Here is a 111,039-nt window from a genome sequence, read left to right on the forward strand (position 1 = left end):
CGTCATGTCGGAATAAGACCGACGCGCCACAACGTCCTCGCTGTGTAATTGCCTGTCCGAAGACAGGTCTTTTTCAAAGGAACCTCATCCACCGGAGTGGACGGGGTATCAACTTCTGGCGTTGATTTTTGGCACGCTGTTGAGTTCTCAAGGAACGGACGCTTCCTTTGTACTCACCCTCGCGGGCTTTCCTCCGGGCTTTCGTTCTGTTCTTTCCTGCGTTTCCGACTCTATCAGACTCTTTCGTGTCCGATTTCCTCGGCGCTTTCGAGGTTCTGCGCTTTCGCGCTTTCCCTTTCCGGCGATCCAAACCCTACCAGTGGATTTCCGTCTCCCGGACCACTCTTCCTCGCATCCGAAAATGCGCACGAAGAGGCCAAGATCAAGATCTGCACTGTGAGGGAGGATTCCCGTCCATGGGATGTTCGTGAGAAGTTCACACGACTCGTCCTGGCGGGAGTCACGACAGTACAGGCCCTGTGGTGCTCAGGCAAATCGGATGAGGCGTATGGTCTAGTCCACCGGTCTAGTCCACTAGTCTCCGTGCCGAAGGGCCAGTCCGGATCGGGACCCACATCGGGCGAACCCGAACAACCCGTGACTTATCCTTCTGAAGAGTACGCCGTCCGCAACAGGCAGTGACGGCGACACGAAAAGCCCCACCCCCTGGGAGGCCCCCATGACCAGCGTGACGTCCCCTCTTGCCGGGCAGGCCATTGGGCTCGCGGCAGTGCCCGACCCGGTCTTCTCCGGCGCGATGGTGGGTCCGGGTACCGCCATCGACCCCGTGCGGGAGGCCTCGGAGGCGGTGTCCCCCGTCGACGGCGTGGTCGTCTCCCTGCACCCGCACGCGTACGTGGTAGTGGACGGTGAGGGTCACGGTGTGCTCACGCACCTCGGGATCGACACGGTCCAGCTCAACGGTGAAGGCTTCGAGCTGCTGGTGAACAAGGGCGACACCGTGACCCGCGGTCAGGCCGTCATCCGCTGGAACCCGGCCGCGGTCGAAGCCGCCGGCAAGTCCCCCATCTGCCCCGTCGTGGCGCTCGAAGCGACCCCCGACTCCCTCTCCGGCGTCGTCGAGTCCGGGGACCTGAAGGCCGGCGACGCGCTCTTCAGCTGGCAGTGACGCCTCCGCCCGCACGGGCGAGTCGGACATCCACCGCGGCGGAAGAGACCGCCGCCCAATCGGAGACGGGTGAAATGGAGACAACGCTGCGAGGCGTCGGCGTGAGCCACGGGGTGGCGATCGGCGAGGTTCGGCACATGGGCACGGCGGTCCTCGAACCGCCGGCGAAGCAGATCACCGCGGATGAGGCGGAGCGCGAGCAGGGGCGCGCCCGTCAGGCCGTGGAAGCCGTGTCGGCCGATCTGATCGCGCGCGGCCAGCTGGCCGGCGGCGAGGCCCAGCACGTGCTGGAGGCCCAGGCGATGATCGCCACGGACCCCGAGCTGATCGCGGACGTGGACCGGCGGATCGCCGTGGGCAGCACCGCCGAGCGGGGCGTGTACGACGCGTTCGCCTCCTACCGCGACCTGCTCGCGGGAGCCGGCGAGTACATGGCCGGGCGGGTCGCCGACCTGGACGACGTGCGCAACCGCATCGTGGCGCGGCTGCTGGGCGTGCCGATGCCGGGCGTGCCGGACAGCGACGAGCCGTACGTGCTGATCGCGCGGGACCTGGCTCCGGCCGACACGGCGCTGCTCGACCCGGCGCTGGTGCTCGGTTTCGTGACCGAGGAGGGCGGGCCGACCAGCCACAGCGCCATCCTGGCGCGGGCGCTGGGCGTACCGGCGATCGTGGCGCTGCCCGGTGCCGGTGAGATCGCCGAGGGCACGGTCATCGCGGTCGACGGCAGCACCGGCGACCTGTTCCTGGAGCCGAGCGCGGAGAAGCGGGCCGAGCTGGAGGCCGCCGCCGCCGAGCGGAAGGCGGCGCTGGCCGCCTCCTCCGGTCCGGGCGCGACCTCGGACGGTCACAAGGTGCCGCTGCTGGCGAACGTCGGCGGTCCGGCGGACGTGCCGGCGGCCGTGGAGGCGGGGGCCGAGGGTGTGGGTCTGTTCCGCACCGAGTTCCTGTTCCTGGACGACAGCAAGAAGGCGCCGTCCGAGGAGAAGCAGATCGAGTCCTACCGCAAGGTGCTCGAAGCCTTCCCCGAGGGCCGTGTGGTCGTACGTGTGCTGGACGCGGGCGCGGACAAGCCGCTGGACTTCCTGACGCCGGGCGACGAGCCGAACCCGGCGCTGGGCGTGCGGGGTCTGCGTACGCTGCTGGACCACCCGGAGGTGCTGCGTACGCAGCTGACGGCGCTGGCCAAGGCCGCCGAGGGGCTGCCGGTGTACCTGGAGGTCATGGCCCCGATGGTGGCCGACCGGGCGGACGCGAAGGCGTTCGCGGACGCCTGCCGCGAGGCGGGGCTGCGGGCGAAGTTCGGCGCGATGGTGGAGATTCCGTCCGCCGCGCTGCGGGCGCGCTCGATCCTGCAGGAGGTCGAGTTCCTGTCGCTGGGTACGAACGACCTCGCGCAGTACGCCTTCGCCGCCGACCGTCAGGTGGGTGCGGTGTCGCGGCTCCAGGACCCGTGGCAGCCGGCGCTGCTCGACCTGATCGCCATGTCGGCCGAGGCCGCCAAGGCGGAGGGCAAGAGCTGCGGTGTCTGTGGTGAGGCCGCTTCGGATCCGCTGCTGGCCTGTGTGCTGACGGGTCTGGGTGTCACCTCCCTGTCGATGGGTGCCGCTTCGATTCCGTACGTGCGGGCGACGCTCGCCAAGCACACGCTCGCGCAGTGCGAGCGCGCGGCCGCGGCGGCGCGCGCCGCGGACAGTGCGGAGGAGGCCCGGGTGGCCGCCCAGGCGGTGCTGTCCGGCGAGTAGCCGTACGGGGTGTGTGCGATCGAGGGGCCTTCGCCGGTGGCGGGGGCCCCTCGGCCGTGTCCGGAGGGGCTGGTGGCTGGGGGTTCTAGTGGTGGGGGTCCGGGAGGTCGACTTCGAAGCCGGGGCAGTATTCGACGCCCGGTTCGGGGGCGACGGGGTCGCCGGTGTCGGCGTCCGTGCAGTAGGCGTCGAAGACGGCCGCGGCGGTGAGGGGGACCAGGCGGCCGCGGTCGAGGCGCCAGCCGTGGACCCGGTCGCGGAAGCCCTCGGTGGTGCTGCGCAGGACCAGTCCCCCGGCTCCGCCGAGGGCGAGGCCGCCGGCGAGGACGGTCACGAACTCCAGGGCGTCGCGGCTCTCGGTCAGCAGTGGCCCGGCGGGTCCTTCGGGGCCGGTGAGATCGGCGGGGTCGGAGGGGACGGCGGGTCCTTCGGCGTGCAGCACGGCGAGGAGCTGTTCGTGCTCGGCCGGGACGCTGCAGACGAGGTGGTGGTGGCCCGGGCCGGCGCCCGCGACGAGGCGGCGCACGATGGCGACGGCCCGTTCGAAGGAGGCCCGGCCGATGTCGTCGCCGCAGTCGGCGCAGCTGCCGGCGCCGCCGAGGAGCGCGGTCGCGTACTCCCAGGTCGCCTGCCGGACGGAGGCGTCGACGAGGAGGGGTACGAGTTCCTCGATGGGCTGGCCGGTGTAGGGGAGGCGCCCGGCCCGGCCGGCGAGTTCGGCGGTGAAGCGGGTACGGGTGCGGGCGCTGTCCGGGTCGAGGCCGTGTTCGGTGCAGTAGTCGGCGTACTCCTCGGGGTCGAAGAGGGCGACGGTGGTGTGGATGTCCTGGGCCGCGAGGGAGCGCAGGAGGTCCTCGACGCGGTCGAGGTAGTCCTCGTACGCGTCCCGGTGGAGGGAGGCGAAGCTGCGGTAGCCGCGCATGGCCGCGAAGTCCCCGGGGTCGGCGAGGACGCCGACGGTGCTGGGGACCTCGCGGCGCAGTTCGCGGCGGCGGCGGGAGGCGGTGCGGCTGGAGCCGGTGGTGCCGGTGGTTCGGGTGGTGTGGTGCGGCGTGCCCTTCATGGTTCCCCCTGAGTGATGCGAAGCCTGCTCACTCAGCGTAGCCACGGGCACTGACAGTCACCTCCGGGTGCGGGCGAGCTCCTCGTAGAAGGCGAGGAGGCCCGGGTTGTCCACCGAGCCCGGGTTCACGGCCTTGGCCGGCGGGGTGCCCTGGAGGAGGCGCTTGACGGGGACCTCGATGCGCTTGCCGGTCAGGGTGTGCGGGACGGCCGGAACCTCGATCACCTCGTCGGGGACGTGGCGCGGCGAGAGCTGCTCGCGGATGGTGGCCGCGATCTTCTTGCGCAGGGCCTCGTCGAGGACGGCGCCGGGGGCGAGGTGGACGAAGAGCGGCATCCAGTAGCCGCCGTCCGGCTCCTCCAGGCCGATGACGAGGGACTCCTTGATCTCGGGGAGCCGTTCGACGGCCTCGTAGATGTCGGCGGAGCCCATCCGGACGCCCTGCCGGTTGAGGGTGGAGTCGGAACGGCCGTGGATGACGACCGAGCCGTGGTCGGTGATCGTGATCCAGTCCCCGTGGCGCCAGACGCCGGGGAACATCTCGAAGTAGCTGTCGCGGTAGCGGCTGCCGTCGGGGTCGTTCCAGAAGTGGATCGGCATGGAGGGCATCGGGTTGGTGACGACGAGCTCGCCGACCTCGCCGATGAGGGGCTTGCCCGCGGGGTCCCATGCCTGGAGGTCCGTACCGAGGGAGGCGGCCTGGAGTTCGCCGATGTGTACGGGGAGGGTGGGGACGGCACCGGCGAAGCAGCTGCAGACGTCGGTGCCGCCGCTGACGGAGGCGATCCAGAGGTCGTCGGCGACCTCGTCGTGCAGCCAGCGGAAGCCGTCGGGCGGGAGCGGCGAGCCGGTGGTGGCCACGCACTTCACGGCGGAGAGGTCGAAGTCGCGGGCGGGGTGGACCCCGGCCTTGCGGCAGGCCATGACGTAGGCGGCGGAGGTGCCGTAGAGGGTGGCGCGGGTGCGCTCGGCGATCCGCCACTGGGCGGCGGTGTCGGGGTGGCCGGGGCTGCCGTCGTAGAGGACGACGGTGGTGCCGGTGAGCAGGCCGGAGACGAGGAAGTTCCACATCATCCAGCCGGTGGAGGTGTACCAGAAGAACCGGTCGCCGGGGCCGAGGTCGCAGTGCAGGCCGAGCTGCTTGAGGTGTTCGAGGAGGATGCCGCCCTGGGACTGCACGATCGCCTTGGGGGCGCCGGTGGTGCCGGAGGAGTAGAGGATCCAGAGCGGGTGGTCGAAGGGGACCGGTTCGAAGACGGGCTCGGTGTCGGCGGCGGTCAGCTCCGCCCAGGCGAGGGTGCCCTCGGGGGCGGGGGTGCCGAGGAGCGGGATGTGGACGACGGCGCGCAGCGAGGGGAGGTCGGCGCGCAGCTCGGCGACGGTCTCGCGGCGGTCGTGTTCCTTGCCGCCGTAGCGATAGCCGTCGATGGTGAACAGGACGACGGGCTCGACCTGCTGGAAGCGGTCGAGAACGCTGCGGGCGCCGAAGTCGGGGGCGCAGGAGGTCCAGACGCCGCCGACGGCGGCGGTGGCGAGGAGCGCGACGACCGCTTCGGGGATGTTGGGGAGGTAGCCGCTGACGCGGTCGCCGGGGCGGACGCCGAGGGCGCGCAGTTCGGCGGCGAGGGAGCCGACCTGGCGGCGGAGGGTGGCCCAGGTGACGGGGGTGGGCTCGTGGGTCTCGTCGACGTGGAGCAGGGCGGGGTCGTCGGCGCGGGCCGGGTCCTCGGAGGCGCGCAGGGCGTGCTCGGCGTAGTTCAGGGTGGATCCGGTGAACCAGCGGGCGCCGGGCATCGAGCGGTCGGCGAGGACCGTCTCGTAGGGGGTGGTGAAGCGTACGTCGAACCACTCGGCGACGGCCTGCCAGAAGGTGTCCAGCGCGTCGACGGACCAGCGGTGCAGGGCCGGGTAGCCGCCCTCGGCGGGGGCGCCGAAGCGCTGCGCGGCCCAGGCCTGGAAGGCGGTGACGCGGGCCGCCGCGATCCGGTCCGGGCTCGGGGACCAGAGGGGTTCCGGCGGGGTGGCTGAGGTCATGGGTCGGCTCCCGGTCAAGTCTGCGGCTCGCGCTTCGTGTGCGTACGGTGCCACCGGTGCGCGGGTGTGTGCGCGGCGGCTCACACGGACCATGCCATGTGATCGACATCCGCACCAGAGCTGTCCCGGGTGGTCGGGTGTGATCGTTTTCCGGGTGAACGGCAGTTGAACGCACCCCGCCGGCCGGCGGGCCGGTGGCAGGGTGAGCGGCATGGACGGTCGTGATCTGGTGCGTGCGGTGAAAGAGCTCGGTACGGCGCGGGGGCGGCGCGCGTGGCGCTCGGCCTGGCGCCACCGGCGGGCGGACGCGCGGGCGCTGCCGCGCCGGGGTGCGCAGCGGGCGCGGGTGCCGGGACTGCTGACGGGGACCGAGGCCCGGCCGGGCGGGGGCGTGCTGCGTTTCGCGCGCTCGGAGCTGCTGGTACGGGTGACCGTGGGCGGGGCGGTGTTCTGGGGCTGGGACGGGGCGGAGCCGACGCCCTCGTACGCGGTGGTGGGGAGCGGCCCGGAGCCGGACCCGAGGGCGGTGCTGGAGCCGGACACCGGCGGCGGCTGGCGGGTGGTGTCGGAGCGGGTCATGGTGGCGGTGTCCCGGCACGGGGCGGTGGAGGTGCGCACGCCGGGCGGCGCGGTGCTGCGGCGGGAGCTGCCGCCGCGGTGGTGGGATCCGGTGGCGGATGCCGGGGGCTCCGCAGGGGAAGGCGCCGCGCGGGAGTCCGGTGGCCCGGGGGGCGGGGCGCGGTGGTTGCAGCGGGCCGAAGTGGGGGCCGACGCGCGGTTCTTCGGGCTGGGCGGGCGGGCGCGGGGGCCGCGGCTGCGGGACGGGGAGTACCGGCTGTGGAACACCGACCCGAAGGGCGGGTTCGGGCCGGGGACCGATCCGCTGTACATCACGATGCCGGTGCAGCTGGTGGTCGCGGACGCCGGGACCCACCTGGCGTTCTACGACAACCCCTGGGACGGCCGGGTGGTGCTGCGCGGTGGCGAGGAGGGCGCCGGTTCGGGGGCGGACCGGCCGGGGTCGAGCGAGCTGCGCATGGAGGGCGGTCCGCCGCGGTGCTGGGTGCTGGTGGGGACGCCGGCGCGGGTGCTCCAGGGGTGGGCGGGGCTTACGGGGGCGGCCGCGGTGCCGCCGGAGTGGGCGCTGGGCTACCAGCACGCGCGCTGGGGGTTCGGGAGCGCGGCCGAGGTCCGGCGGGTGGTGGCCGGGTACGCGGAGCGGGGGATGGCGCTGGCCTCCGTACACCTGGACATCGACCACTACGACGCGCACCGGGTGTTCACGGTGGACCGGGAGGCGTTCCCGGACCTTCCGGGGCTGGCGGCGGAGCTGGCGGCGGGCGGGGTGCGGCTGGTGTCGATCGTGGACCCGGCGGTGAAGGCGGGGGACGCGGTGCACGCCGCGGGGCTGGCGGTCGGGGAACGGGGGGCGTTCGTACGGGACGCGCGGGGGCGGGAGGTGCGGGGGGAGGTCTGGCCGGGTGAGTGCGCGTATCCGGACTTCACGGATCCGGCGGTGCGGGAGTGGTGGGGCGGGCTGTACGGGGAGCGGCTCGCGCAGGGCTTCGCCGGGTTCTGGCACGACATGAACGAGCCGGTGTCGCTCGCGCCGTGGGGGGATGCGACGCTGCCGAGGTCGGCGCGGCACGTGCTGGAGGGGGCGGGCGGGGACCACCGGGCCGCGCACAACGTGTACGCGCTCGCGATGGCGCGGGCCGGCTGGGAGGGGCTGACGCGGCTGCGGCCCGCCGAGCGGCCGTTCCTGTTCTCCCGGTCGGGGTGGGCGGGGATGCAGCGGTACGGGGGCACGTGGTCCGGGGACGTGGAGTCGGGGTGGGAGGGGCTGCGGGCGTCGCTGGCACTGGTGTTGGGGCTCGGGCTGTGCGGAGTGCCGTACTCCGGGCCGGACGTGGGGGGCTTCGGCGGGTCGCCGGCGCCGGAGCTGTACCTGCGGTGGCTGCAGCTGGGGGCGTACCTGCCGTTGTTCCGTACGCACTCGGCGCTGTGGGCCGGGCGGCGCGAGCCGTGGGAGTTCGGGCCGGAGGTGGAGGTGGCGGCGCGGGAGGTGCTGGCGGAGCGGGAGCGGCTGCGGCCGTACTTCGTGACGCTGGCCCACCTGGCGCGGCGGACGGGGGCGCCGTACGTGCGGCCGCTGTGGTGGGGGGCGCCGGAGGACCGGGTGCTGCGGGACTGCGAGGACGCGTTCCTGCTGGGGGACGCGCTGCTGGTGGCGCCGGTGCTGGAGTGCGGGGCGGACCGGCGGGCGGTGCGGTTGCCGCGGGGGCGGTGGTACGACACCGCGACGGGTGCGGCGCACGAGGGGCCCGGGCAGGTGCTGCTGGACGCCCCGCCGGGGCGGACGCCGGTGCTGGCGCGGGCCGGGGCGGTGCTGCCGGTGCGGCGGGGGGACGGGACGGTGGGCCTGGAGGCGTGGGCCCCGGCGCGGGGCCGCACCGGCGGCGGGGTGGTAATCCGGGACCCCGGGCCGGGGTTCGAGTCGGGCGAGGTCGAGCGGTACACCGTGCGGTGGGCCGGGGACGCGGTGGTGGTGGAGGACGAGGCGGGCGGGGTGGTGCGGGGGGTGGAGGTGCGGGGGGTGCGGGGGGTGTGAGGCGGCCGGGAGGGCCGTGGGCGCTGAGGGGGTCGGGGGGCTGAGGGGGCCGGGCTGAGGAGCCGGGCGGGCTGAGGGGGCCGTGGGATCGGGGGCATGCCTGAAGGGGCCGGGGGGGCTGAAGGGGCCGTGAGACCGGGAGGCATGGCTGAAGGGGCGTTATAGCGGCGCCATAGGTGGGGGCGGGAGCCTGCCGGGCGGCGGTGGGGTGCCGTCGAACTGATCTGACAGGGGGTCCGTGATGGTCTTGGCGAGCCCGGCGCGGCCGCACGCACCGTACCGACGCGTGCTCGGCGGAGTGCGCCGATGGGACCTGGCGCCGGGCGCGGAGGTCGTCGGGGCCTGGCAGCTGGTCACGGTGTGGGCGCTGTTCCTGGTGGCCGGGCGCGCTCCGGCCGGGTCGCCGGTGGAGTTCGGGCTGCTCGGAGTGGCCGCCGTCGGGGCCGGTTTCCTGCACGGGCTGCTGCTGGTCAAGCCGCTCGCGGTGCTGGGCCGCCTGACGGCCCGGCTGATCGCCTGGCCGGAGCCCGTGGCGCTCGCGGTACTGGTGGCTCCGCTGTCGGCGCCACCGGCGCTGCTCGTGCAGTGGTGGCTCGGGACCCGGTCGCAGATCCTGCCGGGCTTCGGGCCGGTCTGGGCGTGGACGGTGGCGTGCGCGGTGCTGCCGCTGCTGGCGGGCGCGCGGCTGCGGGCGCGGCCGGTGGCGGCGCGGGCGCTCTGGGCGCGGGGCGGAGTCGTCGCCGGGACGGTGATCGGCGTCGGGGCGCTGGCGGCGCTGCTGCCGGGCCTGCCGGGGTAGTCGGCACGGTCCGGACACGGGAACGCTGGCGTCCGGGTCGCGACCACGCGGTCCTGGGGCGCGATGGCCGACTGGTACGCGGGGCGTCCGCCGGGCCGGTCAGCGCCGGACGCGGTATACGTCCTGACGGCTCCGGTCCGGCACGGGTTCACCTTGAAAGCGGTCGCCGAGCCGGGTCCCGGCGAGCGGGTGGTCGCCTCGTGCCCCGGCAGGGGCGCGGGACTGTCGCCGTTCCCGGCCGCCGTCGCGGGCCACGCCGCCGTCGGCGCCGGGGCCGGCCGTCAGGTGTAGTGGCCCGCGAACCAGGTGGCGGCCGCCTGGGTGTGGAGGGGGAAGGCCAGTTCCGCCGGGGTGTGCAGGACGTGCCAGCCCGTCGTTTCCTCGGTCGGGGCCGGGGGCGGGAGGGTGGCCGCCGGGCGGGGCCGGAGGAGGCCGAAGACCAGCAGGTGGCCGCCCGGGGAGCTGAGAACGTCGGCCAGCGCCACCTCCTCGGCCGGGGCCTCGATGCCGGTCTCCTCGCGCAGTTCCCGGACCACGGCCTCCCGCCAGTCCTCCCCGAAGTCGATGAACCCCCCGGGCAGGGCGACGCCGCCGCGGGCGGGTTCGATGGTCCGGGTGATGACGGCCAGGCCGGTGCCGCAGGCGTCCTCGACGGGGAGCAGGGCCACCGCCACGGGGAGCGGGTTGCGGTAGGCGACGGCCCCGCAGCCGGCGCACGTACGGGGCCAGGAGGCGGTGTCGAACGGCGCTCCGCAGGTGGAGCAGTGCGAGTCCTTCAGCTGTGCCGGCATGCGGGGATGGTATGCCGGGGGGCATGCGGATGCTGGTGGTCGGGGCGTTGGTACTGGCCGGGCTGCTGCCGCCCCCGGCGGGCGCGCAGGGCCGTCCGGGAGGTGACGGGCGGCGGTTGCCGGGCTTCGCGGCGCTGCGGGACGTGGATCCGAGCGTGGGCGAGGACATGCGCTACGCCGGGACGCGGAACTTCACCCGGGCCGTGGTCGACGGGTACGCGGAGCCCGTGTGCCTGCTCACCCGGCCGGCGGCCGAGGCGCTGCGGCGGGCGCAGCGGGAGCTGCTGCGCGGCGGGTACGCGCTGAAGGTGTACGACTGCTACCGGCCGCGGCGGGCGGTGGACCGGTTCGTGCGGTGGGCCGGGGAGCCGGACGACCCGGTGGCGAAGGCGGAGCACTACCCGGAGGTGGACAAGTCCCGGCTGATCGCGGAGGGGTACATCGCCGCGAAGTCGGCGCACAGCCGGGGCAGTACGGTCGACGTGACGCTGGTGGCGCTGCCCGCCCGGCGGGAGCTGGACATGGGGACGGCGTTCGACTTCTTCGGCCCGGCCTCGCACACGGACGCCCCGGGTACCGCGGCGCCCGCGCGGGAGAACCGGCGGCGGTTGCTGGACGCGCTCGGAGCACAGGGGTTCGTCAACCTGCCCGAGGAGTGGTGGCACTTCACGCTGTGGCCGGAGCCCTTCCCCGACGCGGAGTTCGACGTTCCGGTGTCCGTCGCGGCCGGGCGGCCGTGAGGAGCGGGCCCGTATGACGTTCCTCGCACCGGATAGGCGGGACGCGGAGCCGGACCGGACCGCCGGAAGTGGCCCGGCGCGAACCGGTGACCCCCGGCGCCCGCCGTGGCAGACTTCTGACGCTTCGTCAGGTACCTGCTGCCCGACGTCGATTCACGCTGTCCGGGAGGGGTCTTGGAACGCACACGCACACCCGTGGTCCAGGGGTGGTTCACCGAGCCGGGCGCGGCGGGCGGCTTCCGCCTGCTCGGCACCCGGTGTTCCGCCTGTACGGCGGTGTTCTTCCCGCGCGAGGACGCGTACTGCCGCAATCCGCACTGCCCCGGCGGCGGTGAGCCGGCCGAGGTGCCGCTCTCCCCGCGCGGCCGGGTCTGGTCCTACACCGACGGCCGCTACCGGCCGCCCGCCCCGTACGTGTCGGATCCGGCCGTGCCCTGGGAGCCGTACACGCTCGTCGCGGTGGAGCTGGAGGCGGAGGGGATGGTCGTGCTCGGGCAGGCGGCGCCCGGGGTGACGGTGGCGGACCTGGCGGTCGGCATGGAGGTCGAGGCGGTCCCCGGGGTGTTGTACGAGGAGGCCGGCACCAGCTGGCTGACCTGGCATTTCCAGCCGGTGGGAGACGGGCGGTGAGCGCGCGCGACGCAGATGTCGCCGTGCTCGGGGCCGGCATGCACCCGTGGGGGAAGTGGGGGCGCGGCTTCGTCGAGTACGGGCGGGCCGCCGCCCGGGCGGCGCTGGCCGACGCCGGACTGGAGTGGACGGACGTCCAGTCGGTGGTCGGGGCGGACACCGTGCGCTCCGGTTATCCGGGTTACGTCGCCGGGGCCACCTTCGCGCGGGCGCTCGGCTGGCAGGGCGCGCGGGTGACCAGCGTGTACGCGGCCTGCGCGTCGGGGGCGCAGGCCATCGGGGCGGCCCGGGCCCAGATCCTGGCGGGGCTGGCGGACGTGGTGCTGGTGGTGGGGGCCGACGCCGCGCCGAAGGGGTTCTTCGCCCCGGCCGGGGGTGAGCGGCCCGACGATCCGGACTGGCTGCGCTTCCGGATCCTGGGCGCGACGAACCCGGCGTACTTCGCGCTGTACGCCCGCCGCCGGATGGCCCTGTACGGGGACACCGGTGAGGACTTCGCGCGGGTCAAGGTGAAGAACTCGGCGGCGGGGGCGCTCAACCCGAACGCCCGCTACCGCAAGGCGGTGACCGCCGGGGAGGTGGCGGCCTCGGCGGTGGTGGCCGATCCGCTGCGGCTGCTGGACATCTGCGCGACCTCCGACGGGGGCGCGGCGCTGGTGCTCGCCAGCATGGACTTCGCGCGGGCGCGCGGGGCGGCGGACCCGGTGCGGATCCGGGCGGTGTCGACGGTGACCCCCACGTATCCGCGTACCGTGCTGGACCTGCCGGACATCGCGACCGACTCGACGGCGGCGGTCGCCCCGGCGGCCGGGTCCTTCCGGGCCTCGATCGCACGGGCCGCGTACGAGGAGGCGGGGCTGGGGCCCGAGGACCTGTCGCTGGCGGAGGTGTACGACCTGTCGACCGCCCTGGAACTGGAGTGGTACGAGGACATCGGGCTGTGCGCCGAGGGCGAGGGGGCCGCACTCCTGCGGAAGGGGGCGACCGCGCTGGGCGGCCGGGTGCCGGTGAACCCGAGCGGCGGGCTGGCCTCCTTCGGGGAGGCGGTACCGGCGCAGGCGATCGCCCAGGTGTGCGAGCTGACGTGGCAGCTGCGGGGTACGGCCGGGGCGCGGCAGGTGGCGGGGGCCCGGGCCGGGATCACCGCGAACCAGGGGCTGTTCGGTCACGGCTCGGCCGTCGTGGCGGTGCGCTGAGGGCAGCCGCCGCTCCGGGGCGGCCGCCACGAGTCCGCCGGACACACCACCGGGCCCGACCGGGCGCAGGCCCGTGAACCGGCGCTGTTGCCGGGATGCTTGACGGCCCCGGGCGGCGGGTTCACACTCTCCCCACGGTCCCGCCCGCGACGGGACCCCGGATCCCCCCATGAGAGCTGCGGCCCGTACCCCAGTCGGCGGGGGTACGGGCCGCCTCCGTGCGGGGCGGTTCAGGCTCCGAGGCCGCTGCGGCGGGCGCGGGCCAGGGACATGGCGTGTTCCACCACCCCGACCAGCACGTCCTTGACGGATTCGCGGTCGCGGGCGTCGCAGAGCAGGACCGGCACCTCCGGGTCGAGGTCGAGCGCCTCGCGTACGGTGACCACCGGGTGGCGGTCGGCGCCGTCGAAGCAGTTGACCGCGACGACGAAGGGGATGCCGCGCCGCTCGAAGTAGTCGATGGCGGCGAAGCAGTCGGCGAGGCGGCGGGTGTCGGCCAGCACCACCGCGCCGAGGGAGCCCTGCGCCAGCTCGTCCCACAGGAACCAGAAGCGGTCCTGTCCGGGCGTGCCGAACAGGTAGAGCACCAGGTCCTCGCGCAGGGTGATGCGGCCGAAGTCCATGGCCACGGTGGTGGTGCGCTTGCCCTCCACTCCCCCGGTGTCGTCGACGGCGGCCCCCGGTTCGGAGAGCCGTTCCTCCGTCCGCAGCGGGCGGATCTCGCTCACCGCGCTGACCAGGGTGGTCTTGCCCACCCCGAAGCCGCCCGCGACCAGGATCTTCAGGGTCAGCGGCTCGACCGGCGACACGGCATGCATCGCGCCGGTGCGGCTAGAGCGCCCGAAGGCCATCGATCACCTCACGCAGAATGGATTCATCGGGCAGTTCGGCCGGGGGTACCGGCCGGGTCACGTGGACCAGTTCGTCGGCGACGAGGTCGCCGATCAGGACCCGGACGACGCCGATGGCGAGGTCCAGCTCCGCGGCGAGCTCCGCGACGGACTGGGGGCGTTCCCGGCACAGCCCGAGGATGTGGGCGTGCTCCGGGGACAGGGTCAGGTCCCAGACCGGATCGTCGGCCGCCGGTTCGGCGACGACGAGCGCGATCAGGTCGAGCCGGTGCTGGCCGGCGTGGCTGGTCCGGCCGCGGGTCATGGCGTACGGGCGTACGACGGGACCCGCCTCGTCGTCGAACCAGTGCGGGTGGCCGGCCTCGGGCAGGGCCCCCGGGGCTCCCGGGGTGCCCGGTACACCTGCGATGCGTGGGATACCTGGGGTGCCGGGGATGCCTGGGGTGTCGGCGGGGTGGTCCTGGCCTGGATCGCTCATGCCTTCCGTCTCACCCTCCGGCTGGCAGCCCGGTGCGTGGGGCGGTCGCCAGGTGGTCGCCGACGCGCTTGACCATCAGCGTCATCTCGTACGCGACCTGGCCGACGTCGGAGTCGGCGTCGGACAGAACGGCCAGGCAGCTGCCGTCGCCGGCGGCCATGACGAACAGGAACGCCTCGTCCAGCTCCACCACCGTCTGGCGGACCCGGCCCGACTCGAAGTGCCGGCCCACGCCCTTGGCCAGGCTGTGGAAGCCGGAGGCCACGGCCGCCAGGTGCTCGCTGTCCTCGCGGGTCAGGTCCTTGGAGCTGCCGGTGGGCAGGCCGTCGCCGGAGAGCACCACCGCCTTGCGGATGCTGGCCACCTTGTCGACGAGTTCGTCCAGGAGCCAGTTGAGCGGGCCGGAGCCGCGGCCCCGGGTGTCGTTTCCGGTCTGCGGTGCGGTCATCGACCGTCCCCTTCGTTCTCGTGCGCGGGACCGTCGGCGGCGGGGGTGCCGGCCTCGGCCTCGGACTGCTGCCGTGCGTGTGCGTCGCGGCCCGCCGTCCAGCCCCGCTGGAGCGCGGACATGCGGGTGCGCACGTCCTCCGCGTCGCGGTCGGTCAGCGGCCGGTCGGGGGTCTGCGCCTCGGCGGGGGCCGGGGCGTTCATCAGCTGGGGCGCCAGGTTGGCCTGCCGGACGCGCCGGGGCAGCCCGCCGGGTCCGGCCGTGGGCGCCGCGGGCGCGTTACGGGGCTCCGCGGCGTCCCCGGGGGCGGTACGGGGCTCACCGCCCGGCGCGGGCCGGGGGTCCACGCGGCGGCCGTGCTCCGCGACCAGGGTCGGGGTGGGGCGCCGGCGGGGCAGCGGGACGGTGCCCCCGGTGCGGGGGGCCTCCGCGCGGGCCGCCTCGGGGCGGGAGCGCTCGACGCGGACCGGGCCGGTGGGGGCCAGCGGCTCCCGGCCGCGCTCGCGCTCGCCCGCGCGGGTCCGCGTACGGCCGCCCTCGGCCTCGGCGGCGGCCTCGCGGCCCCGCTCCCAGTCGCGGTGGCGGTCCGCGCTGCGGTCGCCGATGCGGTCGCCCTTCCAGCCGCCCTGCTCGGGGTGCCGGTCGCCGTGCGGGCGGTCCGCTGCGCGCAGGCCCAGCAGGGCGTCGCGCGAGATGCCGCCGGGCGGGGTCTCGTCGTCCAGGGTGGCCATGGGCGGCCGGCCGCCGACGCCGGAGAGGCCGGGGATGCCGGTGGCGACCTCGTCGAGGCCGACGGGGTCGCCGAGGCCGGCCAGCCCGTCCAGGCCGGGCGCACCGGCCGGGACCTCCGGCTCCACCGGCCCGTTCAGCACGCCCATGGGCAGCGGGCGGGCGGCGGGCACCGAGCGCCCGGCGGGGCCGACGGCGGGGCCGACCTTGACGGCCTTGGCCCCCTGGGCGCCGACGAGCCCGGGTACGCCCTTGGCGGCCCGGACGCCCTTCGCGGCCTTGAGGCCGTCCAGCCGGATGCCGGTGCCGTTGGTGTCGGGGGCCTCGGTGAGGAGCTCGACGGGGAGGAAGACCACCGCGGTGGTGCCCCCGTACGGGCTGGGCTGGAGGACGACCTTGACGCCGTGGCGGCGCGCGAGGCGGCTGACCACGAACAGGCCGAGGCGGTCGGTGTCGGAGAGTTCGAACTCGGGGGTCTCCGCGAGCCGCAGGTTCGCGTCGAGGAGCGCCTCCGCGTTCATGCCGAGGCCCCGGTCGTGGATCTCCAGGGTGAAGCCGTTCGCGACGCGTTCGCCGTGGACCTGGACGGCGGTGTGCGGGGGCGAGAACACCGTGGCGTTCTCCAGCAGTTCGGCGATGAGGTGGGTGACGTCGGCGACGGCCGGTCCCTCGATGCCCAGCCGCGGCAGCCGGCGCACCTCGATGCGCTCGTAGTCCTCGACCTCGGCGACGGCGGCCCGTACGACGTCCATCAGCTGGACGGGCTTGCGCCACTGGCGGGAGGGCGCGGCGCCGGAGAGGATCACCAGGCCTTCGGCGTGGCGGCGCATGCGGGTGGTCATGTGGTCGAGGCGGAAGAGGTCGGCGAGTTCCTCGGTGTCCTCGGTGCGCCGCTCCATGGTGTCGAGGAGGGTCAGCTGGCGGTGCAGGAGCACCTGGTTGCGGCGGGCGAGGTTGACGAACACCTCGGAGACGCCGCGGCGCAGTTCGGCCTGTTTGACGGCGGCCTCGACGGCGGCGCGCTGGAGGCTGTTGAGGGCCAGGGCGACCTGGCCGACCTCGTCCTTCTCGAATTCGAGGCGGGGGGCCTCGGTCTCCACGTCGACGGTCTCGCCGGCGGCGAGGCGGCGCATCACGCCGGGCAGGCGGACGCCGGAGGCCTCGTGGGCGTCCTTGCGCAGGCGGGAGAGGTCGCGGATGAGGTCGCGGCCGATGCGGACGGACAGGACGAGGGAGACCGCGAGGGCGATGAAGCCGAGGACGCCGGCGACGGCGGCCTGGACGAGGACGCCCATCGCGACCGGCTTGACGCGCTTCTGGTAGCGGTCGCCGGCGGCGGTGCCCATGGCGGCGAGGTCGTCGAGGACCTTGCCGGCGGCCTCGTCCCACTGGGCGGCGGTGACGCCGCGCGGGTTCTTGCCCGGACCCGCGGCGATGAACCGTTCCTCCGCGTCGCGCAGCGCCTTGCTCTCCGGGCCCTGCCAGTACTGCTCGAAGAGCTCGCGGTCGTCGGCCGGGAGGATCGCGAGGTTGAACTCGTACAGCAGGACGCGGCCCGCGACGAGGTCGGAGACGTGCCGGACGTCCGGGGCGGCGATGTTGCGGGCGGCGAGGCCGGCGGCGATGACCGCGTCCTCGCGGGAGAGGGACTCGCGGGCGCGGGTGATGCCGACGAGGGCGCGGCCCTGCTTGTCCATCTCCACGTTCTCCAGGGCGTGGAGGTTCATCAGGAACTCGTAGCAGGGGTCCACGAGCCGGCTGTAGAGCTCCAGGGCCTGGCCCGGGTCGAGGGAGCCGCCGTCGACGGAGCGGCGCAGCGCCGTGATGCCGCGGAAGGCTTCGAGGATGGAGTTCAGCCGGCTCCGGGCCTGGGGGCTGAGCTCGTCGACGACCTCGGGGTCTACGGCGTTCGCGCTGATCTCGCGGACCACGGTGTCGGTGGCGGTGCGGCTCTTGGTGAGTTCGGCGGTCGCGGCGGCGGAGCGCGGGTCGCCGATGACGACCAGGGTCTGGCGGCGTTCCTTCTGGATGACGCGGACGACGTCCTCGATCGGGTAGCCGACCTTGTCGATGACGTACGCGACGTCGAGCAACTGGATCGCCTGCCGGCCGGTGATGACCGTGGAGAAGCCCCAGAGGGCGGTCAGGGAGACGAGCGGCACCAAGAGCAACGCCACGATCTTCCGGCGGATGGACTTCCCGCGAAAGCGCATGGCCTCCCCAGCCTCCCCCAGCTCAACCCCCTTGGCGGGGATCGGTGTTCCGTCATTTAAACGGCGTGAGCCTACTACTGCCGTGGAGCGGCTTCGAAGGCGTGTCCGGACGTTTTCGGCCGGACTCCCCGACGAAGATCACGAGTTGTCCGATAGTTCCGGTCACGTCCCGCCCGATACGCGGCAGATGGCACACGGTGAGGTATGCGTACCGGCATTTGAATGGATGGCTGGAATTCTTCGTTCCGCGATCTTCGCGGTGTCCGCGATGCGGGAATCTCCGAGGCCCCCCGCGCGTCTGACAGGACGAGGGCACGGGCGGGCATGGCGGGCCGCGCGGCGGGAAGTGAGCGGACCATGAGGATGTACGAAGAGGGCGGCGCGGCCGGACGGGGCCTGTGGGTGGAGGAGCCGGCCCGCCGGTACCGCATGCCGGACCCCGTACGGGCCTCGGCGGTGCGGGCGCTGCTGGTGGTGGCGGTGACCCTGACGGAGGCCACCGTCACCTTCTTCCTCGCGGTCACCGGCTCCTGGCTGGCCGTCCCGATGGTGTTCATCGGCATAGCCGGGACGGTGGTGGCCACCTGGGCGGTGCTGGACGTGTGGATCACCCGGCAGATGTGGAACCAGCGGTACGGGGTCCTGTCCGAACCCAGCAGCACGGCCGGCCCGGGGCGGCGGCCGTGGTGACGGCCGCCGCGTCGGTGACCGGTGGGCCGCCGGCGGCGAGCGGTCAGGAGCGGCGGAACATCCGGGTCGCCGTGATCTCCCCGTGGATGGTCTCCCCCTCCGGCGAACGCTGCGGCTGGGGCAGCCCCGGCCGCAGGTGTTCCTCGACGCTGATGTACTTCAGGCCCGCCCTCAGGTCGGCGTCGTTGCGCAGCCGGATGACCAGCGGGAACTCGGCGAGCGCCGTGGTGTCGAACAGGCCCGTCGTGTACAGCAGCTGCACGCCGAGGGCGTCCGAGACGGCCCGCTGGAGCTCCAGCAGGTAGGTGGCGTTCGCGCGGCCGATCGGGTTGTCCAGGAACAGGGTGCCCGCGTGGCGGTGCTTGTCGCGCCCGCGGTCGTTGCTGCGCAGTGCCGCCATCGTGCAGTAGAGCGCGATGGCGGCGGTGAGCAGCTGCCCGCCGGAGAAGACGTCGCCCATCTGCCCGACCGGCACCCGCTCGGCGCGCAGCACCGCGTCCGGCTTCAGGATCTCCACCGAGATGCCCTTGGGCTCCAGCGCCGCCTGGACGCCCCGCAGCAGCAGGGACATGCCGTCGCGGCGGCCCTCGCCGAAGGAGGCGGCGCTGTTCTTCTTCACGGCCGCGCGGGTGGCCTCGTCGATGACCTCGCCGAGCCGCTCGGTGAGGGTGGCCTGGTCGGGCTCCTCGAAGCGGATCCGCAGGAACTCCTGCCCCGACCACTCCCCCAGGCCTTCGGGCAGCTGGGACAGGCGCTGCGCGGAGCGCAGGGTGGCCAGGGCGGATTCGACGAGTCCGCGCAGCCGGTCCACGATGCTGTCGCGGTTGCGCTCCAACTGGGCGAGCTCGTCGGTCAGGACGCGCAGCCGGGGCGCGAACGCGGTGGCCCAGGCGGCGGCGTGCTCGGGCAGCGCGGAGGCGGGCAGTTCGCGGATCTGCTGGCGCGCGGGGGTGCGTACCTGCTCGTAGCGGGTGGCGTTGGCGTGCCGGACGAGGACGTCGCTCGCCTCCCGTACGGCGGACTCGGCGGCCGAGAGGTCGGCCGCGCAGGCGCGCAGGGAGCGGCGGGCCTCGGTGGCGGACCGGCGGGCCTCCTCAAGGCTGCCCGGGTGGGCCACCGGCTCCTGCTCGTCCTCCGGGTGGCTGTGGTCGCGCAGCAGGTCCCGCAGGAGGGCGGCGGTCTCCTCGAAGCCGCCGGCGCCGTCCTCGGCGGTGCGGTGGGCGCGCAGCAGGTCGCCGTGGGCGGCCCGGGCGGACTCCACGGCGGCGGAGTGCGCGGCGAGCTGTGCGGTGGCGGTGCGCAGCAGGCCCTGGGCCTGTTCGACGTCGGCGGGGACCAGTTCCTCGGGCAGCTCGGTGTGGGCGTCGCCCTCGGCGGGGGCGTGCCGTTCGGCCTCGCCGCGCAGCCGGCCGAGCTGTTCGCTGGCGGTGGACGCCCGGGATTCCAGCATCTGTACGAGGGCCTCGGCGCGGGCGGCGGCGGCCTGGCGGGAGGGGCCGTCGGCGCCGTCGGTGCCTTCGAGGAGCTGGGCGGCGCGGGTGCGGACCTTGTTGGTGAGGCGGTCGAGTTCGGCGAGGGCGGCGCTCTCGTCGCTTTCGGCGCGGGCCTGTTCGGCCCGCAGGTCGGCGCCGACGCCGACCTTCTCGTAGAGGCGGGAGGCGGCGCGGTAGGCCTCGCGGAGGTCCGGCAGCGGGGCGCGCGGGGCGTCCTCGTCGGGGAGCCGGTCGGGGGCGCCGGCGATCTCGGCGCGTTCGGCGCGCAGGGCGCGGGCGGTGCGGCGGGCGTCGTCGGCGGCCCGCTGGGCGGCGCGGCGGTCCTCGTCGGCGGCGCGGGCCCGGTCCAGGCAGGCTTCGGCGCGGGCCTCGGACTCGGCGGCCTCCTCGGCGAGTTCGCGGACCCGGGCCTGCCAGCCGGAGCGCTCGCGCAGCCGGTGGGCGAGGCCGGAGAGCAGGTCGGCGGTGCGGCGGGCGCGCTGGGCGGTGTCCTGGCGCTCGTCGCGGACCCGGGTGGCGTCGGCGGCGGCCTCGTCGGCCTCGGCGCGTACGGTACGGGCCTCCGCCAGCTCGGCGTCGGCCTCCTCGGCGAACGACCGGGCGGCGGCGGCGTGCTCCGCGAGCTCGGCGAGCCGGCCGGGCGGGCAGCCGGTGCGCCAGGAGGCGAGGCGGGCGGCGAGTTCGCGGTCACCGGAGAGCCGGGCGGCCAGCTCGCGGATCTCGGTGTCGCGGGCGGTGGCCCGGGCGCGCAGCGCCTGGCGCTCCTCGTCGGCGGCGTGCTCGTCGTGCATGGCCGGGTTCGGCGGAACGATGAAGATACCGCCGCCGCCGGATGCGTCGTCCCCGGCCGGCGGTACGGGGGCCAGCAGCGCGGCGGCGGTGCCGACCGCGACGGTGGAGCGGGGCAGCAGCGCGGCGGCGGAGAGCACCTCGCGGGCCCGCTGGTGGGTGTCGGGGTCGGTGATGACGACGCCGTCGACGAGTTCGGGGCGGGCGGCGAGGACCGCGGCGTGGTCGGCGGGGTCCACGGACTGGGCGAGGTAGCGCCAGCCGGGCAGGGCCGGGATGCCGTGCTCACCGAGGTACTCGACGGTGGCCAGCACGTCGGGGCCGGGCGGCAGCAGGCCGCCGTCGCCGAGGGCGCCGAGGATGCGGGCGTCGTCGGCGGCGGCGGTGCGCAGCTCGAAGAGCTGGCGTTCGGCGGAGCCGACGGTGTCGGCCAGCAGCCGCAGCAGTTCGTCGGAGCCCCGGTCGAGGTCGGCGACGGTGAGGGTGCCGGGGGCCGCGGTGGCGGCGGGGGCCGCGCCGGGCCGGTCGGTGGCCTGGCCGGAGCCCTGGGCGGCGGCGCGGGAGGGGTCCGGCTGCCCGCCGGGCGCGCCCGGCGCGCCGGTGTCCGGCTGGGGCTGGGTCCCCGCGCGCGGACGCGGCAGGAAGGTGTCGGGGGCCGACGGGAGGCCCAGCAGCTCGGCGAGGCGCGGGGCGGCGGCCAGGGCGGCGGCCGCCCGCTCCTCGGCGGCGTGGGCGGCTTCCGCGGCGTCCGCGGCGTCGGCGGCGCGGGCGGCGGTGAGTTCGGCGCGGGATTCGGCGGCGGCGGCCTCGCGGGCGGTGTCGGCGGCGGCCCGGGCGGCCTCGCGGGCCTCGTCCCAGGCGGCGACGGCGGCCTTCTCGGCGTCGCTGGCGGCCAGCGCGGCGCGGGCGGGGTCGGCGTCGGGGGCGGTGTCGTCGAGCCAGCCCGCCGTGACGGCCTCGGCGGTCTCCTGCTCGACCTCGGCGAGGCGGGCCCGCAGGTGTTCGGCCTCGCTGCGGGCGCGCTGGGCGGCGGTCGCGGCGGCGGTGGCGTCGCGGTGGGCGCTCTCGCCGATGTCCTGGAGGCCGGCGGAACGCTCCTCCTCCTCGTTGGCGAGGCGTTCGCCGTGCTCGGCGGCGGTGTGCAGGGCCCGTACCAGCTCGCCGGCGGCGCTCGCGCGCGCGGCGAGGGCCGGGGCGGCGTCCCGCTCGGCCTCCCGGATGGCGGCGGCGACCCGGGCGGAGCGGTCGGCGGCGGCCCGGTGGCGCAGTACGGTCTCGGCGGCCTGCCAGGCGGAGTGCAGGGTGCGCGCTTCGAGGAGTTCGCGGCGCTGCGCGGCGGCGGCCTTGTCGGCGACGGTCAGGGCAAGCGAGGCGTGCCGGTAGGCGAGTTCGGCGGAGACGGCGGCGCTGCGGGTGCGCTGCGCCTCGGCGGCGGTGACCTCGTGGGCGGCACCGGTGACCCGCTGGGCGAGGTCGGCGGCGCGACCGCGTTCCTCGGCGGCGCGCGCGGACAGGCGCCGGGCGAGGGTGCGGGTGCGGCGTTCGGCGCCCGCGTGGACGTCGCGCAGCCGGGAGCGGGTCCCGGCGGCCTCCACGATGCGGGTGAGGAGGTCCACGGAGCCCGCGGTGAAGTCGCGTTCGGCCATCAGCTCGGCGCGGCGGCCCAGCTTGTTGCCGAAGCCGTGGACCAGGTCGGCGAGGCCGTCGGTGTCGCGGGTGTCGGTGACGGCGCGCAGCAGCAGATCGGTGAAGTCGGAGTCCTTCTTGACCGCGAAGAGGCCGGCGGCCTCGCCCTCGTCGGCGTTCATCTCGCGCTGGTAGCGGAAGAGTTCGGGGTCGAGGCCGAGTTCGGTGAGGTGTTCGTTCCAGCGGTCGTGGATCTCCTCCCAGACCACCTCCAGGTGCGGGTAGGCCTTGCCGGCCTCGGTGAGGGCGTCGCGGAAGCCCTTCATGGTGCGGCGGCGGCCCTGGGCGCCGGAGGCGCCTTCGACGGGCGGGCGTACGGAGGTGGCCTCGGCGACGGGGAGGCTGTCCAGGCTCAGGCCCGGGCCGGGGCGGAAGGAGTACCAGGCCTCGGCGAACTTGCGGGGGTCGTTGGAGACCTGCCGACCGCGCCATTCGCTGACCTTGCCGACGACGACGCACTCGCCGGTCTGGGTGTGCTGCCATTCCAGGGCGACGTGGCCGCAGTCGTCGGCGAGCAGGAACTTGCGCAGCACGCCGGAGCTGGCGCCGCCGAGGGTGTTGCGGTGGCCCGGGAGCATCACCGAGAAGATCAGCTTGAGCAGGACGGACTTGCCGCCGCCGTTCTCCAGGAAGAGCACGCCCGCCGGTGCGGGGCGCCGGGGCGGCCCGGTGGGCTCGTCCTCGAAGAACTCCGCCTGGGCGGGCGCCGGGTGGGGCACCGGCTCGCCCACTCCGCGCAGGTCGAGCACGGTGTCGGCGTAGCGTGCGCCGGCGGGCCCGATGGAGTAGAGGCGGATCCGGGACAGCTCGTACATGGCGGCGGGTTCTCGCGGTCTCTCGTGGTGCGTACGGGGATCGGTGCTCGGGCCGGGCTCAGGCGTGGAAGGGCAGGCCGGCGTCGGCGGCGAGCTCCAGGTCGTCGCCCTCGGGCGGCGGCAGGAGGGTGGCGGTGCCGTCGCCGACGGGGACCACGCCCAGTTCGAGGAGTTCGGCCATGGCCGCGCTGCCCGCCATGTCGCGGACCTGGAGCTGGTAGCGGGGGGTGGTGCGGTAGGTGCCGCCGGCGTCGTCGCCGGTGCGCTGGAGGAAGCCGGATTCGGTGAGGAAGGCGGCGGCCTTGCCGACGATGCCGGTGGTGGAACCGGCCAGGCGGCGAGCGTCCTTGGTGGCGCCGGTCGCGCTGCGGCGGGCGTAGACCCGCCAGGCGGCCTCCAGGCCGGGGGCGTCGGTGGCGGGGTCGGTGTTCTCGCCGAGTTCCTCGGCGCGCTCCTCCAGGCGGCGGCAGGTCTGCCGGACGAAGGAGTCGACGCCGTTGACGGTGATCCGGCCGATGTAGCCGTCGTCGGCGAGGTCCTCGGGGCGGGGGAAGGCGAGGGCGGCGACGGCGAGGTGGGCGAGGCCGTGCAGGAACCGGTCGCCGCCGTCGGCGGCGGTGCGGCGGGCGTAGTCGCCCATGCGGACGGCGAAGACGGAGTCCTCGCCGGCGGCGACGGCCATCCCGGCCCGGGGGGACACCTCCAGCACGACGAGGCCGAGGCCGGTGGCGACGGCGTCGGCGAGCCGCCCGAAGGCGGGCTCCTCGCGGTAGCGGCGCAGCAGTTCGGCGTACTCCGCGTCGCGGGCGGGCAGCAGCTTCGGCTGGAGCCCGAAGGCGACGAGCCGGGCCGCGTCGGCGGCGTCGGCGGGCGTCACCCCTGCGGGGGCGGGCGCGACGGGGCCCGCCGGCGCGTCGGGCTCGCTCCACGCGGGCTGCCCCTCGCTCCACGCGGTGTACTCGGCGCGGTGGTCGCTCACGGGTGGCTCTCCTCGGCGGTACGGGTGGTGCGGGTGCGGGTGCGAGTGGTGCGGGTGCGGGTGCGGGTGGTGCGGCTACCCGGGGTCCGGGTGCGGGGGGTGCCGCCCTCAGGGGTTCCGGTCCAGGCGGGGCCCGGCTCCTGGGGCCGACGCCGGGCGGTGTCGACCCGCCGGGCGGCGGGCCCATGCGGGAGGGAGCCGGTCATGACGGCTCCGCGCGGGCCGCGGCCATGCCGGCGGCGTCCAGGAGGGCGGTGCCGACGATGAGGTCCGCGCCGCCGAACTCCGGGTCGTCCAGCTCCGTGCCGTCGTCCACCGCGAACAGCATCCGCTCCTCGCCCTGCCGGTACGCCGTCCCCACGGCCGGGCTCGCCGCGTGCACGGCCAGCAGCGCCACCAGGTACGGCAGCTCGGCGTCCGCGCGCCGCGCCTCGGCGAGCAGCCCGGACAGCCGGCGGGGGGCGTCGTGCGGGAGGTCCAGCAGCCGGGTCGCCGCCGTGAGCTGCTCCTCGCTGAAGCGGCTGTCGTCCGGAGTGGCGATGAGGTCGGGCTCCGGCATCTCCGCGCCGAGGTGCTCCCGCTCCACCGGCGGGGTCAGCAGGATCTCCACCAGGTCGCCGACCCGCACGGAGACGGGCGTGCGCAGCCCGGTGCCCGCCGCGAAGAAGGCGTCGGTGACCCGGGTGGCGTGCTCCAGTGGCAGCGGCAGCAGCGGGGCCACGAGCTGCCCGTACAGGTCGATGCCGGAGCGCGCGGCGGGCGCGGCGAAAGCCTGCCGGTCCTGTTCGGCGCGGAAGAGCGGGCCGGCGTCCAGCAGCCGGGACTGGAGCTGGGTGTGGCGGCGGATGCAGTCCTTGACGATGTCGACGAGCTCGGCGGCGCGCCGCTTGTTGTCGGGGTCCTCCGCCTCGTCGCGGGCCTTGCGGATGTTGGTGAGGATCGCGTTCTCGTGCCGGTAGCGGTCGGCGACGTGGTCGAGGGCCTCGGCGATCATGTCCGGCACGGCCTGGAGCCAGTCCACCGCGCGGACGTTGCGCCGCGTCGCGTCCAGCGTGCGGCGCAGCGTCTCCGCGTACTGCACGGTGCGGTAGCGGGCCTGCTCGGCGGCGAGCTGCGCGTCCGCGAGCCGGCCGCGGCTGATCAGCACCTCCAGCTTGACCTCGGCGGCGATCTGGGCGCTGGTGACGTCGGTGTCCAGGGCGCCGACGAGGACGTTGACGGCCTCGTCCGTGGTGCGCAGGTAGACGGCGCCGCCGTGGCCCGGGACCTCTTCGATCAGCTTGAAGTCGTAGTCCCGGCGCACGTACACGCCGTCGGGGCCGAAGGTGCCGTAGATCGCGCGGAAGCCGCGGTCCACGCTGCCCACGTTGATCAGGTTCTCCAGCACCCAGCGCGCGACCCGCTCGTGTTCGGCGGCCGGGCGCTGCGGGGCCTGGGCGGCGACGCGCGGCAGCAGCCGGGTCACCATCTGCTCGTGGTCGGCGCCGGTGTCGAAGTCCATGGTGAGCGTGACGAGGTCGATCGCGGACAGCGCGACCTCCGCCATGGCGTAGACCCCGTACTCGCCGGCCAGATTGGCCTTGCGTACGTCGAGGTCGTGCAGCGGGGCGGTGCAGGCGAGGGCGCGCAGCCGCCGGGCCAGGCCCTCGTCGGCGGCGGGGCCCGGCGCCGGGGACGGAAGGGTCTTCGCCGGGGCGGGGAGAGTCACGACGGAAAGACTAGGCGGTGACACGGACAACATCCCAAACGGCATGGTTCGGCCGGATCGTCCCCGCCGTCGTGGAGGTGCGCGCGTGCCCTGATCTACGCTCGCGGCATGGCTTCCATGATCACACCTCCCCCGGCCGCGATCGACCTCAACGCCGACCTGGGCGAGGGCTTCGGCCGGTGGACGCTGACCGACGACGAGGCGCTGTTGTCGGTCGTCACGAGCGCGAACGTGGCCTGCGGCTTCCACGCGGGCGATCCGTCGATCATGCGCCGCGTCTGCGAGCGGGCCGCCGCGCGCGGCGTACGGATCGGCGCGCAGGTCTCGTACCGCGATCTGGCGGGCTTCGGGCGCAGGGCGATGGACGTGCCGCCGCAGGAGCTGGCGGACGAGGTCGCCTACCAGATCGGGGCGCTGGAGGTGTTCGCGCGGGCGGCCGGGTCCCGGGTGGCGTACGTGAAGCCGCACGGCGCGCTGTACAACCGCACGGTCCACGACGCGGGGCAGGCGGCGGCGGTCGTGGCCGGCGTCCGGCTCGCCGCCGGGGAGGCCGGGCTGCCGGTGCTGGGGCTGCCCGGGTCGCTGCTGCTGGCCGCCGCCGGGGAGGCCGGGCTCGCGGCCGTACCGGAGGCCTTCGCCGACCGGGCGTACACCCCGGCCGGGACGCTGGTGCCGCGCGGGGAGCCGGGGGCGGTGGTGCACGACCCGGACGCGGTGGTGGCGCGGGCGGTGGGTATGGCCGCCGACGGGGCGGTGGCGGCCGCCGACGGGAGCCGGATCGCGGTGGCGGCCCGCTCGCTGTGCGTGCACGGGGACACCCCGGGCGCGGCGGAGCTGGCCCGGCGGGTGCGGGCGGCGCTGGCCGGGGCCGGGATCCGGGTGGAGGCCTTCGCGTGAGGACGCTGCTGGTCGGGGACGCGGCGCTGCTGGTCGAGGTCGACACCGCCGCCGAGGTGGCCGCCCTGCACGCCGAGCTGCTGCGCCGCCGGGACGCGGGCGAGCTGGGCCCCGTACGGGAGGTGGTGCCGGCCGCGCGGACCGTCCTGCTGGACGGGGTGGCGCGGCCGGCGGCGCTGGCGGCGCGGATCGCGGGCTGGGAGGTGGCGCCGCTCGCGGAGTCCGAGGGGCCGCTGGTCACCGTCCCGGTGCGGTACGACGGGCCGGACCTCGCGGAGGTGGCCGGGGCCTGGGGGGTGACGCCCGGGGAGGTGCCGGGGCTGGTCGGGGGGATCGTCTTCCGGGTGGCCTTCTGCGGGTTCGCGCCCGGCTTCGGCTACCTGACCGGCCTCCCGGAACGGCTGCGCCTGCCCCGCCGCGCCACGCCCCGTACGGCCGTCCCGGCGGGCTCGCTGGCGCTGGCCGGGGAGTACGCGGGGGTGTACCCGCGCTCCTCCCCCGGCGGCTGGCAGCTGATCGGCACCACCGACGCCGTGCTGTGGGACCCGGCGCGGGAGCCGGCGGCGCTGTTCGCGCCCGGGGTGCGGGTGCGGTTCAGGGAGGCGGGGGCGTGAGCGGGCTGCTGGTGCTGCGGCCGGGCGCGCTGACGACCGTGCAGGACCTGGGCCGCCCCGGGTACGCGCACCTGGGCGTGCCCCGCTCGGGCGCCCTGGACACGGCCGCGCACGCCCTGGCCAACCGGCTGCTGGGCAACCCGGACGGCGCCGCCACCCTGGAGACGACCTTCGACGGGGTCACCCTGCGGGCCCTGACCGCGGTGACGGTGGCCGTCACCGGGGCTCCTTGTGCCGTACGGATCTCAGGGCGGCCGGCGGCCTGGGGTGCGCCGGTCCGGCTGCGGGCGGGTGCGGAGCTGGACGTGGGCCGGGCGGAGTCGGGCCTGCGCGGCTACCTCGCGGTGCGGGGTGGGTTCTGCGTCCCGCCGGTGCTGGGCAGCCGCGCGACCGACCTGCTCTCGGGGCTCGGCCCGCCGCCGCTGACCGGGGGCACGGTCCTCCCGGTCGGCCCGCCCGGCCCGGATCCGGTGCCGGGGGCCGACGTCGCGCCGCTGCCGGGGGCGCCGGCCGAGCTGGTGCTGCCGCTGCGGCTGGGGCCCCGGGCCGACTGGTTCACCCGGGACTCGCTGGCCCGGCTGCTGTCGGCCCGCTACCGGGTGGCGGCGGCCTCGAACCGCATCGGCCTGCGCACGGAGGCGGGGCCTCCGCTGACCCGCTCGCGCCCCGGGGAACTCCCGAGCGAGGGCATGGTCCTGGGCGCGCTCCAGATCCCCCCGGACGGCCTCCCGGTCCTCTTCCTGGCCGACCACCCGGTCACGGGCGGCTATCCGGTGGCCGGCGTGGTGCCCCCGGGCCCACCCTTGAACGCGGCGGCCCAGGCCCGCCCCGGCACCCCACTCCGCTTCGTGGCGACACCCCCCTGACAGCCGGAGGGGGCCTTGCGGTGGTGGGGGCGTCCTGCGGCGGGCCGGAAGGGGTTACACCGCCGACTCCGGGGTGATGCGGCTGCGGACCGCCGACTGGACGTCCTCTTCCTCCGCCGGGTCCGTCGCCAGGCGGCGCAGGCGCGGGGCGACGCGGGCGTCGGCCGTTTCGGCGTGGCGGGCGGCCACCTCGCGGGTGGTCTCCTCACAGTCCCAGAGGCACTCGACGGCGAAGCCGGCCGCGAAGGAGGGGTCCGTGCTGGCCAGGGCCCGGGCGGCGCGGCCGCGCAGGTGGGAGGAGGCCGTCTCGCGGTAGATGTGCCGCAGCACGGGCGCGGCGCAGCCGATGGAGAGCCGGCCCGCGCCGTCGACCAGCGCGTAGAGCCGCAGGGAGTCGGGGCCGGAGCCCCGGACGGTGGAGCGCAGGGCGCCGAGGACGAGGGCGGCGTCGTCGGCTCCGCCGCGGGCCGCCAGGAGGGCCGCGGCGGCCGCTCCGAGGGCGTCGGGGCGGTGTACCCACATCCGGGCCCGGTCCAGGGCGGCCGGGCCGCACATGCGCTCGTAGGCGGCCACCGCCGGTTCGTCCCCGGCGGCTTCGATGAGGTCCAGGACGGCCGGGTTGTCCGGTTCGGCGAGGACGAGGTGGTGCAGGGCGGTGGCCCGGGCGGCCTCGCCGTCGGCTCCGGCGGCGGCCGCGAGGATCGCGGCGCGGTCCTCGGGCGCGGCCACGGCGGCAAGGCAGCGGGCGGCGGGTACGTGCAGCGGGGTGCCGCGGCGCAGGCCGTCGGCGGCCCAGTCGAACACGGCCTGGACGCCCCAGCCGGGCCGGGGGCCGTTCGGGGTCAGCTGGCGCTGCCAGCGGTCGAAGGAGCCCTGCTGGCGGGCGGCGCGCAGGCGCTCCCCGTACCGCGGGGTCTCCTCCCACAGACACCAGGGGCGGGGCTCGTAGGCGTCGCGGACGGCGGCGGCCAGCCGCGCCTCGCCCTCGGCGGTGGCGGGGAACCGGGCGAGGACGGGGTCGGCGAGGGAGCGCAGTCCCTCGTCGTCGTCGCGCAGGGCGAGTTCGTCCAGGGCCCAGGCCCAGTTGGCGCCGTGGGCGGCGTAGCGGCGCAGCAGCATGAGCGCGTCGTCGCGGCCGTACGAGGCGAGGTGACCGAGGACGGACAGGGCGAGGCCCGTCCGGTGGTCGTCCTCGTCGACGAGGTCGTCGGCGCCGAAGAGGTGGGCCTCGATCGCGCCGAGGGGGCCGTCGAGGTCGAGGTAGAGCCGGGCGTAGTACAGGGAGCGGTTCTCGACCTGCCAGTCCTGGCGCGGGTCGCGGAGCACGCACTGGTCGAGCGCCGCGAGGGCCTCCGGCCGGGGCGCCGCCAGGGCGTGCAGCGTGCCGTCGCCGCGGCCCCGCTGGAGGAGCCCGAGCAGGGTGCCGCTTGGCGCTATGACTGGTTCGAACATGGGAATGGCCTCAAATCAAGCTGGGGACGCAACCGGGAATCGGGATTCACAGGGCCGCGTAACAGCACGTGAGGACGTCCGCCGTCATGTTCCGCTCGATGTAGACCATTGCCTTCTCACTCTCGTCGGTGCTTCGCGCCTGCCGGCCGGGACGGCAGGGGTGGGGGGGACCTCTGTGGTGTCCAGGTGTCCAGCCCGCTCCTGCCCGTCCGTCATGTTCGCGAATCGAATCCGTCGCCATGATGACCCAGGCGGTTTGTGCGCCGCGACCACATTTATGGGCGCCGTGACCAAGCCGTGAGGTCCTCCGACCGGTCCCGGCCCGGTCCTGGCACGGTCCTGAGCCGGTCCCGGCCGGGCGCGGCCCGGAAAAAAACGGACTACTTGGCTCCGAAGAGTTCCAGCAGGTCGGCCTTGGCGAACATGCGGGCCGTGTCCACGGCGGAGGGCGTTCCGGCGTTCGGGTCGGCCCCGCCGGCGAGCAGGGCGCGGATGACGGCCTCCTCGCCCTTGAAGACGGCTCCGGCGAGCGGGGTCTGGCCGCGGTCGTTGGCGCGGTCCGCCTCGGCGCCGCGGACCAGCAGGGCGGTGACGGCGTCGGCGTGACCGTGGTAGGCGGCGAGCATGACGAGGGTGTCGCCGCGGTCGTTGGTGAGGTTCGCGGGGACGCCGGCGTCGAGGTAGGCGGTCAGCGTCGCGGTCTCACCCTGGCGGGCGAGGTCGAAGATCTTGGTGGCCAGCTCGATGACGTCCGCGTCGGGAGCGTCGGCCGCGTGGTCCTGGTGCTCGCTCATCGGTGGTGCCGCCTTTCACTCGCTGTTCGTGTGCGCTGCTCGTACCGCTCGCCGCCGGGGCAGCGGTTTCCCCGGGCCGGACGGGCAGGGGGGCGTACGGCGCTGCGTCCGTACGGGTGAATCGACAGGGTAGCGCCCGTTCCGGGACATGACGGGCGCGGACCGCGGCAAGGATGGCGGCGGCGGTGTCCCCCGACACCCCGGGCGCCGGACGCGCCAGCCGGGGTGGGCCGGTCAAGTGAAAAACCTGCGGATTCACCCGTATACACCTTTTGTCGCATTGATACTTCCTGTGAGCCTGGAAGTACTGATGGTGACCGTCCCCACCCACCAGGAGAAGTCTCATGGTCTTGTCCATTTCAGGTGTCGTCCTGCTCGGCATCATCTGCTTCCTCTTCTTCAAGAAGGACGGCATGAAGGCCACGCACGCGGTCGTGTGCGCGCTCTTCGGGTTCTTCCTCGCCGGCTCCGCCATCGCCCCGAGCATCACGGCGAGCACGGCGAGCCTCGCGAGCCTGCTCGGCGGGATCAAGCTCTAGGCCGCCCCCGACCGCACACCGTCCCCGCACCACCACGACTCCAGGAGACGACCGTGGCCCGGCGCCCACTCCCCCGCATCCTCAGCAGCGGCACCGCGTCGCTCGCCCGGGGCCGCGACCTCGCCCGCACGGCCGCCGACAGCGCCACGGACGTCCTCCATCCGCTCCTCACCATCGGACGCGGCCTGCGCGTCCTGGCCGTGGCCGGGCGACGGCGGTGGGCCGCGACTCCCAAGGACAAGCGCGGCCCCGCGCTGTTCCTGGGAGCCGCCGTCGTCCTCGCGCTCGCGGTCGTCCCCTACGGCCCCCTCCTCGCCCTGATCACCCTCATGGCGGCGGCGGCCTGGCAGGGACGCGCGCGCACGCAGGTGCGCACCGGGCCCAGCGAGGCCGAGACCGAACGGCTCGGCTCCCTCTACGAAGCCCTCGTGCCGTACTTCTCCATCCCGGAGGACCCCAGCCCGCTCTTCACCCACGGCGGGGACTGGGACGAGGCCTTCAGCGACCACGCGTTCGACGAGGCGGGCCGCGTCACCCGGCTCCGCATCCGCTACCCGGCCTACTTCACCGACGGTGAGGCCGCGTCCCGGGCCCGGATCGAGGCACTGCTGCACGCCAAGTCCGGGCGCGGACGCGAATACCGCTTCGACTGGGACGAGGAGGGCAACCAGCTCGACCTGCGCGTCCTCGCGGCACTGCCCACCGGGATCACCGCCCAGCCCTTCGTGACCTCGCCGGGCGAGACCGTACTCGGCTTCACGGACCCGGCGGGAGTGCGGCGCACCCTGCCCGTGACCGAGGACGGCGAGGCCCGCGACGTGCCGCCCGTGATCTGGCGGACCGGCCCCCGCTCCACCGAACCGCACCTGCTGGCCGTCGGCCAGCCCGGCAGCGGCACCTCCACCCTGCTGCGCTCCATCGCGCTCCAGGCCCTGCGCCACGGCGGCGACGTCATGATCGTCGAGGGCGGCGGCAGCGGGGAGTACGCCTTCCTGACCGGCCGCGCGGGCGTGCTCGCCGTCGAGTGCGGTCCGAGCGGAGCGCTGGCCACCCTCGAATGGGCCGCCCACGAGACGGAACGCCGGCTGATCGCCACCCACCGGGCCCGCGAGGCGGACCGCCCGGCGCCCGACGACGCGCGGCGGCCGCTGTGGATCCTGCTGGACCGCCCCAGCGTGCTCACCCACCTCGCCGCCGCCGACGGCCGCCCGGACCCCCTCACTCAGCTCCAGGTGCCGCTGCGGCACGGGCGGGCCGCGCACATCACGGTGGTGGTGGCCGAGCAGTTCGACCACCTGGAGCTGCTGCACGACGCCGTCTGGCAGCACACTCGGGCCCGGGTCGTCCTCGGGCCGGCGCCGGTCCAGCAGATCGCCGACGTCCTGGGGCTGCCCCCGCACACCACCGCGCCCGCGCAGCTGCCGCCCGGCCGCGGGTACGCGCGCCTCGGCACCGGGCCGGTGCACCGGCTCCAGGTACCGGCCACCCCGGACCCGTACGACGACGGCACCCGGCCCGCCCACCGCCAGGCGGTGCTGGAACTGCTGCCGGAGCGGCGGGCGGCGCCCGCGGGCGGCGCGCCGGACCACGCGAAACCGGCCGAGCCGCTCCAGGCCCAGCCCCCGGCGCAGGCGCAGGGCCCCGCGATCGAGACGGCGGGGGCGGTCGAGGCCCCGGAGGTCACGGCGGAGGCCCCCGTAAGCCGTCCGCCCCTCCCCTGAGCCCTTACGCGACGAACGTGCGCGGCGGCTCCGCCCCGCTGCCGCCCGCTCCGGTGCCGACCAGCCGGGCCGCCGCCGCGAGCCGCGCGGCGGCCTCCTCGGCCACCGGGCCGCCGACGGTGAACGGCAGCCGGACGTACCCCTCGAAGGCGCCGTCCACCCCGAACCGGGGCCCCGAGGGCACCCGGACGCCGACCCGCTCGCCCACCTCCGCCAGCCGCGACCCGGACAGCCCGCCCGCCCGCGCCCACAGGGTCAGCCCGCCGAGCGGCACCTCGAACTCCCACTCCGGCAGCTCCCGGCGCACCGCCGCAACGAGCGCGTCCCGGTTGCCGCGGGCCTGCTCGCGGCGGATCCCGACGGCCTCCTCCCAGCCGCCGGTGCGCATCAGCCAGTTCACCGCGAGCTGCTCCAGCACCGGTGTGCCGAGGTCGGCGTACGCGCGCGCCGCGACCAGGCTGCGGATCACGTCGGGGGCCGCGCGGACCCAGCCGATCCGCATCCCCGCCCAGAAGGCCTTGCTGGCGGAGCCGACGGTGATCACGGTGGAGCCGGCCGGGTCGAAGGAGCAGACCGGGCGCGGCATCGCCAGATGGGCGTCGAGCTGGAGTTCGGCCATCGTCTCGTCGGCGATCAGCACGGTCCCGGCGGAGCGGGCGGCCTCCACCATGGCGCGCCGCTGCTCCTCGGAGGCGAGGGCCCCGGTGGGATTGTGGAAGTCGGCGACGACGTACGCGAGGCGCGGTGCGGCGTCGCGCAGCACCTGCCGCCAGACGTCCATGTCCCAGCCGCTGAGGCCGTCGCCCATCGCGACCGGCACCAGGCGGACGCCGGCGGCGCGCATGAGCTGGAGGATGTTGGCGTAGGAGGGGGATTCGACGGCGATCCGCTCGCCCCGGCCCGCGAAGAGGCTGCAGATGGCGTCGATGGCGCCCATCGCGCCGGTGGTGACCATGATCTGCTCGGGCATGGTCGGGATGCCGCGTTCGGTGTAGCGGTCGGCGAGCATCCGGCGCAGCGCGGGCAGTCCGGCCGGGTAGTCGCCGTGGGTGTGCGCGTAGGGCGGGAGTTCCTCCAGCGCGCCCTGGACGGCCTTGGTGAGCCAGGGCTCGGGGGCCGGGAGGGCGGCGCAGCCGAGGTCGATCATGGAACCGAGGGACTCGGGCGGCAGGGGCTCCAGGCCCCGGGCGGGGAGGGGGTTCCCGGCCGGTACGGAGGTCCAGCTGCCGGCGCCCCGGCGGGACTCCAGGAAGCCCTCCCCGCGCAGGGCCTCGTACGCGGCGGCGACGGTGGTGCGGCTGAGGGAGAGGGCGACGGCCAGTTCCCGCTCGGCGGGGAGCCGGGCGGCGACGGGGACGCGCCCTTCGAGGACGAGCAGCCGGATGCCGTCGGCGAGGATGCGGTAGGCGGGCGACTTGCGGGCACCGGGGGCGCCGGGCCGTTCCTGCTGGGAGCCGATGAGGCGGGCGAGCTGTGAGGCGCCGACCGCTGAGGTCCACTGAGCCATGGCGTCCGGTCCACCTTCGTCACATTGGCCTGGGCGAGCGGGATCCCGGGCCGGTATTGGATTGGTTCCGCGGGTCCCAGAGTGTCACGCAGCGGTCCATTGAGGCCAGAGGGGTCCCCTTGCGGTCCAGCGGGACTCCTCCGGGCCCCAACGGCCCCTCACTCGCACGGTCGTTCACCTCGCAGCCATGCGTACGATCCCGTCCCGTGGGGCACAGCGGGCATACTGCGGCCGTGACCCACGTACGCCTGCGCCATCCCTACCTCGACCACCCGGCTCCGATCCCCTTCGCCCATCGCGGCGGAGCGGCGGACGGGCTGGAGAACACCGCCACCGCGTTCCGCCGGGCGGCCGCCGCCGGCTACCGGTACTTCGAGACCGACGTGCACGCGACGGCCGACGGCAAGCTGGTGGCCTTCCACGACGCGACGCTGGACCGGGTCACCGACGGCCGGGGCCGGATCCGCGCGCAGACCTGGCGCCGGGTGCGCGAGGCGCGGGTGGCGGGGACGGAGCCGCTGGCGCTGTTCGAGGACCTCCTGGAGGAGTTCCCCGAGGCCCGCTGGAACGTGGACGTCAAGGACGAGTCGGCCCTGCACCCGCTGGTGAACCTGATCGCGCGGGCCGGCGTCTGGGACCGGGTGTGCGTGGGCTCCTTCTCGGAGAGCCGGGTGGCGCGGGCGCAGAAGGTCGCGGGCCCCCGGCTGGCGACCTCGTACGGGGTCCGCGGCGTGATGGGGCTGCGGCTGCGGTCCTTCGCGATCCCGGCGGCCCTGCGCGCGGGCGCGGTGGCGGCGCAGGTCCCGGAGACCCAGGGCGGGATCCGGGTGGTCGACCGGCGCTTCGTACGGGCCGCGCACGAGCGGGGACTCCAGGTGCACGTCTGGACCGTGAACGAACCGGAACGCATGGAGTCGCTGCTCGACCTGGGGGTCGATGGCATCATGACCGACCGGATCGACATCTTGCGCACGGTGCTGGACCGGCGCGGGGCCTGGGCCTGACGAGCCCGCGGGCCGCCGCGCCCGGTGCGGCGGCCGGCGCGTACGGGGACCAGCGAGGGGGCGCTCATGAGCGAGCGGACGGAAAACGAAGCGGAGTCCGGTGCGGAGGACGGCAGAGCCGCCGCCGCCGCGCGCAAGCGGGAGCAGCACGGCTGGTACTTCTACGACTTCGCCTGCTCGGTCTACTCGACGAGCGTCGTCACGGTCTTCCTCGGGCCGTACCTGACCTCGGTGGCCAAGACCGCGGCGGATCCGGACGGCTACGTCCACCCGCTGGGGATCCCGGTCCGGGCCGGGGCCTACTTCGCGTACTCGGTGTCGGCGTCGGTCATCGTGGCCGTGCTGATCATGCCGCTGATCGGGGCCATGGCGGACCGGACCGGCCGCAAGAAGCCGCTGCTCGCGGCGGCCGCGTACACGGGGGCGGCGGCGACGGCCGGGATGTTCTTCCTGCACGGGGACCGCTACCTGCTGGGCGGGCTGCTGCTGGTGATCGCGAACGCCTCGCTCTCGCTGTCGATGGTGCTCTACAACGCCTACCTGCCGCAGATCTCCACGCCCGACGAGCGGGACACCGTCTCCTCCCGCGGCTGGGCCTTCGGCTACACCTCGGGCGCCCTGGTGCTGGTGCTGAACCTGGTGCTGTTCCAGGGGCACGACTCCTTCGGGCTCTCGGAGAGCGCGGCGGTGCGGATCTGCCTGGCGTCGGCCGGCCTGTGGTGGGGGGCGTTCGCCGTCATCCCGCTGCGCCGGCTGCGCGACCGGGCGGTGGTGCGGGAGCCGGGCGCGGGCCCGGCGGTCAGCGGCTGGAAGCAGCTGGTGACGACGCTGAAGGACATGCGGCGCTATCCGCTGACCCTGTCCTTCCTGCTCGCGTACCTGATCTACAACGACGGCGTGCAGACGGTGATCTCCCAGGCCTCGGTGTACGGCTCGGAGGAGCTGGAGCTGGAGCAGTCCACGCTGATCGTGGCGGTGCTGCTGGTCCAGGTGCTGGCGGTGGCCGGGGCGCTGGGGATGGGCCGGCTGGCCCTCACGTACGGGGCGAAGCGGACGATCCTCGGCTCGCTGGCCGCGTGGGCGCTGACGCTGGCGGCGGGGTACTTCCTGCCCGCGCGGACGCCGGTGTGGTTCTTCGCGCTGGCCGCGATGATCGGGCTGGTGCTCGGCGGCAGCCAGGCGCTGTCGCGGTCGCTGTTCTCGCACCTGGTGCCGGCGGGCAAGGAGGCGGAGTATTTTTCCGCGTACGAGATGAGCGACCGGGGGCTGAGCTGGGTGGGGCCGCTGGTCTTCGGGCTGACGTACCAGCTGACCGGCAGCTACCGGGACGCGATCATCTCGTTGGTGGTCTTCTTCGCACTGGGTTTCGTGCTGCTCGCGCGGGTGCCGGTGCGGCGTGCGGTGGAGGCGGCGGGGAATCCTGTTCCCCTGCACGTCTGAGCGCCCCCGGAAGGACCCGGAAGGACCCGGACCCACGAACGAATTCCGAACGAATTTCGACGTTGAAGCGAAGGGCCGGTAGTGTACGCCTTTGGCCTGCCAGCCGGACCGTTACTGCGCGCTTAGGAAGTGTGGACGTTGGGTGACATCTGCTGCCAGATGTGACAAAACGGGCACCGGTGGGTACAACAAGGGGCGGCACGACGGGCGACGCACGACCCGGAGCGGGAATCTATACCGCCGACCGGACGTTGACCGGATGACGACGACAGCGACACCTGTCCTGTGGGCGACTAAGCCCGGGAGGCACGATTCATGAGTGAGCGAGCTCTCCGCGGTACGCGGCTCGTGGTTACCAGCTACGAGACGGACCGCGGCATCGATCTGGCCCCGCGCCAGGCGGTGGAGTACGCATGCCAGAACGGACATCGATTTGAGATGCCGTTCTCGGTAGAAGCAGAAATTCCGCCGGAGTGGGAGTGCAAGGCGTGCGGCGCCATGGCACTCCTGGTGGACGGGGACGGGCCCGAAGAGAAGAAGGGCAAGCCTGCGCGAACGCACTGGGACATGCTCATGGAGCGACGCACCCGCGAGGAGTTGGAGGAGGTGCTGGCCGAGAGGCTGGCCGTCCTGCGCTCCGGCGCCATGAACATCGCCGTGCATCCGCGGGACAGCCGCAAGTCCGCCTAGCCGGGGACTGAGCACACGAGAAGCCGAGGGGCCCCGCCACAGCTGTGGCGGGGCCCCTCGGCTTGCCCGTTTGCGCTTGCCCGTTCGACGCTTGCCTACGGGGCCAGCGGCGGGCGGTACGAGGTGTGGTCCGGGCCGCCCTCGGGCCGGTCCTCGCGGATGACCTCGCCCGGGACCACCTTGCCGTCCGGGTAGTGGATGCGCGCCCGCGTGTAGGCGTCGCCGAAGCCGCCCGGCGCGGCCGCGGCCACCCGGCGCTCCAGCGCGCTCTCGGCCCGGCGCGAGACGAGGGCCCGTACGGGCGGCAGCAGCAGGAGCAGGCCCGCCGCGTCGGAGAGCAGGCCGGGCATGATCAGCAGCAGACCGGCCAGCATGGTCATGCCGTTGCCGGAGCCCTTGGCCGGCTGCGGGGCCGGCACCTCGCCGGTCATCGCCTGGGCCTGGGCCTGCTGGAAGGTACGGGTGAGGTTCTTGAAGGCCCGGCGGCCGGCGCGCTTGATGACCACCACGCCCAGCACCATCGCGCCCGCCAGCAGCAGGGCGACGGTCAGCCCGCCGGCCGCACCGGCGACCAGGCTGAGCAGCCAGATCTCCAGGATGAGCCAGGCGGCGACCGCGAGGGGAACGAAGGTACGGGCGGGCGAGCGCCGCCGGGGGGCCGTCGAAATGCCGGTCGTCATACCCACCAGTGTGCCGGGTCCGGGGTAAAAGCGGCCTCAGCCGGAGGTACCGGACATCCCCTAAGGGGCCCGGGCCCCGCGCGGGGGCGCCGCTCAGGCGCGGCGCCCGCCGCCGGCCAGCTTGGCCGCGCGCTCCTTGACGCCCCACTGGGTCACCCGCCACAGGGCCTCGACCACGATGTCCTTGCTCATCTTGCTGTCGCCGAGCTCGCGCTCCACGAAGGTGATGGGCACCTCCACGACGTGGAAGCCCTTGCGGACGGCCCGGCGGGCCAGGTCGACCTGGAAGCAGTATCCGGCGGAGGCGACCTCGTCCAGCCCGAGCCCCTCCAGGGTCGCGCGGCGGAAGGCGCGGTAGCCGCCGGTGACGTCGCGGATCGGGACGTCGAGCATCAGGCGGGAGTACGTGGACCCGCCCCGGGAGAGGAACTCGCGGCTCTTGGGCCAGTTGACCACCCGGCCGCCGGGCACCCAGCGCGAGCCGAGGACGAGGTCGGCGCCGCCCAGCGCGGTCAGCAGGCGGGGCAGTTCCTCGGGCTGGTGGGAGCCGTCGGCGTCCATCTCGACGATGACCCCGTAGCCGTGTTCCAGGCCCCAGGCGAAGCCCGCGAGGTAGGCGGCGCCGAGGCCTTCCTTGCCCTTGCGGTGCATGACGTGGATGTGGTCGTCGGCGGCGGCCAGCTCGTCGGCGAGCTTGCCGGTGCCGTCGGGGCTGTTGTCGTCGGCGACCAGGATGTGCGCCTCGGGCACGGCCGCCCGCACCCGGCCGGTGATCAGGCCGATGTTCTCGGCCTCGTTGTACGTCGGAATGATCACCAGGGTGGTGCCGAGCGGCCCGTAGGTCCGCTGTCCGCCGTCGCTCACTGAGTCCCCTTGCGTGTTTCTCGTCCGACCGGCCTCGACCGGCCCGTCACAGCAGGATGATTTTAGAACAGCGAGCGGGGCCGACGGTCCTTCGGGCCGGACCCGGCTCCCGCTGGCTGCGAGCCGCCGTGCCCGTTGTCTACTGGACCGCCGGACCCCGACCCGGGGCCACCCGCCGCCCGGCGAAACCTTCCCTCGCCCCCGAGGCGCGGGTGCGCTGAGCGGACGGGTCCCACCGGCACGGACGTCCTGTGGTGGACCCGGCGAACCTATCCGGGTCCGGCCGCCCGTACCGAACCGGGGCCGGGCGGATCACCCCTGTGGCCGTACGAATACCTCCCGGCCGCCGACGACCGTCGCCAGGCACACCGGCAGCTCCCGGCCGGGGCTCAGATCGGGCAGTCCGGGGGTGCCGGAGCGGGGGTCGGTGGACCAGCGGGCGACCCGGTCGTCGGGCGCCTGCACCACCAGTTCCCCGGTCTGCCAGACCGCGTAGTCGGCGGGGGCGCCGGGCACGAGGGTGCCCGCGTCGTCCCGGCCGAGGGCCCGCCAGCCGCCCCGGGTGTGGGCGGCGAAGGCGGCCCGGACGGAGATCCGGTGCTCGGGGGTGCGGTGGAAGGCGGCCGCGCGGACGGTTCCCCACGGGTCGAGCGGGGTGACCGGCGCGTCGGAGCCGAAGGCCAGCGGGACGCCCGCCTTGAGCATCGCCGCGTACGGGTTCAGGGTGCGGGCGCGCTCCGCGCCGAGCCGGTCCGCGTACATCCCCTCCGCCCCGCCCCAGGCGGCGTCGAAGGCGGGCTGCACGGAGGCGGTGACGCCGAGCTCGGCGAAGGCGGCGATGGTGGCCGGGGTCATCATCTCGGCGTGCTCGACGCGGTGCCGGGCGGCCCGCACCCGCTCCGGGCCGACCTTCTCGGCGGCGGCCCGCATCCCCTCCACGACGGCGGCGACGGCCGCGTCCCCGATGGCGTGGAACCCGGCCTGCAGCCCGGCCTCGGTGCAGGCGGCCACGTGGTCGGCGACGTCGCGGGCGTCCAGGTACGCGGCGCCGGTGTGGGCGGCGTCGGCGTACGGGGCGTGCAGGCAGGCGGTGTGCGAGCCGAGCGCGCCGTCCACGAAGAGGTCGCCGGCGGCCCCGACGGCGCCGAGTTCCTTCGCGAGGGCGAGGTCCCGGTCGGCCCAGTAGCCGAAGACGCGCGGCCCGGGCCGCTCCCCGGCCAGCTCCAGCAGGGCGGTGAAGTCCTCGGGCGAGGAGATGGCGGGGCCGCCGCACTCGTGGAGCGAGCCGATGCCGAGGGAGGCGGCCCGGTCCAGGGCGGCCCGCTGGGCCTCGGCGCGCTGGGCGGGGGTGACGGCGGCCAGCGCGGCCCGGCGTACGGCGTGGTGGTCGTCCCGGGTCAGCGGTTCGTCCCCGTGCGGGACCACGCCCGGTACGAGGTCCAGCAGGGCGGTGGTGACCACGGCTGAGTGCACGTCGATCCGGCTCAGGTACAGGGGACGGCCCCCGGCGGCCCGGTCCAGCTCCTCGCGGCGCGGGGGCCGCCGCTCGGGCCAGCGGGCGGCGTCCCAGCCGTGCCCGAGGAGCACCCGGTCCCCGGGGCGGCGCCCGGCGTACGCCCGTACGAGCTCCAGCGCCTCGGGGAGCGAGCGGGCGCCGGTCAGGTCGAGGCCGGTGAGGGCGAGTCCGGCGGAGGTGGTGTGCACGTGGGCGTCGGTGAAGGCGGGGGTCACGAGCGCCCCGCCGAGGTCGACGACCTCGTCCACGCCGCGCGCGAAGGCGTCGGCGGCCCCCTCGGAGCCCACCCAGGCGACGTGCCCGCGCTCGACGACCATCGCGGTGGCGAACGGGTCGGCGGGGCTGTGCACCTCGCCTCCGCGCAGCAGGACGGTACGGGCGGGTGCGGGGGCGGTGCGGTCGGTCATGGGGACCAGTCTCGCCCCTCGGCCGCCCGCCCCGTGACCGGGGTGGGCGGCGCGGCGGCCGGCCGGATCAGATCCGGGGCGGGCGGGCCTCGTAGGGGGTGGAGAGGACGACGGTGGTGCGGGTGGAGACGTGGGCCAGGGCGCGCAGCCGGCCCAGCAGGTCCTCCAGCTCCAGCGGGGTGGCCACGCGGACCTTGAGGATGTAGTTCTCGTCGCCCGCGACGCTGTGGCAGGCCTCGATCTCGGGTACGCCGGCCAGCCGCTCGGCGATGTCGTCGGGATCGCTCGGGTCGAACGGCTTGACCGAGATGAAGGCGGTCAGGGGCAGCCCGACGGCCTCCGGGTCGACGACGGCCGCGTAGCCGCGGATCACGCCGCGCTGCTCCAGGCGGCGTACTCGCTGGTGGACCGCCGACGTGGACAGGCCCGTGGCCTTGCCCAGGTCCGTGTAGCTCATCCGCCCGTCCCGCACGAGCAGATCCACGATCTGGCGGTCCAGCTCCTCCATTGCGCTCATAGCCGCTCAACCTATGGCCCAGGAGCGCTCCAGGCACAGCGGTGTCCACGGGGAAGTGGCCCGGAAGTGGCACCTGCGCCGGGCATGTGACCAAAGCCACAGGGGTGGGCGGGCGTACCGCGGCCTCGCGCGGTTACCCGTGCCGCCCGGCGGGAAGTGCTTGGTGTGGCCGTGGCCGAAGAAACTGCCCGCCCCGGCCCACCCAAGGGGGAATACATCCATGCTGAACGCCAAGCGCACCGGTCGCACCGAACCGGAGCCCGCGGAACCGCTCGATACCGCGTTCGCGGACGACGAGGACTACCTCGACGACGCGGAGTTCGACGTCCACCACGCGATCTGCCCCGACTGCGGCCAGTCGATCGCCCTCGTCGCCGACGAGGAGCACCTGCCGCAGCACGCGCTGTGCCTGAGCCCGTGGAACCCCTTCGGGCTCACGGTGTGCGCGGGCACGGGCCGGCCGGTCTCGGACGCGCTGCCCACGGTGGGCCTGCTGCAGCCGGAGCTGCGGGAGCTGGAGGCGGTGATCCACTTCGACCTGCCGCAGGGGCTCGACTGGCGGACGCAGCCCTTCTCGCACGTCGGCGGTCCGGGCTCGCGTCCGGTGCGGGCGGCGGCGGCCCCGCTGCCGCAGATGCGCCAGCACGCGCAGGCCGCCTGAGGCTGCCGGCGGAAGGCCCGTTACCAGTAGGTCCCCTGCACCATGGCGGCGAGGCTGCCGTGGTGCAGGATCAGCCCGTCCGGGTCGGCGGGGACCTCGACCTCCCCGAAGTACGCCTGCCGGTAGGCGATGCGCAGCATGACGATGCCGTGCCGCAGGGCGGCGTAGAGGGTGTGGAACTCCATGTCCCGGGGGGTGTGCCCGGTGAGTTCGGCGTAGCGGCGCTCGATGTCCTCGCGGCGCAGGAAGTCCGGGAGGCCCGGCTGGCCGAAGCCGACGGTCAGGTCCTGGAAGAAGCGGTGCAGGTAGACGGTCCAGCCGAGGTCGACCTCGCGCGGGGCGCAGGAGGCCATCTCCCAGTCGAGGACGGCGACGGGTGTGAAGCCGTCGTAGACGACGTTGCCGATGCGGGCGTCGCCCCAGTTCAGTACGGGTTCTCCCTCGTCGGCGGGCCAGAGCTGCTCCAGCCGGTCGAAGGCGCGTTCCAGCAGCGGGGAGCGGGCGAGGCCGTCCACGACCCAGTCGTAGTAGGCGCGCTGGCCCTCGACGTGGCGGCGCAGCGGGCTGCCGTCGCCCGGGGGCAGCAGGAAGGCGGCCTCCTCGGCGGGGAAGCCGTCGTGCAGGCGGGCCAGCAGGGAGACGCTCGCGTCCTGGAGAGCGGCGCGTTCGGCGTCGGTGGCGGCGTGCAGCCAGTTGCCCTCGTAGGTGTAGGGCATGACGTCGGGCGGTACGCGGCCCTCCGCGCGGGCCATCACGAAGAACGGCGCCCCGAGCGGGGCCGGGTCCTCCTCCAGCCACAGGGTGCGCGGCACGGGGAGGTCGGTGTGCTCGGCGACCAGGCTCATCACGCGGTGCTGGCGCGGCATGTCGTAGGAGGGGAAGACGGTGTAGGCGGCCGGGTCGGCGGCCAGGCGCAGGGCGCAGGCGCGGACGGGCGCGTCGGGGTGCTCGATGTCGAAGAGCAGGGTCTCGCTGGACATGCCGTTGGAGGCGGGGACCGTGGCGCGGGCCACCCTCGCGCCGGGCAGGTGCCGGTCGAGCCAGCCTTCGAGGCGGCGGCCGAGTTCCCCGGGCTCGCGGGTGGAGGTGCGCGGGCGTGGTGCCGTGGCCATGGGCGGGCTCCTTCAGTGCGGGGCGACGGAGGAGTAGTCGGCGAAGCCGCTGGGGTCGTGGCGGCCGAAGCTGCCGTGTTCGAAGATGCCGAAGCCGGTGCGGCCCTCCAGGGTGAAGCGGGCGGCGTGGTCGGTGACCCCGTAGGCGGCCATGGGGTGGGCGGCGGGGTCGGTGAGGTCGTACGCGCGGCGGTCGGTCCAGCTGCGGCCCTGCCAGGTGCCGTGCTGCCAGTCGGTGGCGGGCGGGTAGCCGGCGCCGACGGCGAGCGGGGAGGACGCGAGGACGTCGACGGTCAGTTCGAGGGGTTTGCGGCCGGCGGGGTCGACGAGGTGGACGACGGCGCTCTCGGGGTCGCGGGTGCCGGGCCGGTAGCGGATGTCGGTGTGCGGCCAGCCGAGCTGGACGTCGGGCCGGTCGCCGTCCTCGGGGAAGACCTGGACGGCCTCGTTCAGGGTGCGGTGGCCGTCGGCGTCCTCCTGGGTGACGACCATGAGGAAGCGGTCCTCGAAGCGGACGGGGATCCAGAGCCAGTGGAAGCCCTCGGGACGGTGCTCCTCGGCGGCCCGGCCGCCGTCCTCGCCGGGGATGGGGCGCACGCCCCAGCTGCGGTCGCGGGTGCCGGTCCACTCCCCCGGGGTGAGGGTGAACTCCTCGCCCCGGGCGCGCAGGGTGCCGGTGACCTGGCCGGCCTGGACGAAGCGGCGGCCCTCCAGCATGAGGCGGTCGCCGCGGCGCTGGACGTGGTGGGGCTCCCACACGGCGGGGAAGGCGGCGGTCCAGGTGATGTCGTACGAGAGTCCCCGTGGGTCCTCAGGGTCGGGGTCGCAGCGCAGGGTGAGGCGGCGCAGGGGGGCGTCGACGGTGATCGACAGGGGGCCGACGGAGAGGTTCATCCGGTCGTCGGTGAGGGCGTCGGAGGCGCGGACGGCGAGGAGTTCGCCGCCGAGGCGCAGGGTGGCGTAGGCGTCGATGACGCCCGCGTTGGGGTAGACGCCGAGGCCGAGGATGAGGACGGCGCGGCCGGTGTGGTCGAAGACGTGGAAGATGCAGCGGTCGTACGCGTTGCGGTCGCCGCTGACGAGGTGCTTCATCGACAGCGGGGCCTGGTGGATGGGGTATTCGTCCAGGGGGACGGGTCGGTCCGCGGGCACGGCAAACCTCCTGGGGGCGGGGGTGGGTGGCGCCTGAGCGAATATGACGGTACGTCAGATCGCATGCCGGGGACCAGGGTTCTGACACAAGATGACAGTGCGGCACGCCGGGCCACAGCAGGCCCGGCGGCTCCCTCCCCTGCCCCGCCCCCGCCCGGAGAGGTCAGGGGCAGGTCTCGCCGAACTTGACCACGTTCAGCGTCACCGGCCGGCCGTCCAGCGGGACGCCGGGCGCCGGAAGCTGGCTGCACACCTGCCAGTTGGAGTCCTGCAGGACCATCCGGCCCTCCTTGACGTCCTTGACGGTGAAGCTCGTGTGGGAGGGCAGGGCGGCGCGGACCACCTTGACGGACTTGCCGCCGAAGTCCGGCATCGTGCCGCTCGCCTTCGGCTGGGCGCCGGGGTCGGCGTCCGGGCAGCTCTCTTCGAGCTGCACCGCGCCGAAGTCGACGGTGACGTCGGTGGTCGCGGGGCCCGGCGCGGGGGTCTGGGCGCAGACCTTCCAGTTCCGGTCGAGGATCTGGGAGCGGCCCCGGCCGAGGCCGTCGTGCGAGGTCAGGCGGAAGAAACCGGCCGCCTGCGCCTCGTCCTGCGCGCTCTGGAGGCCCTTGCCCACGAAGTCGGGCAGCGCGGCGGACTTCGCGGGAGCGGGTGCGGGGGCGGCGCCGGGCGCCGAGGCCGCGGCCGTCGGGGAGACGGGTGGCCGGGCCGGCAGGGACGCGGGGGGCGCCCCGGCGGGCTTGGCGTCCTCGCAGCCGGTCAGGGCGAGGAGCGCGGTGGCGGCCAGGGCGACGGGGGCGAGATGGTGTGTACGCATCAGGCCATTTTCTCCGACGCGCGCGGGATGCCGCGGGGCGGTGGGAAGGGTCGAACGGATGGGCCCGGGCGGGGAGGGGTTACCCGCGCTCCGGGTCCCGCGTTGGCCGTGCATGAGCCCTCTGGAGACGACCACGCCGGGAGTCGGGCGCCGTCGGCGCCCCAGTCCCCCCGGCTACGAAGAATCGGTTCAGCAACCGGCCCGGCCGCCGGGACGGCCCCCCGTACGGCAGCCGGTCCAGCCGGCTCCGCAGCCGGGCCGGCAGCAGGTGCGGCCGAGGCATCCCGACCCGCCGATCTACGGGGCCCTGCTCGCGCGCTGGGCCGCCGACGGCCGCACGCTGCCGGGGCGGCGCGACCCGGAGTGGTCCCGGCTCGCCTCCTCCCCGATCTGGCCGACCGGACCCCTCTACGACGGGCCCTGAGGCGCGTGCCCCGTCGCCCCGGGCGAGGTGCACGTGCCCGGCCGGGCGACAGCTCTCAACGGCGGCGGCCCGGAGCGGCCGCGGTCCGGCACGGGGCCGGGAGCCGTGGTGCGGTGTCCCGGCAGGGCCGCCCCAACCAGAACGTTTGGTCCGGCGCCGACTCGCTCAGGCCAGACCGGCGGCTCAAGCCCCGGTCAGCGGGATTCCGGGCCGGCCAGGTGGCGGGCGATGACCATGCGCTGGATCTGGTTGGTGCCCTCGACGATCTGGAGCACCTTCGCCTCGCGCATCAGCCGCTCCACCGGGAAGTCCGCGGTGTAGCCGTAGCCGCCCAGCACCTGCACCGCGTCGGTGGTGACGGCCATCGCCGCGTCCGTGCAGAACAGCTTGGCCATCGCCGCCTGCCGGGAGAACGGCTTGCCGGCGTCCCGCAGCCGGGCCGCCGCGAGGTACAGCGCGCGGCCCGCCTCGATCTTGGTGGCCATGTCGGCCAGCATGAAGCGCAGCCCCTGGAAGTCGGCGATCGGGTGCCCGAACTGCTTGCGGCCCCGCGCGTACTCCAGGGCCTCGTCCAGCGCCGCCTGGGCCACCCCTATGGCGCAGGCCGCGATCCCGAGCCGGCCCGCGTCGAGCGCGGCGAGGGCGATGGTGAAGCCCTGGCCCTCCTCGCCGATGCGCCGGGCGTCGGGGACGCGCACGCCGTCGAAGTGCAGCTGGGCGGTGGGCGAGCCCTTCATGCCCATCTTCTTCTCGGGGACCGCGGCGCTCAGGCCGGGGGCGTCGCCCGGTACGAGGAAGGCGGTGATGCCCTTGGGGCCCGGGACCCCGGTGCGGGCGAGGACGGTGTAGAAGTCGGCGACACCGCCGTGGGTGATCCAGGCCTTGGTGCCGGTGATCACCCAGTCGTCGCCGTCGCGGACGGCCTTGGTGGTGAGCGAGGCGGCGTCGGAGCCGGCCGCCGGTTCGGACAGGCAGTAGGCGCCGAGCAGCCCGCCGCCGAGCATGTCGGGCAGGTGCGCGGCCCGCTGCTCCTTGGTGCCGTACCCGGCGAGGCCGTGGCAGGCCAGCGAGTGCACGCTGACGCCGAGGCCGACGGTGAGGCGGGCGGCCGCGAGCTCTTCGAGGACCTGGAGGTAGACCTCGTACGGCTGGTCGCCGCCGCCGAACTCGCCGGCGTAGGGCAGTCCCAGCAGCCCGGACTCGGACAGCAGGGTGAAGACCTCGCGCGGGAAGCGGCCGGTCTCCTCCTCCTCGGCGGCCCGGGGGCGGATCTCGCGCTGGGCGATCTCGCGTACGAGTACGAGGAGGTCGCGGGACTCCTCGGTGGGCAGCTGACGGTCCACCGGCTGTGGGGCGCGGTCGTTCATGGCGGCGCTCTCCTCCTCGTCAAGCACGGCGACGACGCGTGAGGTGTGGGACGCGCCGCCGGGTCTCGGTACCCGCAGTCGATGCTGCCCTCCCGGGTTGCGAAAGGGCGCGTTCAGCGGCTGCGGCGGGTTGAGTATGCCCGATCAGGCGCTTTCCGTCACCGGTAGGTGATCACGACCATCGGCCAGGAAGCTCGCGGCCTCCTCGGGGGCCACCGGAGGCGCGGGGCACTCCGGGACGAGCTCCTCGATCACGGTCAGCGTCGCACGCAGCTGCCGGACCAGCAGCGCGCCGAGTTCCGGGCGGCCGGGCCGGTGCTCGCCGCCGGGGGCGCCGATCCAGTCGAGCGTCGTGCCCTCCACCCCGGAGAGCCAGCCGACCAGGGCCAGCCGGGCCAGCGGCGGAACCGTACGGCGGCCGTAGGCGCCCTCGGCGAGGGTGGCCAGCAGCTCTTCGCGGACCGCGTCGCGGATGGCCAGCACCTCGGCGTCGGAGCCGATCCCGCCGGTGACGATGGTGCGGTACGCGGCGTGGTGGTGCTCGGCGTAGTACAGGTAGCCGTCGATCGTGCGGCGGACCCGCTCGGCGTTCGGCAGGTCGGGCTCTCCGGTGGCGCGGGAGACGAGTTCGGCGACCGAGTCCTCGACGATGGCGAGGTAGTAGCCGCGCTTGCTCTTGAAGTAGTAGTAGATGAGGCCCTTGGCGACCCCGGCGTGCTGGGCGATGTCGTCGACGGAGAGGGCGTCGTACGAGGTGTCGGCGAACAACTTCCGCCCGATGGCTATGAGTTCGGCCCTGCGGGCCTGCGAACGCCCGGTCGTTCCGCGCTGTTGACTATTATTCAAATCCGGCCCTAGCCTCGAACTGCCACAGGATGCCCGCAGTATGGCAGACCTGCGTGCCGAGCTCGCTCCTGCGATTCCCCCGCAACTGACGTACGGGAGGCACCCGCCATGGGCACGGACCAGCGCACGGACAGGCGGACGGACAGGCACGAAGACGGACCCCCGGGGGCGGCTCCCGAAGGGCGGGTCGTCTGGCGGAAGTCGGCGGTCGTCGCCCTGCCGGCGCTCCTCGCGGTCGGGGCGATGGCCGTGGTCGTGGCCCAGGGCGCGCTGGCCGCCTCCTTCGCCGTCTCGGGGACCAGCTTCCAGGTCTCCTCGTCGAAGCTGAGCAGCAAGGGGCTCGCCTCGTACGTGCAGACCGACCGCTCCGCCGACGGCAGGGGGCACCCGGTCGCGCTGCTGGGCATCGGGGACGCCACCCTCAGCGACATCTGCCAGTCCGCGGAGGTGGACACCCCGGTCGGGAAGGTGGTGTTCAAGCTGACCGCGGGCGGCCCGGCCGGGGAGGTGACCGCGAGCAGCCTCGTCATCGACGGCGAGGACCTCGACGGCGACGCCACCTTCGGCACCGCCCAGATCGGCCGGGACGCCTCCACCCTCGACCAGGTGGACGGCGTGCGGGGCGAGCCGGGCAGGTTCGGGCTCCAGGCGGGGAACATCGAGGTGGTGGGCGTGAAGTCGCACGCCTGGTCCGCCACCGGCGGCAACTTCCGGCTCAAGGGCATGAAGCTGAACGTCAGCCTGGACGGCGAGAAGTGCTTCTAGGCCGGCCCGGCCCGCGCGGGCTCCCGCTGCCCGGCCCCCGGCGGCGGCTGCGCGCCTGGCGGCGCACCCGGCCGTTCTGGGGCGGGCTGCTGCTGGTGCTGGGCGGGGCCGAGCTGCTGCTCGTCCCGCTCTCCCCGCTGACCGTGCTGGTCAGCCTGGGTCCGGGCGGGATCGCGGCCATCGGGATCGGCGCCGCGCTGATCGTGGCGGGGCTGTTCCTGTGGTTCCGGCCGCAGGCCCGGGCGTACGTGTCGGTGCACGCCCTGCTGCTGTCGGTGCTGTCCTTCGTGGCGACCAACCTGGGCGGCTTCCTCGTCGGCATGCTGCTCGGCATCGCGGGCAGCGCGCTGGCCTTCGGCTGGACCCCGCTGCCCGGCCCGGACCCCGGGGAGCCGGAAGCGTACGTAAGCCCGATGCGGGGCGGGGGGCCGCGCGCGCTGGCCGCCGCCCTGCCGGCGGTCCTGCTGGCGGCGCTGGTCACGGGCGCTCCACCCGCGCGGGCGGAGCCGGGGCAGGGCCCGCCGACGGCCGCCCGGACTCCCCCGACCGTGACGACCTCGCTCTTCGCCCCGCAGGGCTTCGCGCTCGCGGGCGTGACGGAGGTGGCGACGGTGAACGGGCCGCGCCGGGTGCTGGTGCTGAAGATGGCGGCGGCCTCGCTGCGGGACTACCGGCTGCGCACCCGGGACGGCGGCGGCGAGTACGGGCTGGCCGCGGCCTCCCTGGACCTGCGCGGCGACGTCACCCTGTACCTGACGAAGTTCAGCGGCTGCATCGAGGGGCTGCTGTGCGTCACCTTCAGCCCCGACGGGCTGCCCGCTCCCCCGGTCATCCCGCCGTTCGTCTTCATGACCCAGGTGAGCGCCGAGCAGGCGCTCGTCACCTCGGACGTGATCGTCACCGACGGGCTGCGGCTGGAGGCCTCGTAACGGGGAGGGCGGCGGTCAGAGCCAGCCGAGCCGGGTGACGAGCATGGCCACGACGACCACCAGCGTCCAGCCGAGCACGTGCTCCAGCCAGGTGGAGTCCTCCTTGGGGCCCCCGGTGCCGACGAGGCTGCGGGCGCGGGCGGTGAGGGCGGCGGCGTGTGCGGTCATGCCGTCCAATGTGACGCGCTCGCGGCCTGCGCGGAAGAGACGGCCGTCACTCGTGGCGCACCTCACGCCGCCGGGCCCCGGCCCCTCCGGCAGCGGTGCGGGAGGGGCCGGGGCCCGGCGGTGCGGGACGCGTGCCGGTCAGATCCGGGGGGCGTGCCGGTCCGTGGTGCGCCGGTCGGTGGTGCGCTGCCGGTCGCCGCCCATGGCGACCATGGCCAGGCCGAGGCATACGGCGACCGCGCCGGTGATCACGTTGCTGACGACGCTGCGGGTGGTGTCCATCCGCCCCGCCATGACCCAGGGGGCCACGATCGTCCAGGCACCGATCGCCACGGCCGTCCAGGCCATCGCGTGGGTGCGTTCGTACGCCGAGCCCAGCCCGCTCATGCACAGGCAGAAGGCGAGACCGGCGATCAGGTTGTTGATGGCCAGCGGGCCCAGCGCGCTGAACCCGGCGATCCACGGCGAGGCCGCCAGGTACAGGCCCGTGATCAGGGCGAGCGCCTCCACGGCCTGCGCTGCGGGAGTGGTCGTCACCCGTTCGAACCGCGTGCGCATTTCGGCGAGGTCCGGGTGGTGTTCGATGCTCGGATGGGTGGTCATGATGGGCTGCCTCCTGTGCGAAAGCCTTACATGCCCCTTATGCCCACATTAGGTCGATTGGATCCTGCGACCACTGTCCTTTTTCATCCTGTTTTCTTCTCGCCTCACAGCACGCCGACCGCCCTCAGCGCCGCCGTCTGGACCGCGTTCGGCGCCGCCGGGCCGTAGAGGTAGCAGATGCCCCCGCTGCCGGACACGGTCTTCCCGGCGGCGTTCAGGCGCTTGGTGCGCAGCCACACGTCCGCCCACTGGTGGCGGCGGTAGACGCGGCGCACGGCCGCGTTGGTGGCCGAGTTGGGGTCGTTGGCCACCACGTCCCCGTCGCGGGTGAAACCGACGACGGCCATGAGGTGGCCGCTGGTGCCGTAGCCCGCCCCGTCGAGCTCGCCGGTGAGGAAGGACTGCGAGGTGATGACCGGGATCCCGGCCCGGATCAGCATCTCCAGGTCGGTGAGCGAGCCGAGCCGGGTGACGACCGCGGCGAGACCGGGGTAGGTGGCGGCGTACGCGGCGTTGAAGGGCCAGTTGCCGCAGCCCTGGTAGGCGGCGTCATAGGTGGAGCGGGCCGCCTGGCACACCTGGGGATCGGCGTAGGAGGGGTCCACCCAGGCCAGGGACTCCCGGCTGGGCCTGCCGCCCCAGTACTCGATGATCATCTGCGAGGAGGTGGGGCTGCACCAGGCCTCGCCGCCGTTGTCGTACTCGGGGTACTGGCCGGTGTGCACCTCCTGGGAGTAGCGCGGCACCTCCAGCTCGTGGCCCGCGGCCACCCCGGGCGGCGAGGCCGGGACGGTGAACCGGTCGGGGACGTCGGAGGCCATGGCCCCGGCCAGCCAGAGGGTCGGACCGCCGTCCGCTCCGGGGGTGCGGTACAGGGTCACGCGCAGCTGCCACGCGGTGATCCGCAGGCCGCTGTCGGGGTGGTCCACGGCCAGGGTGTCGGTCCAGACGGTGCTGCGGCCGTCGCTCTGGCCGTCGACGGAGGTGCGGCGGACGTCGGCGTCACCGGAGGCCCAGCGGCCCATCACGTACCAGGGGGTGTCGGCGCCGTCGCTGTAGGTGCCGCGCAGCTCGGTCTGGATCCAGGTGCCGGCGGGAGTGCGGGCGTTCCAGGAGGCGATGACCTCGGTCGCGGGGACGGTGGAGCGGTGCACCGGGGAGGTCCAGGTGGCGTGCTCCCAGGTGGCGGTGCGTCCGGTGTGGGGGTCGGCGTACTCGGTGGTGCCCGCGGCCGCGGTGAACTCCAGGCCGGGACGCTCGCCCGCGACGGCGGCGGTGCCCTGGTGCGTGCCCGCCAGCCAGTGGGCGTACGCGTACCAGAACCGGTTGTCCACCGTCCGGGCCGCGGCTGCGGCGACGGCGGCGTCGGCCTGCGGGGCGGGGCCGGAACCCGGAACGGGTCCTGCGGCGGGGACCCGGCCGGAGGCCGCCCCCGCCACGGCCCGGCCGGCGGGCAGGGCGGCCGCGGCGGTGGCGGCGAGGGCGACGGCCAGGAGGGCGCGGCGCGGCGTGGGTGCGGTCATCGGCGTGGCCCCCGGGGGTCGGTGCGGTGGATCGGTCCGTCCACCCTTCCAGTTCCCGGCGGCGGTGCGGTGAAGCCCCGGGCCCGTGTCGGGGGTGATCCGGCGGCGGGCCGTACGCTGGCGGGGTGGAGCCACACCCGTCGCAGCCGTCACACCCCTCACCCTCCTCGCAGCCGTCCCGCCCGACGCTCGGTGAGCTCGGTGCGTGTGATGCGCTTGATGCGCTCGATCCGCTTGCCCCGCTCGCCCGGGAGATCGCCGCTGCGGCGCCCTCCCTCGGCCCCGTCCGGCTGATCGGCGTCGACGGGCACGCCGGCTCCGGGAAGAGCACCTTCGCCGGCCACCTCGCCCGGGCGCTGGGCGGGGCGCCCGTACTGCGCCTGGACGACGTGGCCACCCACGAGGAGCTGTTCGGCTGGCAGGAGCGGCTGCGCACCCAGGTGCTGGAGCCGCTCGCCGCGGGCCGGCCCGCGCACTGGGCCCCGTACGACTGGGTGGAACGCCGCTTCGGCGCCCCGCGGGTGCTGGCGCCGGCTCCGGTGCTGATCGTCGAGGGGGTCGGGGCCGGGCGGCGGGCGCTGCGGCCGTACCTGGCGCGGCTGCTGTGGCTGGAGACACCGCGCGAGGAGTCGTGGGGGCGCGGACGAAACCGGGACGGGCGTGAACTTTCCGACTTCTGGGACGGATGGGAGCGCGCGGAGCTCGCGCACTTCTCCGACGATCCTTCGCGCCCCTACGCGGACACCCTGGTACGCCAGAGTGGTACGGGATACGAGTGGACTTCCGTGACCCCTGCGACGGCGGGAACACGCCCTTCGGTCACGGACCGTCACGGGCTCCCCCAGGCCTGAGCGCGCTCGCCGAGCCGGCCCCGCGAGGCCCGCTCCGGGCCGCTTGACCGGGGCCCGGGAACGGCCTTACGTTCTGAATGCGCGGTCTGCGAAGGCCGCTGCGGACGCGAAGCCCCCGATTGTTCCCCCGTGATCGGGGGCTTCGTTCTGCCCCGGCGCGGCCGGAGCGGGTCCGATCGGCCGCCGCCACCGGCGACCGCGCTCACCCTGTGTGACACCGCGCACCGGGGGCCCGTCGCCGACCGGTCCCCACCGCACCCTGGGTAAGGTGCGTCACCGCAGGTACGATGCAGCCCTGATTTATCGGCGATTTCATCGGCGGGGTGGACGACTCGTGTGCTCGGCGCGGGGATTGCCGCGCACCACGGGGCTGGCTTGTGGGGGATGTGATGGACTTCGGCATGCCGGGCAGCGCTCACGCCCCGGCCGAACTCGCCTGGCTGCGCGGCGTCGACGCCTGCACGATGGGCGCGTACCCGCAGGCGGAGGAGGAGTTCCGCGCGGCCGTCAGGCTCGATCCCGCCATGGCCGACGCCTGGCTGGGCCTGCACGCGCTGCGGGTGGACACGACGAACGCGTTATTGCGCATGTACGCCCACCGCGACCGCTTCGGGGAACAGCGGACCCGCCACCGGCGGACCCTGAACTCCTGGTACTGGCTGGGCTGGTGGGTGCAGCCGGTGCTGGAGAGCCGGCGGGACCTCTTACTGGCGCACGCCTCGCACTGGCTGGATGGCCGGCACGTCCCCGAACTGGACCAGGCGCTCGCCGCACTGCCACCGGTGGACACCGATCCGCAGGTGCGCTTCCTGCACGCCTGCCGGGCCTACCTGGTCAAGGACTGGGAGCAGCTCGTACGGCACACCGAACCGCTGGTGGACGATCCGCTGCTGGGCATCGAGGCGGGGCTCTTCGGCGGGATGGCCCGGGTCCGGCTGGAGATGTACGGGCAGGCCGAGCCGATGCTGTCGGCGGCGCTGATGCGCTGCCGCAGCGAGCAGCCGCAGCGCAAGGAGCTGCGGTACTGGCTGGCGCGGGCGCACGAGGGGACCGGGCGCAGCGCGGCGGCGCTGCCGCTGTACCGGGCGGTGCACCGGGTGGACCCGGCGTTCATGGACACCGCGGCCCGGCTGACGGCCATCGCGGACAGCAGCGACCCCGACGACATGGCCGGGTACGCGGGCTACGGCGCCCACACCGCGGAGGGCTTCGCCGGGCACGGCCTGTCCCCCGCCGGCGGGGACTTCACGGCGGTGGCGCTCGGCGGCGGGGGCGGCGGGCCCGTGCAGGACATCGCCGCGGACGGGCAGGTGGACGCCGACCCGCCGACGCCCGTGGAGCCGCCGGAGCAGCGGTTCGGGCCGCCCGGGGGTACGGGCCGGATGGAGGGCGTACGGCAGCACAAGGTGACGGTGCCGCCGCAGGGCGCGACGACCGGGCTGCCCCCGGGCCCCGCCGATCCGCACGCGCTGGCCGAGGCGCTCGCGGAACTGGAGCGGATGGTGGGCCTGGAGCCGGTGAAACGGCAGGTGAAGGCCCTCTCCGCGCAACTGCACATGGCCCGGCTGCGGGCGGCCCAGGGGCTGCCGGTCCAGCCCCCGAAGCGGCACTTCGTCTTCTCGGGGCCCTCGGGCACGGGCAAGACGACGGTGGCCCGGATCCTGGGGCGGGTGTTCTACGCGCTCGGGCTGCTGGGCGGCGACCACCTGGTGGAGGCGCAACGGGCCGACCTGGTGGGCGAGTTCCTGGGGCAGACCGCCGTCAAGGCGAACGAGCTGATCGACTCGGCGATCGGCGGGGTGCTCTTCGTGGACGAGGCGTACAGCCTGTCCAACTCCGGTTACAGCAAGGGCGACGCGTACGGCGACGAGGCGCTCCAGGTGCTGCTCAAGCGCGCCGAGGACAACCGGGACCACCTGGTGGTGATCCTGGCGGGCTACCCGGCGGGCATGGACCGGCTGCTGGCCGCCAACCCGGGGCTGTCCTCGCGGTTCACCACCCGGGTGGACTTCCCGAGCTACCGGCCACCCGAACTGACCGCGATCGGCGGGGTGCTGGCCGGGGCGAACGGCGACCGGTGGGACGAGGAGGCCCTGGAGGAGCTGCGCAGCATCAGCGGGCACGTGGTGGAGCAGGGCTGGATCGACGAGCTCGGCAACGGCCGCTTCCTGCGCACCCTGTACGAGAAGAGCTGCGCGTACCGGGACCTCAGGCTGGCCGGGTTCGCCGGGGAGCCCACGCGGGACGACCTGGCGACGCTGCGGCTGGCCGACCTGATGCAGGCGTACGGGGAGGTCCTGTCGGGGCGCGGCCCCAGCGACCCGGGACGGCCCGAGCCCCCGCCGCTGTAGCGGGGGCCCGGGCCGTCGCGGCCCGTCAGGCGCTGCGGGCGTACGCGCGGTGGGCCGGGTCGCGGACCTCGCCGACGAGCATTTCCAGGACGTCCTCCAGCGCCACCAGGCCGAGCACCTTCCCGGCCGGGTCGGCGACCTGGGCCAGGTGGGTGGCGTCCCGGCGCATGACGCTGAGGGCGTCGTCCAGCGGGAGCGTGGAGCTCAGGGTGGTCATCCTGCGCCACACCCGCTGCGGGACGGCCCGCTCCCGCTCCTCCAGGTCCAGGACGTCCTTGACGTGGAGGTAGCCCATGAAGGCGCCGGTGTCGGAGCGGACGGGGAAGCGGGAGTAGCCGGTGCGCACCGTCAGCTGTTCGATCTGGCGCGGGGTGACGGCCGGGCCGACGGTCACGAGCCGCTCGCGGGGCAGCAGGACGTCGGTGACCGGGCGGCTGCCCAGTTCGAGGGCGTCCTCCAGGCGTTCCTGCTCGACGGGTTCGAGCAGTCCGGCCTGCCGGGAGTCCTTGAGGAGACGGCCGAGCTGGGCACTGGTGTAGACGGCCTCCACCTCGTCCTTGGGCTCGACCTTGAAGAGCCTGAGGACGAGCACGGCGCAGGCGCCCAGCGCGCTGGTCACCGGCCCGCACACGCGGGCGAAGGCGACCAGGCCGGGGCTGAACCACAGGGCGGTCCGCTCGGGGGCCGCCATGGCGAGGTTCTTCGGGACCATCTCGCCGATCACCAGGTGCAGGAACACCACGGCGGCCAGGGCGAAGGCGTACCCGAGGGGGTGCACCAGGCCCTCCGGCAGGCGGGCGGCCTCGAAGAGGGGCTCCAGCAGCCGGGCCACGGTGGGCTCGGCGACCGCGCCGAGGGTGAGCGAGCACAGGGTGATGCCGAACTGGGCGGCCGCCATCATGCGCGGCAGGTTCTCCAGCCCGTACAGCACCTGGCGGGCCCGCTTGGAGCCGGCGGTGGCGAGGGGTTCGATCTGGCTGCGGCGTACGGAGACGAGCGCGAACTCGGCGCCGACGAAGAAGCCGTTGGCCAGGACGAGGAGCAGCGCGAAGAACAGCTGGAGGGCGTTCACCGGCGGCCCGCCTGGGCGAGTGCGGCCGGGGCCGGGACGGCGCCGAGCGGGGTGGTGGGCACCAGCCGGACGCGTTCGGCGCGGTAGCGGCCGACCTGGCGGACGGACAGCTTCCAGCCGGGCAGCTCGGCGCGGTCCCCGGGGGCGGGGATCCGGCCCAGCAGGTCGGCGACGAGACCGGCGACGGTCTCGTAGGGGCCCTCGGGCACCTCCAGGCCTATGCGGCGCAGGGTGTGGACGCGGCAGCTGCCGTCGGCCTCCCAGGAGGGGCGGCCGTCCTCGGTGGGCACGGCGGCCAGTTCCGGGCCGGCGTCTTCGGCGAGGTCGTGCTCGTCGCGGACCTCGCCGACGAGTTCCTCCACGATGTCCTCCAGGGTGACCACTCCGGCCGTGCCGCCGTACTCGTCGACGACCACGGCCATGGGCTGTTCGCTGCGCAGCCGTTCCAGCAGGGGCTGCACCGGCAGGGAGCCGGGCACCAGCAGCGGGGCGACGCAGATCCGGGCGACGGTGGTGCGGGCGCGCTCGGGCTCGGGCACGGCGAGGGCGTCCTTGAGGTGGACCACGCCGGTGACCTCGTCGATGCGGTCGCGGTAGACGGGGAAGCGGGACAGACCGGTGGCGCGGGTCAGGTTCAGCACGTCGGCCGCGGTGGCCGTGTGCTGGAGGGCGCTGACCTTCACGCGGGGGGTCATGACGTGCTGGGCGGTGAGCTCGCCCAGCGACAGGGTCCGTACGAAGAGGTCGGCGGTGTCCTGTTCGAGGGCGCCGGCCTGGGCCGAATGGCGGACCAGGGAGACCAGTTCGCCGGGGGTTCGGGCGGAGGCCATCTCCTCGGCCGGCTCGACGCCGAGTGCCCGTACGAGACGGTTCGCGACGGCGTTGAGGGCGGCGATGACGGGCCGGAAGGCCCGGGAGAAGACCGTTTGCGGGCCGGCCACGATCCTGGCCACCTGGAGCGGCCTGGAGACCGCCCAGTTCTTCGGGACGAGCTCGCCGACGACCATCTGGACGGCGGAGGCGAGCAGCATGCCGATGAGGACGGCGGCGCCGGGGACGACCCCGCGGGGCAGGCCGGTCGCGGCGAGGGGCCCCGACAGGAGTGCGGCGAGGGCCGGTTCGGCGAGCATGCCGACGACGAGCGAGGTGAGGGTGATGCCGAGCTGGGTGCCGGAGAGCTGGAAGGACAGCTCCCGCAGGGCGTCGACGACCGTGCGGGCACGGCGGTCGCCCTCGGCGGCGGCGCGTTCGGCCTCGGGTCTCTCCACCGTGACGAGGCCGAATTCGGCCGCCACGAAGAAACCGTTGGCGAGGATCAGGGCGAAGGCCGCCAGGAGCAGGAGTAGCGGGATGGTCATGCCGCCGCCTCCGCGGGGAGGGCGGCGCGTGTACTACCGGACGATCCGTCCATTGCTGGAGGGAGTCACTCCTCTGGTCGATGGGTGCCCGCGGGCCTCGGGGTCCCGGGGCGCGTGGGAGGGCGCGCGCTCGCGCCCCGCCACCAGGGTAGTCATTGAGATCGCCGCCGCAATGGGACGCAGCGACGAGACCGGCGGGTCAGTGGCCGGCTCCGCCGGATCCCCTGGTCTCGGCGAGGGCGCGCAGCGCGCGGGCGTCGCCGATCGCCTGGGCGCGGGCGATGCCGGGCTGGATGCCGAGGACGGGCAGGCTGGTGCCGTCGCTGAGGTCGAGGAAGACCCACGGGTCGCCGGGGCGGAGGTTCACGCGCAGGATCTGCGCCCATTCCAGGCGGCGGGTGGTGGTCAGGTTGACCACGGTGACCCCGCTCTCGTCCGCGACCACCTTGGGGCGGCTGAGCAGGACGAGGACGGAGGCCATCAGCGCCGCCGTGACGATGAAGCTGAGGCGCTCGCCGGGGCCGAGGTTCTCCAGCAGCAGCGCGATCGCGGTGATGGTGGCGAACATGACGAGCCCGACGCCCAGCAGCACCGCCCGGGTGCGGGTCGGCCGGAAGGTGACCGGCAGGGCGGGCGGGGCGGCGGGGGCGGCGGACTCGCTCATGGTGCTGGAGGTGCCTTCTGGAGGGGGCGTACGGGGCCGGGGACCGCGTACGGGTGACGGATGTACGGGTCGACGGGTCTGCGGGTCAGAGACGGCAGGCGTGGATCGAGGTGGTGAGGATCGCGCGGGCGCCGAGCTCGTACAGGTCGTCCATGATCCGCTGCGCTTCCTTGGCGGGGACCATGGCGCGGACCGCGACCCAGCCCTCGTTGTGGAGCGGGGAGATCGTCGGCGACTCCAGGCCCGGGGTGAGGGCGACCGCGCGCTCCAGGTGCTCGGCGCGGCAGTCGTAGTCCATCATCACGTAGCTGCGGGCCACGAGGACGCCCTGGAGGCGGCGCAGGAACTGCGCGACCTTCGGCTCCTCGACGCCGGCGCCGGTGCGGCGGATGACGGTCGCCTCGGACTGGAGGATCGGCTCGCCGATGACCTCCAGGCCGGCGTTGCGCAGGCTGGTGCCGGTCTCCACGACGTCGGCGATGATCTGCGCGACGCCGAGCTCGATGGCGGTCTCGACGGCGCCGTCCAGGTGGACGACGGAGGCGTCGATGCCCTGGTCGGCGAGGTGCTTGGCGACGATGCCCTCGTAGGAGGTGGCGATCGTCATGCCCTGGAAGTCCTCGGGGCCCTTCGCGGTGCCGGGCTTGGTGGCGTAGCGGAAGGTGGACCGGCCGAAGTTCAGCGGCAGGATCTCCTCGGCGTTGGCCCCGGAGTCCAGCAGCAGGTCACGGCCGGTGATGCCGATGTCGAGCTTGCCCGAGGCGACGTAGATCGCGATGTCCTTCGGGCGGAGGTAGAAGAACTCGACCTCGTTGTCGGGGTCGACCGTGACGAGTTCCTTGGACTCCTTGCGCTGGCGGTAGCCGGCCTCATGGAGCATCGCCGACGCCGGTCCGGAGAGTGAACCCTTGTTGGGGACGGCGATGCGCAGCATGGGGCTTCCTTTGGTGCGTAGGTGCGAAAGGGGGTGCGGGAGCGGGCGCGGGGTCCGCCGGGGAGGGCTGCGGCCTAGAGGTGCGCGTAGACGTCGTCGAGGGAGATCCCGCGCGCCACCATCATCACCTGAACGTGGTACAGCAGCTGGGAGATCTCCTCGGCGGCGGCTTCCTTGCCCTCGTACTCGGCGGCCATCCAGACCTCGGCGGCCTCCTCGACGATCTTCTTGCCGATGGCATGGACGCCCTTGCCGACGAGCTCGGCGGTGCGCGAGGTGCTGGGGTCGCCGTTGGCGGCCTTGAGCTGGAGCTCGGTGAAGAGCTCTTCGAAACTCTTGGAGGGTTCGTTCGCCATGATGGTCCCCAGAATAAGGGGTCCCGCGCCGCCGCTCAGCGCCAGGGTTCGCTGACGGTCCGCAGGGTCATGGCGGTGGAGACGGCGGCGGTGACCGCTTCGTGCCCCTTGTCCTCGTTCGACCCTTCAAGCCCGGCGCGGTCCAGCGCCTGCTCGTCGTTGTCGCAGGTCAGTACGCCGAAGCCGACGGGGACTCCGGTGTCGATCGACACCTGCACCAGGCCTTGGGTGACGCCCTGGCAGACGTAGTCGAAGTGCGGGGTGCCGCCGCGGATGACCACGCCGAGGGCGACGATGGCATCGTAACCGCGACCGGCGAGTACCTTCGCCACGACCGGCAGCTCGAAGCTGCCGGGGACGCGCAGCAGGGTGGGCTCGTCGATGCCCAGCTCGTGCAGGGCCCGCAGGGCGCCGTCGACCAGCCCGTCCATGACCTTCTCGTGCCACTGGGCCGCGATCACGGCCACCCGGAGGTCGCCGCAGTTCTTCACGCTCAGTACGGGTGCGCCCTTGCCGCTCACAGCTCTGCTCCTCGGTTCTTCTCGGTTGCGTGTTGCGTGTTGCGTGTTACTGGTTATTGGTTACTGGTTGCCGCAGGCGGAGGTGGGTACGGCACCCTCCAGCCAGGGCAGGTCGTGGCCCATCCGGTCCCGCTTGGTGCGCAGGTACCGCAGGTTGTGCTCGCCCGCCTCGATGGGCATCTGCTCGCGGCCGCTGACGGCGATGCCGTGGCGGACGAGCGCGGCGGACTTGTCGGGGTTGTTGGTCATCAGCCGGACGCTGCGGACGCCGAGGTCGGCGAGGATCTGGGCGCCGGCCCCGTAGTCGCGGGCGTCGGCGGGCAGGCCCAGTTCCAGGTTCGCGTCCAGGGTGTCGCGGCCGCGCTCCTGGAGTTCGTAGGCGCGCAGCTTGGACAGGAGCCCGATGCCCCGGCCCTCGTGGCCGCGCAGGTAGACGATCACACCGCGCCCCTCGGCCTGGATCCGGGCCATGGCGGCCTGGAGCTGGGGGCCGCAGTCGCAGCGCTGGGACTGGAAGATGTCGCCGGTCAGGCATTCGGAGTGCATCCGGGCCAGGACGCCCTCGCCGTCGCCGACCTCGCCGTGGACGAGGGCGACGTGCTCGACGCCGTCGACGGTGGAGCGGAACCCGTACGCGGTGAACTCGCCGAAGGCGGTCGGCAGGCTGACCTCGGCCTCGCGGCGGACGGTCGGCTCGGCGGAGCGGCGGTAGGCGATCAGATCCTCGATGGAGATGATCGTCAGTCCGTGCTTGCGGGCGAAGGGGATCAGCTCGGGCAGGCGCAGCATGACGCCGTCCTCGCCGGCGATCTCCACGATGGCGCCGGCCGGGCGCAGGCCCGCGAGCCGGGCGAGGTCGACGGCGGCCTCGGTGTGGCCGTTGCGGACCAGGACGCCGCCGGGCTTGGCGCGCAGCGGGAAGACGTGGCCGGGGCGGACGAAGTCCCCGGGGGCGGACGTGCCGTTGGCCAGCAGGCGCAGGGTGGTGGCGCGGTCGGCGGCGGAGATGCCGGTGGTCACGCCGTGGGCGGCGCTCGCGTCGACGGAGACGGTGAAGGCGGTCCGCATCGACTCGGTGTTGTGCTGGACCATCTGCGGGAGTTCCAGGCGCTCCAGCTCCGGGCCCTCCATGGGGGCACAGATCAGGCCGCGGCACTCGCTCATCATGAACGCGATGATCTCGGGGGTGGCCTTCTCGGCGGCGATGACGAGGTCGCCCTCGTTCTCGCGGTCCTCGTCGTCGACGACGACCACGGGGCGGCCGGCGGCGATGTCGCGGATGGCCTGTTCGACGGGGTCGAGACGGAAGGTTTCCGGCGCGCCGGGGGCGGGGACGTCCGGCACGGGCTTGAGGGGGGTCATGCCGTTGCTCCTTCGAGGGCCGGGGCGGGGTTGGTGCGCGAGCGCTGGTACCAGTCGTGGGCACCCCAGAGCACGAGGGCTCCGTAGATCACGTAGACGAACGCGGAGAAGGCGTAGCCGCTGGTGAAGGCCAGCGGGACGCCGACCGCGTCGACGAGCAGCCAGGCGAACCAGAACTCGACGAGGCCCTTGGCCTGGGCGTACATGGCGACGACGGTGCCGACGAAGATGTAGGCGTCGGGCAGCGGGTTCCAGGACATCCACGGGTAGAGGGTGAACAGCCCGGTGACGGCGAGGGTGCCGAGGGCGGCGGCGCCCAGCAGCAGGCCGCGCTCGCGCCAGGTGGCGAAGCGGACGGCCAGGGAGGCGTCCTGGGCCTGCCGCTTGCCGCGGCTCCACATCGTCCAGCCCCACAGGGCGACCACCATGACGACGACCTGCTTGCCGGCGTTGCCGGAGAGGTGCCCGGCGGCGAAGGCGACGAAGAGGATGGCGCCGGAGAGGAACTGGGTCGGCCAGGTCCAGATGGAGCGCCGCCAGCCGAGGGCGAGGGCGGCGAGCCCCATGGTGTTGCCTATCGCGTCGGACCAGATGATCTTCTGGCCGAACGCGCTGAACGCCTCGGAGTTGAGCCAGGTCAGAGCGCTCACCGGTTCGTCTCCTTCGGGTCGTTCGGGGTGGCGGTCAGGGGGTCCACGCCGGCTGCGAGGAGGCGCTCGACGTACTTCGCGAGGACGTCGACCTCCAGGTTGACCAGGTCTCCGGGCTGCTTGACGCCCAGGGTGGTCAGCGCGAGGGTGGTGGGGATGAGGCTGACGCTGAAGTACTCGGCGGCGGCCTCCACCACGGTCAGGCTGACACCGTCCACAGTGATAGAGCCTTTTTCTACGACGTACCTTGAGAGGTTCTCCGGGAGCGCGATCTTGACGATCTCCCAGTGCTCGGAGGGCGTCCGGGAGAGGATCGCGCCGGTGCCGTCGACGTGGCCCTGGACGAGGTGGCCGCCGAGGCGTCCGCCGAGGGCCATGGGGCGCTCCAGGTTGACGCGGGAGCCCGCGGTGAGCGCGCCGAGGCTGGAGCGGTTCAGGGTCTCCCGCATCACGTCGGCGGTGAACTCGCCGTCGGCGGTCTCCACCACGGTCAGGCAGACGCCGTTGACCGCGATCGAGTCGCCGTGCTTGGCGCCCTCGGTCACGACCGGGCCGCGCAGGCGGAAGCGGGAGGCGTCCGCGAGCCGTTCGACGGCGGTGACCTCGCCCAGTTCTTCGACGATTCCGGTGAACACTCAGTGCTCCTTGAGGGGCGTGTGGACGGTGGGGACGGCGGTGATGCGCAGGTCGGGGCCGATGCGGACGGCCTCGGTGATGTCGAGGCGCAGCGCCTCGGAGACGCTGAGGACGCCGGCGTCGGCGAGGGCGGCGGGGCCCGCGCCGAGGAGGGCGGGGGCGAGGTAGCCGACGACCCGGTCGACGGCTCCGGCCCGCAGGAAGGCGCCCGCGAGGGTGGGGCCGCCTTCGAGGAGGAGGGAGCGCAGGCCGCGGGCGTGGAGCCGGGCGAGCAGGTCGCCGATGGCGACGCGGCCGTCGTGCAGGGGCAGGCGGAGCAGCTCGACGTGCTCGGGCAGGTGGCCCGTGTCGGCGTCCTCGCCCACGACGAGCAGGGTGGGCGCGGCGCCGTCGAGGATGCGGGCGGTCGGCTGCACGCCCGCCCGGGTGTCGAGGGCGATGCGCAGGGGCTGGGTGGCGCCCTCGATCCCGCGGACGGCGAGGTGCGGGTCGTCCGCGCGCAGGGTTCCGCCGCCGACGAGGACCGCGTCGCAGGCGGCGCGCAGCCGGTGGACGTCGGCGCGGGACTCGGCGGACGTGATCCAGCGGCTGCTGCCGTCGGCGGCGGCGCTGCGGCCGTCGAGGGTGGCGGCGTACTTCCAGGTGACGTGGGGGCGGCCGAGCCGTACGGAGGTCAGCCAGGCGGCGTTGCCCGCCTCGGCCTCGGCGGCGAGGAGGCCGCCCTCGGCGCTGATCCCGGCGGCGCGCAGCGTGGCGCCACCGCCGCTGGCCTGCGGGTTCGGGTCGGAGACGGCGTAGAGCACGCGGCTGACGCCGGCCTCGACGAGGGCCTGGGCGCAGGGGCCGGTGCGGCCGGTGTGGTTGCAGGGTTCGAGGGTGACGTACGCGGTGCCACCGCGGGCCGCCTCGCCGGCCTGCCGCAGGGCGTGGACCTCGGCGTGGGGGCCGCCGGCCCGCTCGTGCCAGCCTTCGCCGACGACGGCGCCGGAGGCATCGGTGATCACGCACCCGACGACCGGGTTGGGACTGGTGGAGCCGAGTCCGCGCGCCGCGAGCTCGACGGCTCGCCGCATGGCCCGCACATCGGTGCCGGGCTCCGCGTTCACTTCGGCGTGTGTCGCCACCGGGTCCTCCTGCCTCATCGGGCACGGACTCCGGGGCCTGTCGGGATACGACAGATGAAGCGGGTAGCACACGCGGGGACGCCTGAGCCGGAAAGAACGGTCCGTCCGACACGTATCCGCTGGATACGCCGATGGACCGCCGACGGCGGCGTACCGGTGACTGGCCCGCCGCGCACTGCCTCCCATCCGGACTTTCACCGTCGGTCCAGGAATTTCACCTGGTCAACCGGCCGCTGGATGCGGACGGGTCGCGGACTATACCGCCGGTTCGGAATTACACCGACCCCGGAGTGCGCTGCTGCTACTGGTACTACGGCCAGTGTGCCACGGGGCCCCGACGGCCATGCGGGTGACGTGCTGTGGCCTGGGTCACAAACCAGCCGTATTCGAGGGGTGCTCGCGCACCCTGCGCGGCTTTGGTCCAGACCTATTGACGGTTTGGTCTAGTCCTCTTAACGTTCCCTTCATCTTCCCCGGGGATCCCGGCCCGCCGACGTGCGCACGTCGCGGACCGACCAGCGCCACGCTCCTGCCCGTCACCGCACGTCGTGTCCCGCCTACCTCCCCTCCCCAGGAGGCACCATGCCGTCCCCCACTCGTACGAGAGCGATGCTCCTGGCATCCGGCGCCGCGATCGCCGGACTGCTGGTCGGCGGCCTCTCGGCCGGCGTGTCCCACGCCGCCGACAACGAGAGCTGCCGCCCCGACGGTCTGTACAAGACCGCCGGCGCGGACGTCCCGTACTGCTCGGTCTACGACTCCGAAGGCCGCGAGAAGATGGGCGCGGACCACCAGCGCCGCGTCATCGGCTACTTCACCGGCTGGCGCACCGGCAAGGACGGCACGCCCGCCTACCTCGCCAACAACGTGCCCTGGTCGAAGGTCACCCACCTGAACTACGCCTTCGCCCACGTCGGGGCCGACAACAAGATCTCGGTCGGCGCGGACAACGCGAACAACGCCGCCACCGGGATGACCTGGCCCGGCCTCGCCGGCGCCGAGATGGACCCGGCCCTCCCGTACAAGGGCCACTTCAACCTGCTGAACAAATTCAAGAAGCAGTACCCGAACGTCAAGACGCTCATCTCGGTCGGCGGCTGGGCCGAGACCGGCGGCTACTTCGGCGACGACGGCAACCGCGTCGCCTCGGGCGGCTTCTACTCGATGGCCACCAACGCCGACGGCTCCGTCAACCAGGCCGGCATCGACACCTTCGCCGACTCCTCCGTGCAGTTCATCCGCACGTACGGCTTCAACGGCGTCGACATCGACTACGAGTACCCGACCACCATGAAGGACGCGGGCAACCCGCTGGACTGGCAGCTGTCCAACGCCCGCCGGGCCGGCCTCGTCAAGGGCTACGCCGCCCTCATGAAGTCACTGCGCGAGAAGCTCGACCGCGCGGGCGCCGCCGACGGCAGGCACTACCTGCTCTCCGTCGCCGCCCCCTCCTCCGGCTACCTGCTGCGCGGCATGGAGACGTTCCAGATGCAGCAGTACCTGGACTACGTCAACGTCATGTCCTACGACCTGCACGGCGCCTGGAACGAGTACGTCGGCCCCAACGCCTCGCTCTTCGACGACGGCAAGGACGGCGAACTGGCCGCCGCGAGCGTCTACTCCACCTCCCAGTACGGCGGCACCGGCTATCTGAACGCCGACTGGGCCTACCACTACTTCCGCGGTTCGATGCCGGCGGGCCGGATCAACATCGGCCTGCCGTACTACACCCGCGGCTTCAAGAACGTGCAGGGCGGCACGGACGGCCTGTGGGGCAGGGCCCCGGCGACCACCTGCCCGGCGGGCGCGGGGCTGACCAAGTGCGGTGACGGCGCGGTCGGCATCGACAACCTCTGGCACGACCTGGACACCAACGGCGTCGAGTCCCCGGCCGGCTCCAACCCGATGTGGCACGCGAAGAACCTGGAGAAGGGCGTCGTAGGCGACTACGTCACGAAGTACGGCCTCCCCGCGAACACCACGCTGACCGGCACCTACGCCCGCAAGTACGACTCCACGCTGGTGGCGCCGTGGCTGTGGAACGCGCAGAAGAAGGTTTTCCTCTCGACGGAGGACGAGCAGTCCGTCGCCGCCAAGGCCGACTACGTGGTCGGCAAGGGCATCGGCGGCACGATGGTGTGGGAGCTCGCGGGCGACTACGCGTACAACGCGGCCAAGGGCCAGTACGAGATGGGCGACACGCTCACCTCCCTGATGTACGACAAGTTCAAGGCCGCCTCCCCGTACGGCGCGAAGAAGGCGGGTACGGCGCTGCCCGCGCGGGCCGTCGACATCAAGACGGAGTTCACCGACTTCAAGCTCGGCGACTCCAACTACCCGATCACCCCGAAGCTGAAGATCACCAACAACACGAAGACCACCCTGCCCGGCGGTACGGAGTTCCAGTTCGACTACGGGACCTCGGCCCCGGCGAACGCCTCGGACCAGTCCGGCTTCGGCACGAAGGTGATCAGCACCGGGCACAGCGGCAGCAACGTCGGCGGTCTGAAGGGCGACTTCCAGCGGGTCTCCCTGAAGCTCCCGGCCTGGCAGACGCTGGCCCCGGGCGCCTCGGTGGACCTGGCGTTCAACTACTACCTGCCGGTGTCCACGCCCTCCAACTGGACGGTGAACATCTCCGGCACCACCTACGCCCTCGCCGGGGACCTGGCGCGCGGCACGACGCTGACGGAGCCGGGCACCACCACGCCCCCGACCACCCCGCCGACGACGCCGCCCACCACGCCGCCGACGACCCCGCCGACCACTCCCCCGACCACGCCTCCGGGCGGTACGTGCACCGCTCCGGCGTACGTGGCGGGCACGGTCTACAACAGCGGGACCCTCGTCTCCCACAAGGGCCACACCTGGAAGGCCCAGTGGTGGACGCAGAACGAGGAGCCCGGCACCACCGGTGACTGGGGCGTCTGGAAGGACCAGGGAGCCTGCTGACACCGGCGCCCTTCCCCGGTTGTTGACGTGAGGACCCGGTGGCCCGGCGGCCACCGGGTCCTCGCACGTCCGGGGCCCGTCCGGAAGTCCCCCGGCGCGGGGTGTCACATTCGGGCGGGCCCGTCTGTCCCCTGGGGGAGAGCACTCCCGAGGGAAGGACCCACGCATCATGAGCACGATCCTCGTCACCGGCGGCACCGGCAATCTCGGCGCCCTCGTCGCCACCCGGCTGCGCGAGCGGGACCACGAGGTCCGGGTGCTGAGCCGGCACGCGGAGCACTACCCGGTCGACCTGCGCGACGGCACCGGACTGGACGCGGCCATGGCGGGCGCGCGGGTGGTCGTGCACTGCGCGAGCAGCCCGCGCGGGGGCGACGAGGCGGCCGCCCGGCACCTGATCGAGGCGGCCCGCCGGGCCGGGACCGTCACCCACCTCGTGTACATCTCGATCGTCGGGGTGGACGTGGTCCCCTTCCCCTACTACCGGACCAAGCTGGCGGTGGAGCACCTGCTGGAGGAGTCGGGGCTGGGCGTCACCATCCTGCGGACCACGCAGTTCCACGACCTGGTGGCGCAGCTGGCCGCGGCGGCCGCGAAGCTGCCGGTGGCGCTGCTGCCCCGGGGGGTACGGGTGCAGCCGATCGCCGTCGAGGAGGTCGCGGACCGGCTGGCGGAGCTCGCGGAGCGGGAGCCCGCGGGGCGCGTCCCGGACATGGGCGGCCCCGAGGTACGCGCCCTGACGGACTGGGCCCGGGCGTACCTGGCGGCGACGGGGAGCCGGCGGCGGGTGGCGGGGATCCCGCTGGCGGGCAGGACGTACGCCGCCTTCCGCCGCGGCGGCATCCTGGCCGAGACCCACGCCGTGGGCCGGGGCACCTTCGCGGAGTACCTGGAACGGCGGCCCCCGGCCCGCGGCTGAGCGCGGGGTGGGGGGGCGGGGCCGGGCCAACCGGACCCGGCGCGACCGGGCCGGACGCAACCGGTTCGGTACCGGCTCCGGCCGGGCCGCCGCCCGTCAGGGGCCCGGCCCTTGGCGGGCCCGGCCCGTCAGGGGCCCGGCCCGCCAAGGGCCCGACCCGCCAAGGGCCCGACCCGCCAAGGGCCCGACCCGCCAAGGGCCCGGCCCGCCAAGGCCCGGCCCGCCAAGGCCCGGCCCGTCAGGGGCCGAAGAGGACCGACTGGGCCGCTTCGCGGGCGGCCAGGCGGGCGCCCTCCAGTACCGCCGGGCCGCCCAGGGCGGTGGCCCGGACCTCGGTCGGGGCGGGGGCGAGGGTGGCGAGGCGGCGCTCGACGCGGGCGGCGAGGGCGGGGCCGCCGGCGTGGCCGAGTTCGCCGCCGAGGACCACGCGGCCGGGGTCGAGGACCGCCGCGACGGCCGCCGCCCCGAGCGCGAGCCGCTCCGCGAGGGCGTCCAGGAAGGCCTCCGCGGCCGCGCCGGCGACGGCCTCCTCCACCGGCCCCCGGAACCCGTGCGCCAGGGCGAGGGCGCTCACGGCGTCCCGCCCCGCCAGCGCGTGGAAGCCGCCGCCGCAGTCGGTGGCGGAGGGCAGCCCCGCCGTCCCCGGCACCGGGAGGAAGCCGATCTCCCCCGCCCCGCCGGAGGCCCCCCGGCGCAGCCGTCCGTCCAGCACCACGGCGGCGCCCACCCCCGCGCCGAGCCACAGCAGCACGAAGGAGTCCACGTCCCGGGCGGCGCCCACGCGCTGCTCGGCCAGGGCCGCCAGGTTGGTCTCGTTCTCCACCACCACGGTCGCGGGCAGCCGCCGCTGGAGGGCGGCCACCAGGTCCCGGTGCCAGGCGGGCAGCCCCGCCGTGCCGGACAGTTCGCCGCTGCCGGGGGCCACCAGCCCGGGCGCCCCGACGACCACGGTGTGCAGTTCCCCGGCGCCGGCCTCGCGGGTGAGGGCCTCCAGCCGGTCCACGGCCTCGTCGACGGCGTCCACGGGCAGGGCGGCGGTGGCCAGCGGGCGGCCCAGCAGGTCGGTGACGACGGCGGTGGCGCTGTCGGTCCGTACGTCCAGGGCGGCGAGGTGGGCCCGGCGGGCCACGATCCCGTAGAGGCGGGCGTTCGGGCCGCGCCGCTGGGCGCCGGACTCGCCTACGACCTCGATCAGCCCGGCCGCGGCGAGCCGTTCGACGAGGTCGGCGACGGAGGGGCGGGAGAGGCCGGTCAGCTGCTTGAGCCGGCTCGCCGTCAGCGGCCCCTCCGCCTGGAGGAGCCGCAGGGCGAGACGGTCGTTGAGGGCCCGGGCCGTACTCGGCGACGCCGGGGAGGGCACGACGGCGGCGGGGGCGGCGGGGCTCGGCACCTTGGCGGGGATCACGGCGGTCACGGCGCCCATCTTAGGGAGGCGAAGGCCATTAACTATCAGGCAGGGTCCCTGATAGTTTACGGCCATGACACGGCCCTCGACCGGGGAACCCGGCCCCAGCCCGGCGCGCCTGCGCCGCGCCCGCTTCGCCATCGCCGCCGTCTTCTGCGCCCACGGCGCGGTCACCGGCTCCTTCGCCACCCGTATCCCCTGGATCCAGGAGCACGCCGGGCTCAGCGCCGGCGCCCTCGGCCTGGCCCTGGCCTTCCCCGCGCTCGGCGCGGCCCTCGCGATGCCGCTGGCCGGGCGGATCAACCACCGCTTCGGCGCCCGCAACGCCCTGCGCGGCCTGCTGTGCCTGTGGACCCTGTCGCTGATCCTGCCGAGCGTGGCCCCGAACCTGGCCGTCCTGTGCTGCGCCCTGTTCGTCTACGGAGCCACCGCGGGCATGGCGGACGTGGCGATGAACGCCCTCGGCGTGGAGACCGAGAACCGGCTCGGCCGCTCCATCATGTCCTCGCTGCACGGCATGTGGAGCGCGGGCGCCCTGCTGGGCTCGGCGGCCGGGACGGTCGCGGCGCACGCGGGGGCGGACGCCCGCCCGCACCACCTGATCGCCGCGCTCGTCCTGACCGGGGCCGGGCTGGTCGCCGTACGGGGTGTGCTGGACCTGCGCGGGGACGCCGGGGCGAAGGCGCCGCCGCACTTCGCGCTGCCGCCGAGGCCGGCCCTGCTGATCGGACTCCTCGGCTTCTGCGCGGTCTTCGCGGAGGGCGCCAGCATGGACTGGTCGGCGGTGTACCTGCGGGACGTGCTGCACACCGACGCGGGGCTGGCCGCCGCCTCGACCACCGCGTTCGCGCTGACCATGACCGTGGCCCGGCTGGCCGGGGACCGGGTGGTGGACCGCTTCGGGCCGGTGCGCACGGTCCGGGCGGGCGGGGCACTGGCCACCGCGGGCGGCCTGCTGGTGATCACGGTCCGCCATCCGGCGGCGGCCCTGGGCGGCTTCGGGCTGATCGGGCTCGGCATCGCGGTGGTGGTGCCGCTGGCCTTCGCGGCGGCGGCGCGCAGCGGTCCGGCTCCGGCGCAGGCCATAGCCGGGGTCGCGACGATCACGTACACATCGGGACTGATCGCCCCGTCCGCGATCGGCGCGGTGGCGGACGCCACCTCGCTCGTGGTGTCCTTCGGTCTGGTCACGCTGCTCGCGTTCGCCCTGATCGCGGGGGCGGCCGTACTGCGGGGCAAGCCGGTGCCGGGAGCCGTCGCCCTGCCCAACCAGGACGAACCTGCCCCAATCCGGCCGTAATATATCGGCTGGTCGTCACGCCTCGGGCGGGTCCGGCCGCGATGCTTGACGAACCGAACGGAAGTGGTGGGACATGGGCTTCGGCGTGCGCTGGACCCTGCACGGAGATGGGCGGACCCCCGCCCCCGGCGCGGTGGTGCGGCCGGACGAGCGGCTGTCGTGGCCGCGCACCGCCGGGCTCGGCGCCCAGCACGTCGTCGCGATGTTCGGGGCGAGTTTCGTCGCCCCGGTCCTCATGGGCCTGGACCCCAACCTGGCGATCATGATGTCGGGCATCGCGACCGTCATCTTCCTGCTCGCCACCCGCGGCCGGGTGCCCTCGTACCTCGGCTGCTCGCTCTCCTTCGTCGGGGTCGCCGCGGCGATCCGGGCCGGCGGCGGGAACAGCGCGGTCGTCACGGGCGCCGTGTTCGTGGTCGGCGGGGCGCTGTTCCTCGCCGGGCTGGCCGTCCAGCGGTTCGGGGCGCGGATCATCCACGCGGCCATGCCGCCGGTGGTGACGGGCGCCGTCGTGATGCTGATCGGCTTCAACCTGGCGCCGGTGACGGCCTCCACGTACTGGCCGCAGGACCAGTGGACGGCGCTGGCGACCATGCTGTTCACCGGGCTGGCCGTGGTCTGCCTGCGCGGGTTCTGGTCGCGCATCGCGATCTTCCTTGGCCTGCTCTTCGGGTACGGGCTCTCCTGGGTCTCCGATCTGGTCTTCGGGAAGATCCACTCGACGGCGGGCGGCCCGGAGGCGGTGGACCACTGGCGGCTCGACCTCTCCGGCGTCGCCAAGGCCGACTGGGTCGGGCTCCCGTCCTTCCACGCCCCGCAGTTCGAGTGGTCGGCGATCCTGATCGCGCTGCCGGTCGTCATCGCGCTGATCGCGGAGAACGCCGGGCACATCAAGGCCGTCGGCGAGATGACCGGCGACCCGCTCGACGACAAGCTCGGCACCGCCATCGCCGCCGACGGCGCCGCGTCCATGCTGTCCACGGCGGTGGGCGGGCCGCCCAACACCACGTACTCCGAGAACATCGGCGTCATGGCGGCCACCCGCGTCTACTCCACGGCGGCCTACTGGGCGGCGGCGGGCTTCGCGCTGCTGTTCGGCCTGTGCCCCAAGTTCGGCGCGGTCGTCGCGGCGATCCCGGGCGGGGTGCTCGGCGGCATCACCGTGATCCTCTACGGCATGATCGGCCTGCTCGGCGCCCAGATCTGGATCAACGGCGGGGTGGACCTGCGCAACCCGCTGAACCTGGTGCCGGCCGCGGCGGGCATCATCATCGGCGTCGGCGGGGTGAAGCTGCGCTTCAGCGACAGCTTCGAGCTGGGCGGCATCGCGCTGGGCACGATCGTGGTCATCACCGGCTACCACGCGCTGCGCTACTTCGCCCCGCCCCACCTCAAGCGGCAGGAACCCCTCCTCGACGCGGGCACCTCGGCGTACGACGAGCCGGGCGACGCGGGGGACAAGGAGCGGGGCGACGCCGGGCCGGACCACGCGGGGGACACGCCGCGTTGACGGCCGCTTCGCCCGAACCGGCGAAGCGTACGGCCAAGTTCCGCGCCCGGGCCCTCCCGGCTGCCAGGCTGCCCGCATGGAAGCGGTACTCGCGCGGATGCGCGCCCTCGACGAGCGGCTCCCCGCGCAGGACGGCGTGGCCGTCTTCAACCGGGTCTACCTGACGGTGACGCAGGCCCTGCACCACCGGATCGGCCACGGCGGCTTCCCGGCGCCCCGCCGGGCCGAGACGCTGAGCGTGCGGTTCGCGGAGCGGTATCTGCGGGCGGTGGAGGCCGAGGGCCGGGCCCCGGCCTGCTGGCGCCCGCTGCTCCAGTACCGCCGCCACCCGGGGGTGCGCCCGCTCCAGCACGCGCTGGCCGGGATCAACGCCCACATCGGGCACGACCTGGCCCTGGCGGTCGTCTCCTCCTGCCACGCCCTGGACTGCCCGCCCGCGGCCCTCGAAGCCGACTTCCACCGGGTCGGGGAGACGCTGGTCTCCCTGGAGGAACGCATCCGCGAGGACCTGATGCCGGGCCCGGACCTGCTGGAGGTCGCCGATCCGCTGACGCACCTGCTCGGCAGCTGGAGCCTGGAGCGCGCCCGCTCCGGCGCCTGGGCCGCGGCCCGCCTGCTGTGGACCCTGCGCCGCTCCCCCGACCTGGCCGAGGAGTTCACCGACTCCCTCGACGCGAGCGTGGGCCTGATCGGCCGCTGCCTGCTGACGCCCTCGCCGCTGAAGCCCCGTACGCGCGTGGCATGAGGACGGGCCGCCGCCGCGTTCGTGCGCGGGGGCGGCCCGTGGTCACGGGGGTCCGGGAGGGGTCAGTCCTCCGGGAGCTCGACCGGTGCGATGTCGTCGTAGACGTCGCCCGGGCCCGGGTTGGTCGGATCGGTCGTGCCGCCGAGGTGGTGCATGACGCCCCAGACCGCGTTCAGGGCGGTCTGGACGGCGCCCTCGGCCCAGCCGGCCGTCCAGGAGATGTCGTCGCCCGCGAGGAAGATGCCGCGCTTGTCCTCGGGCAGGCGGTCCTGCATGAAGTGGGTGAACAGGCGGCGCTGGTAGCGGTAGTGGCCCGGCAGGTTCGCCTTGAACGCCCCCATGAAGTAGGGCTCGTTCTCCCAGGAGACGGTCACCGGGTTGCCGATGATGTGCCGGCGGATGTCGACCTTGGGGTAGATCTCGCCGAGGGACTTCAGCATGACCTCCATCCGCTCGTTCGCGGACAGCGGCAGCCACTTGAGGCTGTCGTCGCACCAGGTGTACGAGAGGCAGATGACGGCGGGCTGGTCCGGGCCGTTGTCCAGCAGGTAGGTGCCGCGGGTCATCCGGTCGGTGAGGGTCATCGACATGACGTCGCGGCCCGTCTCCTCGTCCTTGTCCAGCCAGAACGGCCGGTCCACCGGGATGAAGAGCTTCGAGGACTCCATGTAGTGGGTGCGCTCGATCGCCGTCCAGTGGTCGATCGGGAACAGCGTGTCGTCGCAGGCGATCTTGGAGAGCAGCATCCACGACTGTGCCGTGAAGATCGCGGCGCGGTACGTGCGGATGTCGCCGTCGGCGTCGGTGACGGTGATGCGGTTGCCCGCCGTGCGGTGCAGCCGGGTGACCGCCGGACGCGGGGCGCCGCCGTGCAGGGACGACAGCGAGGTGCCCTGGGCCCAGTGCAGGATCTTCTCGGGCTCGCGCTCCCACAGGCGCAGCGGCAGCTGCTGCGAGCCGCCGACGATGCCGCGGTGGTGGTCGTCCGCCTCGGTGTAGACGACGCGCAGGATCTCCAGGATGGAGTTCGGGAAGTCGGTGTCCCAGCCGCCGGTGCCGAAGCCGACCTGGCCGAAGATCTCGCGCTTGCGGAAGGACTGGAAGGCCTCGGACTTGCAGAGGAAGCCGTAGAAGGTCTCGTCGTCCAGCTTCTCGACCAGCTTCGCCCAGATCTCGCGGATGCGCGGGACGTCCCGCTCGCGCATCGCGGTGTTCATGTCGGAGAAGTCGGCGCCCTCGTCCAGGCAGGCGTTCCACGCGGCGGACACGTCGCGGTAGATCTGCGGGAGGTCGGCGATGGTCTCGGCGTAGTGGGTCTCGCCCTTGAGGTCCACGACCGTGGAGGGGGTGGACTCGGCGAGCGGGTTCGGGAACGGCTCGGTGACCAGGCCCACCAGGTCGATGTAGTGCTGGAGGGCGGTGGAGGACGGCGGGAAGCGCATGGCGCCCATCTCCGCGGTCAGGTTCTCGGTGCCCGCGCCCTCGAAGCCGACGGTGCGCAGCCGGCCGCCGATCTGGTCGGCCTCGTACACGACGGGCTTGAGGCCCATCTTCATCAGCTCGTAGGCGGAGATGATGCCCGACAGGCCGCCGCCGATGACGGCGACCTCGGTGCCGTGCTCGGTCGCCGGTATCTGACCGAGGCCCGCCGGGTGGGCGAGGAAGTCGTCGTACGCGTACGGGAAGTCAGGCCCGAACATGGTGATCGGGGGCTGACCGTCGCTGTGCGGGACGGCGGTGGTGGGCACCGTGGACGTCATGGGGGTACGTCTCCTTGCGGGGTGGGGCAGGGGGCGGCGGGCGGCGGCGGGGCGGGCTCGGGTCCGGGCCCGGACTCAGACCAGGGAGGCGTAGAGGCCGGGGCGGCGGTCGCGCAGGTAGGGGTTGTTCCGGCGCGACGCGGCGAGCAGCTCGGGGTCGACCTCGCCGAGGACCATCTCCTCGCCGCGGCCGGCCCGGGTGCGGGTGACTCCGTCCGGGTTGGCGAGGCAGCTGAGGCCGATGAACTCGAACTCGCCCTCGGGGCCGGTCCGGTTGACGTACGCGATGTACATCTGGTTCTCGAAGGCCCGTACGGGGACCAGCTGTTCGGCGACGAACTGGAACGGGTGCATCTGCGCGGTCGGGACCAGGAGGAGGTCGGTCCCGGCCAGGGCGTGGGCCCGGACGTTCTCGGGGAACTCCACGTCGTAGCAGATCATGATGCCGACGCGGAGGCCGTTCAGGTCCGCCTGGACGACGGGGGTGTCGCCGGGGGTGAAGGCGTCCTGCTCGAAGCAGCCGAAGAGGTGGGTCTTGCGGTAGTTCGCCAGCGCGGTCCCGTCGGGGCCGATGAGCTGCGCGGAGTTGTAGACCGCCGTGCCCGCCCGCTCGGGGTAGCCGTACAGGACGGCGACCCCGTGGCGGCGGGCGATCTCGCCGATGGCGACGGCGGACGGGCCGTCGGCCGGCTCGGCGATCCCGGGGATGTCCTGCAGGTCCAGCGCGTAGCCGGTGAGGAACATCTCCGAGGTCACGAGGAGCCCGGCCCCGCCCTGTGCGGCGCGCGCGGCGGCCTCGTCGAGCCGCTTCAGGTTCTCGGCGGTGTCGCCGAGCCGTCCGGAGCTCTGGAGGAGTGCGGTGCGCAGCGGGGGCATGGGCGTACCTCTGTGACAGGTGGGGTGGGGGTCGTAAAACGGTACGTGCGCACGTTCGACGGCGACAAGCCATGACCGTTGCGCTCTGCGCATCGATTTGTTGCGCGTTCCGGGACGTACCCGGCGATTCGTTGCTTCGGGGCGGCGGCGGGGCCCTGGAGCGCCTCCCCGGGGCCGTCGACGGCGACGGTCGGGCGGTCCTGGAGAGCATACGGGCGCGCGGTGAGCCGGTCTTCGCGGAGGGCGCGGAGCACCCTGCGGCCCGCCGCCTCGGGGGACGGGGCCGGTGGGTGGGGAGGCGGCGGGGTTCGGGCGGTGCCGGGGAAATCGGACCGCTCCCCGGGGCCCTCGGGGCATAGCCTGCCCCAGGCCGAAGCTGTCCCCGCAGTCGCGCGGCGCCGTGCCCGGCCCGCCGACCAGGGGGGGACCGGCCGTTGCGCTCCCCCACGGAAGGATCTCCGTACCCGATGCCCACCGAGCACCTCACCTCGCCGCTCGACAACCCGGTGTGGGCCGCGCTCAGCGGCCCGCACCGGGGCTTCGCCGAGGCCGGGCCGGCCGGCCTCGCCGCCCGCTACCTGCCCGCCGCGACCCCGTTCGGCGCGCTCGCCGACCCGTACGACCCCGCCTCCTGGGCGGACCTCGCCGCGCTGGCCGGTCCCGGCGAGACGGTGTGGCTGACCGGCCTCCCGCCGGCCCCGCCGCCCGGCTGGGACACCGTGATGACCATCCCCGGCGTCCAGCTCGACGGCCGGTCCGCACCAGCCGAGCCCGCGCCGGAGGCCGTCCGCCTCGGCCCCGCCGACGTCGCGGAGATGACGGAGCTCGTGCGGCTGACCGAGCCCGGCCCCTTCTTCCCGCGCACCGTCGAACTCGGCACCTACCTCGGCATCCGGCACGAGGGCCGGCTCGTCGCGATGGCCGGGGAACGCATGCATCCGCCGGGCTGGACCGAGATCAGCGCCGTCTGCACCCACCCGGACCACCGCGGCAAGGGCCTCGCCGGACGGCTGATCCGGGCGGTGGCGGCCGGGATCCTCGACCGTGGGGACTCCCCCTTCCTGCACGCGGCGGCCGACAACACCAACGCCGTCCGGCTGTACGAGTCGATGGGCTTCACCCTGCTCCGCGAACCGGTCTTCATCGGCCTGCGCACCCCGGCCCACCCCGCCGGGCTGTGACCTCATATGTGCCGCACGAAGGGGGTCGCATGTCACGCGATACGGCCGAGGCCGAGGCGGGGATGAAGGGGATCACGTTTCACGCCTGGCGCGGAAAGCACTACGTGACCCTGGCCGAGCTACTGGTTCGCCTCGGCAGCTTCGGCCTGGACCTGACGTGGCGCGTCGAGTTCGACGAGATCGTCGACCCGCGCTGCGTCGAGATGGCGAGGAGGTCCGCCGACGCGGGCATGGACACGTTGACGCTGTTGTCGCTGACGACTCCCTTCCTCCAGCTCATCGACGCCGAAGCACGGGGGTTCGCCGAGGACAGGCTGGTGCTCGTCCTGACCGAATTCGACAGCTCCTTGTGGGATGTCAGGGCGGCCGACGAGCGCGTACTCGGCGAACTGCGCCGCCATTACCCGGATGCCAAGGACCTCTGAAGGGGCGCTTCACCTCGTACGTGCTGCTGAGCGCGGGCGGCCGTGGACCCGACGCTGACGATGTCCGGCGGAGGTTGCCGGTAACCGGCGGGCGGGATGGGCGGGTTCGGGGGTTTCGGGGCGCGTCGGGCGGTCAGACGCGGAGGGAGCGACGGAACCTACGGAAGGGAAACTGCCATGAACGACGTGTCCCATCTGCCCGGCGCCGCGCGCCACCACTGGCAGTGGCAGACGCGGGCAGCCTGCCGGGGCCTGGGCCCGGGGCGGTTCTTCCACCCCGCCGGGGAGCGGGGCGAGGACCGCGAGGGCCGGGACGAGGCCGCGAAGCGGGTCTGCGCGGGCTGCCCGGTGCGGACCGCCTGCCTGGAGCACGCGCTGAGCACCCGGGAGCCCTTCGGGGTGTGGGGCGGCCTGACGGAGGAGGAGCGGCGCCGGCTGCTCACCGGTGCGCGGGGCCGGGTGGCGGTGTAGCACCGCCCCACTCGGCCACGGCCGGGCTCCGCGGATCGGTCGGCGGCCGGGTCTGGATCTTCATGCCGCCGATCCCGGGACGCGGCTGTGACAGCCCGCCGCCCGCCCGGGAGCGTTACGCGGGGGCGCCCGAGGTGAAGCGGCGCAGCAGGGGCGAGAGGACGAGGACGGACTTGGTGCGTTCCACGAAGGGCTCGCCCGCGATGCGTTCCAGGACCCGCTCGAAGTGGCGCATGTCGGAGGCGAAGACCTGGACGAGGGCGTCCGCGTCGCCGGTGACGGTCGACGCGGACACCACTTCGGGGTAGCGCTCCAGCCCTCGCCGGATGTCGTCCGGCGAGGTGTTGTGGCGACAGTAGATCTCGATGAAGCCCTCGGTCTCCCAGCCCATCGCGGCGGGGTCCACGCGGACCGTGAAGCCGGTGATGGCGCCTTCGGCGCGCAGGCGGTCGACGCGTCGCTTGACGGCGGGCGCCGACAGGCCGACCTCGGAGCCGATGTCCGCGTAGGAACGGCGGGCGTCCTCGGCGAGGGCGTGCACGATGCGTTCGTCGAGATCGTTCAGTCGCACTGCGGGTGGATCACTTCTCTGCTGTGGCCAGTGTGGAGCGGCGGATGCCGTACAGGAAGTAGACCACGAGGCCGACGGCCATCCAGCCACCGAAGGCCACCCACGTGGCGAGCGGCAGGCTGTACATCATGTAGGCGCAGGCGAGGAAGCCGAGGATCGGCGTGACCGGGAAGAGCGCCACCTTGAAGGTGCGGGGCATGTCGGGCTTGGTGCGGCGCAGGATCACGACGGCGACGTTGACCAGGGCGAAGGCGAAGAGCGTGCCGATGCTGGTGGCGTTGGCCAGTTCGCCCAGCGGGATGAAGGCGGCCAGCGCCCCGCAGAAGAGGGAGACGATGACCACGTTGGCGCGGGGGGCGCCGGACTTCTCGTCGACCTTGGCGAAGACCTTGGGGACGAGACCGTCGCGGGACATCGCGAAGAGGATGCGGGTCTGTCCGTAGAGGACGGCGAAGACGACGGAGGCGATGGCGACGACGGCGCCCGCGGCGAGCACGACGCCCCAGAAGCTGTGGCCGGTGACGTCGGTCATGATCTGGGCGAGCGCGGCCTCGGTGCCCGCGAAGTCCTGCCACGGCATGGCGCCGACGGCGACGAACGCGACGAGGACGTAGAGGACGGTGACGATGCCCAGCGAGAGCATGATCGCGCGGGGCAGGTCCTTCTTCGGGTTCTTGGCTTCCTCACCGGCGGTGGAGGCGGCGTCGAAGCCGATGTAGGAGAAGAAGAGGGTGGAGGCGGCGGCGCTGATGCCGGTGACGCCCAGCGGGGCGAGCGGGGTGTAGTTGCCGGACTTGATGCCCATGACGCCGATGCCGATGAAGAGCACGAGGGTGACGATCTTCACGCCGACCATGACCGAGTTGATCGTGGCGCTCTCCTTGGCGCCGCGCATCAGGAAGACCATGGCGAGCAGGACCACGACCAGCGAGGGCAGGTTGATGAAGCCGCCCTCGCCCATCGGGGCGGAGATGACCTCGGGGAGGGTGACGCCGATGGTCCCGTCGAGCAGCTCGTTGAGGTACTGGCCCCAGCCGACGGCGACGGCCGCGACGGAGACGGCGTACTCCAGGACCAGGCACCAGCCGCAGATCCAGGCGATGAACTCGCCCATGGTCGCGTACGAGTACGAGTACGAGGAGCCGGAGACCGGCACGGAGCCGGCCAGCTCGGCGTAGGACAGGGCCGAGAACAGGGCGGTCAGGCCCGCGATGATGAAGGAGATCGTGACGGCCGGGCCCGCCTTGGGGGCGGCCTCGCCGAGGACGACGAAGATGCCGGTGCCCAGGGTGGCACCGATGCTGATCATCGTCAGCTGCCACATGGTGAGCGAGCGGCGCAGCGAGCCGCCCTCGCCCTGGCCGCCCTCGGCGACCAGCGTCTCCACGGGCTTGCGGCGCAGCAGCGGGTGCGCGGGCTTGCGGGGCTCGGACGTGAGCGGTGGCGCCTGGCCGTGATCGAGCACGAGGGGACTCCTTTGACACTGCGGATGGGGACTGTCAGGCGTCGACCGCAGCGGTCCGGAGCAGTTCACAGGCAGGGGTGAGCCTGCCTGGGCATGGGGGGACCGCCGAGCAGGCGGTCCGCGCCACTCCACGTACAGCGAGTGAGCCTACGAGCTGAGTGATACCGCCCGTAATGCACCATCCTTGCACATTGCCGAACGATCATTGCGCGGATCTGTCCGGGATGGCCGTTTGTTGCGCATGGATGATCGATCACTGCGCGGGCCTCCCGCGACCCCTGTTCTTGACACCACGTCAGGCATGCATCACCGTGCCTGTCTCGTACGTACCGACCACCCGACGACCGGAGGCGATCAGTGGGGCCGACGACCGGATCCGACGAGGGGTGGCTGGACCCCTCGCCCTTCCTGCGCGGGGTCGCCTGGCTGGACGAGGGGCGCCCCGTGCGCGCCGACCCGGCCGACACCATGCGGCTGCCCTGGGACACCGGGGAACGCGCCACCCTGCCCATCGGCGTCCGGCTGGAGTTCACCGCGGACACCGCGCACGCGGTCGAGATCCGCTACCGGGCCACCGTCCCCGGCCCCACCGACGCGCTGCGCGACCTCGCGCACGGCTTCGCCCTGTGGAACCGCCACGGGCTGCTGAGCGAGGTCTTCACCGAGCCCGCCGCGGAGGCCGTCGTACGCGTGGACCTGCCCCCGCGGCCCGGCGGGGCAGGCGGCGGGAGGGCCGGGGGGCCCTTCACGCTGTACCCGCCCGAGGCACAGTCGCCGCTGGTCCTCGGCCTGCGCGGGATCGGCGGCCGCCTCGCCCCGGCCCCGGCGTGCCCGCGCTGGGTGGTGCACGGCGACTCCATCACCGAGGGCTGGTGGTCCACCCGGCCCGCGCACGGCTGGCCCGCCGTCGCCGGGCGGGCGCTCGGCTGGGACACCGTGAACCTCGGCTACGCGGGAGCCGCCCGCGGCGAGCTCGCCACCGCCGAACAGCTCGCCACCCTGCGCGCCGACGCCCTCACCCTCGCCTTCGGCACGAACTGCTGGTCCCGCCTGCCATACACGGCGCCCCTGCTGTACGAGACCACCCGTACGTTCCTCGACCTCGTCCGCCAGGGCCACCCCCGCACCCCCCTGCTGCTCCTGTCGCCCCTGCTGCGCCCGGACGCGGAACGCACCCCGAACCGGCTGGGCGCCACCCTGGGGGCGCTGCGCGAGGCCATGGAGCGGGCCGTCCGGGACCGGATCTCCGCCGGGGACGGCCGGCTCGCCCTGCTCCCGGGCCGTGACCTGCTGGGACCCGAGCACCTCGCCGACGGACTGCACCCGAACGACACCGGGCACCAGGTGCTCGGCCTCGCTGTGGTCACGGCCACACGGCGGGCCGGGTTCGACGCGGGGTGAGTGAAACACCTCATACCGCTCCCGCTGAACGCGGCGCCGCCGCGGCCCCGTGTCCTGCACACGTCGCCGGGTCACCGGTGCCGGACGGACCCGGCGGACACCACACGTGGGAGAGATCACCATGGGCATCAAGCGCGGAACTTCCCTGGCCGCGGTCGCGGCCGTCGTCGCCCTCGGGGCGACGGCCTGCGGCGGCGCCGACAAGGCGGCCGACGCGACCGGGCCTGCCGGAGCCGTCGCCGCCGCCCAGACCCCCGCAGCCCAGGCCCCCGCCGACCCCTACGGCGACGGTCAGCCCGCCCCGGCCGGCGCGGGCACCGGCGCCGCCGCCCCGGCCGGAGGCGCCCTGACCGTCGCGAAGGACCCCCGGCTCGGCGACCACATCGTCGACGGCAACGGCATGACCGTCTACCGGTTCAAGCCCGACACCGCCTGGCCGATGGTCTCCAAGTGCGAGGGCGACTGCGTCGCCAAGTGGCCGGTCGTCCCGCCCGTGGACAAGGCCGCCGCCAAGGGGATCACCGAGAAGAACTACCTGGTCCTCGACCGCCCGGACGGCAAGAAGCAGCAGACCGTCAACTGCTGGCCCGTCTACACCTTCACCGGCGACAAGAAGGCCGGGGACACCAACGGCCAGGGCGTGGGCGGCACCTGGTACGCCGTCGCCCCCGACGGCAAGCTCCTCACGGCCGCGTAGCCTCCCCGGCCACCGGACCGCGCGGCCCCGCCCCCTCCCCCCGGGCGGGGCCGCGCACCCGTTCCCGGGCGCGCCGCCGTTCCCTACAGTGGCCCCCATGCTGCGCGTACTGGCCGTCGACGACGAGAAACCGCTCCTGGAGGAACTCCTCTACCTGCTGCGCGCCGACCCGCGGGTGCGCACCGCGCAGGGCGCGTCGGACGCCACCGAGGCGCTGCGCCGCGTCACCCGGGCGCTGGAGAGCGGCCCGGACGGGCCCGACGGCATCGACGTGGTGTTCCTGGACATCCAGATGGCCGGGCTGACCGGGCTGGACATCGCCCGGCTGCTGACCGGGTTCGCCCGGCCGCCGCTCCTGGTGTTCGTCACCGCCCACGAGGGCTTCGCCGTCCAGGCCTTCGACCTCAAGGCGGTGGACTACGTACTCAAGCCCGTACGGCCGGAGCGGCTGGCGGAGGCCGTCCGGCGGGCGTGCGCGCTGCTGGAACCGCGCCCCGAGGGGGCGGAGGCGGCCGTCGGCGGGCCGGGCGCACCGGCGCCGCGCGGGCCCGCACCGGAACCGGGGAGCGGGGCCGCCGTCGCCGCCGTCGCTGTCGAGCGCGCCCCGGACCAGATCGCGGTCGAGCTGGGCGGTGTCACCCGGTTCGTGCCCATCGCGGACATCGCGTACGTGGAGGCCCACGGCGACTACGCCCGGCTGCACACCGACGAGGGCAGCCACCTGGTGCGGATCCCGCTGTCCACGCTGGAGGAGCGCTGGGCGGCCCGCGGGTTCGTCCGCATCCACCGGCGCCACCTGGTGGCGCTGGCCCGGATCGACGAGCTGCGGATGGACGCGGGCACCACGAGCGTCCGCGTGGGGCCGGCGGAGCTCCAGGTCAGCCGCCGCCACGCGCGCGGCCTGCGGGACCTCCTGATGCGCCAGGCGACGGGCTGAGCCGTCCGGCGCCCCCGGGCCGCGCCCGCGTCCGCCCGGACGGCCGTCCGGCGCTCCCGGGCCGCCGCCGCGCGGCCGGGCGACCGTCCGGCGTACCAACGCGCCGTTCGTCGCGCCGTGGGGGGCGTACGGCGATCCGCCGGGCCCGTCGGCCGCAGCGCGGGCCGATCCGCCCGCCCGGGGCGCGGGCCGCGCGTATCGTGGATCTTCCGGCCCGGGAGGAGCGAAATGTCCGAGATCCAGGCGCTGTTGGACGCGCTGACCGGACTGCCCCGGACCCGGGCCGCCGGGCCCGCCGAGGCCGAGGCGCTGCTCGCCCGGCTGCGCAGTGCGGCCGCCCGCTGGGCGGAGGTGCTGTACGAGGCGCAGGAGGGCACCCGCGGGCAGCTGCCGCCGCGCGTGGAGGCGGCGCTGACGCTGGCGTTCCGCCGGGCGGAGGAGTCGTACGTGGAGCTGGAGATCGCCCTGCGCGACTGCGCCGGACACCACGACCCGGCCCGCTGACCCGCCGCGCGGGCCGGCGCCCCCGCGGACTCGCGTACGGGCGCCCCGCGGACTCGCGTACGGGCGTCCGCGCGGTCGCCCGGATCGCGCCTGTCGCCGGGGGCGGGGGCCTGCGTACACTCCGTCAGACCCCGCTCCCGCCCCCGGTGAGGACCCCCGTTGAACCAGACGTACGCGCTGACCGCGGTCACCGTCGTCGTCCTGGTCACGGTCCTGGTCGGGGCGCTCGGCCTGCGGATATCCCGGACCACCTCCGACTTCTACGTCGCCTCCCGCACCGTGGGCCCGCGCCTCAACGCGGCAGCCATCAGCGGGGAGTACCTCTCCGCCGCCTCCTTCCTGGGCGTCGCGGGGCTGGTGTTGCTCCAGGGGCCGGAGATGCTCTGGTACCCGGTCGGCTACACCGCCGGGTACCTGGTGCTGCTGGTGCTGGTCGCGGCGCCGCTGCGGCGCTCGGGCGCGTACACGCTGCCGGACTTCGCGGAGGACAGGCTCCAGTCCCGGGCCGTGCGGCGGATCGCGGTGCTGTTCGTGCTGGGCGTCGGCTGGCTGTACCTGCTCCCGCAGTTGCAGGGGGCCGGGCTGACGCTGGAGGTGCTGACCGGGGCCCCGCACTGGGTGGGCGGCGTGGTGGTGGCCTTCGTGGTCACCGCGGCCGTGGCGGCGGGCGGCATGCGCAGCATCACCTTCGTGCAGGCCTTCCAGTACTGGCTGAAACTCACCGCCCTGCTGGTGCCGGCCTTCTTCCTGATCGCCGCCTGGACCGCGGACGGCGCTCCCCGCGCCTCCTTCGACGCCCCGGCCGTCTTCCGCGAGCACACCGCCGTCACCCTCGGCGAGGACGTACGGCTCACCGTGGACGCCCCGCTCACGGTGACGGTGACGGGCCGGGTCGACGGCGTGCCGTACGCCGGCGTCCCGCTGGCCCTGGAGACCGGCCCGCACTCCGTGCAGGCCCGCACCCGGCTGGAGTTCACCCCGGGCAGCGTCGTCCCGGACTCCCACGCGCGCCCCGGCCCGGACACGCCGGGCTGGTCGCGGCCGCTGTCGGGGGGCGAGCACCGGCTGTACGCCACGTACGGGCTGATCCTGGCCACCTTCCTCGGCACGATGGGCCTGCCGCACGTGGCGGTGCGCTTCTACACCAGCCCCAACGGCCCGGCCGCCCGGCGCACCACGCTGGTCGTGCTCGGCCTGCTCGGGGTGTTCTACCTGCTGCCGCAGGTGTACGGGGCCCTCGGCCGGATCTACGCGCCCGAGCTGGCGCTGACCGGGGACGCCGACGCGGCGGTGCTGGTGCTGCCGGAACGGATGCTGGGCGGCACCCTCGGGGACCTGCTCGGGGCCCTGCTGGCCGGGGGCGCCTTCGCGGCGTTCCTGTCGACGGCCTCGGGGCTGACCGTGGCGGTGGCCGGGGTGCTGCACCAGGACGTGCTGCCCCGGCGCGGGGTGGGGACGTTCCGGCTCGCGGTGGTGGTGGCGATGGCGGTGCCGCTGGCGGGCGGGATGGCGGCCACCGAGGTGCCGGTCGCCGACGCCGTCGGGCTGGCCTTCGCCGTCTCGGCGTCCTCGTTCTGCCCGCTGCTGGTGCTCGGCATCTGGTGGCGCGGGCTGACCCCGCCGGGTGCGGTGGCCGGACTGCTGACCGGTGGCGGGGCGGCGCTGGGCGCGGTGCTGGCCACCCGGGCGGGGCTGGTTCCGGCGGGCTGGGCGCACGCGCTGCTGGCCTGGCCGGCGGTGTGGTCGGTGCCGCTGGGGTTCTGCACGATGGCGGGGGTGTCGCTGGCGACCCGGTCGCGGATCCCGGCGGGGACGGCCGCGGCGCTGGCCCGGCTGCACCTGCCCGAGGACGTCACCGGCGAACGGGTGCCCGGGGGCGCGCGGTGACCGGGGCGGCCCTCACGGTGCTGGCCGCGACGGTGGCGGCGCTGCTGCTGGGCCTGGGCTGGGCGGCGGGCCGGTGGCACGCCGGGCGCGGGGAGCGGGCCGCCGGGCTGGACCTGGGCACTCCGGTGGAGCGGGCCACCTTCCACACGCTGCACACGGCTTCGCTGGCCGCTCCCCCGCTGCGCGCGGGACTCACCGAGGACGCCGCGCGCAAGGCGGCCCGGCGGCTGCGCTCGCTGCTGGGCACGGAGGCGCTGTGTCTGACCGACCGGGAGGCGGTGCTGGCCTGGGACGGGCCGGGCGCCGACCACCATCAGAAGCGGGCGATGGCCCGGGTGGCGCTGATGCTGGAGTCGGGCCGCAGCCTGAGCGTGCGCACGGAGTGCCAGCGGCCGGGCTGCCCGCTGAAATGGGCGGTGTTCGCCCCGCTGACGGGTGAGGACGGGCTCCTGGGAGCACTGGTCGCGTACGGGTCGCGGGAGTCGGCGGTGCTGGTGCGGGCCGCGACGGAGGTGGCGCGCTGGGTCTCCGTACAGCTGGAGCTGTCGGAGCTGGACCGGGCGCGGACGCGGCTGATGGAGGCGGAGATCAAGGCGCTGCGGGCGCAGATCTCCCCGCACTTCATCTTCAACTCCCTCGCGGCCATCGCCTCGTTCGTGCGGACCGACCCGGAGCGGGCGCGGGAGCTGCTGCTGGAGTTCGCGGACTTCACCCGCTACTCGTTCCGCCGGCACGGTGCATTCACCACCCTGGCCGAGGAGTTGCGTTCGATCGAGCAGTACCTGGCGCTGGCGGGGGCCCGGTTCGGGGACCGGCTGAAGGTGACCTTGCAGGTGGCGCCGGAGGTGCTGCCGGTGGCGCTGCCGTTCCTGTGCCTCCAGCCGCTGGTGGAGAACGCCGTGAAGCACGGGGTGGAGGACTCCACCGAGGAGTGCCGGATCACCATCGCGGCGCGGGACGCGGGCGCGGAGGCGGTGCTGACCATCGAGGACAACGGCGTCGGGATGGATCCGGCGCGGTTGCGGCGGATCCTGGCGGGGGAGGCGTCCGGCATCGGGCTGCCGAACGTGGACGAACGGATGCGGCAGGTGTACGGCGACGCGTACGGCCTCGTCGTCGAAACGGCCCTCGGCGCCGGCACGAAGATCACCATCCGCCTCCCCAAATACCGCGCGGGCGTCCACCCAACCCCACCCCCGGGCCCCCGTCCCCCCTGACCGAGGTCGCCGACGGCATGATCCAGCCCCGCCGGCGTTTGAGGCGCGGGGTCTGGGGCGGAGCCCCAGGAGGGCCCGCCGGGTGTGCCGGTGGCCCCGGGCCGCCGGGAAGGGCGGGCCGGGGCCACCGGGGTGGGGCTAGCTCCAACTGGCGTGCAGCGGCTTGCCCTCGGCGTAGCCGGCGGCGGACTGGATGCCGACGACCGCCTTCTCCTCGAACTCCGCGAGGGACCCGGCTCCCGCGTACGTGCACGAAGACCGCACACCGGCGATGATCGAGTCGATCAGGTCCTCGACGCCCGGCCGCGCCGGGTCCAGGAACATCCGCGAGGTGGAGATGCCCTCCTCGAACAGCGCCTTCCGCGCCCGGTCGTACGCCGACTCCTCCGACGTCCGGTTCCGCACGGCCCGCGCGGAGGCCATCCCGAAGGACTCCTTGTAGAAGCGCCCGTCGGCGGACTGCTGGAGGTCGCCCGGGGACTCGTACGTCCCGGCGAACCAGGAGCCGATCATCACGTTGGACGCACCGGCGGCCAGCGCCATCGCCACGTCGCGCGGGTGACGGACACCGCCGTCGGCCCAGACGTGCTTGCCGTACTTCTTCGCCTCGGCCGCGCACTCCAGCACCGCGGAGAACTGCGGCCGGCCGACGCCGGTCATCATGCGGGTGGTGCACATGGCGCCGGGGCCCACGCCGACCTTGATGATGTCGGCGCCGGCGTCGATGAGGTCCTTGACGCCCTCGGCGGCGACGATGTTGCCCGCCACGATCGGGACCTGCGGGTCCAGCGCCCGGACGGCCTTGATCGCGCTGATCATCGATTCCTGGTGCCCGTGGGCGGTGTCGATGACCAGCGTGTCGACGCCCGCGTCGAGCAGCTGCTTGGCCTTTTCGACGAAGTCGCCGTTGATGCCGACGGCCGCGGCGATCCGCAGCTTGCCGTCGGCGTCGGTGGCCGGGGTGTACAGGGTCGCGCGCAGGGCGGCCTTGCGGGTGAGGATGCCGACGAGTCGGCCGTCCTTGTCGACGGCGGGGGCCAGCTTGCGGTGGCCCGCGTCGAGCTGGTTGAAGGCGTCCCGGGGGTCGATGTCGGCGTCGATGAGCAGCAGCTCCTTCGACATGACCTCGGAGAGCTGGGTGAAGCGGTCCACGCCGGTCAGGTCGTGGTCGGTGACGACGCCGACGGGGCGGCCCTCGCCGTCGACGACGACGCCGGCGCCGTGGGCCCGCTTGGGCAGCAGGGAGAGCGCGTCGGCGACGGTCTGGGTGGGCGCCAGCGTGATCGGGGTGTCGAGCACGAGGTGGCGGGTCTTCACCCAGGAGATGACGTCGGTGACGATCTCGATCGGGATGTCCTGGGGGATGACGACGATTCCACCGCGGCGGGCCACGGTCTCCGCCATCCGGCGGCCCGCGATGGCGGTCATGTTCGCCACGACGAGCGGAATGGTGGTGCCGGTGCCGTCGGGCGAGGAGAGGTCGACGCCCTGGCGGGAGCCGACCGCGGAGCGGCTCGGCACCATGAACACATCGTCGTACGTCAGGTCGTACGGCGGCTTCAGGTCATTGAGGAAACGCACGTGCTGAACATCCCAGTCGATCGAAGGATTCCTTCTGAGTGGCTGACGGGGTCAGCCGAGGAAACGCACGTACTTCATTCTCCCATGCCCCCGGGTTCACACCGCCCGGGGCGATCGTCCAGGACGTACCGGGCCCGTTGGTCCGTTCCTACGGGACCTTGGTCCCGCGCCGGTGCAGGGGCCGGCGGCCGCCGGTGAGCGGGGTGGCGGGGGCCGCGTGGCGGACGGCGGTGAACTCGGCGGCGATGGCCAGCGCGGTCTCCTCGGGGGTGCGTCCGCCCAGGTCGAGGCCGATCGGGGATCTGAGCCGGGCCAGCTCGGCCTCGCTCACCCCCTCGGCGCGCAGCCGGGCCAGGCGCTCGGCGTGGGTGCGGCGCGATCCCATGGCGCCGACGTAGGCCAGCGGCAGCCGCAGGGCGAGCGCGAGGACGGGTACGTCGAACTTGGCGTCGTGGGTCAGTACGCACACGGCCGTACGGGTGTCCAGGCGCCCGGCGTCCTGTTCCGCGGCGAGGTGGCGGTGCGGCCAGTCGACGACGACCTCGTCGGCGCCGGGGAAGCGCTGCGGGGTCGCGAAGACGGGCCGGGCGTCGCACACGGTGACCCGGTGCCCGAGGAAGGCGCCCATCCGGGCCAGGGCGGAGGCGAAGTCGACGGCCCCGTAGACGATCAGCCGGGGCGCCTCGGCGGCGGATTCGACGAGCAGGGTCAGCGGCTCCCCGCACAGCCCCCCGGCGGTGCCCAGCTCGGCGGTGCCGGTGCGGCCGGCGAGGAGCAGGGCCCGGACCCGGTCGGCGGCGGCCCGGTCCAGGGCCGCGCCCCCGCTCAGGCCGCCCACGTACGAGCCGTCGGCGTGGACGGCGAGGGCCCGTCCGAGCTGGCGGGGCGGTCCGCTGACGACGCGGGCGAGCGCGGCGCGGGTCCCGCCGGCGGCGGCGTCGAGCACGGAGCCGAGGACGGGCCGGACGGGGTCCTGTCCGCGTACCGGGGTGACCAGCACGTCCAGGATCCCGCCGCAGGTCAGCCCCACCGCGAAGGCGTCGTCGTCGCTGTAGCCGAAGCGGTGGACGCCGCCTTCCCCGGAGGCGATGGCCTCCAGGCACAGCTCGTGCACGGCGGACTCCACGCAGCCCCCGGACAGCGAGCCGAGCGCGGTCCCCCCGGCGTCGACGGCCAGCGAGGCGCCCGGTCCGCGCGGCGCGCTGCCGCTGACGGAGACGACGGTGGCCAGCGCGAACTCGCGCCGCTCGGCGCACCAGCCCCGCAGGGCCCCGGCGATGTCGAGCATCAGCGGATGAACGCGCGGCGCGGGGACTGCCCGGGGATGAGCGGTCTCGGGGGCAGGACGGCGGCGGGTCTGCCCGTCGGGGTGGCCGGGTAGCGGGCGGGTGCGGCGGCGGCCAGGGCCACGGGGTCGGGGTGGCGTCCGCCGACGGACAGGAGCCGGGCGGCGTGGGCGACGCTGGCGAGGGTGGCGTGGTGGTGCCAGCCGCGGAAGGAGCGGCCCTCGAAGTCGCGGATGCCGACGGGTTCGCAGGTCTCGGCGAAGTCCAGGGAGACCCGGTCGGTGAGCTTGGCCAGCAGGAAGAGCTGGGCCAGGGGCCGGTCGGCGATGTTGGTGATCCAGAACTCGGAGGGCAGCAGGGCCGCTTCGGTCCAGGCGCCGACGAGCAGCAGCGGGGTGGGCGGCGCCGTGGCGGGCCGGTCCTCGCCCGCGGCGGCGAGGATGGGCGCCGAGGTGAGCAGGGTCACCGCTCCCTCGGTGCGGCCGTGCCGGGTCCATTCGACGACCCGGCGCTGGGAGCGCAGCGAGTCGATCAGCTCGCGGGCGGGGGCGGTGTGCGGGCCGGGCTTGTGGCGGCCGGCGCCGCCGAAGGAGACGGGCAGGGAGCCGTCGACCTTGAGGACGAAGGGGATGTCCTGGAGGGCGAAGGCCTCTATGGCCGGGGGGAGGTCGGTGTTGGAGACCTCCATGACGACCGGGCGGCGCTGGAGCTGCCAGGTCGATGCCATGCGCTGGACGGCGTGCACGGCGTCCTGGGCGGGGGTGAGCGAGCGCGCGGTGTCGGGGATGCCGGCCCGGCGACGGTGCAGCAGTTCGCTGGTCCAGGGTCCGGGCAGGGTGAGGGTCCACTCGACGGGGAAGCTGGCGTCGCTGGAGGCGAGCCAGATCCCCCCGGCCTGCTGGCAGTTGGCGGTGCGGCCGAGCTGGGCGACGAACTGCCGGCCGACTCCGACGGAGCGGTCGCCCGCCTTCTCTATGACCATGGGCTGTACGACCCAGGCCAGCGGGCGCTGCGCGGTGCGTTCGAGGTGCTGGGCGAGGGAGCGGCGGACGGGGGTCCAGTCCCAGGGCGATTTGCTGATGAACTGCTGGAGGCTCTGTTCCACGGAACTCGCCCCCGTTCCGGCGATGTTACGGATCGTTTTCTTCCCGGTGGTCCGCACGAGGCCGTTGAGATAAACGCGGGCCCAGTTTCGCTGGTCCCGCCGGGGTAAGGATTCGAAGAACAGCGAAATCAGCACGTCGATCAATTCGGAGATTTCCTTGGTGGATTCCTCCGGCAGGACTGTGCGAACCATCTGGGCCTCCCCCGCGACCAGACTAGATTCTTTACCCTACGTGACCGCCGAGAACGGCCGTAGGTCCAGGCGGCTACTTCCTGAGGTCGCTGGCAGATTCGAGCCGCTCTTCTTCTACCACGAGCGGGATGGGGATTTGGTTCGCCGCATAGTAGAGCGCGATGAGAAAGTGTGCGACGAGAGTGAGAGGTGCCGAGAAGAAGGACAGGATGACGGTCAAGGGGTAGGCGACCGCCCCCAGTCCGAACCGCATCCGGGTGGCCCGGGCACCTTCCTTGTCCACTTTTTCGTGGAAGAGATGACCGACCTGGGTGACGTACCACCAGAATCCCAGGAAGGCGAGAGCGTACACGACGGTCCACGAACTGTAGAGAATGGCGGCCACGTTGGCCGAATCCTCGTCCGTGAGGTGCTCGGCGAGCGCGTTGGTCGTATACGGAATCACCGACACCACCATGAGCACCAGGAGATTCAGGAACAACAGCGGCCGGTCGACCCGCTTGAGGTGACTGAAGATGGTGTGGTGATTCACCCACATCACGCCGATGATGAGGAAACTCACAAGATAGGCGGCATAGTGCGGCCATTGTTGCCACAGGCCGTGCCACAGTGCCGTTCCCTGCTCATGCGGAACCTTTAACTCCAATACCAGAATGGTGATCACGATGGCGAATACGCCGTCGCTGAACGCCTCCACCCGGTTGGTTTCCTGCTCCATCGCCCCCGGCCTCCCCTTCACAGCATCATCCACGTGTGCGGGGAGAGCGTATGCCCCGCCCTCCCCGCACACGCTACCCAGGAAAGGGGCGTCAGCCGCCGAATCCGGCGGTCTGGCGCCAGATCCGGCCATCGCGGACGACGAGTGTCCCGAACGCGTGCTCCGGCTCGCCGTTCAAGTTCATGATCGCCCGATAGAAGATGGTGTCCTCGGTCTCGATGTACTCCTGGAGTTCGACCAGGGTGGGCTTCACCGTGAGATAGCCGGTGAAGGTCTCGCGAACTGCCTCGATGCCCACCGACGCGCCCTCGAAGCGCAGCAGGACGGCGTCGTCGGTGTAGTTCTTCATCACCGCCTCGATGTCCAGGGCGGCCAGCGCCTCCATCTGGCGGACGAAGACCGGGTGCAGGGTGGCGATGTCGTACTTGGCCATGATTCGACTCCTCTTCCTGGGGTGACGGGCTGTGCCGTGCTGACGGCCGGGCCGGCGGGTCAGCCGGCGGCGGCCCCCTCCGGCGCGGGCGCCGGTGCGAGGGGCAGCCGGACGACCATCCGGGTCTCGCCCGGACGGGAGCGGGCCGTGATCGACCCGTGGTGGCGCTGGGTCACGATCCGGTAGCTGAGGTGCAGCCCCAGACCCGTGCCCTTCCCCACGTCCTTGGTCGTGTAGAAGGGTTCGAAGATGCGGGGCAGGACGTCCTCGGGGATGCCCCGCCCGGTGTCGGTGATCTCCACGACCATGCAGACGCCCTCGGCGCGCGCCCGCAGGGTGAGCGTGCCCGCGCCCTCCATGGCCTCGGCCGCGTTGTCGACCAGGTTGGTCCACACCTGGTTCAGCTCCCCGGGGTACCCGGTGAGGTCGGGCAGGTCCGGATCGTAGGCGCGGACGAGGGTGATCCCGCCGAGTTTGGCGCGCAGCACGACCAGGGTGTTCTCCAGGCCGTCGGTGACCGCGAAGCGCTGTTCGGGCGCCCGGTCGAGGTTGGCGTAGTCCCGGGTGGCGGCGACCAGCTGGGAGATCCGGGGGCCGGCCGCGCGCAGCTCGGCGGCCAGCGAGCGGGCCTCCAGCAGCGCCGCGAGGTGGTCCAGGGCGGCGGGCAGGGCGGCTTCGCCGATCCCGTCCAGCCGCTCCAGCAGCCATTCCAGGTCCAGGCCGAGGTCGGCGGCCCCGGAGCCGAGCAGCCCGGGGCGTTCGGCGCCGGCTTCCTCGGCCCAGTCGGCGATCTCCTCCTCGGCGTCCGCCTGGTCGAGCGGGTCGGCGGTCTCGGGCGGCGCCAGCCGGTCCAGTTCCGCGGCGAGCCGCTCCAGGGCGGCCCGCTCCCCGTCGCCGGCGGCCGCCCCCCACGCGTACGCGGTGCCGGTCAGCCGCTCCAGGGCCGGGGCGAGTTCCTGCGCGGCGCGGGCCACGGCGGCGGCCGGGTTGTTCAGCTCGTGCGCGAGTCCGGCGGCGAGGGTCCCGAGGGCCTCGACGGTGGCCCGTTTGCGGGCCTGGACCTCGGAGGACTTGATCCGCCAGGCCAGGACGGGGAGCAGCACGGCCGCCACCCCGTGGCAGCGGGTCAGCATCTCGAAGAAGACCGGCTTCGGATAGGCCACGACGGTGGTGGCGGGGCCGCTCGCGGCCGCGGTGGCCACGTACGCGCCGTCGGTCAGCAGGGGCAGCTCGCCGGTGAAGCGGTGGGCGGCCGTGGGCTTGCCGTCGTGTTCCTCGGCGGCGGCGCCGTCCTCCTCGGTGGAGTGCCGGGTGAGGACCTCCTCCCGGCCGTCGACGACCTTGGTGACGAGGAGCCCGCCGGAGAGCAGGACGTGGAAGCCGGTGGCCTCGTCCCCGTCCCGGAAGAGGACCTCCCCGTCGGCGAGGACCCGCGGTTCGGACACCGAGACGAGCCAGTCCAGCTGATCCTCGGTGAGCCCGGCGAAGATCTCCAGTGCGTACAGGGCCTCCCGCAGTTCCTTGGGGTCCGGTCCCCTCGTGCCGTCGATCCCGGCGTTCCTCACGCCGTACTCCCTTCGGCCCTGGTGCGCGCGGCCAGCCGCAGGGTCGTGATCAGGGCCAGCGCGCACACTCCGGCGACGGCGGCCATGAAGCCGACCGAGGTGCGCTGCAGTCCGTGGATGTTGGTCAGCGCTCCGGCGAGAACGGCCGGGACGCTCATGGCGAGGTACGCGAACACGTAGACGGCGGCGGTCAGTTCGCCCCGGTGCGCGGGCTCGGCGAGCGCGCTCAGCGCGCGGAACGAGCCGAGGAAGGCCGCGCCCCAGCCACTGCCGAGGACGGCGGTGGCGACGAGGAAGACGGCCGCCGAGCCCAGGGCCAGCGCGAGCAGGACGAGGGCGAGCCCCGCGAGCAGCCCGAGCAGGCCCAGTACGGCGGTGCGCAGCGGCGCGGTGCGGCCGAGCAGCAGCTGGGCGGTGGTGGCGGCGCCCGCGAGCAGGGCCACCGTGGCCCCGCCGGCGAGGTAGTTGGTGCTGTGCAGCAGGGACAGGGCCAGGTGCGGGCCGAGCGAGAGGTAGAAGCCGCCGACGGTCCAGACGGCGACGATGGTCAGGACGAGTACGGCGAACCGCCCGCGCGCGGCGGCCGGTACGCGGATCCGGCGCGGTGCCACCCGCAGCCGGCCGCCCGCCCCGGGAGCGCTCTCTTCCATGCGCGCGACGCCGACCAGGGTGATCGCGAACGCCCCGATCAGCAGCAGGTAGCTGAGCACGGTGGGCGCGGGCGCGTACTGGACGAGGAGTCCCGCGCCGAGCCCGCCGAGGCCGATGCCGACGGTCGGTCCCGCGCTGTTGACCTGGGCGCCGAGCGCGGGCCGGGCGCGCGGGCTGAGTTCGAGCAGGGCGGCGCCCATCGCCCCGGTGGCCAGGCCCACCGCCAGGCCCTGTACGGCGCGGGCGGCCAGCAGCAGGCCGAGCCCCTGGGCCCCGGCGAACAGGCCCATGGAGACCATCGCGAGGACCAGTCCGGCGCCGAGCACGGGCCGCCGTCCCACGGTGTCGGAGAGGGAGCCGAACAGGAGCAGTCCGGCGAGCACGGTGACGGCGTACACGGCGAAGACCACCGTGACGGCCCCCGAGGACAGGCCCCACTTCTCCTGGTAGAGCACGTAGAGGGCGGAGGGCACCGAGGAGGAGAGCATCAGCAGGACGAGGACCGCGCCCACCACCCAGAAGCCGGACGCTCTGGCGGAACCGGCGGCGCGGGCGCCGGCCGGACGGGCACCCGTCGGCGGCCGGGCTTGCTCGGAGCGCGCCGGGTGCCCGGGCCGCGCCGGGTGCCCGGCGTCTCCCGCGGTCGTCGTCTCGGTCGGTTCGGCCACTGCGTCCACTCCCCTCCTCCTGGCGCCCGGTGGGCTCAGGTGCTGATCCGGGCCGCCCTGGCCAGCGCGCGGGCGGTGAGCACGCCCGCGAGGTGGCCGAGGTATTCGGCCGAGGTGCCGCGTCCGGGGACGAACAGCTCCCGGGGCTCGGCGCGGAAGGCCGCGAGCACCGCCTCCGTGCTGTACGGGCCGCCGCGCAGCCGGTCCTCGACCCCGCGCAGGCGCAGGGCGCGGGGGGTGGCTCCGGTGACGGCGATCCGGGGCCCGTCGGCGGTGACGCGTACGGCCGCCGCGCACAGCGGGTAGCGGGTGGCCCGGTCGGCGGTCTTCTCGAAGGCGGCGGCCGGGCCCGTGACGGGCACCAGCAGGGCGGTGACCACCGATCCGGCGGGCGGCCCGGCGGCGGCGAACTCCTCGGCCGGCACCCGGACGCGCCCGCCGGGGCCGGCCAGCTCCACCACCGCGTCGGCGGCCAGGGCGGCGACCGGCAGATCGGTGGGCCGGCCCGTGACGGCCAGGTTGCCGCCGACGGTGCCGAGGTTGCGGACCTGGGGGTCGCCGTTGGCGCGGGCCGCCGCGGCCAGCTCGGGCGCCCCGGCCCGCACCCGGGGGTCGGCGGCGAGTTCGGCGAGGGTGGTCAGGGCCCCGATGCGCAGGGTCCCGTCCCGTGCCTCGATGCCCCGCAGCTCCGCCAGGTGCCGTACGTCGACCAGCAGGCGGGCCGTCTGCGATCCGTCGCGCAGGCCGGGCAGCAGGCTCTGCCCGCCGGCCAGCACCCGGGCGGCGGGGGCGGCCAGCAGGGCCAGGGCCTCGTCGAGCCCGGCGGGCCGGACGTAGTCGAACTCGGTGAGGATCACTGCGTCTCTCCCTGGAGCCGGCGCCAGACCTTCTCGGGGGTCAGGGGCATGTCGATGTGCCGGACGCCGAGGTCGGAGAGGGCGTCCACGACCGCGTTGACGACGGCGGCGGCGGGCGGCACGGTGGCGATCTCGCCGGCCCCCTTGGCGCCGAGCGGGTTGTGCGGGGAGGGGGTGACCGTCTTGTCGAGGGTGAAGAAGGGCACGTCGGCGGCGCGCGGCAGGGCGTAGTGGCCCAGGTCGGAGCTGATCAGCAGGCCGTTCTCGTCGTACTCGGCGGCCTCCATCAGGGCCTGGCCGAGTCCGTGCACGATGCTGCCCTCGATCTGCCCGAGGACGATCTTCGGGTTGCCGATGTTCCCGGCGTCGTCGACGGCGGTGTAGGCCACCACCTCGGTCTCGCCGGTCAGTTCGTCCACCTCGACGACCGCGATGTGCGTGCCGAAGGGGTAGTTGAAGTCCGGCGGGTCGAAGTGCGTGGTCTCGTCCAGGGCCGGTTCGATCTCCGGCGGCAGCCCCCAGCCGTACCACAGGGCCATGGCCAGCTCGGCGAACGTCTTGGTGTTCTCCGGGTTGCCGTCCTCGTACACCGCGCCGTCCCGGTAGACGACCTTCTCCTCGGGGACGTTCAGGAAGACGGCCCCGGCCTTGACCAGCTTGGCCTTGATCTTGCGGGCGGTGAGGGCGACGGCGGGCCCGGCCATGCTGTAGGAACGCGAGCCGTAGGTGCCCTGGCCGTACGGGGCCTTCTGCGTGTCGGCCTCGTAGACCTGGACCTGGGCCGGGTCGATGCCCAGCTCGTCGGCGGCGACCATCGCGAAGACCGTGTGGTGGCTCTGGCCGGTGGAGGCCGAGCCGACGGTGACGGTGACCTCGCCGGTGGGGTGGACGCGGATGTTCGCGCTCTCCCAGGTGCCGCCGAGCATGCCCTCCTTGGACATCCGGGTGGAGGGGCCGACCCCGCAGACCGCGACGTACGTGGCGATGCCGACGCCGAGCCGCTTGCCGCGCGCGCGGGCCCGCTCCTTGCGGGCGGGCATGCCGGCGTAGTCGGCCAGGGCGAGGGCCTTGTCGAAGTTCAGCTGGTAGTTCCCGGAGTCGTAGGTCCAGCCCAGCCCGTTGTCGTACGGGAACTCCTCCTTCGGCACCAGGTTCTTGCGCCGCACCGCCGCCGGGTCCATGCCGATCTCGCTCGCGTAGCGGTCGACGAGGCGTTCCATCAGGAAGGCGGCCTCGGCGCGCCCGCTGCCGCGCTGGGCGCCGAGCGAGACGGTGTTGGTGAAGGCGGCGTAGACCTCGCAGAAGGCCGCGTCGATGGCGTACATGCCGCTGATGGAGCGGCCCATCAGGGCGGTGGCGACACCGGGGCCGATGGTGGAGGGGTAGGCGCCGAGGTTGGCGTAGCTGGTGCAGCGCACGGCGGTGATGCGGCCGTCGCGGGTGCCGGCGAGGGTGACGTGCTGGCGGTGGTCGCGGCCCTGGACGGTGGAGTTCATCAGCCCGGTGCGGGTGTCGACCCATTTGACGGGGCGGTGCAGCGCCTTGGACAGCAGCAGGACCAGCGCCATGTCGGGGTACAGGTAGCCCTTGGTGCCGAAGCTGCCGCCGACGGTGGGGGCGATCACCCGGAGCTTGTTGAAGGGGATGCCGAGGACCAGCCCGGCGAGCAGGAAGCGGTGGTTGTGCGGGCCCTGGGTGGAGGCGTAGAGGGTGTACTCGTCGGTGGCCGGGTCGTAGTCGCCGACCGCGCCGCGCGGCTCGATGGGGCTGTTGATGGTGCGCTGGTTGACGAGGTCCAGCTCGACGGTTACCTCGGCGGCGGCGATGGCCGCGTCGGTGCGTTCCTTGTCGCCGCAGGTCCAATACGCGTTCAGGTTGCCGGGGACGGCCTCGTGGAGCTGGGGCGCCCCCTCGGCGAGGGCCTCGTCGGCGCGGGTGACCACGGGCAGCGGCTCGTACTCGACGCTGATCGCGGCGAGCGCGGCGGCGGCCTGGCGCGGGGTCTCGGCGACGACCACGGCGACCGGGTCGCCGACGTGCCGGACGGCGTCGCCGCTCAGCACGGGGCGCGATCCCGGCAGGCCGTAGGGGTGGGGCGGGAAGTGGCTCTCGACGCCGCCGGGGATCCAGATGCAGGGCAGCGGCATCACGTCGGTGAAGTCGGCGGCGGTGGCCACCTTCAGGACGCCCGGCATCTGCTCGGCGGCCTTGGTCTCGATGCCGAGGATCCGCGCGTGCGCCACCGGGCTGCCCAGGATGGCCATGTGCGCGGTGCCCGGCAGGTCGATGTCGGCCACGTACGTCGCCTCGCCGCGCAGCAGCCGCGGGTCCTCGCGGGCGTCCAGCGGCCGGCCGAGGACGGTGTGCTCCCCGGGTACGCCGTCCGGCGCGGGCGCGGCGTTCTCCGCCGGTGCCACAGCCGGCGCTTCAGCCGGTGTTTCAGCCGACGCCTCCACGGGCGCCGTCACGGTCGCCGCCGCGGGCGCCGCGGTGTCCACGGCCCCAGCGGCTCCGGCGCTCTCCCCCGTCACTGCGGTCATCGCCCTCGGCCCTCCCGCCCGGACGCTCCGGCCGCGGCCGGCTCCGCGTCCCCGGCCGGGGCCGCGGCGGCGGGGGCGCAGGCGCGCTGCACTCCGCGGACCACGCTGTGGTAGCCGGTGCAGCGGCACAGGTTGCCGGTCAGCCACTCGCGGATCTCGGGCTCGGTGGGCGCCTCGCCCCCGGCGGAGTTCTCCACGAGTTCGCCGAGCGCCATGACCATGCCGGGGGTGCAGAAGCCGCACTGGGTGCCGTGCTCCTGGCGCAGCGCCTCCTGGAGGCCGGTCAGCTCGCCGCCCCGGGTGGTGACGCCCTCGATGGTGGTGACGTCGGCGCCGGCGGCCGCGGCGGTGAGGATCAGGCAGCTCTTGACGGAGCGGCCGTCGAGACGGACCACGCAGGTTCCGCACTGGCCGGTGTCGCAGCCGACTTTGGTGCCGGTCAGTCCGAGTCCGTCGCGGAGCCGTTCGACGAGGAGTTCGTTCGGCTGGGCCGTGAACTCCTCGGGTCTTCCATTCACGTTCAGGGTCAGATCCATGCGAGCGCCTGCGCTTCCGTGAGCGGCCGGTTGAAGAGGGGACCGCCGGGCTGCTGGAGAATTCCTCCGGAGTGCAGCGGACCGGTGTCGACGGGCACGAATCCGAGGTCCGTGATGATTCCCGCCACGATTTCCTTCGCCTTCGCGTCGTCGCCCGCCGTGAAATGGGCGAGGCGGTGGTCCGGCTGCCGCCCGGAGGCGTCGCCCGCGGAAGCGAGGGTTTCGAAGTGCATGGTGTTCAGGGATTTCACGACGCGGGCGCCGGGGTACCACTCGGCGACGAGTTCGCTGGAGCCGCGCCCGCCGAGGTCGGCGGGGACCCCGGGGTCGCCGAAGGCGTTGGTGGCGTCCACCAGCACCTTGTCCTGCACGACGTGCGGGGGCAGCAGCCCGCGCACGGCGGCGAAGGGCACCATCAGCACCAGCAGGTCGGCCTGGCCGGCCGCCTCCACCGGTCCGGTGGCGGCGGCCTCGGATCCGAGCTCGGCCAGCAGGGGGCCGAGGGAGTGCGGTCCGCGCCCGTTGGCGAGGACCACCGGGTGGCCCGCCGCCACCAGGATCCGGGCGAGGGCCGAGCCGATCCGTCCGGTGCCGATGACGCCTGTCCGCATGGGGCTCCTCAGTCGCTGGGGTCGGGCACGGTGGGGGTCCGGGCGGCCGGACTCAGTCCATGCCGATCCAGACCGACTTGGTCTGGGTGTAGCTCTCCAGGGATTCCGGTCCGCACTCGCGCCCGTACCCGGAGGCCTTGTAGCCGCCGTAGGGCACCGAGGGGTCGTACTGGTTGTAGCAGTTGACCCAGACCGTGCCCGCCTTGATCTGCGAGGCGACCCGGTGGGCCCGGCGCAGGTCCTTGGTGTGGACCCCGGCGGCCAGCCCGTACGCGCTGTCGTTGGCGATCCGGACCGCGTCCTCCTCGGTGTCGAAGGGGATGATCGACAGGACAGGTCCGAAGATCTCCTCCTGTGCGATCCGCATCCCGTTGTCGACGCCGGTGAAGACGGTCGGCAGGAAGTACAGGCCCTGGCTGGAGGCGCCTTCCGGGGTCCAGCCGGTGCCTCCGGTGCGCAGCAGCGCCCCTTCCTTCTCGCCGACCTCGATGTAGGAGCTGACCTTGTCGAACTGGCCCCGGTGGGCCAGCGGTCCGAAGAGGGTGGCCGGGTCGCGCGGGTCGCCGGGCCGCAGGGCGGCGGCGCGGGCGACGAGGCGTTCGACCATCTCGTCGTGGATGGGGCGGTGCAGCAGGAGCCGGGAGCCGGCGGTGCAGATCTCGCCCTTGTTGTAGTAGATGCCGAAGAAGGCGAGTTCCTCGGCGGCGTCGAGGTCGGCGTCGGCGAAGACGATGTTGGCGGACTTGCCGCCGAGTTCCATCGTGACCTTCTTCAGGGTGCCGGCGGACTTGCGGATGATGGACTGCCCGACGGCGGTGGAGCCCGTGAAGGCGATCTTGTCGATGCCGGGGTGGTCGGTGAGGGTCTCCCCCAGTTCCACGCCGGGCCCGGTGATGACGTTCAGCACCCCGTCGGGGATCTCCGCCTCCTGGAAGAGTTCGGCGATCTTCAGCGCGGTGAGCGGGGTGGCCGGGGAGGGCTTGTGGACGACGGTGTTCCCCGCCGCGAGGGCCGGGGCGATCTTGGTCATCGACAGCAGCAGCGGGAAGTTGAAGGGGGTGATGGCGCAGACCACGCCCAGCGGTTCGCGCAGGGTGTACGCGAGCTGTCCGCCGGCCGGGGCCCGGGAGGAGCCGTCGACCCGGGTGACCGCGCCCGCGTAGTAGTGCATGAGCTGGGCGGCCATCGGGGCGTCGACGGTGCTGGAGAAGGCGAACGGCTTGCCCATGTCCACCGTCTCCAGCAGGGCGATCTCCTCCAGGTCCCGCTCGATCAGCTCGCCGACGCGGTTCAGCCGCAGCGCGCGCTCCTGGGCGGAGAGCCGGCTCCAGGGGCCTTCCTCGTACGCCGTACGGGCCGCCGTGACGGCGGCGTCCGCGTCGGCCGCGGCGGCCTGGGCCACCGGCACGATCTCCTGTCCGTCGATGGGACTCACGTCCGGTTCGGTGCGGCCGTCCCGGGCGGCCACCCATCTGCCGCCGATGAACAGCTTCCCCGGGTTGGCCAGGGGTCGGTCGCCGAGCACGCGCTGGGTCATGGCTGCACCTTCTGGTGTCGCGGGGCTAGCCCTGTTCGAGCTGCTTCAGGAACGTCTGTGCCAGGGCCTTGGAGGAGTACGGGTTCTGGCCGGTGGTGAGCCTGCGGTCCACCACCACGTGCGAGTCCCAGATCGCTTCGGCCTTCTCGTAGCGGGCGCCGAGCCGGGTGAGTTCGGCCTCCAGGATCAGCGGGAGCCGGCCGGCCATGTTGGTGACCAGTTCCTCGCTGTGCGAGAAGGCGGTCATCCGGTAGCCCTCGAAGGGCCAGCGGCCCTCGCCGTCGCGCAGGGCCAGCAGCGCGGTGTGGCCGTGGCAGACGGTGGCGAGCGGCTTGTCCTGCGCGATGGCCCAGCGCAGCAGCTGCGCCAGTTCGTCGGACTTGGGGAGGTCGCCGATGGCGCCGTGGCCGCCGCTGATGTAGATGCCGTCGTAGCCGGCGATGTCCTTCTCGCCGAGGGATTCCAGGGCGAGGGGCTGCCGGAGCTGGGGGGTGTCCTCGAGGACGCGGAGGTATGCGGCGGCGTTCGCCGCGTCCTCGTCCGGGGAGCCCTCGGGGCGGACCCACCGCAGGAAGGCGGGGTCGACGCTGGTCGCGTCGACGGTGGGGGCCCGGCCGCCGATCGTCGCCAGGTCCACGGTGTGTCCCGCGTCCCGGAAGAGGGTGAAAGGAACGACGAATTCCTCGGCCCAGAATCCCGAGGGGTGCTGTTCCCCGTCCAGCAGATGGAGCGTGGCCTTTGCCGTCATGACGACGAGAATCTTCATGACTCTCTCCTTGTTCCTGGATTCGCAGCCGATTCAACACGCCCCCTGTCAGGGGCGTAAGGGGTGGACGTCAGGCCCGTGATACTTCGTCACGTGCGTCCAACGCCGTCAGGATCGCGCGGAATTCACCGACCAGCGGATGGTCGGGAAGGGCCTGCGCGAAGATGCGTTCTCCGTACAGGGCCGCCATTTCCGGCACGTACGGGAGGATTCCGGCCAGCGGGACCCCGTAGACCTCCTCGGCCCGGCGGCGCACCGCGTCCCGGTCGACGCCCTCGGGCGCCATGCTCAGGACGAGGGCCCGCCGGCAGGCCAGCCGCCCGACGAGGGCGAGGGTCTCCTCGGCCCCGGAGAGGTCGACGCGGTCCGCCCGCGCCATGACCAGTACGACGTCGGCGCTGCCCATGGCGGTCACCGATTCGTTGTTGAGCCCCGCGTGCGTGTCGAGCAGCAGCACGTCGAGCAGGAACCGCTGGGCGAGCCGGTCGAACCCCTCCGGCAGCAGCCCCACGTCGTACCCGGTGGTCATCAGCTCGCGCAGGGCCGCCGTCCCGGACCGGGCGGGTACGACGTACAGCCCGGGCAGGTCGGTCCGGCGGGCCGCGGCCTCGATCTCGCAGCGGCCGAGCAGGTAGTCGGCCAGCGAGGCCGGCCCCGGCCCGAGCCCGAACAGCAGGTCCAGGGCGGGCGACTGGAGGTCGGTGTCGACCACCCCCACCCGCAGCCCGCCGTTCGCCAGCAGCACCGCCAGGTTGGCGGTCACCGAGGACTTGCCGGTGCCGCCGCGGTGCGAGTGCACCACGATGGTCCGGGTCATCAGGCCACCACCCGGTAGCCCGCGCCGTCCCCGTGCGGCCCCCGCGCCGCAGGGGGCCGGTGCAGGGCCAGCATGGTGACGTCGTCGTGCTGTTCGGCGGTCCCGGTGTGCTCGCGCACCGCCAGGTCCATCCGGTCCACCAGGTCCCGCCCGCTCGCCGGGGGCCCGCCGAGCAGTTCCAGCATCCGTTCGTCCCCGAGGAAGCCGCCCTCCGGGCAGCGCGCCTCGGGCACTCCGTCGGTGAACACGAAGAGGGTGTCGCCCGGGTCCAGCTGGGCGTACCCGAGGGTGTAGACGCAGTCGGGCAGGACCCCGACGGCGGGTCCCGTCACCTCCAGCGGCCGGGGCACGGCGCCCGCCCCGGAGAGCAGCAGGGGCGGGTTGTGGCCGCCGTTGATGTAGACGAGGCTGCCGGTGCGCGGGTCCAGGACGCCGAAGAACAGGGTGGCGAAGTAGCCCTGCCGCAGGTGGTTGCGGGTGAGGTAGCCGTTGGTGGCGGTGACCGCGTTGAGCAGCGGAGTGGCGCCGACGACCGGTGTACGGCGGCTGCCGCCGGTGCGGGTGGCCGCCATCAGGTGCTGCAGTCCGCTGTTCTCGGCGGTGTGGCGCAGCAGCGAGCGGATGAGGGCCATGAAGAGGGCGGCGCCGACGCCCTTGTCGCAGACGTCGGCGACGACGACCGCGAGGCGCCGGCCCCGGGAGAGTTCGAAGACGTCGTAGAAGTCCCCGGCGACCTGGCGGGCCGGGCGGAAGCGCACGTCGATCTCCCAGCCCGCCGGGACGGGCAGCGATTCGGGCAGGAAGCCGGCCTGGATCTCGCGGCCGATCTCCAGCTCCTTCTCGTAGCCCATGAGTTCGGCGCGCGCGTCGGCCTCGCGCAGGGTCCGGCCGAGTCCGGCGCGCTCGGTGCAGCTGTGCAGGCGGGCCCGGACGAGCGCGGGCAGGAAGGGCGGTACGAGGTAGTCGTGGCCGAGCTCGACGTGCCGTTCCAGGGCCGCGAACTCCCCGACGGTCCAGACGACCACGATGGGGACCCCGGCCCAGCGGCGCAGCCGGCGCACGGCGGTCCGTACGGCGTGCCCGTCGGCTTCGGCGGGGGCCAGCAGGACGTCCGCGGCGGGCAGCGTCTCCAGCCGCCCGGTGAGCAGTTCGGGCAGGGTGCGGGTGACGAGTTCCGCGTCCATCAGCCGCAGCGCCTCGACCAGGTCGGCCGGGGGCGGCGGGTACACGTCCAGGATGATCACGGTGGTGGAGGGCATGCGTCCGTCCCCTCGGCTTTCACAGTCAGCGTGCTGATGTTGCGGCCGTCCCGGTAGGCGTACGAGTACGCGTCCACGCTGGTCAGGGCCAGGTGGATGCCGAGGCCGCCGACCCGCCGCCGTTCCGGGGGGACCCCGGTGGCGGGGGGCAGGCGGCCCGCGGCGGGGTCGAACGCGGGGGCGGAGTCCTCGATGACGACCCGCACCCCGTCCGGACCGGAGCGGCCGCGGACGGTGATCCGCCCGTCGCCGCCCCGGTACCCGTGCATGACGATGTTGGTGGCCAGTTCGTCCACCGCGAGCCGCAGCCGGTACGTGGCTCTCTTGCCGAGGCCGGCCCGGCCGGCCAGCAGCAGGACGTACGCGGCGATCTCGCCCAGGGCCCCGACCGTCGCGGGCACCTCCAGTGCGGCGGGCGTGCGCGCCACTTCGACCATCTCACTCACCGCTCGGCCGGCCGGGGGGCTCAGCCGTCGGTGAGCTGGATGCTGCGGTCGAGTCCGGCCGTGCGGATCGTCCGGGAGACGGGCTCGATGGCGCCGACGACCTTGATGGTGACCCCGGAGGCCACCTTCTGCTGGGCGAAGACCAGCGAACGCAGTCCCGCGCTGGCCATGTAGCCGACGCCGGCCATGCGGATCTCGACGGTGCTCGTGCCGTGCCCGGCGGCCTTCTCGATGGTCTGGTGGAAGTCCGGCGCGGTCCTGGCGTCCAGCTCGCCCGCCAGTTCGATCACGGTGGTGTCGCCCTCGATGCTCAGGGACACGGAAAGCGGCATGTCAGGTCTCCTTCGGTCGGGCGGCTCAGTCGCCTCGGGGGTCGGGGTCGTTCGCGCGGCCCACCAGGATCACGACCGATCGCGGGCCGATCAGGTACTTCCCGGCGTTGTCCAGGTCCTGTTCCGTCCCCGGCGTGCGGATGTCGTGCGGCGCCCGCGCGCCGGTGTCCGCGAACAGGTGCCAGCTGCGGCCGCCGGGCAGGGCGGGCAGTTCGAGGTCGTGCGCCTCCCAGTGCGCGTTCATGGCCACGTACACCACGTCCTCGTCGCCGACGCCGCAGCGGGCGACCGCCAGCAGCCGGCTCTCCGCCGACCAGTCGGGCTGCCAGGCCCGCTCCCCGTGCCAGCTGATGTCCGGCAGGCCCAGGTGGTCGCGCAGCCGGCCGGTGGGGTGGGAGGTGGAGCGCAGTTCGCGGTGGCGCCCCCGGAAGGCGATCATCTCCCGGGTGAAGCGAAGCAGTTCGGCGCTGTCGTCGACCTGGTCCCAGTCGAACCAGGACAGTTCGTTGTCCTGGCAGTACGTGTTGTTGTTGCCCTGCTGGGTCCGCGCGACCTCGTCCCCGGACAGCAGCATCGGGATGCCCTGGCTGGTGAAGAGGATCGCGAGGGCGTTCTTCATCTGGCGCAGCCGCAGCGCGTTGATCTCCGGGTCGTCGGTCGGCCCCTCGGCGCCGCAGTTCCAGCTGGCGTTGTCGTTGCCGCCGTCGTTGTTGCCCTCGCCGTTGGCCTCGTTGTGCTTGTCGTTGTACGAGACGAGGTCGGCCAGGCTGAAGCCGTCGTGCGCGGTCAGGAAGTTGACGGAGGCCGAGGTCCCCCGGGTGGAGTACAGGTCCGGTGAGCCCGCGATCCGGGTGGCGAGCTCCCCGGTGACCCCGGGGTCGCCCTTGAGGAAGCTGCGCACCGTGTCGCGGTACTTGCCGTTCCACTCCGCCCAGCGGCCGTAGGCCGGGAAGTTGCCGACCTCGTAGAGGCCGCCCGCGTCCCAGGCCTCGGCGATGAGCTTGGTGTGCCGCAGGACGGGGTCGAAGGCGAGCAGTTCCAGCAGCGGCGGGTTGGGCAGCGGGGTGCCGTCCAGGGACCGGCCGAGGATGGCCGCGAGGTCGAAGCGGAAGCCGTCGATGTGGTAGTCGGCGACCCAGTGGCGCAGGCAGTCGAGCACGAAGTTGCGCACGACGGGGTGGTTGCAGTTGACCGTGTTGCCCGTGCCGCTGAAGTTGAAGTAGTACCCCTCCGGCGTGAGCATGTAGTACGTGGCGTTGTCGAGGCCCTTGAAGGAGATCGTCGGGCCCAGCTCGTTGCCCTCGGCGGTGTGGTTGAAGACGACGTCGAGGATGACCTCGATGCCGGCCGCGTGCAGGTCCTTGATCAGGGTGCGGAACTCGTCGCCCTGCATCCCGTAGCGTCCGGTGGCCGCGTAGCCGGCCTTCGGCGCGAAGAAGGAGACGGTGTTGTAGCCCCAGTAGTCGAAGAGCCGCTCGCCCGTCTCCGGGTTGGAGCGCATGTTGTCGCTCTCGTCGAACTCGAACACCGGCAGCAGCTCGATGCAGTTGATCCCGAGTTCCTTCAGGTACGGGATCTTCTCGCGCAGCCCCGCGAAGGTGCCGGGGGCGGTGACCCGCGAGGAGGGGTGGCGGGTGAAGCCGCGCACGTGGGCCTCGTAGACGACGAGGTCCTCGGCGGGGAGCCGCAGCGGGGTGTCGTCGCCCCAGTCGAAGTCCTGGAGGCAGACCCGCGAGCGGTACTGGTAGCCGCGGTCGCGGTCCGGCTCCACGCCCCACACGTCACGGCCGGCGATCAGCCGGGCGTAGGGGTCGGAGAGCACCTGGCGGGCGTCGAAGCGGTGCCCGGAGGACGGGTCGAAGGGGCCGTCGGCCCGGTACCCGTACTCGATGTTCTCGTGGTCGAGGCCGAAGACCGTCATGGCGAAGACGCTGCCGGTGCGGAACTCCTCGGGGAAGCGCAGCTCGGCCATCGGCTCGGGCTCTCCGCGCTTGAAGATGACCAGGGTCATGGAGGTGGCCTGGTCGGAGAAGACGGAGAAGCTGACGCCGCCGGGGACCACGTTGGCCCCGAACGGGAACGGTTTGCCGGCGCGGACGCGGTACCCGCCCACCTCGTGGGTCGGGTACGCGTCCACCCGCAGGACCTGCTCGGAGACGGCCTCGCTCATCGCGCGGCCTTGGCCCGGGCCGCGGTGGCCGCGGCCTCGCCGGTCTCGAAGAAGTCGAGGAAGCCGGTGGCGGACATGACGAACCGGACTTCCTCGCTCACCCCGTACAGGGTGACGGCGACGCCGGCGTGCTGCGCCTCCCGGTAGACGACCAGCAGGGTGCGCAGGCCGGCGCTGGAGACGTAGCTGACGGCGGTGAGGTCGATGCGCAGCGGCCGGCCCTCGCGGACCAGCGGCAGGAGGGCCTGGAGCAGCCCCGCGGAGGTCTCGCTGTTGATCTCGCCGGTGGCGACGAGCACGGTGCCCGACTTGTTCCGGCGTTCCTTCACGGTCAGAGTCATTGCTTTCCCCTCGGATTGGGGCGCCCCCCGTTGAGCGCTACTTCTGGGTCACCGGCCGCAGCCGGACCTTCACCTTGACCCGCCCCTGGACGTCGGGGAGGTGGACGGTCAGACCGTCGGCGTCGAACTCCTCGTACGGCTTCTCGTCGATCTCCACGGACGCGATCCGCACCGAGCCCGCGGGCAGCAGGTCGGGCGAGACGCGCAGGGTCCGGTCGGGCAGGCTGGTCGGGTCGGGCTGGAAGTGGAAGTCCATCTCCCGGCCGTTGATGAGCAGGTTGTTGTACACGGCGGCGAGGTAGCAGAGCTCCGCCGAGTGGTACATGGACATCGAGTGGCTGCCCTTGAGCCGCTCCGTGCCGAGCAGGTACGGGGTACCGCTGGCGAGCACGTTGAAGTAGACGGCTCCCTCGTCGTGGTCGAGGAAGAAGGTGTTGTAGAAGGCCTGCGCCTGCCGGGCCTCGCGCAGGTTCGCCTCGCCGCCGGCCGTGCCGTGCAGGATGAGGTAGGCGAGGATCGCCTGCTCCTGCTGCCACCAGGCCTTGCGGTCGTGCCAGGCGAAACGGTACGTCTCCTCGTCCCCGCGCTTGACCCGCTCCACCACGTCGTACCAGCCGCCGCGCTGCACGTCGCTGCCGACGGGCGGCATGATCTCGCCGATCTTCCGGGCCAGCTCCTCGTAGGCCGGCTTGGCCTTCAGCGAGTTCATCCGCATCAGGTTCCAGGCGATCTTGAGGTTGTGCCCGACGACCGCGCGGTTCTGCTGCCAGCTGTGCCCGGTGTCGTGCGACCAGTCGCGGAAGAAGCGCTCCTGGACGAACGGGCTGTTCTCGTAGTCCGGGAACTTGTCCGCGATGGTGTCGAAGGTGTACTCCAGGAAATCGGCGTACTTCTGCTCGCCGGTCGCCAGGTACAGGTTGATCAGGTACGCGGGGGCGTGGTCGCCGACCGAGTTCCAGTTCTTGCGCTCGGCGTTCTCGCCCAGCGACTCGTGGTCGGGGCTGAAGAGGATCGGGTCGACGTGCGAGTAGTAGCCGCCCTGCTCGCGGTCCAGGAAGAACTTGTCGAACAGCCGGATGGTGGCGTCCGCGTCGTTCCTGATCCGGACGTCACCGGTGATCCGGTAGGTCTGGACGGGGCCGGCCAGCGCGTAGATCTGCTCGTACATCGGGATCGCGTCGTAGTCGTCGGAGAACTCCGAGGTGAACAGCTTGCGCTCGCTGTCCCCGTCGACGCTGATGCCGTGGTACCAGAAGACCACGTCCTCCTCGCTGTCCACGACCCGCATGTGCTTGCGCAGGTACTCGGTGCCGCGCTCGGCGACCTCCAGGTACTCGTCCTTGCCGGTCAGCAGGTAGGCCGAGGCCATGCCGTAGACCAGGCGGGAGATGGTGTCCGTCTCCTGGACGTGGCTGGCGGTCTTGTCGCCGCCGAGGCGGATCTCGGTGCGGTAGTCGGTGAAGTCCACCGGCCCGTCGCCGAACTGCGCCCGCTTGTAGAAGTCGGCCAGCGACTCGATCTGCTTGACCCACCAGCTCGTCTCCTCGAACCGGTAGTCCTCCGCCCCGCGGCCGAGGAACACCAGGCGCTTGGCCTCGTAGCGGCCGTCCTGCTCGGGGTAGTGGATCCCGTAGACGAAGAGGAACCGGCCCGGGGAGAGCATCTCGTCGATGTGCCCGGAGGCGTCGATGTACGGCTCGTCCAGGTTGCGCACCAGCTCGGCGCTCGGGTCCCCGGCCAGCGAGACCTCGAACTCGCGGTCGTCGGAGGTCTTCAGCCGCAGCAGCCGCGCGCCGGAGTCGAAGCGGACGACGTAGCCCGCCATCGTGTCGGAGAAGGAGAAGCCCAACGAGCCCGCCATGTCATGCACCGTCCTTGTCGTGTGAGCGGTCGTCCTCGAATCCCTGGCTGACCTCGACGATCACTCCGTCCGGGTCACGGACCCAGACGGTCCGCCAGCCGCAGATGAAGTCGTCGAAGTCCAGCGGCCCCAGGGTCACTTCGGCGGCGTCGCCCAGCTCCGCGAGGAAGGCGTCGACGCTGTCGGTCTGGAAGGCCAGGTGCCGTACGCGGCCCGGGGCCGGCGGGCCGTCCTCGTGTGCCGCGCGGGCCGGGTCGGCGACCGCGGCGAAGAGCTCCAGGTACGCGTCCCCCTTGCGCAGGAACACGATCCGGCTCTCCCCGAGGTCGACCACCCGGGCCCGGCTGAAGCCGAAGTGGCGGGTGTAGAACTCCTCGGTGGTCTTCTGGTCGGCGCAGTTCAGGCCCACGTGCGACCAGACCATGGGGGCCGCCATCAGCCGGCCCTCCGGCCCCGCCCCGCCGCGAGCAGATCGATGATCCGGCGGGCGAAGAGGTGGTGGTGGCCGCCGGTGCGGCCGGTGACCAGGTCCCCGTCCACCACCACGTCCTCGTCGACGTACTCGGCGCCCATGTTGCGGACGTCGCCGACCAGGTTGTTGTGGCAGACCACCTTGCGGCCGCGCACCTTCTCCGGGATGGAGGACGCCAGCCACATGCCGTGGCAGATGATCCCCTTGAGGACGGTCGGCTCCTCGAAGGCCCGGCGCAGCAGCTCCGTCGCCGGGGCCAGTACGTCCACGTCCTCCGTGTAGCGCAGCCGGTCGGCCACCATGCCCGAGGGCACGATGAGGGCGGCGTAACCGCGCAGTTCCTCGTCGCCGAGGCCCTCCAGGGACCGGTCGGCGGTGAAGGGCGCCCGGTACTCGTGCCCGGTGAAGGTGATGGAGTCGTTGCCCCACAGCCGGGTCAGGAAGTCGACCTCGGCGCCCTCCTCCGCGAACCGGCGCTGGTAGTAGGAGATCTCGGGTTCGTAGAAGTCGCTCTCGACCAGGACCGCGATCCGGGTCCCGGTGAGCGCGCCCTCGCGCAGTACGACGTCAGGCACGTGAGGCCCCTCTGTTCCGGCCGCTGATGAAGTCGGCCGCGCGTTCGGCGATCATCGCGATGGCGGTGTGGCAGTTGCCCGACGGGACGGCCGGCATCACGCCGGCGTCGACGACGCGCAGGTTCCGTACACCGTGCACCCGCAGCTCGGGGTCGACCACCGCGAGGTCGTCGACGCCCATGCGGCAGGAGCCGGCCTGGTGGTGGTAGCTCTCGGCCTTCCGCCGCACCCAGGTCCGCAGCTCCTCGTCGCCGGCCGTGCCCGGCCCCGGGGTGAGCTCCTGCTTGTACCAGGGCGAGAAGGCCGAGGTGGCGAAGAGCTCCCGGGCCGTCTTGACGCCCTGCACCATCCGCTCCAGGTCCCAGCGGTCGCCCAGGTAGTTCGGGTGGATCAGCGGGTGGGCCAGCGGATCGGCGCTCGCCAGCCTGATCCAGCCGCGCGAGACGGGCCGCACGACACCGGGCAGGATGGAGACGGTGTTCGGGTGGTCCTGGCCGACGATCACGTCGAACGGGACGTGGACGAAGGCGATCTGCAGGTCGGGGGCCGGCAGGCCGGGCCGCGAGGACAGGAACAGAGCGCTCTCGGAGAGGTTCTGCGCGGGCGCCGGCAGCTCCTGGGTGACCTCGGCCATCAGCCCGGTCAGGACGTGGTTGTGGAAGTTCTCCCCGACCCCGGGCAGCGCCGCGGTGACCGCGATCCCGTGCTCGCGCAGCTGCTCCGGATGCCCGATCCCGGAGAGCAGCAGCAGCTTCGGCGACTCGATCGCCCCCGCCGCCACGACCACCTCGCGCCGGGCCCGTACGGTGTGCGTCCCGGGGGCCGCGTCGCGGCTGTGCCCGTCGCGCACGGTCCGGCCCGCGAAGGTGTCCGGCGGCCGCTGCTGTACGTACTCGACGCCGGTGCAGGTGTCCCCGTCGACCAGCAGCCGGGTGCTCTGGGCGCCGGTGCGCAGCGTCAGGTTGGGCCGGCCGAGGGCGGGCTCCAGGTAGGCGGCCAGGACGCCCTGGCGGCGGCCGTCCGCGACGTCGATGTGGTGCCAGCCGGTGCCGAACAGGCCGCGCCGGGGGCCGTCGGTGTTGAAGTCGGCGATCTCCTGGTGGCCCAGCTCCACGGCCGCGTCGATGAAGGCGCGGGAGACCGGGTTGGGGCGGTGGCGGCCGGCGTGGGTGATCCGCTGCGGGCCGTGGGTGCCGGTGGTGGGCGCGGTGGCGTCCTCCTGGCCCTCCAGCAGGGCGAAGTACGGGAGCACGTCCTCGTGGGCCCAGCCGGCCGCGCCCTGGTAGGCCCAGTTGTCGAAGTCCGAGGCGTGGCCCCGGACGTGCATCATGATGTAGAGGTTGCTGCTGCCGCCGGGGGCCTTGCCGCGCGGTTCGTACGTACGCCGTCCGCCCAGGCCCGGCTGCGGGACGCTGGTGTAGCCCCAGTCCACGGGGCCGCCCAGCAGCTTGTACCAGGAGGACGGGTCGTCCACCTCGGGCGGGATCCGGGAGCCGCCCGCCTCCAGGACGAGGACCGAGACGTCCGGGTCCTCGGAGAGCCGGTTCGCGAGGACCGCGCCGGCGGTTCCGGAACCCACGATCACGTAGTCGTACTGCTCTGTGGCCACGCTGCCCGTCCTCCCCTCAGTCCCGGCCGAGCACCTGGAAGGGGACGGTGTCGTGGTGGTTCGCCATGTAGACGATGCGTCCGTCCACGATCCGGAAGAAGTTCATGACCTCGGCCTCGATGGCCTCGCCGGCCGGGCTGACGGCGCTGAGGTGGGAGACGGCCGCGGCCTTCTCCCCGTCGACGAGGAAGTGCACGGGCTCGTTGCGGAAGGCCCGGTACATGGTCCCCATGCCCTTCATCATCGAGCGCAGGGTCTCCAGGCCCTCGATGTGCCCGGCGAGCTGCTCGTCCATGACCTGGTCGTCGGCGAACAGGTCGCACCAGCGGTCCCAGTCACCGGCGTTGGCGTACTCGTAGTACCTGGTGAGGATCGTTCGGGCGTCGTCGGTCGCGCTCACTGCTGTCATCCCCCTATCGGTCCCTGCGGGTTCCGTCCGGCGCGAAGGGCGCCCAGAACTGGCTGAAGGCGCAGGCCGTGTCGCCGAAGAGCCCGTCGCGGCCCTCGACGATCCGGC

Annotated in this window: 101 protein-coding genes, 1 pseudogene and 1 riboswitch (1 of these 103 only partly in view); of the genes and pseudogenes, 36 read left to right on the top strand and 66 right to left on the bottom strand. The window is 73.7% G+C overall.

Annotated elements, in window-relative coordinates; genetic code table 11:
* Positions 1-679: 679 nt before the first annotated feature.
* Positions 680-1,129 (top strand): PTS sugar transporter subunit IIA, encoded by a 450-nt coding sequence (locus ACZ6ZT_RS15320; protein ID WP_469719650.1) that lies wholly within the window; start codon positions 680-682, stop codon positions 1,127-1,129.
* 74 nt (positions 1,130-1,203) lie between these two features.
* Positions 1,204-2,874: a phosphoenolpyruvate--protein phosphotransferase gene (gene ptsP, locus ACZ6ZT_RS15325; RefSeq protein WP_469719651.1), complete on the top strand. Its 1,671-nt coding sequence runs from the start codon at positions 1,204-1,206 to the stop codon at positions 2,872-2,874.
* An 85-nt stretch (positions 2,875-2,959) separates the two neighbouring features.
* On the opposite strand, the gene ACZ6ZT_RS15330 is transcribed toward ptsP, so the two are convergent.
* Complete coding sequence (locus ACZ6ZT_RS15330) at positions 2,960-3,937, bottom strand: hypothetical protein (protein WP_469719652.1); 978 nt, start codon at positions 3,935-3,937, stop codon at positions 2,960-2,962.
* Between the two features lie 57 nt (positions 3,938-3,994).
* Entirely contained in the window at positions 3,995-5,971 is a 1,977-nt protein-coding gene (locus ACZ6ZT_RS15335) for an acetoacetate--CoA ligase (protein WP_469719653.1), read from the bottom strand.
* A gap of 211 nt (positions 5,972-6,182) precedes the next feature.
* On the opposite strand from ACZ6ZT_RS15335, the gene ACZ6ZT_RS15340 reads away from it, so the two are divergent.
* Both ACZ6ZT_RS15340 and ACZ6ZT_RS15345 read left to right on the top strand, forming a co-directional pair.
* Positions 6,183-8,582 (top strand): glycoside hydrolase family 31 protein, encoded by a 2,400-nt coding sequence (locus tag ACZ6ZT_RS15340; RefSeq protein ID WP_469719654.1) that lies wholly within the window; start codon positions 6,183-6,185, stop codon positions 8,580-8,582.
* A gap of 286 nt (positions 8,583-8,868) precedes the next feature.
* Positions 8,869-9,381: a hypothetical protein gene (locus tag ACZ6ZT_RS15345; RefSeq protein ID WP_469719655.1), complete on the top strand. Its 513-nt coding sequence runs from the start codon at positions 8,869-8,871 to the stop codon at positions 9,379-9,381.
* Positions 9,382-9,662: 281 nt separating this feature from the next.
* On the opposite strand, the gene ACZ6ZT_RS15350 is transcribed toward ACZ6ZT_RS15345, so the two are convergent.
* A complete protein-coding gene (locus ACZ6ZT_RS15350) occupies positions 9,663-10,172 on the bottom strand; it encodes an NUDIX domain-containing protein (protein WP_469719656.1) in 510 nt (169 codons plus the stop codon).
* Between the two features lie 23 nt (positions 10,173-10,195).
* On the opposite strand from ACZ6ZT_RS15350, the gene ACZ6ZT_RS15355 reads away from it, so the two are divergent.
* From ACZ6ZT_RS15355 to ACZ6ZT_RS15365, 3 genes are all read left to right on the top strand, one after another.
* A complete protein-coding gene (locus ACZ6ZT_RS15355) occupies positions 10,196-10,912 on the top strand; it encodes a M15 family metallopeptidase (protein WP_469719657.1) in 717 nt (238 codons plus the stop codon).
* A gap of 195 nt (positions 10,913-11,107) precedes the next feature.
* A complete protein-coding gene (locus ACZ6ZT_RS15360; RefSeq protein WP_469719905.1) occupies positions 11,108-11,542 on the top strand; it encodes a Zn-ribbon domain-containing OB-fold protein in 435 nt (144 codons plus the stop codon).
* Positions 11,539-12,738, top strand: a complete 1,200-nt coding sequence (locus tag ACZ6ZT_RS15365; RefSeq protein ID WP_469719658.1) for a lipid-transfer protein — start codon at positions 11,539-11,541, stop codon at positions 12,736-12,738. Before ACZ6ZT_RS15360 ends, ACZ6ZT_RS15365 begins: the two co-directional genes overlap by 4 nt.
* A gap of 230 nt (positions 12,739-12,968) precedes the next feature.
* Here the strand turns inward: ACZ6ZT_RS15365 and ACZ6ZT_RS15370 are convergent, their stop codons facing one another.
* Genes ACZ6ZT_RS15370 through ACZ6ZT_RS15385 form a run of 4 tightly spaced genes read right to left on the bottom strand, consistent with a single transcriptional unit; the run spans position 12,969 to position 17,457 of the window.
* Positions 12,969-13,589, bottom strand: coding sequence for a GTP-binding protein (locus ACZ6ZT_RS15370; RefSeq protein ID WP_469719659.1), 621 nt, complete (start codon positions 13,587-13,589; stop codon positions 12,969-12,971).
* Entirely contained in the window at positions 13,570-14,067 is a 498-nt protein-coding gene (locus ACZ6ZT_RS15375) for a DUF742 domain-containing protein (protein ID WP_469719660.1), read from the bottom strand. Before ACZ6ZT_RS15375 ends, ACZ6ZT_RS15370 begins: the two co-directional genes overlap by 20 nt.
* Before the next feature lie 10 nt (positions 14,068-14,077).
* Positions 14,078-14,515, bottom strand: coding sequence for a roadblock/LC7 domain-containing protein (locus tag ACZ6ZT_RS15380; protein ID WP_266789920.1), 438 nt, complete (start codon positions 14,513-14,515; stop codon positions 14,078-14,080).
* Positions 14,512-17,457 (bottom strand): sensor histidine kinase, encoded by a 2,946-nt coding sequence (locus ACZ6ZT_RS15385; RefSeq protein WP_469719661.1) that lies wholly within the window; start codon positions 17,455-17,457, stop codon positions 14,512-14,514. The genes ACZ6ZT_RS15380 and ACZ6ZT_RS15385 overlap by 4 nt, the downstream gene beginning before the upstream one ends.
* 357 nt (positions 17,458-17,814) lie before the next feature.
* Here ACZ6ZT_RS15385 and ACZ6ZT_RS15390 point away from each other — a divergent pair, with 357 nt between their 5' ends.
* The gene (locus ACZ6ZT_RS15390) at positions 17,815-18,147 is read left to right on the top strand and encodes a hypothetical protein (protein WP_469719662.1); all 333 of its coding nucleotides are present in this window, start codon (positions 17,815-17,817) and stop codon (positions 18,145-18,147) included.
* Positions 18,148-18,190: 43 nt separating this feature from the next.
* On the opposite strand, the gene ACZ6ZT_RS15395 is transcribed toward ACZ6ZT_RS15390, so the two are convergent.
* The 4 genes from ACZ6ZT_RS15395 to ACZ6ZT_RS15410 are packed head-to-tail and all read right to left on the bottom strand — an operon-like array spanning position 18,191 to position 25,662.
* Complete coding sequence (locus ACZ6ZT_RS15395) at positions 18,191-22,930, bottom strand: hypothetical protein (RefSeq protein WP_469719663.1); 4,740 nt, start codon at positions 22,928-22,930, stop codon at positions 18,191-18,193.
* Positions 22,931-22,988: 58 nt separating this feature from the next.
* Positions 22,989-23,909: a hypothetical protein gene (locus tag ACZ6ZT_RS15400; RefSeq protein WP_469719664.1), complete on the bottom strand. Its 921-nt coding sequence runs from the start codon at positions 23,907-23,909 to the stop codon at positions 22,989-22,991.
* Positions 23,906-24,115: a hypothetical protein gene (locus ACZ6ZT_RS15405; RefSeq protein ID WP_469719665.1), complete on the bottom strand. Its 210-nt coding sequence runs from the start codon at positions 24,113-24,115 to the stop codon at positions 23,906-23,908. Before ACZ6ZT_RS15405 ends, ACZ6ZT_RS15400 begins: the two co-directional genes overlap by 4 nt.
* The gene (locus tag ACZ6ZT_RS15410; RefSeq protein ID WP_469719666.1) at positions 24,112-25,662 is read right to left on the bottom strand and encodes a hypothetical protein; all 1,551 of its coding nucleotides are present in this window, start codon (positions 25,660-25,662) and stop codon (positions 24,112-24,114) included. The genes ACZ6ZT_RS15405 and ACZ6ZT_RS15410 overlap by 4 nt, the downstream gene beginning before the upstream one ends.
* A 63-nt stretch (positions 25,663-25,725) precedes the next feature.
* On the opposite strand from ACZ6ZT_RS15410, the gene ACZ6ZT_RS15415 reads away from it, so the two are divergent.
* The 3 genes from ACZ6ZT_RS15415 to ACZ6ZT_RS15425 are packed head-to-tail and all read left to right on the top strand — an operon-like array spanning position 25,726 to position 27,994.
* Entirely contained in the window at positions 25,726-26,514 is a 789-nt protein-coding gene (locus ACZ6ZT_RS15415; protein ID WP_469719667.1) for a LamB/YcsF family protein, read from the top strand.
* Positions 26,511-27,128, top strand: a complete 618-nt coding sequence (locus ACZ6ZT_RS15420; RefSeq protein ID WP_469719668.1) for a 5-oxoprolinase subunit B family protein — start codon at positions 26,511-26,513, stop codon at positions 27,126-27,128. The genes ACZ6ZT_RS15415 and ACZ6ZT_RS15420 overlap by 4 nt, the downstream gene beginning before the upstream one ends.
* A 5-nt stretch (positions 27,129-27,133) precedes the next feature.
* Positions 27,134-27,994 (top strand): 5-oxoprolinase subunit C family protein, encoded by an 861-nt coding sequence (locus tag ACZ6ZT_RS15425; RefSeq protein ID WP_469719906.1) that lies wholly within the window; start codon positions 27,134-27,136, stop codon positions 27,992-27,994.
* Between the two features lie 54 nt (positions 27,995-28,048).
* On the opposite strand, the gene ACZ6ZT_RS15430 is transcribed toward ACZ6ZT_RS15425, so the two are convergent.
* Positions 28,049-29,446 (bottom strand): HEAT repeat domain-containing protein, encoded by a 1,398-nt coding sequence (locus ACZ6ZT_RS15430; RefSeq protein WP_469719669.1) that lies wholly within the window; start codon positions 29,444-29,446, stop codon positions 28,049-28,051.
* A 380-nt stretch (positions 29,447-29,826) separates the two neighbouring features.
* Positions 29,827-30,240, bottom strand: coding sequence for an ankyrin repeat domain-containing protein (locus ACZ6ZT_RS15435; protein WP_469719670.1), 414 nt, complete (start codon positions 30,238-30,240; stop codon positions 29,827-29,829).
* Positions 30,241-30,584: 344 nt separating this feature from the next.
* Here ACZ6ZT_RS15435 and ACZ6ZT_RS15440 point away from each other — a divergent pair, with 344 nt between their 5' ends.
* Positions 30,585-30,779, top strand: coding sequence for a hypothetical protein (locus ACZ6ZT_RS15440; RefSeq protein WP_266578360.1), 195 nt, complete (start codon positions 30,585-30,587; stop codon positions 30,777-30,779).
* Between the two features lie 53 nt (positions 30,780-30,832).
* Entirely contained in the window at positions 30,833-32,500 is a 1,668-nt protein-coding gene (locus ACZ6ZT_RS15445) for a P-loop NTPase family protein (RefSeq protein WP_469719671.1), read from the top strand.
* A gap of 4 nt (positions 32,501-32,504) precedes the next feature.
* Here the strand turns inward: ACZ6ZT_RS15445 and ACZ6ZT_RS15450 are convergent, their stop codons facing one another.
* Complete coding sequence (locus ACZ6ZT_RS15450; protein ID WP_469719672.1) at positions 32,505-34,007, bottom strand: SCO1417 family PLP biosynthesis transcription factor; 1,503 nt, start codon at positions 34,005-34,007, stop codon at positions 32,505-32,507.
* Positions 34,008-34,240: 233 nt separating this feature from the next.
* Between ACZ6ZT_RS15450 and ACZ6ZT_RS15455 the strand changes: the two genes are divergently transcribed.
* The 3 genes from ACZ6ZT_RS15455 (at position 34,241) to ACZ6ZT_RS15465 (ending at position 37,141) form a co-directional block, all read left to right on the top strand.
* A complete protein-coding gene (locus ACZ6ZT_RS15455; RefSeq protein WP_469719673.1) occupies positions 34,241-35,011 on the top strand; it encodes a glycerophosphodiester phosphodiesterase in 771 nt (256 codons plus the stop codon).
* A 66-nt stretch (positions 35,012-35,077) separates the two neighbouring features.
* A complete protein-coding gene (locus ACZ6ZT_RS15460) occupies positions 35,078-36,451 on the top strand; it encodes an MFS transporter (protein WP_469719674.1) in 1,374 nt (457 codons plus the stop codon).
* A gap of 315 nt (positions 36,452-36,766) precedes the next feature.
* A complete protein-coding gene (locus ACZ6ZT_RS15465; RefSeq protein ID WP_007262928.1) occupies positions 36,767-37,141 on the top strand; it encodes an RNA polymerase-binding protein RbpA in 375 nt (124 codons plus the stop codon).
* A 95-nt stretch (positions 37,142-37,236) separates the two neighbouring features.
* Here the strand turns inward: ACZ6ZT_RS15465 and fxsA are convergent, their stop codons facing one another.
* From fxsA to ACZ6ZT_RS15485, 4 genes are all read right to left on the bottom strand, one after another.
* Positions 37,237-37,821: an FxsA family membrane protein gene (fxsA, locus tag ACZ6ZT_RS15470; protein ID WP_469719675.1), complete on the bottom strand. Its 585-nt coding sequence runs from the start codon at positions 37,819-37,821 to the stop codon at positions 37,237-37,239.
* A gap of 93 nt (positions 37,822-37,914) precedes the next feature.
* Positions 37,915-38,685 carry a polyprenol monophosphomannose synthase gene (locus ACZ6ZT_RS15475; protein ID WP_469719676.1) on the bottom strand — a complete coding sequence of 257 codons (771 nt, stop codon included), beginning with the start codon at positions 38,683-38,685 and terminating at the stop codon, positions 37,915-37,917.
* Positions 38,686-38,997: 312 nt separating this feature from the next.
* A complete protein-coding gene (locus ACZ6ZT_RS15480) occupies positions 38,998-40,608 on the bottom strand; it encodes an amidohydrolase (RefSeq protein ID WP_469719677.1) in 1,611 nt (536 codons plus the stop codon).
* Between the two features lie 67 nt (positions 40,609-40,675).
* Positions 40,676-41,116 carry an Lrp/AsnC family transcriptional regulator gene (locus ACZ6ZT_RS15485; protein WP_266581396.1) on the bottom strand — a complete coding sequence of 147 codons (441 nt, stop codon included), beginning with the start codon at positions 41,114-41,116 and terminating at the stop codon, positions 40,676-40,678.
* 229 nt (positions 41,117-41,345) lie between these two features.
* On the opposite strand from ACZ6ZT_RS15485, the gene ACZ6ZT_RS15490 reads away from it, so the two are divergent.
* Positions 41,346-41,786 carry a hypothetical protein gene (locus ACZ6ZT_RS15490; RefSeq protein ID WP_469719678.1) on the top strand — a complete coding sequence of 147 codons (441 nt, stop codon included), beginning with the start codon at positions 41,346-41,348 and terminating at the stop codon, positions 41,784-41,786.
* Between the two features lie 20 nt (positions 41,787-41,806).
* Here the strand turns inward: ACZ6ZT_RS15490 and ACZ6ZT_RS15495 are convergent, their stop codons facing one another.
* The 3 genes from ACZ6ZT_RS15495 to ACZ6ZT_RS15505 form a co-directional block, all read right to left on the bottom strand.
* Positions 41,807-42,898, bottom strand: a complete 1,092-nt coding sequence (locus ACZ6ZT_RS15495; RefSeq protein ID WP_469719679.1) for a phosphotransferase family protein — start codon at positions 42,896-42,898, stop codon at positions 41,807-41,809.
* 12 nt (positions 42,899-42,910) lie between these two features.
* Positions 42,911-44,050 (bottom strand): Rv3169 family protein, encoded by a 1,140-nt coding sequence (locus ACZ6ZT_RS15500; protein ID WP_469719680.1) that lies wholly within the window; start codon positions 44,048-44,050, stop codon positions 42,911-42,913.
* Positions 44,051-44,213: 163 nt separating this feature from the next.
* Positions 44,214-44,867 (bottom strand): hypothetical protein, encoded by a 654-nt coding sequence (locus tag ACZ6ZT_RS15505; protein ID WP_469719681.1) that lies wholly within the window; start codon positions 44,865-44,867, stop codon positions 44,214-44,216.
* A gap of 268 nt (positions 44,868-45,135) precedes the next feature.
* On the opposite strand from ACZ6ZT_RS15505, the gene ACZ6ZT_RS15510 reads away from it, so the two are divergent.
* Positions 45,136-45,291 (top strand): hypothetical protein, encoded by a 156-nt coding sequence (locus ACZ6ZT_RS15510; protein WP_469719682.1) that lies wholly within the window; start codon positions 45,136-45,138, stop codon positions 45,289-45,291.
* A 194-nt stretch (positions 45,292-45,485) separates the two neighbouring features.
* On the opposite strand, the gene ACZ6ZT_RS15515 is transcribed toward ACZ6ZT_RS15510, so the two are convergent.
* Positions 45,486-46,658, bottom strand: coding sequence for an acyl-CoA dehydrogenase family protein (locus ACZ6ZT_RS15515; protein ID WP_469719683.1), 1,173 nt, complete (start codon positions 46,656-46,658; stop codon positions 45,486-45,488).
* A 144-nt stretch (positions 46,659-46,802) separates the two neighbouring features.
* Positions 46,803-47,504, bottom strand: a complete 702-nt coding sequence (locus tag ACZ6ZT_RS15520) for a TetR/AcrR family transcriptional regulator (protein WP_469719684.1) — start codon at positions 47,502-47,504, stop codon at positions 46,803-46,805.
* A 108-nt stretch (positions 47,505-47,612) separates the two neighbouring features.
* On the opposite strand from ACZ6ZT_RS15520, the gene ACZ6ZT_RS15525 reads away from it, so the two are divergent.
* Both ACZ6ZT_RS15525 and ACZ6ZT_RS15530 read left to right on the top strand, forming a co-directional pair.
* On the top strand, positions 47,613-48,269 hold the full coding sequence (locus ACZ6ZT_RS15525) for a DUF6230 family protein (RefSeq protein WP_469719685.1): 657 nt from the start codon (positions 47,613-47,615) through the stop codon (positions 48,267-48,269).
* Positions 48,260-49,198 (top strand): DUF6114 domain-containing protein, encoded by a 939-nt coding sequence (locus tag ACZ6ZT_RS15530; protein ID WP_469719686.1) that lies wholly within the window; start codon positions 48,260-48,262, stop codon positions 49,196-49,198. Before ACZ6ZT_RS15525 ends, ACZ6ZT_RS15530 begins: the two co-directional genes overlap by 10 nt.
* 15 nt (positions 49,199-49,213) lie before the next feature.
* Here the strand turns inward: ACZ6ZT_RS15530 and ACZ6ZT_RS15535 are convergent, their stop codons facing one another.
* The 3 genes from ACZ6ZT_RS15535 to ACZ6ZT_RS15545 form a co-directional block, all read right to left on the bottom strand.
* The gene (locus tag ACZ6ZT_RS15535; RefSeq protein ID WP_469719687.1) at positions 49,214-49,366 is read right to left on the bottom strand and encodes an SCO1431 family membrane protein; all 153 of its coding nucleotides are present in this window, start codon (positions 49,364-49,366) and stop codon (positions 49,214-49,216) included.
* 138 nt (positions 49,367-49,504) lie between these two features.
* Positions 49,505-49,969, bottom strand: a complete 465-nt coding sequence (locus tag ACZ6ZT_RS15540; RefSeq protein WP_469719688.1) for an SPW repeat protein — start codon at positions 49,967-49,969, stop codon at positions 49,505-49,507.
* Between the two features lie 104 nt (positions 49,970-50,073).
* Positions 50,074-51,492 carry a peptidase C39 family protein gene (locus ACZ6ZT_RS15545; RefSeq protein ID WP_469719689.1) on the bottom strand — a complete coding sequence of 473 codons (1,419 nt, stop codon included), beginning with the start codon at positions 51,490-51,492 and terminating at the stop codon, positions 50,074-50,076.
* Between the two features lie 254 nt (positions 51,493-51,746).
* Between ACZ6ZT_RS15545 and ACZ6ZT_RS15550 the strand changes: the two genes are divergently transcribed.
* Positions 51,747-52,343, top strand: a complete 597-nt coding sequence (locus ACZ6ZT_RS15550) for a uridine kinase family protein (RefSeq protein ID WP_469719907.1) — start codon at positions 51,747-51,749, stop codon at positions 52,341-52,343.
* Between the two features lie 389 nt (positions 52,344-52,732).
* Complete coding sequence (locus ACZ6ZT_RS15555; RefSeq protein ID WP_469719690.1) at positions 52,733-54,694, top strand: AAA family ATPase; 1,962 nt, start codon at positions 52,733-52,735, stop codon at positions 54,692-54,694.
* A gap of 25 nt (positions 54,695-54,719) precedes the next feature.
* On the opposite strand, the gene ACZ6ZT_RS15560 is transcribed toward ACZ6ZT_RS15555, so the two are convergent.
* From ACZ6ZT_RS15560 to ribD, 10 genes are all read right to left on the bottom strand, one after another.
* Complete coding sequence (locus tag ACZ6ZT_RS15560) at positions 54,720-55,766, bottom strand: hemolysin family protein (RefSeq protein WP_469719691.1); 1,047 nt, start codon at positions 55,764-55,766, stop codon at positions 54,720-54,722.
* Positions 55,763-57,124, bottom strand: a complete 1,362-nt coding sequence (locus ACZ6ZT_RS15565; protein WP_469719692.1) for a hemolysin family protein — start codon at positions 57,122-57,124, stop codon at positions 55,763-55,765. The genes ACZ6ZT_RS15560 and ACZ6ZT_RS15565 overlap by 4 nt, the downstream gene beginning before the upstream one ends.
* Positions 57,125-57,323: 199 nt before the next feature.
* Complete coding sequence (locus tag ACZ6ZT_RS15570; RefSeq protein WP_469719693.1) at positions 57,324-57,788, bottom strand: PH domain-containing protein; 465 nt, start codon at positions 57,786-57,788, stop codon at positions 57,324-57,326.
* 85 nt (positions 57,789-57,873) lie between these two features.
* Positions 57,874-58,722, bottom strand: a complete 849-nt coding sequence (gene hisG, locus ACZ6ZT_RS15575; protein ID WP_469719694.1) for an ATP phosphoribosyltransferase — start codon at positions 58,720-58,722, stop codon at positions 57,874-57,876.
* A gap of 74 nt (positions 58,723-58,796) precedes the next feature.
* Positions 58,797-59,078, bottom strand: a complete 282-nt coding sequence (locus ACZ6ZT_RS15580) for a phosphoribosyl-ATP diphosphatase (protein WP_388019633.1) — start codon at positions 59,076-59,078, stop codon at positions 58,797-58,799.
* A 35-nt stretch (positions 59,079-59,113) separates the two neighbouring features.
* Positions 59,114-59,599, bottom strand: coding sequence for a 6,7-dimethyl-8-ribityllumazine synthase (gene ribH / locus ACZ6ZT_RS15585; protein ID WP_042817356.1), 486 nt, complete (start codon positions 59,597-59,599; stop codon positions 59,114-59,116).
* Between the two features lie 60 nt (positions 59,600-59,659).
* Positions 59,660-60,961: a bifunctional 3,4-dihydroxy-2-butanone-4-phosphate synthase/GTP cyclohydrolase II gene (locus tag ACZ6ZT_RS15590; protein WP_469719695.1), complete on the bottom strand. Its 1,302-nt coding sequence runs from the start codon at positions 60,959-60,961 to the stop codon at positions 59,660-59,662.
* The gene (locus ACZ6ZT_RS15595; RefSeq protein WP_469719696.1) at positions 60,958-61,611 is read right to left on the bottom strand and encodes a nicotinamide mononucleotide transporter family protein; all 654 of its coding nucleotides are present in this window, start codon (positions 61,609-61,611) and stop codon (positions 60,958-60,960) included. The genes ACZ6ZT_RS15590 and ACZ6ZT_RS15595 overlap by 4 nt, the downstream gene beginning before the upstream one ends.
* Positions 61,608-62,246 (bottom strand): riboflavin synthase, encoded by a 639-nt coding sequence (locus ACZ6ZT_RS15600; RefSeq protein ID WP_469719697.1) that lies wholly within the window; start codon positions 62,244-62,246, stop codon positions 61,608-61,610. Before ACZ6ZT_RS15600 ends, ACZ6ZT_RS15595 begins: the two co-directional genes overlap by 4 nt.
* On the bottom strand, positions 62,247-63,389 hold the full coding sequence (ribD, locus tag ACZ6ZT_RS15605; protein WP_469719698.1) for a bifunctional diaminohydroxyphosphoribosylaminopyrimidine deaminase/5-amino-6-(5-phosphoribosylamino)uracil reductase RibD: 1,143 nt from the start codon (positions 63,387-63,389) through the stop codon (positions 62,247-62,249). It abuts the gene before it with no gap.
* Between the two features lie 150 nt (positions 63,390-63,539).
* Positions 63,540-63,669, bottom strand: a riboswitch (FMN riboswitch).
* Positions 63,670-63,953: 284 nt separating this feature from the next.
* Here ribD and ACZ6ZT_RS15610 point away from each other — a divergent pair.
* Positions 63,954-66,323, top strand: a complete 2,370-nt coding sequence (locus ACZ6ZT_RS15610) for a chitinase C-terminal domain-containing protein (RefSeq protein WP_469719699.1) — start codon at positions 63,954-63,956, stop codon at positions 66,321-66,323.
* 169 nt (positions 66,324-66,492) lie between these two features.
* Positions 66,493-67,242: an SDR family oxidoreductase gene (locus ACZ6ZT_RS15615; protein ID WP_469719700.1), complete on the top strand. Its 750-nt coding sequence runs from the start codon at positions 66,493-66,495 to the stop codon at positions 67,240-67,242.
* A gap of 238 nt (positions 67,243-67,480) precedes the next feature.
* Here ACZ6ZT_RS15615 and ACZ6ZT_RS15620 read toward each other — a convergent pair whose 3' ends face one another.
* Positions 67,481-68,665 carry an ROK family transcriptional regulator gene (locus tag ACZ6ZT_RS15620; protein WP_469719701.1) on the bottom strand — a complete coding sequence of 395 codons (1,185 nt, stop codon included), beginning with the start codon at positions 68,663-68,665 and terminating at the stop codon, positions 67,481-67,483.
* 55 nt (positions 68,666-68,720) lie between these two features.
* Here ACZ6ZT_RS15620 and ACZ6ZT_RS15625 point away from each other — a divergent pair, with 55 nt between their 5' ends.
* The 3 genes from ACZ6ZT_RS15625 to ACZ6ZT_RS15635 all read left to right on the top strand — a co-directional run bounded on the left by ACZ6ZT_RS15625 (position 68,721) and on the right by ACZ6ZT_RS15635 (position 72,202).
* Positions 68,721-69,947 carry an MFS transporter gene (locus tag ACZ6ZT_RS15625; RefSeq protein WP_469719702.1) on the top strand — a complete coding sequence of 409 codons (1,227 nt, stop codon included), beginning with the start codon at positions 68,721-68,723 and terminating at the stop codon, positions 69,945-69,947.
* A gap of 73 nt (positions 69,948-70,020) precedes the next feature.
* Complete coding sequence (locus tag ACZ6ZT_RS15630) at positions 70,021-71,457, top strand: uracil-xanthine permease family protein (RefSeq protein WP_469719703.1); 1,437 nt, start codon at positions 70,021-70,023, stop codon at positions 71,455-71,457.
* A gap of 76 nt (positions 71,458-71,533) precedes the next feature.
* Positions 71,534-72,202, top strand: coding sequence for a DUF5995 family protein (locus ACZ6ZT_RS15635; RefSeq protein WP_469719704.1), 669 nt, complete (start codon positions 71,534-71,536; stop codon positions 72,200-72,202).
* A gap of 62 nt (positions 72,203-72,264) precedes the next feature.
* On the opposite strand, the gene ACZ6ZT_RS15640 is transcribed toward ACZ6ZT_RS15635, so the two are convergent.
* On the bottom strand, positions 72,265-73,962 hold the full coding sequence (locus ACZ6ZT_RS15640) for a flavin monoamine oxidase family protein (RefSeq protein WP_469719705.1): 1,698 nt from the start codon (positions 73,960-73,962) through the stop codon (positions 72,265-72,267).
* Between the two features lie 75 nt (positions 73,963-74,037).
* Complete coding sequence (locus ACZ6ZT_RS15645; RefSeq protein WP_469719706.1) at positions 74,038-74,838, bottom strand: carbon-nitrogen hydrolase family protein; 801 nt, start codon at positions 74,836-74,838, stop codon at positions 74,038-74,040.
* 467 nt (positions 74,839-75,305) lie between these two features.
* Here ACZ6ZT_RS15645 and ACZ6ZT_RS15650 point away from each other — a divergent pair, with 467 nt between their 5' ends.
* From ACZ6ZT_RS15650 to ACZ6ZT_RS15660, 3 genes are all read left to right on the top strand, one after another.
* Positions 75,306-76,019, top strand: a complete 714-nt coding sequence (locus ACZ6ZT_RS15650) for a GNAT family N-acetyltransferase (RefSeq protein ID WP_469719707.1) — start codon at positions 75,306-75,308, stop codon at positions 76,017-76,019.
* Positions 76,020-76,048: 29 nt separating this feature from the next.
* Positions 76,049-76,444, top strand: coding sequence for a hypothetical protein (locus tag ACZ6ZT_RS15655; protein WP_469719708.1), 396 nt, complete (start codon positions 76,049-76,051; stop codon positions 76,442-76,444).
* A gap of 177 nt (positions 76,445-76,621) precedes the next feature.
* Positions 76,622-76,915 (top strand): WhiB family transcriptional regulator, encoded by a 294-nt coding sequence (locus ACZ6ZT_RS15660; protein WP_469719709.1) that lies wholly within the window; start codon positions 76,622-76,624, stop codon positions 76,913-76,915.
* 115 nt (positions 76,916-77,030) lie between these two features.
* Here the strand turns inward: ACZ6ZT_RS15660 and ACZ6ZT_RS15665 are convergent, their stop codons facing one another.
* Together ACZ6ZT_RS15665 and ACZ6ZT_RS15670 are read right to left on the bottom strand one after the other, a co-directional pair.
* Positions 77,031-77,486 (bottom strand): Lrp/AsnC family transcriptional regulator, encoded by a 456-nt coding sequence (locus ACZ6ZT_RS15665; protein WP_007262967.1) that lies wholly within the window; start codon positions 77,484-77,486, stop codon positions 77,031-77,033.
* 10 nt (positions 77,487-77,496) lie between these two features.
* Complete coding sequence (locus tag ACZ6ZT_RS15670) at positions 77,497-78,951, bottom strand: amino acid transporter (protein ID WP_469719710.1); 1,455 nt, start codon at positions 78,949-78,951, stop codon at positions 77,497-77,499.
* A 357-nt stretch (positions 78,952-79,308) separates the two neighbouring features.
* Here ACZ6ZT_RS15670 and ACZ6ZT_RS15675 point away from each other — a divergent pair, with 357 nt between their 5' ends.
* The 6 genes and pseudogenes from ACZ6ZT_RS15675 to ACZ6ZT_RS15700 all read left to right on the top strand — a co-directional run bounded on the left by ACZ6ZT_RS15675 (position 79,309) and on the right by ACZ6ZT_RS15700 (position 85,594).
* Positions 79,309-80,352 (top strand): GDSL-type esterase/lipase family protein, encoded by a 1,044-nt coding sequence (locus ACZ6ZT_RS15675; protein WP_469719711.1) that lies wholly within the window; start codon positions 79,309-79,311, stop codon positions 80,350-80,352.
* 373 nt (positions 80,353-80,725) lie between these two features.
* A pseudogene (locus tag ACZ6ZT_RS15680) lies at positions 80,726-81,049 on the top strand (SCO0930 family lipoprotein); the annotation flags it as partial.
* Positions 81,050-81,146: 97 nt separating this feature from the next.
* Positions 81,147-81,986, top strand: coding sequence for a LytR/AlgR family response regulator transcription factor (locus ACZ6ZT_RS15685; RefSeq protein WP_469719712.1), 840 nt, complete (start codon positions 81,147-81,149; stop codon positions 81,984-81,986).
* 228 nt (positions 81,987-82,214) lie between these two features.
* Positions 82,215-82,490 carry a hypothetical protein gene (locus ACZ6ZT_RS15690; protein WP_469719713.1) on the top strand — a complete coding sequence of 92 codons (276 nt, stop codon included), beginning with the start codon at positions 82,215-82,217 and terminating at the stop codon, positions 82,488-82,490.
* A gap of 159 nt (positions 82,491-82,649) precedes the next feature.
* Positions 82,650-84,377: a sodium/solute symporter gene (locus tag ACZ6ZT_RS15695; RefSeq protein ID WP_469719714.1), complete on the top strand. Its 1,728-nt coding sequence runs from the start codon at positions 82,650-82,652 to the stop codon at positions 84,375-84,377.
* Complete coding sequence (locus ACZ6ZT_RS15700) at positions 84,374-85,594, top strand: sensor histidine kinase (RefSeq protein ID WP_469719715.1); 1,221 nt, start codon at positions 84,374-84,376, stop codon at positions 85,592-85,594. Before ACZ6ZT_RS15695 ends, ACZ6ZT_RS15700 begins: the two co-directional genes overlap by 4 nt.
* Positions 85,595-85,732: 138 nt before the next feature.
* On the opposite strand, the gene ACZ6ZT_RS15705 is transcribed toward ACZ6ZT_RS15700, so the two are convergent.
* From ACZ6ZT_RS15705 to ACZ6ZT_RS15825, 25 genes are all read right to left on the bottom strand, one after another.
* Positions 85,733-87,175, bottom strand: coding sequence for a GuaB1 family IMP dehydrogenase-related protein (locus ACZ6ZT_RS15705; protein ID WP_469719716.1), 1,443 nt, complete (start codon positions 87,173-87,175; stop codon positions 85,733-85,735).
* A 148-nt stretch (positions 87,176-87,323) separates the two neighbouring features.
* Complete coding sequence (locus ACZ6ZT_RS15710) at positions 87,324-88,463, bottom strand: XdhC family protein (protein ID WP_469719717.1); 1,140 nt, start codon at positions 88,461-88,463, stop codon at positions 87,324-87,326.
* A complete protein-coding gene (locus ACZ6ZT_RS15715) occupies positions 88,463-89,758 on the bottom strand; it encodes an IS701 family transposase (RefSeq protein WP_469719718.1) in 1,296 nt (431 codons plus the stop codon). Before ACZ6ZT_RS15715 ends, ACZ6ZT_RS15710 begins: the two co-directional genes overlap by 1 nt.
* A gap of 73 nt (positions 89,759-89,831) precedes the next feature.
* Positions 89,832-90,476, bottom strand: coding sequence for a TMEM175 family protein (locus tag ACZ6ZT_RS15720; RefSeq protein ID WP_469719719.1), 645 nt, complete (start codon positions 90,474-90,476; stop codon positions 89,832-89,834).
* Between the two features lie 91 nt (positions 90,477-90,567).
* Entirely contained in the window at positions 90,568-90,909 is a 342-nt protein-coding gene (locus tag ACZ6ZT_RS15725; RefSeq protein ID WP_351827110.1) for a nuclear transport factor 2 family protein, read from the bottom strand.
* A 59-nt stretch (positions 90,910-90,968) separates the two neighbouring features.
* Positions 90,969-92,474, bottom strand: coding sequence for an ATP-binding protein (locus tag ACZ6ZT_RS15730; protein ID WP_469719720.1), 1,506 nt, complete (start codon positions 92,472-92,474; stop codon positions 90,969-90,971).
* Positions 92,471-93,802, bottom strand: a complete 1,332-nt coding sequence (locus ACZ6ZT_RS15735; RefSeq protein WP_469719721.1) for an MFS transporter — start codon at positions 93,800-93,802, stop codon at positions 92,471-92,473. The genes ACZ6ZT_RS15730 and ACZ6ZT_RS15735 overlap by 4 nt, the downstream gene beginning before the upstream one ends.
* 26 nt (positions 93,803-93,828) lie before the next feature.
* On the bottom strand, positions 93,829-94,650 hold the full coding sequence (locus tag ACZ6ZT_RS15740; RefSeq protein WP_469719722.1) for an FAD binding domain-containing protein: 822 nt from the start codon (positions 94,648-94,650) through the stop codon (positions 93,829-93,831).
* Positions 94,647-97,190: a xanthine dehydrogenase family protein molybdopterin-binding subunit gene (locus tag ACZ6ZT_RS15745; protein WP_469719723.1), complete on the bottom strand. Its 2,544-nt coding sequence runs from the start codon at positions 97,188-97,190 to the stop codon at positions 94,647-94,649. The genes ACZ6ZT_RS15740 and ACZ6ZT_RS15745 overlap by 4 nt, the downstream gene beginning before the upstream one ends.
* On the bottom strand, positions 97,187-97,726 hold the full coding sequence (locus ACZ6ZT_RS15750; protein ID WP_469719724.1) for a (2Fe-2S)-binding protein: 540 nt from the start codon (positions 97,724-97,726) through the stop codon (positions 97,187-97,189). Before ACZ6ZT_RS15750 ends, ACZ6ZT_RS15745 begins: the two co-directional genes overlap by 4 nt.
* On the bottom strand, positions 97,717-98,337 hold the full coding sequence (locus ACZ6ZT_RS15755) for an NADPH-dependent F420 reductase (protein WP_469719725.1): 621 nt from the start codon (positions 98,335-98,337) through the stop codon (positions 97,717-97,719). Before ACZ6ZT_RS15755 ends, ACZ6ZT_RS15750 begins: the two co-directional genes overlap by 10 nt.
* Before the next feature lie 52 nt (positions 98,338-98,389).
* Entirely contained in the window at positions 98,390-99,874 is a 1,485-nt protein-coding gene (locus ACZ6ZT_RS15760) for an aldehyde dehydrogenase family protein (RefSeq protein ID WP_469719726.1), read from the bottom strand.
* Positions 99,875-99,899: 25 nt separating this feature from the next.
* Positions 99,900-100,640 carry a type 1 glutamine amidotransferase domain-containing protein gene (locus tag ACZ6ZT_RS15765; protein WP_469719727.1) on the bottom strand — a complete coding sequence of 247 codons (741 nt, stop codon included), beginning with the start codon at positions 100,638-100,640 and terminating at the stop codon, positions 99,900-99,902.
* A gap of 70 nt (positions 100,641-100,710) precedes the next feature.
* Positions 100,711-101,457, bottom strand: a complete 747-nt coding sequence (locus ACZ6ZT_RS15770; protein WP_469719728.1) for a MinD/ParA family ATP-binding protein — start codon at positions 101,455-101,457, stop codon at positions 100,711-100,713.
* Positions 101,457-102,716, bottom strand: a complete 1,260-nt coding sequence (locus ACZ6ZT_RS15775; RefSeq protein ID WP_469719729.1) for a PP2C family protein-serine/threonine phosphatase — start codon at positions 102,714-102,716, stop codon at positions 101,457-101,459. The genes ACZ6ZT_RS15770 and ACZ6ZT_RS15775 overlap by 1 nt, the downstream gene beginning before the upstream one ends.
* Entirely contained in the window at positions 102,698-103,153 is a 456-nt protein-coding gene (locus tag ACZ6ZT_RS15780) for an ATP-binding protein (protein WP_469719730.1), read from the bottom strand. Before ACZ6ZT_RS15780 ends, ACZ6ZT_RS15775 begins: the two co-directional genes overlap by 19 nt.
* Positions 103,154-103,182: 29 nt before the next feature.
* Positions 103,183-103,494: an STAS domain-containing protein gene (locus ACZ6ZT_RS15785; RefSeq protein WP_469719731.1), complete on the bottom strand. Its 312-nt coding sequence runs from the start codon at positions 103,492-103,494 to the stop codon at positions 103,183-103,185.
* A gap of 25 nt (positions 103,495-103,519) precedes the next feature.
* Positions 103,520-105,664 (bottom strand): glycogen debranching protein GlgX, encoded by a 2,145-nt coding sequence (glgX, locus tag ACZ6ZT_RS15790; protein ID WP_469719732.1) that lies wholly within the window; start codon positions 105,662-105,664, stop codon positions 103,520-103,522.
* Positions 105,661-106,005, bottom strand: coding sequence for an STAS domain-containing protein (locus tag ACZ6ZT_RS15795; protein WP_469719733.1), 345 nt, complete (start codon positions 106,003-106,005; stop codon positions 105,661-105,663). Before ACZ6ZT_RS15795 ends, glgX begins: the two co-directional genes overlap by 4 nt.
* 37 nt (positions 106,006-106,042) lie before the next feature.
* Entirely contained in the window at positions 106,043-107,866 is a 1,824-nt protein-coding gene (locus tag ACZ6ZT_RS15800; protein WP_469719734.1) for an AGE family epimerase/isomerase, read from the bottom strand.
* A gap of 1 nt (position 107,867) precedes the next feature.
* On the bottom strand, positions 107,868-108,302 hold the full coding sequence (locus ACZ6ZT_RS15805; RefSeq protein ID WP_469719735.1) for a VOC family protein: 435 nt from the start codon (positions 108,300-108,302) through the stop codon (positions 107,868-107,870).
* A complete protein-coding gene (locus tag ACZ6ZT_RS15810) occupies positions 108,302-108,913 on the bottom strand; it encodes a DJ-1/PfpI family protein (RefSeq protein WP_469719736.1) in 612 nt (203 codons plus the stop codon). Before ACZ6ZT_RS15810 ends, ACZ6ZT_RS15805 begins: the two co-directional genes overlap by 1 nt.
* Positions 108,906-110,522: a GMC family oxidoreductase gene (locus ACZ6ZT_RS15815; protein ID WP_469719737.1), complete on the bottom strand. Its 1,617-nt coding sequence runs from the start codon at positions 110,520-110,522 to the stop codon at positions 108,906-108,908. The genes ACZ6ZT_RS15810 and ACZ6ZT_RS15815 overlap by 8 nt, the downstream gene beginning before the upstream one ends.
* 16 nt (positions 110,523-110,538) lie before the next feature.
* Complete coding sequence (locus ACZ6ZT_RS15820; RefSeq protein WP_469719738.1) at positions 110,539-110,931, bottom strand: nuclear transport factor 2 family protein; 393 nt, start codon at positions 110,929-110,931, stop codon at positions 110,539-110,541.
* Positions 110,932-110,935: 4 nt separating this feature from the next.
* Positions 110,936-111,039, bottom strand: partial view of a nuclear transport factor 2 family protein gene (locus ACZ6ZT_RS15825; RefSeq protein WP_469719739.1) — the final stretch only. It continues 352 nt past the right edge of the window; 104 of the gene's 456 nt are visible here — the last part of the coding sequence; its start codon lies beyond the right edge, outside the window — the gene reads right to left on this strand; the stop codon is at positions 110,936-110,938.

The organism is Streptomyces sp. NPDC102258 (assembly GCF_055584685.1).

What these genes read in the sequence shown, in the direction of transcription:
- ACZ6ZT_RS15320 (WP_469719650.1), top strand. Translation starts at nt 680, where the DNA reads ATGACCAGCGTGACGTCCCCTCTTGCCGGGCAGGCCATTGGGCTCGCG.
- ptsP (WP_469719651.1), top strand. Translation starts at nt 1,204, where the DNA reads ATGGAGACAACGCTGCGAGGCGTCGGCGTGAGCCACGGGGTGGCGATC.
- ACZ6ZT_RS15330 (WP_469719652.1), bottom strand. Translation starts at nt 3,937, where the DNA reads ATGAAGGGCACGCCGCACCACACCACCCGAACCACCGGCACCACCGGC.
- ACZ6ZT_RS15335 (WP_469719653.1), bottom strand. Translation starts at nt 5,971, where the DNA reads ATGACCTCAGCCACCCCGCCGGAACCCCTCTGGTCCCCGAGCCCGGAC.
- ACZ6ZT_RS15340 (WP_469719654.1), top strand. Translation starts at nt 6,183, where the DNA reads ATGGACGGTCGTGATCTGGTGCGTGCGGTGAAAGAGCTCGGTACGGCG.
- ACZ6ZT_RS15350 (WP_469719656.1), bottom strand. Translation starts at nt 10,172, where the DNA reads ATGCCGGCACAGCTGAAGGACTCGCACTGCTCCACCTGCGGAGCGCCG.
- ACZ6ZT_RS15355 (WP_469719657.1), top strand. Translation starts at nt 10,196, where the DNA reads ATGCGGATGCTGGTGGTCGGGGCGTTGGTACTGGCCGGGCTGCTGCCG.
- ACZ6ZT_RS15370 (WP_469719659.1), bottom strand. Translation starts at nt 13,589, where the DNA reads ATGGCCTTCGGGCGCTCTAGCCGCACCGGCGCGATGCATGCCGTGTCG.
- ACZ6ZT_RS15375 (WP_469719660.1), bottom strand. Translation starts at nt 14,067, where the DNA reads ATGAGCGATCCAGGCCAGGACCACCCCGCCGACACCCCAGGCATCCCC.
- ACZ6ZT_RS15380 (WP_266789920.1), bottom strand. Translation starts at nt 14,515, where the DNA reads ATGACCGCACCGCAGACCGGAAACGACACCCGGGGCCGCGGCTCCGGC.
- ACZ6ZT_RS15385 (WP_469719661.1), bottom strand. Translation starts at nt 17,457, where the DNA reads ATGCGCTTTCGCGGGAAGTCCATCCGCCGGAAGATCGTGGCGTTGCTC.
- ACZ6ZT_RS15390 (WP_469719662.1), top strand. Translation starts at nt 17,815, where the DNA reads ATGAGGATGTACGAAGAGGGCGGCGCGGCCGGACGGGGCCTGTGGGTG.
- ACZ6ZT_RS15395 (WP_469719663.1), bottom strand. Translation starts at nt 22,930, where the DNA reads ATGTACGAGCTGTCCCGGATCCGCCTCTACTCCATCGGGCCCGCCGGC.
- ACZ6ZT_RS15405 (WP_469719665.1), bottom strand. Translation starts at nt 24,115, where the DNA reads ATGACCGGCTCCCTCCCGCATGGGCCCGCCGCCCGGCGGGTCGACACC.
- ACZ6ZT_RS15410 (WP_469719666.1), bottom strand. Translation starts at nt 25,662, where the DNA reads ATGCCGTTTGGGATGTTGTCCGTGTCACCGCCTAGTCTTTCCGTCGTG.
- ACZ6ZT_RS15415 (WP_469719667.1), top strand. Translation starts at nt 25,726, where the DNA reads ATGGCTTCCATGATCACACCTCCCCCGGCCGCGATCGACCTCAACGCC.
- ACZ6ZT_RS15430 (WP_469719669.1), bottom strand. Translation starts at nt 29,446, where the DNA reads ATGTTCGAACCAGTCATAGCGCCAAGCGGCACCCTGCTCGGGCTCCTC.
- ACZ6ZT_RS15435 (WP_469719670.1), bottom strand. Translation starts at nt 30,240, where the DNA reads ATGAGCGAGCACCAGGACCACGCGGCCGACGCTCCCGACGCGGACGTC.
- ACZ6ZT_RS15440 (WP_266578360.1), top strand. Translation starts at nt 30,585, where the DNA reads ATGGTCTTGTCCATTTCAGGTGTCGTCCTGCTCGGCATCATCTGCTTC.
- ACZ6ZT_RS15450 (WP_469719672.1), bottom strand. Translation starts at nt 34,007, where the DNA reads ATGGCTCAGTGGACCTCAGCGGTCGGCGCCTCACAGCTCGCCCGCCTC.
- ACZ6ZT_RS15460 (WP_469719674.1), top strand. Translation starts at nt 35,078, where the DNA reads ATGAGCGAGCGGACGGAAAACGAAGCGGAGTCCGGTGCGGAGGACGGC.
- ACZ6ZT_RS15465 (WP_007262928.1), top strand. Translation starts at nt 36,767, where the DNA reads ATGAGTGAGCGAGCTCTCCGCGGTACGCGGCTCGTGGTTACCAGCTAC.
- fxsA (WP_469719675.1), bottom strand. Translation starts at nt 37,821, where the DNA reads ATGACGACCGGCATTTCGACGGCCCCCCGGCGGCGCTCGCCCGCCCGT.
- ACZ6ZT_RS15480 (WP_469719677.1), bottom strand. Translation starts at nt 40,608, where the DNA reads ATGACCGACCGCACCGCCCCCGCACCCGCCCGTACCGTCCTGCTGCGC.
- ACZ6ZT_RS15485 (WP_266581396.1), bottom strand. Translation starts at nt 41,116, where the DNA reads ATGGAGGAGCTGGACCGCCAGATCGTGGATCTGCTCGTGCGGGACGGG.
- ACZ6ZT_RS15490 (WP_469719678.1), top strand. Translation starts at nt 41,346, where the DNA reads ATGCTGAACGCCAAGCGCACCGGTCGCACCGAACCGGAGCCCGCGGAA.
- ACZ6ZT_RS15495 (WP_469719679.1), bottom strand. Translation starts at nt 42,898, where the DNA reads ATGGCCACGGCACCACGCCCGCGCACCTCCACCCGCGAGCCCGGGGAA.
- ACZ6ZT_RS15505 (WP_469719681.1), bottom strand. Translation starts at nt 44,867, where the DNA reads ATGCGTACACACCATCTCGCCCCCGTCGCCCTGGCCGCCACCGCGCTC.
- ACZ6ZT_RS15515 (WP_469719683.1), bottom strand. Translation starts at nt 46,658, where the DNA reads ATGAACGACCGCGCCCCACAGCCGGTGGACCGTCAGCTGCCCACCGAG.
- ACZ6ZT_RS15525 (WP_469719685.1), top strand. Translation starts at nt 47,613, where the DNA reads ATGGGCACGGACCAGCGCACGGACAGGCGGACGGACAGGCACGAAGAC.
- ACZ6ZT_RS15535 (WP_469719687.1), bottom strand. Translation starts at nt 49,366, where the DNA reads ATGACCGCACACGCCGCCGCCCTCACCGCCCGCGCCCGCAGCCTCGTC.
- ACZ6ZT_RS15540 (WP_469719688.1), bottom strand. Translation starts at nt 49,969, where the DNA reads ATGACCACCCATCCGAGCATCGAACACCACCCGGACCTCGCCGAAATG.
- ACZ6ZT_RS15545 (WP_469719689.1), bottom strand. Translation starts at nt 51,492, where the DNA reads ATGACCGCACCCACGCCGCGCCGCGCCCTCCTGGCCGTCGCCCTCGCC.
- ACZ6ZT_RS15555 (WP_469719690.1), top strand. Translation starts at nt 52,733, where the DNA reads ATGGACTTCGGCATGCCGGGCAGCGCTCACGCCCCGGCCGAACTCGCC.
- ACZ6ZT_RS15565 (WP_469719692.1), bottom strand. Translation starts at nt 57,124, where the DNA reads ATGACCATCCCGCTACTCCTGCTCCTGGCGGCCTTCGCCCTGATCCTC.
- ACZ6ZT_RS15570 (WP_469719693.1), bottom strand. Translation starts at nt 57,788, where the DNA reads ATGAGCGAGTCCGCCGCCCCCGCCGCCCCGCCCGCCCTGCCGGTCACC.
- hisG (WP_469719694.1), bottom strand. Translation starts at nt 58,722, where the DNA reads ATGCTGCGCATCGCCGTCCCCAACAAGGGTTCACTCTCCGGACCGGCG.
- ACZ6ZT_RS15580 (WP_388019633.1), bottom strand. Translation starts at nt 59,078, where the DNA reads ATGGCGAACGAACCCTCCAAGAGTTTCGAAGAGCTCTTCACCGAGCTC.
- ACZ6ZT_RS15590 (WP_469719695.1), bottom strand. Translation starts at nt 60,961, where the DNA reads ATGACCCCCCTCAAGCCCGTGCCGGACGTCCCCGCCCCCGGCGCGCCG.
- ribD (WP_469719698.1), bottom strand. Translation starts at nt 63,389, where the DNA reads ATGAGGCAGGAGGACCCGGTGGCGACACACGCCGAAGTGAACGCGGAG.
- ACZ6ZT_RS15610 (WP_469719699.1), top strand. Translation starts at nt 63,954, where the DNA reads ATGCCGTCCCCCACTCGTACGAGAGCGATGCTCCTGGCATCCGGCGCC.
- ACZ6ZT_RS15615 (WP_469719700.1), top strand. Translation starts at nt 66,493, where the DNA reads ATGAGCACGATCCTCGTCACCGGCGGCACCGGCAATCTCGGCGCCCTC.
- ACZ6ZT_RS15620 (WP_469719701.1), bottom strand. Translation starts at nt 68,665, where the DNA reads ATGGGCGCCGTGACCGCCGTGATCCCCGCCAAGGTGCCGAGCCCCGCC.
- ACZ6ZT_RS15625 (WP_469719702.1), top strand. Translation starts at nt 68,721, where the DNA reads ATGACACGGCCCTCGACCGGGGAACCCGGCCCCAGCCCGGCGCGCCTG.
- ACZ6ZT_RS15630 (WP_469719703.1), top strand. Translation starts at nt 70,021, where the DNA reads ATGGGCTTCGGCGTGCGCTGGACCCTGCACGGAGATGGGCGGACCCCC.
- ACZ6ZT_RS15635 (WP_469719704.1), top strand. Translation starts at nt 71,534, where the DNA reads ATGGAAGCGGTACTCGCGCGGATGCGCGCCCTCGACGAGCGGCTCCCC.
- ACZ6ZT_RS15640 (WP_469719705.1), bottom strand. Translation starts at nt 73,962, where the DNA reads ATGACGTCCACGGTGCCCACCACCGCCGTCCCGCACAGCGACGGTCAG.
- ACZ6ZT_RS15645 (WP_469719706.1), bottom strand. Translation starts at nt 74,838, where the DNA reads ATGCCCCCGCTGCGCACCGCACTCCTCCAGAGCTCCGGACGGCTCGGC.
- ACZ6ZT_RS15650 (WP_469719707.1), top strand. Translation starts at nt 75,306, where the DNA reads ATGCCCACCGAGCACCTCACCTCGCCGCTCGACAACCCGGTGTGGGCC.
- ACZ6ZT_RS15655 (WP_469719708.1), top strand. Translation starts at nt 76,049, where the DNA reads ATGTCACGCGATACGGCCGAGGCCGAGGCGGGGATGAAGGGGATCACG.
- ACZ6ZT_RS15660 (WP_469719709.1), top strand. Translation starts at nt 76,622, where the DNA reads ATGAACGACGTGTCCCATCTGCCCGGCGCCGCGCGCCACCACTGGCAG.
- ACZ6ZT_RS15685 (WP_469719712.1), top strand. Translation starts at nt 81,147, where the DNA reads ATGCTGCGCGTACTGGCCGTCGACGACGAGAAACCGCTCCTGGAGGAA.
- ACZ6ZT_RS15690 (WP_469719713.1), top strand. Translation starts at nt 82,215, where the DNA reads ATGTCCGAGATCCAGGCGCTGTTGGACGCGCTGACCGGACTGCCCCGG.
- ACZ6ZT_RS15710 (WP_469719717.1), bottom strand. Translation starts at nt 88,463, where the DNA reads ATGCTCGACATCGCCGGGGCCCTGCGGGGCTGGTGCGCCGAGCGGCGC.
- ACZ6ZT_RS15715 (WP_469719718.1), bottom strand. Translation starts at nt 89,758, where the DNA reads ATGGTTCGCACAGTCCTGCCGGAGGAATCCACCAAGGAAATCTCCGAA.
- ACZ6ZT_RS15720 (WP_469719719.1), bottom strand. Translation starts at nt 90,476, where the DNA reads ATGGAGCAGGAAACCAACCGGGTGGAGGCGTTCAGCGACGGCGTATTC.
- ACZ6ZT_RS15725 (WP_351827110.1), bottom strand. Translation starts at nt 90,909, where the DNA reads ATGGCCAAGTACGACATCGCCACCCTGCACCCGGTCTTCGTCCGCCAG.
- ACZ6ZT_RS15745 (WP_469719723.1), bottom strand. Translation starts at nt 97,190, where the DNA reads ATGACCGCAGTGACGGGGGAGAGCGCCGGAGCCGCTGGGGCCGTGGAC.
- ACZ6ZT_RS15750 (WP_469719724.1), bottom strand. Translation starts at nt 97,726, where the DNA reads ATGGATCTGACCCTGAACGTGAATGGAAGACCCGAGGAGTTCACGGCC.
- ACZ6ZT_RS15755 (WP_469719725.1), bottom strand. Translation starts at nt 98,337, where the DNA reads ATGCGGACAGGCGTCATCGGCACCGGACGGATCGGCTCGGCCCTCGCC.
- ACZ6ZT_RS15760 (WP_469719726.1), bottom strand. Translation starts at nt 99,874, where the DNA reads ATGACCCAGCGCGTGCTCGGCGACCGACCCCTGGCCAACCCGGGGAAG.
- ACZ6ZT_RS15765 (WP_469719727.1), bottom strand. Translation starts at nt 100,640, where the DNA reads ATGAAGATTCTCGTCGTCATGACGGCAAAGGCCACGCTCCATCTGCTG.
- ACZ6ZT_RS15770 (WP_469719728.1), bottom strand. Translation starts at nt 101,457, where the DNA reads ATGACCCGGACCATCGTGGTGCACTCGCACCGCGGCGGCACCGGCAAG.
- ACZ6ZT_RS15775 (WP_469719729.1), bottom strand. Translation starts at nt 102,716, where the DNA reads ATGCCCTCCACCACCGTGATCATCCTGGACGTGTACCCGCCGCCCCCG.
- ACZ6ZT_RS15780 (WP_469719730.1), bottom strand. Translation starts at nt 103,153, where the DNA reads ATGGTCGAAGTGGCGCGCACGCCCGCCGCACTGGAGGTGCCCGCGACG.
- ACZ6ZT_RS15785 (WP_469719731.1), bottom strand. Translation starts at nt 103,494, where the DNA reads ATGCCGCTTTCCGTGTCCCTGAGCATCGAGGGCGACACCACCGTGATC.
- glgX (WP_469719732.1), bottom strand. Translation starts at nt 105,664, where the DNA reads ATGAGCGAGGCCGTCTCCGAGCAGGTCCTGCGGGTGGACGCGTACCCG.
- ACZ6ZT_RS15795 (WP_469719733.1), bottom strand. Translation starts at nt 106,005, where the DNA reads ATGACTCTGACCGTGAAGGAACGCCGGAACAAGTCGGGCACCGTGCTC.
- ACZ6ZT_RS15800 (WP_469719734.1), bottom strand. Translation starts at nt 107,866, where the DNA reads ATGGCGGGCTCGTTGGGCTTCTCCTTCTCCGACACGATGGCGGGCTAC.
- ACZ6ZT_RS15805 (WP_469719735.1), bottom strand. Translation starts at nt 108,302, where the DNA reads ATGGCGGCCCCCATGGTCTGGTCGCACGTGGGCCTGAACTGCGCCGAC.
- ACZ6ZT_RS15820 (WP_469719738.1), bottom strand. Translation starts at nt 110,931, where the DNA reads ATGACAGCAGTGAGCGCGACCGACGACGCCCGAACGATCCTCACCAGG.